Here is a 97,531-nt window from a genome sequence, read left to right as displayed (position 1 = left end):
AGTCTTGCAAAGCATGGGGAAGCAGCATTTGCTGATGCTGATCGTATGGAAGGTAGCTCGTCGTCATTTGACAAGTTTACCTCGTCACCATTCGGATTGCATCAGTTTCTGCCGCGCAGACTCCTAGCGCCGCTTCAGGATCGAGCCCAGCACGCCGCGAATGATTTCGCGCCCGACTTGCGAGCCGATGCTGCGCGCAGCCGACTTCATCATCGCCTCGACCGGCGATTGACGCTTGCCACCACCGCCGAACAAGCCACCGAGCATGCCGCCCAGCGAGGTGTCGGGCGCGCTCTTTGGCACACTGCCGCGCCCGGCGCCGGCCGGCGTCCCGCCGCGCGGTGCCGGCGCGTCCACGGTTTGCGCCGCAGCGGCGCGGGCGGCAATCAGCTCGTGCGCCGATTCGCGGTCGATCGCTTGCTCGTAGACACCGGCGACCACTGACTGCGCCATGGAACGCTGGCGCCCGGCCGCGTCGATTGGACCGATCTGCGACGCCGGCGGCAAGATAAAGGCGCGCTCGACCATGTTGGGCCGTCCTTTCTCGTCGAGGAAGGACACCAGCGCCTCGCCCACCTCCAGCTCGGTGATCACCTGGGCAGTATCGAGCGCCGGATTGGGCCGGAAGGTTTCCGCCGCCGCCTTGACAGCTTTCTGGTCGCGCGGCGTGTATGCGCGCAAGGCGTGCTGGACGCGGTTGCCCAGCTGGCCGAGCACGGTGTCGGGAATGTCGAGCGGGTTCTGGGTGATGAAAAACACGCCCACGCCTTTCGACCTGATCAACCGCACCACCTGCTCGATTTTTTGCAGCAAGGGCTTGGGCGCTTCGCTGAACAGCAAGTGCGCTTCGTCAAAGAAAAACACCAGCTTTGGTTTGTCCAGGTCGCCTACCTCGGGCAGGTTTTCAAACAGTTCCGACAGCAGCCACAAAAGGAAAACCGCGTACAGGCGCGGCGCATTCATCAGCTTGTCGGCGGCCAGGATGTTGACCACGCCCTTGCCCTGCGCATCGGTTTGCAGCAGGTCGTCGATATTGAGCATCGGCTCGCCGAAAAAGCGGTCGCCGCCCTGCTGTTCGACCGCCACCAGTCCGCGCTGGATGGCGCCGATGCTGGCCGCCGAAATATTGCCGTACGTGGTGCGAAAGTCGGCCGCATTGTCGCCGACGTGTTGCAGCATGCTGCGCAAATCCTTGGTATCGAGCAGCAGCAAGCCATTGTCGTCAGCGATCTTGAACACCAGTTGCAGCACGCCTTCCTGGGTATCGTTCAAGTTCAACATGCGCGCCAGCAGCAAGGGCCCCAGGTCGGAGATGGTGGCCCGCACCGGATGGCCGGCTTCCCCGAACACATCCCAGAACGTCACAGGGCAAGCGGCCCAGGCCGGCGCCTCGACGCCCAGCGCGCCCAGGCGCTTGGTCATTTTTTCCGACGCGGCCCCGGCCTTGGCCATGCCCGACAGGTCGCCCTTGACGTCCGCCATGAACACCGGCACCCCGATCCCGGACAGCGCCTCGGCAATCACCTGCAAGGTCACCGTCTTGCCGGTCCCGGTGGCGCCGCTGATGCAGCCGTGGCGGTTGACCAGCCCCGGCAGCAAGTCGAGCACGTGAGGCGGTTGGGATGCATTCTGGCGGGCAATCGGCAGCGGCATGGACATGGCGGCAATCTCCTCGGGGCGATGGGAAATCAATAGTACCGCATGCCATCCGCATTCATTAACAGTAGTTTCACGGCAATGTTCCGAATGTGGTTCAATAGGCATCGCGGTGACTTTCCGCGCGCTATTCTTAACGGAGACCGCCATGCGTTCGACTACTTTTTTCGTTGCCGCATGGCTTTGTGCCAGTAGCGTCCAGGCCGCCAGTAACCTTACTGCAGGCGGCGTGGTTCTGCTTCAACCTGACCAGGTGATCGGGGCGCGCGTGACCGTCGACAAGCTCGCGCCGTATCTCAAGCAGGTCGACAGTGCCGCCACGCGTGCACTCAAGGCGACCAAAGGCGTGCCGGCCTCGGGGGGATTCCTGGTTGTGGCGATGCGCCCGGGAGAGCAATCGAAAATCTGGCTCGATTTCAATCCGCCCTTATCGCAGGCCCTGGCGACGGCACTGGTTGATGGCGCGCGAGCCGTGCCGGTGCCAGCGGTGAAGGGAACCGTCGTGGTCGCGATGAAATACGGTGTCGGCGGCGGGAGTGCGCCATCGCATGCGGTGCCGTCACCGGCGGAGTGGAAAGAAGTCGCCAAGGCGGCCGGAGTGCCCCTGGAAATCGGCGATCTGGTCGAACGCATCTGGAAATAAGCGACCTCCGGACAGCCACGCGTGGCCGGATCTCACGCCCCAAGCCGCGCTAGCGCGGTCAGCAAGCGCCGCTCGCCGGGCGCGCACTAACCACATAACGACGCTGGCCCTCAGTCCTTCCAGGGCCAGCGCCGCCATGCTGCATCGAGGCACAGTAACGCTCGTGACAGCTCAGCTCGTCTTTTCCACGAAGCGCATTCCGAGGAACACCCGTCCCGCGTTGCCGCGCTCGGCCTGGAAATGATGCATGCGGCGCTCGGACTTGTTCTTGCCCTCCTCCGACTTGGCCAGGTCGCCCAATTTGCTGAGCAACAGCTGCGCCGCCAGCCGCTTGTTGGCATGCTGGCTGCGTTCCGTCTGCACCTTCACCGACAAACCGGACGCCACATGCGTCGCCCGGATGGCGCTATCGGTTTTGTTAACGTGCTGCCCGCCCGGACCGGACGCGCGGGTTGCCTCGTAGCGGATTTCGCCGCAGTCGGTCGACACCGCCGGTGGCGCGAACGCGGCTCCGTTGAGAAACCAGTTCTTACGTTTGTGCAGCTTGCGGTAAGGACTTTCGCAGATCCATTGAATGCTGCCACTCCAGCGCCGGGCCAGGGTGTCGACTGCCTCCGCCTCGCCGTCAAGCTCCACCAGCACCGAACGCAAGGTGCCGCCAACCGGGCCGTCGAGTTGTTCCACCACGCTCACCGTCACACCCGCTTTCTGCGCCTCGCGCCCCAGTTGCACCAGCGCTTTTGTGACCGCCAGGCAGCATTCCGCCGGGCCTGTATTGGCTGTAATTTGTAACCAGATCATCAGCAGCACTCCCCACGCGTTTTGTAGGTCAGTACAGGCTTGCTTCTGGATACCACCTTCACCAGTCCCGCGCCCACAAGCGAGCCGAGCACGCTGTCGACATTCTTGTAAGCCTGCGGCGCCTCCTCGTAAATCAATGCGCGGTCATTGCAGATGACGCGCCCGCCCATCGACGTGCGGCTCAATTGCGCCGGCGTCGCCAGTTTGTCGAGGCGGCCCTTGCAATCGGTGCGCTGCCATTTGCGCCCTGCCCCGTGCGCCAGCGAATGCAGGCTCAGTTCACCGGCGGACAGCACCGGCTCGATCAGGTAACTATAGTCGTCGCGCGATCCGGGCAACATGACCAGGCCCTGGTCGCTCGGCGTGGCGCCCTTGCGGTGCAGCCAGCCCGCCTGGCCATCGATTGTGGCAGGCGTCACCGTGTTGTGGTGCACGTCGAGCACGCGCACCGCCTCGCAGCGCAGGCGATGAAAAATCCGCGCCGCGATCAGCGAGCGATTCACTTCCGCGTACTGCAATGCTGCGTCATGCTCGCGCAGATACGCGAGCGCTTCCGGGCTGCCGTCTTGCAGACCGGCGTGACTGTGCGCATCGACATGCGCGCGCAAAATCACCTGCCCAAGACCGCGCGAGCCGCTGTGCACCAGCAACTGCAGGCATTTGCGCGTAAGCGTCGTGCGCCCGATCACCTCTTCATCTTCGACCGCATCGATCACCTGAAGTTCGGCGAAGTGGTTGCCACGGCCGATGGTGCCAAGCGAGCGCAGCGGCGTCAGGTCGAGGCCGGCCGCTGCCAGCGCGGCGGACAGCGCGTCGATGCGCACCGGCCAGGAAGGGTCGAGGCGTTCCAGCGCGGCCCATTCTTCCTCGTCGATTACATCGTCGAGGTTGCCGATCTGCTTGTCGATCTTGTCGAGTTTGGCCTTGCCGGCCAGGATGTCGGTTTGCCACAGCGCCATGCCGCAGCCGATGTCGTTGCCAACCAGCGCCGGATACAGGCGTCCGGTGGAAAAGAACGCCGCCCCGACGGGGTAGCCGCGCCCGGGATGCAGGTCGGGCAAGCCGACCACGCGTTGCATGCCGGCCAGTGCGGCCGTGGTTTTGGTTTGTTGTATTGCAGCGTCTTCGAGCCACAGACGGTCGGACGCGATGATCGAAATACGATCAGAAATATGCTGAACAAAATTGCCCATGTGATGCCAATCCAAAAAGAATACGAATACGGATTGGGCGCTGGCGGAGCGCTGACGATCAACTCGTCAAGAGAGGGCTAAACGGTGCGACAGACGGGCGAATGCCGTCGGTTCAGTGCAGGAGATTAGCCAGCCAGACCCAGAAAAGGAGCGGTAGTGTTCAGTTTTTGCATGATCGATCTCCTTTTCTAAAGTGGTTGGCCTGCTTGGGATTGCGATAGTAGGCGATTTTTTGCGTTGCTGCAAGTGCTAAATTACCAATCTTTAGCGCTGATCCGGACGTTATTGCAAAACCGGCGGCCGGCGAACCGGGGGCTGTCCCTAATGCCGTTAAGTTAAGCGCTTTTGGCCACAAAACTTAGCTCCGTCATTCCCGCGAAGGCGGGAACGCTGTGCGTTCCCCCCATAGCACCTACGATTAGCGAAGGTGCTATGGATTCCCGCCTTCGCGGGAATGACGGAGCCTAAGTTAACGGTATTGGGATCTGCCCCCGGTTTTACAATGATTGGCTTATCTAACGGCGCAGAAGCCGAACGATTGGATCGATTTCGGCTGCACGGTCGCGTTATACGCCTGGCCCGATGCCGTCAAGGTAGCGCCAGTCTGGGTGTAGACCGCGTTCCACAGGTTGTTGATCTTGCCCTGTACCGGCACGTTGATTTTCCACACCACCGGCGTGGTGCCGCTGTTGTTTACGCTTACTTCAGCGCAGTAGCCAGCCGTCCAATCGGAATTGATCTTGACCACTGCCGTCACCGCCGGCGTTGGCGTTGGCGTCGGCGTTGGCGTCGGCGTTGGCGTCGGCGTCGGCGTCGGCGTTGGCGTCGGCGTCGGCGTTGGCGTCGGTGTCGGTGTCGGTGTCGGCGTCGGCGTCGGCGTTGGCGTCGGTGTCGGTGTCGGCGTCGGTGTCGGCGTCGGTGTTGGCGTCGGCGTCGCACCCGCCCACAAATTCTTCAGCAACGCCATCTTGTCCGGCCACACCGTTTTCCAGTCATCCTGCAAAATACCGCCGGTGTCGCCGCTGTTCGGATTGAGCGTCCAGTAGAACGAGCTGATCATGCCGCGTTCTTTCAGGTATTTCACCAGCGCATCCTGCCAGACCTTGTCTTTCGGATTGCCGCCGCCGTGGCCGTACTTGCCGCCCCACTCGCCCAGCACCACCGGATAATCCTTGGCGAACTTGCCCCACTGCTGGTCCCAGATCGCAGGCATGTTGGCCGGGAAGTTGGCAGCCTTGAAGTACTCCATCTCGAACACGTCAGGACCGTACACGTGCGGCGACAGCACCAGCTTGTTGCGCGGGATGTCGAGCGTTTTGCAGTTCAGCGGCTCCAGGTTGCCACCCCAGAAGTGGCCGTACTGACCCTGGCAACCGCCCGAGTTGCTGCCGATGCCTTCGACAAAAATCAGCAGGTTCGGATTGACCGCCAGGATGCGCTTCGACGCGCGCTCGGCCGCCAGGTTCCAGTCGGTGCGCACATTACCCGTGCCCCAGGTCGCCTGGCCGTGCGGCTCGTTCTTGATGTCCAGGCCGATCAGGTTGCGCAGGCCGGAATAATGCTGGGCCAGGTACTCCAGGTCGGTCAGCCACTGTTCTTCGGTGTACTGCGGCGTTGTCCACAGTTCCGAAATCGCCTGGCAATCCGGACGGTGATGGTCCAGCAGGATGTAGATCCCACGGCGGTCGACTTCTTTCAGGAACACGTCGAGCCACTGGCGCGAGTTCAGGCCGACCAGGTCCGGATTGGCCAGCGCGTCGATGTTCGGCTTGACCGACGACTCGCGGAAGGTGGCCGGGCACACCGGAATGCGCAGGGCGTTGAAACCCTCCGCCTGCACTTGGTCGAGCATGCTCTTCCAGTTGCGGGTCCACAGGCCGTGCACCGAGCCGTCGAAGGTTTCGAATCCAAACCAGTTGACGCCCTTGAGCGTGACCGGACGGTTGGCATCGTCCAGGATTTTGTTGCCGGATACGGTAAACGCCTGGCCGGCGCTGGCCGCGAAGGCCAGGGCCAGCGACAGCGCCAGTTTGCTTGCAAATTTCGGGGTAATCATCATGCGTCTCCAATAAGTGAGATGACTTGAAGCAGGGTTTCGCTTACAACCCGGCAGGTAGCGGCCGGTAACCGGTCACCGCTGCGACCGCGGCACCCGGGAAGGTACCGACCAGGGCGTTGTAGCCTTCGGCCGACTTTCCGTAACGGCTGCGGGCATCGGCCAGCGCAAGCTCGTCTTGCGGCAATTTGCCGCGTAGTTCCTTGAGCGAAGACACCGTCTCCAGCTCGGGCGCGCCGCGGGTTCCCGCCAGGCGGTACAGCACGCCGGTCAGCTCACCCTGGTAACGCTTGTAGTTGTCGACCGCTTCCGGGTCGTTCAGCACGCCGCTGTTGGTCGGCAAGGCACTGGCGCGCACCAGGCTGGTACGGGCCTGGTCGACAAACGCCTGGTCGAGTCCGCCTGCACGCGCCGCGCCTTCCAGCGCCGTGCTGGCCAGGCGCGCGCGCGCCGCGTGGATGTGGGTCAGGTCGCGCCAGGCTTCAGCCCCGCCCGCGCGCGCTTCGGTCAGCGCGCTGTAAGTCATGCTGCCGCCGACGGCGGCAGCGCCCAGTACCACCGCGAGCACGGCGATGGCAGCGTGGCTCGAACGAATCGTCATGGTCGTTCTCCTCTGTTTGGAAAGACAAAACACAAATGCAAAAAATCCGCGCGGGCCAACAAGGCCCGCGCGGACGACTTACGATTACTTCACACTGATGGCGCAGCTACGGCCAGCCCAGCTCAGGCCGGTCGGCAGCACTTTGGCGCCGCTGTAGGCCAGTTGCATGCCGATTTCAACGTTGCCGCCAGCGGCGATGGTGGCATTCCAGGCCGCAGGCACGGCGCTGAACGCACGGCCGCTCTGGGTCACGGTGGCGCCCCACGAGTTGGTCAGCGTAACGTCGTTCGACGCGGTCCAGTTCAGTGCCCAGCCGGTAATCGGCGCGGTGCCGGTGTTACGCAGGGTAACCCGTGGAACCTGGCCCGAACCCCAGTCGTTGGCGGTGTCGAAATCGACAGCGCAACCGCCGGTCTGCACGTCTTTGTCCGCTTCGGTGGCGACCGCGTTGACGGTTGGCGCCGTCGGTGCGCTCACGGCGAAGGTGGCGCTGCCGTTGACGGTGTCCGCATCGACTGCGGCGGCAACCGTCACTGCCTGGGTCACGTTCCAGTTCGCTGGCGTGAAGGTCAGGGTCGCGCCACCGGCAACCGACAGGTCGGTGTCGCCGGTCAGGCGGGCTACGCTCACCGTCACGTTGGCTTTAGGAGCGGCGCCCAGGCGGACCTGGAAGGTGCGCGATGCGCCTTCCGGAACCGACAGCGGCGCACCGGTCACGACCAGGCTCACCGGAACCACGACATCGCGGTCAGCCTCGGTTGCCACCGTGGTGGAGCTCAGGTAGCCAGGCGCCGTGAAGGTGAAGTTGGCGCTGCCGTTGATGGCATCGGCGTCCGCCGCGGCGCTGATCGCCACTGCCTGGGCAACGTTGTAGTTGGCCGGCGTGAACAGCAGGCTGGTCGCTGGTGCGGTCAGGTCGACGTCGCCACCGGCTGCCTTGGCAACGGCCACCGAGACGTTGGCGGCAGGCGCTTTCGACAGGGTGATGCCGACGCTGGCGGAACCGCCTTCAGGCACGGTGATGGCGTTGCTGCTGGTGACGATCGACGGCGAATCGGTGCCGCCGATGATGTTGGCGTAGTCAGCCAGCGCATTGGCGATATCGGCCTGGGCCCAGAAGCGGTGGTAGCGCCAGGTTGGTGCCGGGCCGCCGTCCAGGTAGGCTTTCAGCTTGGGCCACTGTGGATCGTCCTTGTATTTCGGACGAATGCTCAGGAACGTCGCGCTCGAATCGATGGTCGCGCCCTGGGCGTTGGTGCCGGTCCAGCCTTGCGGAATGTAGACGCCCGAATCGGTCGCCGGATCGTAAGGCTGGGTGAAGCGCTTGTAGTCGGCGCGCGTTTCGTCGACCACCAGGCCCACCGAATCCTGGTGCTTGGCCCACATGCGGTCCAGCAGCTGCTTGGCCAGCGCTTTGGCAGGCTCGTTGTTGGCTTTGGCGCCGTAGTAAATCAGGGTGCGGGCCAGGGCCGCTGCGATACCGACGTCGTTGGTACTGTCGACGATTTTCACGCGCAGGCCGGCATTCGCGCCAGGGGTTGCCGCGTTCCAGGTGTCGGGCGCGCCGCTCCATGCCAGGGTGTTCGGGATGGTGTAGGTACCGTCCGCTTTCAGGACCGTGTTGGCCGAGGCCCAGGCGACCCATTTGTCCAGCACCGTCTTGGCGCGCGCGTCGCCGCTGGCGTAGTAGTACTCGGCTACGCGCTGCATCGACCAGGCCTGGAAGCCGAACCAGGTGTTCGAGGCCGGATCGTGGTAGACCGGTTTTTCATCGTAGAACATGCCGTGGAAGGTCGGGGTGCCTGCCGGTGGGGTCAGGTAATCGCCGCCCCAGCTGTTGGTCGCGCCGCCGGCGATTGCGCCGTCAGCCGATTGCAGCCAGCGGTAGAATTCCATCTGGCGGGTCAGGCTCTTGCCCCAATCGCCGGCGGCGGTTGGCGACTGCGGCTTGAAGTCGGCCTGGGTCGACAGTGCCCACGCGGCCAGCGGATTCTGGTAGCCGAAGTGGTTGTGGCTCGAACCGATGCGCCATGCCCAGCCGGCGTTGGTGTCGGTGGCGCCGCCCCATGCGTAGTACCAGCTCATCAGGTAATGCTGATTGTCGCGGTTGCCTTGTGCATCCGGCTGGCCGTTGCCGCCCGGGCACGAGTTCGCATTGGTGCAATTGCCGATTTTCTTGAAGTACTTGTCGAACATGGCGTAGCGCAGGAAGTCGCCCATCTTGGCCGCTTTGGTGACCAGGTCGGCCACTTGTGCGCTCTTGCCTTGCTGCTTGGCCCAGACCGAGGCCCAGTACACGGCTTGCACGGCGCGCGCATCGGCGTCGGGTGCATTGGTGTAGCGGAACTGCTTGGCGCGGTTGTTGTCGCCGATGAACAGGCCGAGGAAGCCTTCGCCACCGCCGTTTTTACCCCATTTGAAGGTTTCGCACGATGGATGCGGCACGGTTTCCCAGACCGATTCCTGCGAACCGCGCTGGAAGGTGTTGATGTACGACGGACGCGTGGTGCCGTCGCCGCATTTGCCGTAGCCGTACCAGTTATCCACGTCCAGCAGCCAGTGCATGCCGTAGATATTGCTGGTGCCGTAGGTCGATTTGAGTTCGTTGGCGATCGGATCCTGGCCGACCGGCACGCCGCCGTTCAGTGGCGCCGGGTAGCTCTTCGGCAGGTCGTACTCGGCGGCGTAGGTGGCCGGTTTGCTCGGGTTGTAGAAGCTGTTGGTCGGCTGGTCCGACTGCGATGGAATGATGTACTTTTCCATGTTGGCCCAGGCCGCGTTCAGCGGGCCCCAGTCGCCGGTGGCGCGGCCGTACTGCGCTTCCATCCACAGCCAGTAGCTGTACGCTTCCGAGGTGGTTTCGTGGCCATGGTCCGGGGCTTCGACCATCAGCGTTTCGATCGAGTGGTAGGGCACGCCTTCTTTGCTGAAGTAGCCGTTCGCAGGATCTTTCATCTTCTTGTACTGGGTCAGGAAGCGCTGCGTGTATTCCGCATCGGCGGCGGCGTGCGCCGTTGCCATCATCGGCAGGCTGATCGCGGCGGCGGACGCTGCCGTGATCGACAGGGCCAGCAGGCCGCGCATTGCGCTGCGCGCCAGATTGCGGCCGCTGCCGCTGTTGCGCAGGGCGTCGGTGACGGCGTTCAGTTTAATCTTGGACATCGAATTCATTCAGGAGTCTCCTCGCAATTGTCGTACTTTATGGCGTGCGTGAATCACGTTCGCCGGCATGGTTGTCGCCATCGTTCCGGATGCACCGGTGCGGATGACGCTTGTTTCAGTGTTTCCCGCGTACCGGTCCGTGGCGGGCGGCCACGGCGCGGTTCACGTTGCGCTTGCCGCCGCCCGCCGGAGCAGGAAGCAACTTGCGCCCGAAGACAGGTGGATGCCTTCGTTGTCCGCACGCGCCGCACCTTCCACTGCCCAGAGCAAGGCTGCGACGCCCACAGGGCCTGTTCGGTGAGGCCGGCCATGCCGTCCCCGCGTTACGCAGGCTTGAAAACGTTTTCAACTCTTTTTCAAAAAAAACGATCAAGCGACCGTTTTTTGTCGAATCGCCATGGCGACGGATGTGTCCGGGCCAAGGCCACCATGGGTTGACAAAAACAGCTTGTCGCCTAGGTATTGACGCAATGTATCGCTTGCAAAGGTTAAATGTCAAGAACGCAAAAATGAGGTTTTTTGCATTGCACATAAAGCAATTGCCAGGTGAAAACAGGTGTGTGGATTGTGGAGCGCTTCGGAACCGTTTCCAGCAAAAAGAACAAGTATCGCCCTCAACAGCGGGGCTTTCATGGCTTTCATAGAAAAGCCGGTGCAAAAGCCCACCAAATAATGATGCTTTCTGTTCAAGATCACCTGCGAAAAAGAAATGTTAAATTCCTTGCCGTGCATATGCCTGGCGAGCTGCTAAACAGCCTTTTAACTTGCTAAACACGCGTGGCGAAAAACTGACGCTGAAAAAGTTTCACGCTCTTGAAATCGCTTTCATGCTAAATAACGCTTTACTTACGCGATTTCGGCTTCAGGGCCCTTCTTCACTCACCGTTCAGGCTGGCGCCGGTGCTACCATCTGGCGTCTTTTATCTCCAACCACGCCGGAAAGTGAAACCGCATGCCAGCCTGCCAGCTCGACCACATCACCGTCACCGCCCCCACCCTCGCCCAGGGCGCCGCCTGGATCGAGAACAAGCTCGGCGTTGCCGCCGCGCCAGGCGGCAAGCATCCCGCCATGGGCACCCATAACCTGCTGCTGCGTTTGGGCGAGGCCCTGTTTTTGGAAATCATCGCGATCGACCCCGATGCGCCGCCGCCTGGCCGGGCGCGCTGGTTTGCGCTCGATACGCTTGGCGCGGACGCGCAGCCGGCGCTGTCGGCCTGGGTTGCGCGTACCGGCGACATTGCGCTCGCCGCCGAAGCGGCCGGGCCGCTCGCCGCGCTCGGCGCCATCACGCCCATGGGTCGCGGAGCGCGCAACTGGCTGATCACGATTCCTGGCGATGGCAGCCTGCCGTTGGGCGGGGTCGGCCCGGCGCTGATCGAATGGGAGGCGGGCCCGCACCCGGCGGCGGGCATGGCCGATCTTGGCCTGTCGCTGGCCAGGCTGGAGCTGTTTCATCCGGAACCGCAGCGCGTGGGCGCGCTGCTCGACGCGATCGGCCTGCACGCGCCGGTCACGGTGGTGCAAATCGATGCCGGCGCGCGGCCTTATCTGCGCGCCCATATCGACACCCCAGCCGGCCCACGCATTCTGTGACACGTCAACCAGGAACCTATCCGATGAAATTACTGAACATCGCCGTCGCCATCGGCGCCGCACTGGGCTGCTCGACGGCCTTTGCCGCCAAGGTCACCGAACTCAGACCGACCGAGGTCGACGCCTTCCTGTCGCGGCCCGGCTACGTGGTCGTGCAATTGACCTCGCCCGACCGCGGCTGCAAATACTGCATCGGCGCCGACAAGACCTTCGACCAGGCAGCGGCCGAATCGACCGCCCCCGACACCGTGTTCGTGCGCGTGCAGTGGCCGGTCTGGCACCAGCCGCCCAATCTGGGGACCCGTCTGGACGCCGGCGGCGTACCGCGCCAGGTCGTGTTCAAGGACGGCAAGGAACAGCGCCACGCGGGCGGGCGGCCCGACAGCGCGGGCGCGCTGCTGGCCAATATCGAGAAAATCCGCAATCTGCCGCCCGCGCCGGGCAAGGATGTGACCCAGGATGCCGGCGCGGAGCCGCCGGCGCCGGCGCCGCGGACACCCTTGACGGCCGCCCAGCAGGACGTGCTGCGCCTGTACACGCGCAAGGACTTGCTGAAAGAGCTGGTAGCGGCATGCGGCAAGGTCACGCCCCCGAAAGCGGTCGCCTACCAGGACGCACTGCAAACCTGGACGGTGGCGCATGCAGCCGCGCTCAATGAAGCGGCCATGCTGAAACTGTCGCGCAGCAGCCGCGCGCAGGCGGCCGAAGAAACCGCGCTGACGCAACGCGACATGCGCGATGTCGAAGCATGGATGGCGAAAGACCTGAACATCACCCGGACCAAGGGGCCGGACGCGCACAGCTGCGGTGCGCTGGCAGCCTATCTGGAAGCGGGCAAGCCTTGATCCTGGTGGCCGTGCGCGCGGTGCGTCATCGCGTGCGCCGCCTCGCGCAGCAACTGGGCGGCACGCTGCGCGTCGCGTGGGTAGCCCAGCGCGCCTTCCTGCACATACATGGCCATTTGCTGCAGCGCTTCCGGGTGCTGCAGTTCAGCAGCCGCTTCCAGCCAGCGCCGCGAAGCCGCCAGGTCCGCCGCACAGCCCTCCCCCGCCGCCAGCATGGTCGATGCGGTAAACATGGCCGGCGCATGGCCGCGCAAGGCACTCGATTCGATCAGCGCGAACGCGCGCCGCGGCTCGCGCGCAACGCCAATGCCGTTGCGGACCATGCGGCCCAGGTCATACGCGGCTTGCGGGTCCTGCGCGCCCGCCGGCTGCGCGTGCGCCACGCCGCAGCAAAGCAGCGCCGCCAGCAACACCGAGGTTGAAACCGGCATCATTTCGACAGATCGACCGCGTACAGCGCAAAGCCCTTGCCCAGGCCATCATCGGCGCGCACTTGCGACACGTTGGCAAGGCCGGCCTGCTGCGCCAGCGGCAACAGGCCCGGCGCCGAATGGAACACCACCGGACCGGCGGTGCGCACCCTGGCAAAGCGCCAGCTGCGCTGCTGGCCATGCTGCGCGCGGGTCAGATTCCTGACCTCCTTGATGTACCCGATCAGCACATCGCGGTTGGCGTCCGGCGCCGCCACGGCGGTCTTGCTGCCGTCCAGGCCCGGAAAACCGCCGCCGCCGCTGGCGCGGTAGTTATTCGTCGCCACCAAAAACTCGTTCGAGGCGTTGACCGCCTTGTCGCGGAAACGCAGGTTCTTGATGCGCTGGCCCGGTACCTTGGTCACGTCGATCTCGTAGCTGACGTCCTTCGACGTCATCGCGTCGAAGTTATAGGTCGGAAAAGCCGTGTTGACCAGTTCCTGCGGCGTGGTCAAGTCGGGATCGATGGTATTGAAGCGCCCGGCCGCGTGCTCCAGCCATGCTTTGAGCTCGCCGCCGTTGACCTTGACCGCGTACAGCGAATTCGGATACAGGTACAGGTCGGCCGCATTGTTCAGCGCCAGGCTGCCGGCCTTGACGTCGGTGTAATCGGTCACGCCAGCGGTACCGCCCTTGAACGGCGACGCCATCGACAGCACCGGCAAGGCCGCGTACTGCGGCAGGTTGGCCTTGACGTATCTGGACACATAATCGGTCTGCGCTGCGTTGACCACCGCAATCGCGCTCACGTCACCCACATCGGCAAAATAGCTCGACATGCGAAAGTCGGTCGCGCCCACCGGCGTCTTGACGTAGCGGATGGTCGCCTCGTGCTCGGCCGCGACCAGCGCCGCAATCGCCGGATCGGGCGCGATGAACGATTTGTCGGCCTGCTGCGCGGCGCGCGCTTCCACCGTGGTGCGGCTAGCGTCGACCACCCAGCGCTGGCCGTCGTACGACAGGTGCAGGCCGATCACGCCGAGGTGCTTGCCCCACAGGTTGGCCATCACGGTCGGCACGCCGTTGACCAGGCCCTTGACCTTGTCCACGCCCGGCAGGTTGAATTGCGGGACGGTGCTGGCCGCGTTCGGGAACGGCAGGTGCGAGTGCCCGATCAACATGGCGTCGATGCCCGGCACCTTGGACAGGTGCCAGTTCCCGTTTTCCATCGACGGCTCGTAGGTACTGTCGTCCAAACCGCCGTGCGAAATGGCCACCACCAGGTCGGCGCCCTGCGCGCGCATCTCGGGAATGAATTTCGACGCGGTCTCGCGCAGGCCTTCGGTGTAGACCTTCCCTTCCAGCCACCGCTTGTCCCACGACAGAATGGTCGGCGGCGCAAAGCCGATGATGCCGACCTTGAGCGTCACGCTCACCGGCTTGCCGTCGGCGTCTTGCGCCGTGATCTGCTTGTCGATGATGCGGTACGGTGCAAACAGCGGCTGGCGCGTCTTGAGGCTGTAGACGTTGGCCAGCACCTGCGGGAACGACGGCCCGGCGCAGCGCGCCCTGGAAGCATCGACGCCATCGACCTCGAAGCGGTTGCCGGTCACCTGGCTCAGATACGCGAGGCCGTAATTGAATTCGTGGTTGCCGATCCCGCCCCCGTCGTAAGCGAGCTTGTTCATCACCTTGTAGATGGCCAGCGTCTGCTCGCACTTGAGCGGATTGGCCAGCGCCTGGTAGTCGGCCAGCGCCGTACCCTGGATGGTGTCGCCGTTATCGAACAGCAGATTGTTCGGGAACTGCTGGCGCGCCTGCGCGATCAGCGAGGCGGTGCGGTCCAGGCCCAGCGAAGGCTCGGGCGAGAGCTTGAAGTAATCGTATCCGAGCACGTTCGAATGCAGGTCGGTCGTTTCCATCACGCCGACAACGGCGGTGGCGCCTTTCGGCGGGGTGGCGGCAGCGGCGACGGCGCAGAACACCAGGGGCAAAACGGGAATGCAAATTTGATAACGCATAGGGGCGCTTTCCGGCGAGTGGCGGGGGGAGATTCGCGCCATCATACGCAGCGGCGCGACACCGATCAAGCCGGGTACGCGGCGATGGCCGTGATTGTGGCGCGCTGGGGTATAATCGAAGGTTCGATTTAACCAATTCATAAGACCGGAAACGCCATGGAAGCCGAACGCATTAACGCCCTCTCCGCCCTGCTCAACGACCTGACGGATCGTGAAGCCGAACTTCGGAGGTATCTTTGACTTCGATAAAAAGTCAGAGAAGCTCGAACAAGTCAACGAAGAACTAGAAGATCCGACCGTCTGGAACGATCCGAAACGCGCCCAGGCGCTCGGTAAAGAGAAAAAAGAACTCGAAGGCGTCGTCCATACCCTGATCAAGGCGGACGCCGACCTCAAAGACGCGAACGACCTGTTTGCCATGGCGCGCGAAGAAGGCGACGACGACACGCTCGAAGCGGTCATCGTCGACACCGACGCCATCAAGGCCGTGGTCGAAGCCATGGAGTTCCGCCGCATGTTCGGCAACCCGATGGACGCCAACAACTGCTTCATCGACATCCAGGCCGGCGCCGGCGGCACCGAAGCCCAGGACTGGGCCTCGATGCTGCTGCGCCAGTACCTGCGCTATTGCGAACGCAAAGGCTTCAAGGTCGACATCCTGGAACAGTCCGACGGCGAGGTGGCCGGCATCAAGACCGCCACCCTGAAAGTGGAAGGCGAATACGCCTACGGCCATCTGCGCACCGAAACCGGCGTGCACCGCCTGGTACGCAAGTCGCCGTTCGACTCGGCCAACGGCCGCCACACGTCGTTTACCAGCCTGTTCGTGTACCCGGAAGTCGATGACTCGATCGAGATCGACGTCAACCCGGCCGACATTCGCGTCGATACCTATCGCGCGTCCGGCGCCGGTGGCCAGCACATTAACAAAACCGACTCCGCGGTGCGCATGACGCACGGCCCGACCGGCATCGTCGTCCAGTGCCAGAACGACCGCAGCCAGCACCGCAACCGCGCCGAAGCGATGGAAATGCTCAAGGCGAAGCTGTACGAGCATGAACTGCGCAAGCGCATGAGCGAACAGCAAAAGCTCGAAGATTCGAAGACCGACGTAGGCTGGGGCCATCAGATCCGTTCCTACGTGCTCGATCAGTCGCGCATCAAGGATTTGCGCACCAACTTCGAAACCGGGAATACCAAGGGCGTTCTCGATGGCGACCTGGACGACTTCATTTCGGCCTCACTCAAGCAAGGCGTATAAGCCATGGCAGCGACCCGACGCGCATTCATCTTCGACATGGACGGCACCATCGTCGACAACATGTCCTTTCACACCGAGTCCTGGATCGCGTTTTTCCAGCGGCGCGGCAAGGACATCGACGCCGACGAATTTTTCCGCACCACGGCTGGCCGCCAGGGCAAGGAAATCATCCGTGCCGAGATGGGCGAACACCTCAATGACGACGAGGTGCGGGTCCTGAACGACGAAAAGGAACTGGTCTACCGCGAACTGTACGAACCGCACCGCAAAACGGTGACCGGCTTCGACGAACTGATCGCGCTGGCCAAGGCCCACAACGTGGCGCTGGCCGTGGCCACCGCCGCGCCCAACGCCAACATCACCTTCACGCTCGATGGCCTGGACCTGCGCCGCCACTTCGACACCGTGGTCGGCGCCGCCGATGTTGCACGCGGCAAGCCCAATCCCGACGTGTTCCTGCTGGCGGCCCAGCGCTGCGGCGTCGCCCCCGAGCACTGCATCGTGTTCGAAGACGCGCCACTGGGCGTGGAAGCGGCGCGCCGCGCCGGCATGCGCGCCGTGGTGCTCACCACCACCCTGCCCGCCGACGCCTTTGCCGAATTCGACAACGTCATCCACGTCGCCAGCGATTTTTCGGAACTGACGATCAACGAACTGTTTTCCTCCTGATTTACACCTGCATCAATCACTAATAACGATACCTACCATGACTACGGACACCCAAGACCAGGCACCCGCCCCGGCAGATGAAAACAAACTGATCGCCGAACGCCGCGCCAAGCTGGCCACGCTGCGCGAAGGCGGCATCGCCTTTCCTAACGATTTCCGTCCACAGCACAAGGCGGCGCAACTGGTCGAAGAGTACGCATCGAAGACCCGTGAAGAACTCGAAGCGACCGAGGTGCCCGTGGTCCTGGCCGGGCGCATGATGCTCAAGCGCGAAGCCGGCAAAAAAGCCGTCTTCGCCACCCTGCAGGATTCGTCCGGTCCGCGCGCCGACGGCCGCATCCAGATCTACGTCACGCTCGACAAAACCGGCGAAGCCGCCATGGAAGCGCTGAGCCACTACGACCTGGGCGACATTCTCGGCATCGAAGGCACGCTGTTCAAGACCAAGACCGACGAACTGACGGTCAAGGTCTCAAGCCTGCGCCTGATCACCAAGTCGCTGCGTCCTCTGCCAGACAAATTCCATGGCCTGTCGGACCAGGAAACCAAGTATCGCCAGCGCTACGTGGACCTGATCACCAATGACCAGGCGCGCCGCACCTTCAAGGCCCGCACCGCCGCCATGTCGTCGATCCGCCGCTTCATGGAAAAGAACGACTTCATGGAAGTCGAAACGCCGATGCTGCATGCGATTCCCGGTGGCGCCGCCGCCAAGCCGTTCGTCACCCACCACAATGCGCTCGACATGGAAATGTTCCTGCGCATCGCGCCGGAGCTGTACCTGAAGCGCCTGGTGGTCGGCGGCTTTGATCGCGTGTTCGAAGTGAACCGCAACTTCCGCAACGAAGGCGTCTCGCCGCGTCACAATCCAGAATTCACGATGATGGAATTCTACGCGGCCTACACCGATTACCAGTGGATCATGGACTTCACCGAAGCGGTGATCCGCCAGGCCGCCATTGATGCCCACGGCACCGCCGAACTGACCTACGGCGGCAAGCCGCTCGACCTGTCCAAGCCGTTCCGCCGCATGACCATCGTCGGCGCGATCAACGCCTACGCGCCGCACTACACCGCGGAGCAGCTGCAGGATGCGGAATTCATCAAGGCCGAACTGCTCAAATTCGGCGTCAAGCCGTTTTCGACGGCCGGCCTGGGCGCGCTGCAACTGGCGCTGTTCGAAGAAACCGCCGAAGCGCAGCTGTGGGAGCCGACCTTCATCGTCGACTACCCGGCCGAAGTGTCGCCACTGGCGCGCGCGTCGGACACGGTGGCCGGCATCACCGAGCGCTTCGAGCTGTTCATCGTCGGGCGCGAGCTGGCCAACGGTTTCTCGGAACTGAACGACTCCGAAGACCAGGCCGCGCGCTTCCTGGCGCAGGTCGAAGCGAAGGATGCGGGCGATGACGAGGCCATGTTCTACGACGCCGACTACATCCGCGCGCTCGAATACGGCATGCCGCCGGCCGGCGGCTGCGGCATCGGCATCGATCGCCTGATCATGCTGATCACCGATTCGCCGAACATCCGGGACGTGATCCTCTTCCCGCACTTGCGCCGCGAAGACTAATTAAAAAGGCGGGCGCGATGCCCGCCTTTTTTATTCGGCCCGGGTTGCCATCACAAGGTCCTGGAATACACAAGCGTGCGGGATTCTACATCGTCGAGGGTTGGCTTGGCCGCGTCGAGAGGAATCACCTGCAATGTCGCATGAAGGTAGACATTCACGGTACGATCATTAAACTCGACAATGATAATGGGCTTTCCGACAAACGGTTTCTTGGCGTAGACACGCTCAGGATGGGCATAAGGAATAGTCCGACCAGTAATTTCCTTGTTGAGGTCAATGACGTGGCTCAGTTCGGTGCCGTCGCGTGAGCGCCACTGCATGTCGATCGGCCCTGCGAAGGTGTCATATGTACCGTATAGGGCACCCGGCGTGCGCGTGGCATCCGCAGGTTTCTTTTCAGGTGCGGCAGCGTCTTTATCATCATACAATTTGTGCGGGGCACCGCCGTATGTCAGCCTGACGTTACTGACTCCGCCGAAACAAAGCAGGCCCAGGTCGTGACTTGAGTAGGCCAGCACGTTGTTGTTATTGTTCGTGGCCGCACATCCTTGTAACAGTAAAAATCCGGCAAATAGCGGTACCAGCGTCTTTTTCGCTAACAAAGCGTATATAGTCAATTCATTCTCCTCGTGTTTCGGGCGTATCGCCCCTTTCCGTACATAGATCGCTGAACTGGCCTGATGGGTTCCGGTGAGACCTGCATTGTATTGGTCGACCTTTTACTACAATGATACTCCGAGAGCTTCCGGCCTCGCCTGGCGACTTGCTGCGCCCGCGTTGACGGCCTGCCGTATCCGGTCAATGAACAGTGCGGCTGCGCGCATCGAGATCCGACACGAGCCAGCGGCGATAAACAGCAAAGGCTTCTGCTCACCCAGGAGCATGATGCCGCAGCCGGCACAATTCGTCAGCAAAGACCTGCGATAGGCGCGGATGCCGCCGAGCCGGCCTGCCAGGGCCCCGAATGGCAGCACCAGGATCACGGTGGGGAGGCTGAACAAGGCAGCGAACATGCCGATCTCGAACAAGGAAAAGACTTCATGGACCAGCAGCAACGTCAACACCGGCAGGATCAATCCGAAGCTGCCCCACATCAATGCCTGCTAAAAACGGAAGCGCAGATGAACGGTCATGAACCCGGACCCGCGCCGCTGCCGAAATCAAAGACGATATAGTCGCCATCCTCTCCTACGCCGCGTCCCGTCTCCGCAAAGCCGCAGGCGCGATAGAAAGCAGCCGCGCCATGGTTGCGGCACAGGCATTTGAGCGAATATTTCTGCAGCGGCCATCCGGGAAGCGCAGCCAGCAATGCCCGCCCTACCCCATCCGGTGGCGGCCGCGATCGACATACAGATGGTGGATGAAATGGTCCGCATCCCATATCGACACGAAGCCGGCGATAGCCCCCCGGGCATCCTCTGCCACCAGCATGGTTTCACCCCGGGTCTGCTGTTCCAAGTCTGCCAGGTGGAAAGTATCTCCGGCCATCCAGGTATATGTCTGGCGACGCGATGCCAGGAACAACTCTTGCAACACGGCCAAGTCCGTCGCCGCGGCCACGCGGACACTAATCTGCATACAGAGCCTTCCTACGTAAAATCATATTCGCTTCAGCTTGGCAGTCTTGCCAGCACATCGACGCTAAAGCGCTAGTGTTTCAGCTGCCGTCGACCGGCGCATCCAGCCACAAGTGAGCGCCAACCAAGCCTTCCGGCTGCTTGGTTTGCGGCGTCGAGATGAAATGGATCCAGTCGCGACTGACAATGTGCTGCCCGTTCCAGTTCCCCTGCTGCAGAATCAGCGTTCCGATACGGCTCCAGTCTCTGGCCGACGCCGGCATGAAGCTTCCCCCACCAGGTTGCCGGCGGGCCTGCCCGCGTCAGTCCGCCTGTACCCACCATACCCCACCGTTCGAGCAAACATTCTATCGAACGCCCCACCTTATCGGTACACTCCTTGGTTCCATTGCAATATTACAAACAAGCGAGGAACCCCCATGTCTGCCAGCACCTTCGTCCCTTACAACGACAACCTGGAACAAAAGCAGGAAAACGAGGACGAGATCATCGACAGCGTCGTCGCCTCGATGATGCGCGTCAATACCCGCGTCTTCGACAAACACCGCCACGCCAAGCGCGATGCGCACGCCAAGTGCCACGGCGTGCTGACCGGCCACGTGACCGTCTACGGCAACCTGCCTGCGCACCTGGCCCAGGGCGTGTTTGCCCGCCCCGCCACCTACCCGGTCGTGATCCGCCTGTCCACCGCGCCCGGCGACATCCACAGCGACAAGCTGCCGTCCCCGCGCGGCATGGCGATCAAGATGCTCGGCGTCGACGGCCCGCAGTTCCTGCCCAACCGCCAGGACGCCAAAACCCAGGACCTGCTGCTGGTGAACCACCCGGTGATCGCCTTCGGCCACGCCGCCGCCTACCTCAAGACCCAGAAGCTGCTCGAAAAACACGCGGACGACCCTGACATGGTGCGCCGCATCGTCGCCGCCCTGGCGCGCGGCGGCAGCAAGGCCCTGCACGCACTCGGCATCGACAACCCGGTGGTCGACACGCTCGGCGCGCCGAACAACCATATCCTGGGCGAGACCTTCTTCAGCATGGCCGCCGTGCGCTACGGCGATTACGTGGCCAAGCTGTGCGCCGCGCCCCTGTCCGATAATGTGCGCGCCCTCACCGGCCAGCCGCTTGGCGACGATGCCGACGACTCGGCCCTGCGCAACCTGGTGGTCGACTTCTTCAACGGCCAGGGCGCCGAGTACGAACTGCGCGCGCAGCTCCTGACCGATATCGACAAAATGCCGGTCGAAGACGCCTCCATCGAGTGGCCGCAGGAAGACTCGCCCTACCAGCCGGTCGCCAAGCTCACCATTCCGGCGCAGCAGGCGTTCAGCCCGGCGCGCCGCGTGTTCGCGGACGACGTGTTGTCGTTCAACCCGTGGCACTGCATCGAAGCGCACCGCCCGATGGGCTCCATCATGCGCGCCCGCATCAAGGCCTATGAAGCCTCGTCCAGGTTCCGCCACGAGATGAATGCGCAGCCGCGCATCGAGATCGACGACATCGGCCAGGTACCAGATTAAGCAGTCCCGTAGTCCGTAGTCAGCAATCAGTATCACCATTCTTATCAAGACCCAAGGAGCAATCATGAGCGACACCACCCCACAAAACAAATCCTCTACCGACCTCGCGGACATCAAGCGCAAAGTCCAGGAGGTCCTGGGAGACGCCCCCGACCTGCTCAAACTCGCGCTCGAGAACATGCTGCGCGAGCAGGACCCCAACACCGAAGGCCACGCCGGTTCCGCCGGCCGCATCGGCCGCCAGTCCGGCAAGATCTCCGAACTGACCGCCATGGCCGACCTCAAGCCGGGCGGCGCCGACCGCCTGCGCCGCATCTTCAAACTGGTCAACGGTAACTTCAACGGCGCGCAAAAGGTCTCGACCCTGCACGACATGCGCTTCGTCTTCTTCGAAAACGATACCAAGATCCTGTTCGCCACCACCTACGACGGCGACTGGGACACCTACATCGAAGACTTCGCGACCAAGATCCCCGACCTGATGGACCTGCTGTTTTCGTCGGTCGAAGGCTGGCCCGGCATCACCGATCCGGGTGTCAAGGACTTCATCGCCGGCAAGCAGATCACCGCCGACGGCTGGTACGTCGCCAATCCGAACCTGTCGGTGGTCGAAACGCGCCGCCTGCAAAAACAGAACGACGCGCTCCAGGAATTCCTGGACAAGATTGCTTGAGGTTCCCATGACGATCATCGACACACTCAAGAACCTGGTCCATTCCTCGCCAAAGCTGGAACTGGACGACATCCAGGCCACCATCCTGTTCAAGCGTCCCGACCCGTACTACGGCACCCACGTGCTGCTGAAAATTGACGACGCCGCCGGCGGCCGTGCGCTGCTCGCGCGCCTGGCGCCGCACGTGCGCAGCGCCGCCGATGCGCGCACCAACACGACAGCCTGGATCGCCGTAGCCCTGAGCCACGCCGGCCTGGTGGCGCTGGACATCCCCGAAGACTCGCTGGCCAGTTTTCCGGCCGCCTTCCGCGCCGGCATGGCGGCGCGCGCCGACCGCCTGCAAGACACCGGCGCGAGCGCGCCGGCCAACTGGGAAGCGCCGTACGGCAGCGGCGACGTGCACGTGACGGTGTCGATCTTTGCGCCGGACGAAGCGTCGTGGAAGCACGCGCTCGACACGGCCAAAAAGGAATTCGAGAACGTCCAGGGCGTCACCCTGCTCGGCATGCACGACTTCGGCGCGCAGCCGGACAGCCTCAATCCCTTCGGCTACCGCGACAACATCAGCAACCCGGCCATCGACGGCGGCATCGAAGACCTGCTGCCGGGCCAGGGCGACGCCATCAAGGCGGGCGAACTGATTCTCGGCTATCCGGGCGAGTCGGGCGTGCCGCTGGCGATGCCGCAGCCCGACGCCTTGGGCCGCAACGGCACCTTTGTGGTGATCCGCAAGTACCAGGCCGACGCCGCCGCCTTCAACCGTTTTTTGCGCGACAACGCCGACGACGAAGCCGGCCAGGAACTGCTGGCGGCCAAGCTGGTGGGCCGCTGGCGCAGCGGCGCACCACTCACGCTGGCGCCCGAAAAGGACGATGCGGCGCTCGGCGCGGACCCGAAGCGCAACAACGACTTCACCTACAAGGACGACCAGGCCGGCCTGCAGGCGCCGCACGGTTGCCACATGCGCCGCATGAACCCGCGCGACAGCAAGCTGGCGGTGCTGACCGACGTAAACATCCACCGCATCATCCGCCGCAGCACCACCTTCGGTGCGCCGTGGCGCCCAGATCTGCTGGAAGACGACGGCCAGGAACGCGGCCTGTTCTTCATCGGGATCAGCGCCAAGGCGCCGGAAACGGTGGAGTTCATGCAGGCCGAGTGGGTCGATCACGGTAACTTCATGGACCTGGGCAAGGAGCGCGATCCGATCCTCGGCCAGCAGGACGAGGACAGCACCTTCACCATCCAGAAACGCCCGGTGCGCCAGCGCATCCACGGCATCCAGACCTTCTGCACGGTGCGTGGCGGGGAATACCTGTTCATGCCAAGCCTGACGGCGCTGCGCTGGCTGGCTGGCGAAGGGCGCGATCCGGCCTGATCGCCGCCAGACGCTTTTATCCGGGGCGGCGAGGCCGCTCGCCGCCCCGGCCCGCCGGGCCAGTGCGGCAGTCGGCGCAGGGCGCGCCGCATCCGGGCCGGAAGTCAAATGTCAAAGTGTAACTTATGCTCAATTAGCAACATCCTATCCCGCCTCCTCTGGCCACTGGTATATTGCCTATCTTGATAATTTTGTAATTCAACGAAGGCAAATCCATGAACAAATTCACTACAAGCGTGGTGATGGCCGCCGCGCTGGCGTCGCCGCTATTGGCCCACGCGCAGGTTCGCGCCGAGGGTAGCCTGACCAATTTTTCGTACACCCTGATCGACTTGTTGCCGGACGATGGCATTGCGCCGTCGCTCACCATCGTCCAGCCATCGGGTTATGCCGGGGGCAGCGCGGCCTACGGCAGTGCCAGCCAGAATGCCACCTTCGAGCCATGGTTTATCGACAGCCGTAACCAATCCACGACGCCGTATAACCGCGACCTTGCCGTCAACATCGGCACGCGTGCCGGCACGGCAAGCGGGAGCGTGACAGGCGCCGATTTCCATTCCTTGCAATTTCATACTGCGGCATCGACCACCAGCATCGCCGCGGCAAGCAGGGCGGCGCATGGGAGCGCCGGTTCCACCATCACCGAGTTCGTCCTCTCGCCGGGTACGCAGGTGTCGTTTTTCGCGGATCTGAACGCCAGCACCTCGACCATGCTGCCAGCAGGCAATGTACTTCAGGAATATGTACGAACCTACGCGTCGTTTTCCTTAAACGCCGATGCGAAAGACGGGTGGAATGGATATACATCGAATTTCATCGAGGTCGTCGCAACGAACGGCACATGGCCCAACAGTCCTCCGGCGACGGCATCGACCAGTGAGCGCGTCTCGCTTACGCTCGGCAACAACTCGGTGTTTTCATCCAATCTGAAGCTAAGCATTTCCTTGAACTCGACTGTGAACGTGCATGACGCCAGCCCGGTGCCGCCAAGCCCGGTACCTGAGCCGGCCACCACGGCCATGCTGCTTGCCGGACTGACCCTGGTCGCTGGTGCGGCCCGTCGCCGCCGCAAAGTCCAGGACCAATGAACGATTGCCGGACGGTGCCGCACGTAGCGGGTCGGCCCGATGGATGCGCCTGCGCGGGTATCGCGCAGGCGCGCCGCATCCCGTTTAAAACACGCTCATTTTTCATCCAGGACTGATCATGAAGACAATGTTTACCACGCTGGTAGTGGCCGCCACGCTCGCCGCTCCGCTGTGCGCCAGCGCGCAAGTCAGTGCAAGCGGCACCTTCACCAATTTTTCGTACACGCTGGTCGATTTGCTGCCAAACGACGGCATCGCGCCATCGCTCTCCATTGTCAAGCCGCGCTATCCAAACCCGCTTAGCTCGGTGGCGCGGGCCGACATCAACCAGAGCGGAGCACGCACCACGCGCGACATCAGCGACGACAAAAGCGGCGCGCTGTACAGCCGCCCGCTCGATGCCAGCCTGTCGGTCCGCCAGGGTGCCGTGACCTCGACCATCAGCGGAGGCAATTTCCAGAGCCTGAACTTCGACACCGCCGCGTCAACCACGGGCAGTGCCGGCTACGAGCGCTCGGCGTTCGCGTCGAGCTCCGTGCTGATCGAAGAATTCGTCCTCTCGCCCGGCACGCAGATCAGCTTCTTCGCCGACGCCAGTGGCAGCGTGGCGACCTCGCTGCCACGTACCAATCGCCTCAATGAAGATGCCAGTGTCGGGGCCACCATGAGCTTCGCCGGTTTCCTGCCCGACTGGTATCCCGATGCGAGCGCGACGTTCAACTTGACAGCGCCGAGGTGGAGCAGTGACCCGAACCTGCCGTTCTCGCAGTCGGCAAGCCAGCGCTTGTCGATCATGTTCCAGAACACGGAGTCGAGTGCGGTGAACATGAAGCTGTCGATCAGCATGTTCGCCAAAGCCGCATCGCGCGATACGGCGCCATCGGCCAGTCCGGTGCCGGAGCCATCGACCTATGGGATGCTGATCGGTGGCCTGGCGCTGGTGGCAGGTGCGGCGCGCCGCAAGCGGGCCGCCAACGCTTAGCGGCATGGGGCCCTTGGCGCCGCGCGACGACCGGCGCAAGCACCCTATTCAGGCATCTTTGCAAACCCCACCGCCAGCCGGTTCCACCCGTTGATGGTCGAAATGAGCAAGGTCAAATCGACCATCTCTTCCGCGCTGAACGCCTGCGCCAGTGCCGCGTAACTCTCGTCTGTCTCCGGCTGCTGCGCCAGGCGCGTCATGGTCTCGGTCCAGGCCAGCGCGGCCCGCTCGCGCGCGGTGAAGAACGGCGTCTCGCGCCATACAGACACCGCATGCAGGCGCCGCGCGGTTTCCCCGCCCTTGGCCGCATCGGTCGCGTGCATGTCCACACAAAACGCACAGCCGTTGATCTGCGAACTGCGCAGGCGTACCAGTTCGGCCAGCGGCTTGTCGATGCTCGACGTGGCGATATACTGCTCCAGCGCCGTCCAGGCTTTCACGGCTTTCGGCGAGGCGGTCATAAAATTGATACGTTCCATGTTTTGATTCCTTGATTGTTGAAGTTGATTGCTTGGCCTTACAATCATTAGACGGCCCAGCCGCGCCGTTTGTGACAGCCTTCCGAAAAAAGAATGAACGACACCTTCACCACCCAGTTTCACCAGGTCCGGCCACGCCTGTTCGGCATTGCCTACCGCATGCTCGGCTCGCGCGCCGACGCCGACGACGCCGTGCAGGATGCCTGGCTGCGCTGGAACGCGAACGACACGCGCGACACGCTCGTCAGCAGCGACGCCTGGCTGGTCACCGTCGTCACGCGCCTGTGCATCGACCGCCTGCGCAGCGCGCTGCTTGAGCGCGAAGCCTACCCCGGCCCATGGCTGGCCGAACCGATCGTCACGCGCGCGGCCGACCTGCCCGAGTCGCGCCTCGAACTGGCCGGCGACATCTCGATGGCCTTCATGCTCATGCTCGAGCGCCTCGGCCCCGAAGAACGCGCGGTGTTCCTGCTGCACGAGGTATTCGACTGCGACTACGCCGACATCGCCAGTGCCGTCGGCAAGACCGAAGCGGCCTGCCGCCAGCTGCTGCACCGCGCGCGCGAACGGGTGCGCGCCGACAAGCCGCGCTTTGCGGTCAGCGACGCTACCCACCTGGAGCTGTTGGGACGCTTCGTGACGGCCGCGCACAGCGGCGAGCGCGCGCAGCTGGCGCAGCTCTTCGCGCGGGATGCGACCTTTCGCGCCGACGGCGGCGGCAAGGTCTCGGCCACCATCAACGTGGTGCGCGGAGCCGACAAGATCGCCCGCTTCTTTGAGGGCATGGCGCGCAAGTATGGCGCGGCCACCACCTTCGAACACGCGATCATCAATGGCGAAGCCGGCCTGCTGCGTCTTGTGGAAGGCAGGCTCGATTCGACCATGTCGTTCGATATCGACGGTGGCAGGATCGTCGCAATCTACCTGGTGCGCAATCCCGACAAACTGCTGCGCGCCTCGTGACCAGCGACGCCGCTACGACAAAACCCAGACACTGGCGCCCGGCATCGTGGTCGTTCTCCAGGGCCGCAGCGTGCCGTCCTCGGCGCGGCCACCCTGGTCTACGACGACATGAGCTGCCTCGTGCTCAGCGCCGAAACGCGCTGCGACGGCACCGTGGTCGAGGCTCGTGTGGGTACGGCCGATTCGCGGCCGCAACCACATGCAAAGCGACGCACCCATGACAGGCACCACCTTCATCATCACCTTCACCACCCGGCCCGAAGCGGCATCCGACTTTCGCTCGATGCGCGGCACCGTCAAGCGCGGGCTGCCAGCCGTCGCCGGCTGTCGCGGCGTGAGCGTCTTTTGCGCCAGCGACGATCCGGCCGTGTTTACGCTGGTCGAGCAATGGGACAGCGAGCAGGCGCACCAGGCGCATATCGCCAACCTGACCGCCTCCGGTGGCTGGGACGCGATTGCCGCGTGCCTGCGAGAGCCACCGGCGGGCCGCTACGCCTGCCAGCTCTGAGCATTCTTTAGCAAACTGCCCCCGTTGCCGCGACAGAAACGTTAAAATGCAGGCATGCATTTCAATCAACGCCGCCAAGCGTGTGCCACGCTTTCCATCATCCTGTTCGGGAGCCTGGCGTTGCCGATGACGGTGCGCGCCGGCGACCCGGCCGTGGTGACCGTCAGCGGCAAAAAGGAAGCGGTCGTCAAAAAGCTGGACAAGACCGTGTATGACGTCTCGAACATGGCGCGGGCGGCAAACGGTAGCGCCCAGGACGTTTTGCAGTCGACCCCCGAGGTATCGGTCACGGGCGACGGGCAGATTGCGGTCAAGGGCAATACCCAGGTCACGGTCCTGGTCAATGGCAAGCCGACGGCGATGATGGCGGGCGACGAGCGGGCGGTGGCGCTGCAGACCATGAGCGGCACCGACATCGCCAGCATCGAAGTGATCACCAATCCCTCGGCCGCCTACAACGCCAATGGCGGCGCGATCGTCAACATCGTCTTGAAGCGCAACCGCAAGGCTGGCGCGCATGCGCAGATGCGCGCCAGCGCCGCCGACCACGGCCTGTGGAATGCCGGCGCGTCCGGCGACATCACCCGAAAAGACCTGAGCGTGCATGGCAACCTGGCCTACCGCCGCGACGGCACGCAAAAATTTCGCCAGTCGGCAGTCGAGTGGCATAATCCCCTCGGCGGCGAAACCGGATCGACCCTGCAAACGTCGGAGATATTCGTGCGCCGCAAAGTACAAAGCGCGGGCGTGGAGCTCGATTACGCCCTCGGCGACAGCGACAGCCTCACTCTCTCGGCGAAATACAACGAGCGCGGCTCGCTCCCGCTGCTCGACACGCTCAATGTGACGCGCGACGCTGGCGGCCAGGCGATCTTTCATCGCATCTCCTACGGTCCCAACGAACAGGCCGACAACAGCGCCAGCCTCGCTTACAGCCATCAGGACAGCGGCAACGCGCTCAAGGCCACGCTCGGACGCAGCACGACGACAGGACTGATCGACAAGTCGTACAGCGACGTCTTCGTCGCACCGCTGCGCGCCACCGGCTACAGCCGCGGCGCCACCAGGTCGGCGCGCCACCTCAACCAGGCTACGCTCGACTGGACCCGCGCGTCCGCTGACGGCCAGTGGGGCATGGGCATCGATCTCCAGGACGAGGTTAACCAACTCGATAACTACCAGGCGTTTGTCGATCGTTCCACCGGCCTCGAGACGCCCGATCCCGCCACCACCAACGGCTATGACGTGGCGACGGCGCTGAGCGCCATCTATCTCACCAACCAGATCAACCATGGCCAGTGGGAAGCACTGCTCGGCGGACGGCTTGAACGCATGGCGCTTCGGGTCAGCCCGGCGCAGGGGCGCATGCAACGCAGCCATTGGCAGGCGTTTAATCCCAGTCTTCACCTGAAATATGCCGCCAGCGACAAAACCGATTACACGCTGAGCTATCGGCGCAGCCTGCAGAGACCCGATCCGCGTGATCTCAATCCCTTCATCACCTACGTCGATGCGCAAAACCTCAGTCGCGGCAATCCCGGCCTCAAACCGCAGCGCCTGAATTCATGGGAAATCGGCGCCAACACGGAACGTGCGAAAGTGAGCGCCAGCGCCACCGCTTTTTACCGCACCAGCGGCGACACCGTGGCCGATGCGCGCAGTTTTGCCGACAAGGTGCTGGTGACCTCAAAACAGAATGGCGGACAGGCGCGCTCGCTTGGCGTGACCGCCTCGCTCGACTGGACGCTTGATGCGGCGCTGCGCTTTGGCGTCGACGGCGGTGCGTACCGGGTGGTGCTGTCGACGCCCGATCTGTACGGCCAGGTGCGCCAGGCGGATGTGGCGCTCTACATGAACATGCGGGCGGACTACAGCGCCGCTGCGGACAAGCTCTCGCTCGACGCGCACGTCCAGTCGGGATCCATCACACCGCTCGGGCGCCATGGATCGACCAGCAATGTGAACCTGAGCTGGAAGCGCCAGTTGAGCAAGACGCTCACCTTCACCGTCAACGCCAGCGATATCTTCGACGGCAGCAAGCGCACCTACCGCACCGACGCGAGCACCTTCCGCCAGGCCGGATTCGACCATTTCGTGGCGCGCCGCATCTACGTGGGCTTCGTGAAAAAGCTCGAGTGACGTGGGCGATCCGGAATCGGTGCGCGCCGGGCGGCGCGCACCATGGGGCCTTAGGTAATGACCCGATAGCACGGGGTGTACGCCTTGCCCGGCAACTTCATCCGGCTTTGCGCGACAAAGGACGCCAGCAGCGCATCCATCGGCCCCATGATGGCGGCGTCGCCATGGATTTCGAAGTGGCCGAATTTTTCGATCGCCCGAATGCCCTCGTCCTTGACGTTGCCCGCCACCACACCTGAAAACGCGCGCCGCAGGTTGGCCGCCAGCAGGTGCTTTTCCTGGTTCTTGTGCAGGGTCAGGTTGCGCATGTTCTCGTGGGTCGGCCGGAACGGACGCTGGAATTCCTCGTCGATCTTGAGCAGCCAGTTGAAATAATAGGCATCGCTGCGCGATTTGCGGAATTCGCGTACCTGGCGGATGCCCAGCTGCATCTCCTTGGCCACCATTTCCGGGTCGTCGATGATGATCTTGTAGCGCTTCTGCGCTTCCTCGCCCAGGGTATCGGCGATGAACTGGTTAATCTGGATGAAGTAGTCGCGCGCCGTTTCGGGACCCGTGAAAATGAGCGGATACGGCATGTCGGCGTTATCCGGATGGAGCAGGATGCCGAGGATGTACAGGATCTCTTCGGCGGTACCGGCGCCGCCCGGGAACACAATGATCCCGTGCCCGGTGCGCACGAACGCTTCGAGGCGCTTTTCGATGTCCGGCATGATCACCAGGTCGTTGACGATCGGGTTGGGCGACTCGGCCGCGATAATGCCCGGCTCCGAAATGCCCAAGTAGCGCCCGCCCGCCAGGCGCTGCTTGGCGTGCCCGATGGTGGCACCCTTCATCGGCCCTTTCATCGCGCCCGGGCCGCAGCCGGTGCAGATGTCGAGGTCGCGCAATCCCATCTGGTAGCCGACTTCCTTGGAGTAGTTGTATTCGATCCGGTTGATCGAGTGCCCGCCCCAGCACACCACCAGGTTCGGATTGCGCTGCGGCTGCAGCACATTGGCGTTGCGCAGGATGTGAAACACCGAATCGGTGATGCCTTCCGTGCGCGACATGTCGAACTTGGGATTATCGGTCACTTCACTGCTGATGAAAACGATATCACGCAGCACCGCGAACAGGTGTTCGTGAATCCCCTTGATCATTTTGCCGTCGACGAAAGCGATCGCCGGGGCGCCCTTGATCTCCAGCTTGATGCCGCGCTCGCGCTGTACGATGCTGATTTCAAACGATTTATAGCGTTCCAGTAGTTCTTTTCCATCGTCGATGGTGCTGCCGCAGTTCAGGACTGCGAGCGCGCAGTTGCGGAAGATTTGATACAGGCCACCCTGGCTGGTGTCGAGCAGTTTGACGACTTCGGCTTTCGACAGCACTTCGAGCTGGCCTTCCGGCGAAATCAGGGTATCGACAACGTCATGTTCCATAGTACAAATCCTTTTCGAATCGGTGTAACAAACAAGCCTGCAATGCCAATATACGACAACTCGCCGCTCTTGGGGGACACAACTGCCGTTGGGCTTGCGCGGCCTCCTTTGATGTCGTAATTAGCACATCCGGCAAAAATTCGCTGAGCATAGAAGATTTACATTAAAATGCGACCCTATTGGAAAACCGGGGTCACGAGCCGCGGCTGCCCATATGAATTTATAAACCATAACCATATTCAGGAGAAACCGCATGAGCGGTGCCGCTAACACACCCCACCAGGAAGTCGCTATCCCGGAATTCAAGCAGATCTTGGGTCATCCAAGTCCGCTCTGGATGTTGTTCATGACCGAATTTTGGGAACGATTTGCGTTCTACGGCATTCGCTGGGCACTGGTGCTATATATAGTCACGCAGTTCTACGGCGGCGACGCCAGCGGCCAGCAATCCGCCAACCTGACGTACGGTTCCTACCTCGCGCTGGTGTACGCCGGCGCGGTCTTCGGCGGTTATGTGGCCGATAAAGTCATCGGCTACCAGCGCTCGATCCTGATCGGCGCCGCCTTCATGGCCGCCGGCCTGTTCGCCATTACGGTGCCGAACGAAGATGTGTTCAAGCTCGGTCTTGCCACCATCATCGTCGGTAACGGCCTGTTCAAACCGAACATCTCGACCATGGTCGGCAAGCTCTATAAGCTGAACGACCCGCGCCGCGATTCCGGCTTCACCATTTTCTACATGGGCATCAACGCCGGCGCCTTCCTGGCCCCGATCTTTACCCAGGTCCTGGCCCAGAAAGTGTTCAACACCGGCGACATCCCGGCCTACAAGGTCGTGTTCTTCGCGTCCGGTATCGGCATGATCATCAGCCTGGTATGGTTCTTCTTCGGCCGCGCCACCCTCAAGGGTATCGGCGCGCCACCGGCGGAAGACAACAGCCCGAAACGCATGATCATGGTGGTCGCCGGCGCGTTGCTGGTGATCCCGGTCATGTTCTTCCTGCTCAAGGCCGGCGCCGGCAACCTGCAGATCGTGCTGACCATCCTGTTCCTGATCCTGGCCGGCATGCTGATCGCCGAAGGCGTCCGCGACGGCAAGGTCGCGCGCGACAAGACCTTTGCGATGATGATCATCTTCGCCTTCAACATCCTGTTCTGGATGTTCTTCGAACAGGCCGGCAGCTCGTTCACCTTCCTGGCCGAGAGCATCGTCGACCGCAAGGGCGCCCTGTCCTTCATCACCGCCCCATTCGGCATGAGCGAATTCCCGACCGCCTGGTTCCAGAGCGTGAACTCGGTGGCCATCATCGCCTGCGCTCCGCTGATCGCGTGGGTCTGGGTCGCCATGGGCAAGGCCAATCCATCGATTCCGCGTAAATTCGGCCTGGGTATCATCTTCAACGGCCTCGCCTTCGGCCTGCTGATGTACGCGCTGAAAGAACTGGTCGATCCGACCTACGGCAAGATCCCGTTCTGGACCCTGTTCGCGGTCTACTGGGTGCAGTCGATCGGTGAGCTGTGCCTGTCCCCGATCGGCCTGTCGATGGTCACCAAGCTCGCGCCGGTGCGCCTGGTCGGCCTGGGCATGGGCGGCTGGTTCCTCTCGACCGGTATCGGCAACAACCTGTCGGGCATTTTCGCCAGCCATGTCAGCGGCGAGTCGGGCATGTCGATCGCGTCGGCGCTGTCGGGCTACACCCAGGGCTTCATGTGGCTGATGATCGGCGGCGTGCTGCTGTTCCTGCTCGCACCATTGATCCAGAAGCTGATGCACGGCGTGAAGTAAGCGCAGTAGCACCATGAACAACGGCGGCCCGCGGGCCGCCGTTGTCGTTTACGTGCCAGTGTTTACGTCGTCTGATCCAGCGCGCGCTGCATCTCGTTCATCTCGGCCACCAGCCAGGCACGGAAGCGCTGCACCTTGGGCATGTTCTCCTTGCTGCGGTTGACCATGAAGCGGTAGCCGCTGCCGAACGGCGCACTGCGGCAGTTGATCTGGCGCAGTGCGCCTTTGAGAATATCCTGAAAGGCGATCCCGAACGTCACCAGCGCGATCCCCTGCCCCGCCACCGCCGCCTGCGCCAGCACGCCCCAGTGGCTGTAGCCGCGCGAGAAATCGTATTTACCCTTCAAGGCCTTGTTCTCGTTCAGTAGCTGCAACCACGACTCGGTCGAATTCTCGTACAGCAGCGGAAAATTGGGCAGGTCGGCCAGGGTCAGTTCGGCCTGGCCGGGCGCGAGCAGGTCGGGACTGTAGACCGCGATCAGGCGTTCGCGGAACAGCAGCGCCGGATCGCCGTCGCTCACCGGCCCGTAGCGCACCGCCACATCGCTGCTGTCGTCCTCCAGGTTGACCTGCGCATCGTTCGAGTCGAGCCGGATATCGAGTTCCGGATACAGCTTGGTAAACCGGTGCATGCGCGGCACCAGCCATTTGATGGCGAACGAATGGGTGGTCGAGATGCGCAGCACCGATTCCTCGTCGCCGCCTTGCAGCGCCCCCACCTTGGCGCGCAGTTCGCCCAGCACGCGCGCCACCACCACCGCCAGTTCCTGGCCCTTGGCGGTCAGGGTCACATGGCGCGCATGGCGGATGAACAGGGCAAAGCCCAGGTTCTCTTCGAGCTGCTTGACCTGCTGGCTGATCGCCGCCGGGGTCTTGTGCAGTTCCTGGGCCGCCAGCTTAAAACTGCCCCAGCGCGCCGCGCAGTCGAAGTCGACCAGCCCGGAAAGTGTGCGCAGCGGCCTCATGCATACGCCATGGCTAAGATTTTCTTGCTCATTGGTTCAATTTTTCTCGGTTGTTGAATAGCCATACTAAGCAGAAAATATACTGAGATCAACAAGGGAATGCAATGGGTAAGAATATATTGGTGATAGGCGGCACCCGCTACTTCGGCAAGCTGCTGGTGCAGCGTTTGCTCAACGCGGGTCACCAGGTAACGATCGCCACGCGCGGCCACACCCCGGACCCGTTCGGCGCGCGCATCACCCGCATCAAGGTCGACCGCCGCAACGAGCACGCCATGCGCGCCGCCTTCGCCAATACGGCCGGCTACGACATCGTGTACGACCAGATGTGCTACAGCCCGCTGGACGCGGCGATTGCCGTCAAGGTCTTCGCCGGCAAGGTGAAACGCTACATCGTCGCCTCCACCATCGACGTCTACCGCGAGCTGCTCGGGCAGCAGGATGCGCCGTTTTCCGAGACCGACATCAACATGCTGGCGCAGCCGATCGACACCCGCTATCCGTGGCACGACACGCGCCTGGCCACCGAGAGCTACGTGGCCGGCAAGGTGCAGGCCGAAGCCTATCTGTACCGCGACGGCTCGCTGCCGCTGGTCACGGTGCGCATCGGCCACGTGCTGGCCGGCGCCGAAGACTTTACCGGGCGCCTGGCCCACTACGTCGACCTGGTGCGCCAGCACGCGCCGCTGCGCTACGCCAACGCGGCCGCCGCCAGCTCCTTCATGAGCGCCCAGGGCACCAGCAACTTCCTGCTGTGGGCCGGCGCCCAGGATTTCACCGGCCCGGTCAACGCGGCCTGCGACGGCGGCCTGTCCGCGTTCGACCTGGTCCAGCGCATCGGCATGCTGCTGGAGGTACCGGTGCGCGCGCTGCCGGCCAAGCAACAGGTCGCTGCGGGCATGCTCAGTCCCTTCGACTATCCGGCCCAGTACAGGATGAACACCGCGCGCGCCGCGCAGCTGGGCTACCGCTTCGGCCACAGCGACGACTGGCTCGACCACCTGATCCTGCAGCACGACCTGGCCTTCGTGTGAACGGCGGCGGCCACGCAGTTGCCAACCGGCAGCCTCACCACCTATAATGAGAATAATTCTTATTCTCTTTTAGGTGATGGTCATGTCGGCGGCCGAGTCAATTCCGCAGCAGCACGCTCATGCAGTGTGCATACTGTATAGCGAGCATCACGACTGGCTGTTTGGCTGGTTGCGCAAGAAGCTCGGCTGCGCCCACAACGCGGCCGACGTCGCGCACGACACCTTCATGCGCATCATCGCCTCGCGCGACGCCCTGCTCGGCGTCGAACAGCCACGCGCCTGGCTGGCCACCACCGCCAAACGCCTGATCATCGACCGCGCCCGGCGCGAGGTGCTCGAACATGCCTACCTGGCCGAAATGGCCGTGCTGGCCGACAGCCTGCCGTGCCACCCCGCGCCCGACGAGATCCTGATGGCGCTCGAAGCGCTGGACCAGATCGGCGCCGCCCTGCAAGCCATAAACGCCAGGGCGCGCGAGGCCTTTATGCTGCATTACCTGGACCAGCAAACCCACGCCGCCATCGCCGCCCATCTGGGCGTATCGGTGCGCATGGTGCAGAAATACCTGGTGCAGGCGCTGCTCGCATGCCGCCACCGGTGCGCGGCGCTGGCATGAGAGACGACGCGATCGCCGCGCAGGCCGCCGCCTGGATCGTCCGCCTGAGCGGCGACGACGAGGCCGGGCGCGCCCGTGCCCATGCCGGCTTCAGCGCCTGGAAGCTGGCCGACCCGCGCCACGCGCAAGCGGCCGCCGGGATGGAAGAACTGCTGGCGCAGCTGGGCGAGGTGCGCGGGCAGGCCGGCGGCAGCGCCAGGCCGGCGCGCGCGGCGCTGGGCAGCGTGCTGGCAACAGCGCCGCCGAAGCGCGCGCGCCGCGCCGTCGCCGCCCTCGGGGCCGCGCTGGCGCTGCTGGCCGGACCGGCATGGCTGAGCGCGAACACCTGGCGGCCCGCGTGGCTGCTGGCCGACCTGCGCGCCGGCAGCGGGCAATGGCGCAGCCACACCCTGGACGACGGCAGCCGCATTACCCTCAACGGCGCCAGCGCCGTGAACCTGCGCTTCGATTCCCGGCGCCGCACGGTCGAACTGGTGCAGGGCGAAATACTGGTCGATGTCGCCAGGGATGCGGCGCGCCCCTTCGTGGTCGAGACGCCACAGGGCAGCATGCGCGCGCTCGGCACCCGCTTCACGGTCGCGCGCCAGGGTCCGGCCACGGTCCTGAGCATGCTCGAATCGCGGGTGGCGGTGCGATCTGCCAGCGGCGGCGAAGCATCCGTCGGCGCCGGCCAGCGTGTGACCATCGACGCCGCCGGTGTCGGCGCCCCGACGCCGATCGACCCGGCCAGCATCGACGACGCCTGGCGCCTGCACCAGCTGGTGGTGGCCGACCGTCCGCTGGCCGAGGTGCTGGCCCAGCTGCAGCGGCACCGCAGCGGGCGCATCGAGTTCGACCCGGCCAGGTTAGCGGGCATTCGCGTCTCGGCTGTGCTGCCGCTGGACGACACCGACGGCGCGCTCACACTCTTGCAAGCGAGCTTTCCACAACTGCGGATTCGCACCATCACGCCATGGCTGGTGCTGGTGGAGCCGAAAAAAGAGTAAATAATGTGCGAACAGCGGTTCCGGTTTTGTTTTTTGCTTCGTCATGTCAATGAAACCCATCCACAAGGAAGCATCGACATGTCTACAACCTCCCGCTCGCGCAGCCTGCGCGCCTCCGTCATCGCCATCGAACTCCTGTGCGGCGTCTTGCTCAGTGCCGGACCGGCCCTGCACGCGCAGGCCCAGACCCAGGAACGCCAGTACAGCATCGCCGCCGGCCCGCTGGCCGATGCATTGAACCGCTACGCGCAGCTGGCCGGCGTCGCCATCGCCGTCGATGCCGCCAGGGTGCAAGGCGTGCGCAGCGAGGGCTTGTCGGGCAGCTACGGCGTCGAACAAGGCTTCGCCGTGCTGCTGCGCGGCACCGGCTACGCGCTGGGCAAGTCGGGCGCCGGCTACCTCCTGGTTCCGGCCGCGGCCGCCGTTCCCGCCGCCCCGGCCCCTGCCCCGACTCCCGCGCAAACCATGAGCGAAATCAAGGTCAGCGCGCAAGCGGCGCGCAGCGCCACCACCGAAGGCAGCACCTCCTACGCCAGCAATATGGTCACCCTGGGCAAAGGCGAGCTGGCGCGCAAGGACATTCCGCAATCGGTCAGCGTGCTCACCCGCGAGCAGATGGACGACCAGGGCCTGGCCGACCTGATGGACGCCGCCAACAGTATCACCGGCGTGGTCGGCGTCAAGGGCGTGGGCCAGGGCATGATCATCAATTCACGCGGCTTCCAGATCGATTCGTGGCAGTACGACGGCGTGCCGATCCCGCGCAACACCTATGCGCTGGGCAACTGGGGCACCGAAGGCCTGGTCTACTTCGACCGGGTGGAAGTGCTGCGCGGCGCCGCCGGCCTGTTGCAGGGCACCGGCAGCCCGGGCGGCGCGGTCAACCTGGTACGCAAGCGCGGCCAGGCCGAACGCAGCGTGGCGCTGACCGCCCGCGCCGGTTCCTGGGACCACGCCGGCGTCCAGCTCGACGCCGGCAGTCCGCTCAACGCCGCCGGCACCGTGCGCGCGCGCGTGGTGGCCGATGTCGACAACAGCCACTCCTTCATCGACCAAGTCTGGGAAAAGAACCGCGCACTGTACGCCGCGCTCGACTATGACATCAGCCCCGACACCAGCCTCGGCCTGGCTGTGAGCAATACCGACAACCGCACCCGCCCGATGGTGCGCGGCCTGCCGCGCTATCCGGACGGCGGCGACATCGGCCTGCCGCGTTCGACCTACACCGGCGCCCACTGGAACCGCGCCGAAATCGAACAGACCACCGTCTTTGCCGACCTCAGCCATCGCTTCAACGCCAACTGGACTGTGAAGGCGGCCGCCGTCCACATGGACGAGAACAATTCTTCGGTGCACCAGCGCATGCACGGCAAGGTGGCAGCCGACGGCAGCGGGCTCGACTTTGCCGACTGGTCCACCGATTTCAATTCGACCAAGCTGGGCGCCGACCTGTACCTGAACGGCCGTTTCGACGCATTTGGGCTGCGCCACGACGTCATGCTCGGCGCCAATTACTCGAAATACACCTCGGACGACCGCTACGCGCGCACCTTCAATCCCGGTGGCAACATCTTCAACATCGACCACGCGCGCCCGTGGATGGACTTCGACACCATCCTCGCGCGCGGCGGCCGCGCCACCTACGCCAACTATGATATCCGTCAAAAAGGCCTCTACGGCAGCTGGCGCGCCAGGGTGAGCGAGGCGCTGACCGCGATTGCCGGCGCGCGTGTGAGCTGGTACGACGAACTCTACCGCCAGCCGCGCCTGAACGAGCAGAGCACGGTCACGGCCTCGGGCAAGGTGACGCCGTACGCCGGCCTGGTGTATGCGCTGAACCGGCAATGGTCGGCCTACGGCAGCTACACTAGTGTGTTCGAAACGCAGTCCGGACGCACCGTCGCCGGCCAGGCGCTCGAGCCTGTCATCGGCAGCAATATGGAAGCCGGCCTCAAAGGCGAACTCATGGACGGCAAGGTCAACACCGCGCTGGCCATGTTCCGCTACGACCACAAGAACCGCTCGGTGGCCGATTACGCCGCCGGTTACGCCTGCGATGGCTGGTATTGCAACAAAACCAGCGGCAAGGTGCGCAGCCAGGGCGTGGAAGCCGAGGCCAGCGGCACGGTACTGCCGGGCCTGGAAGTGTCGGCCGGCTACACCTGGAACACCACCAAATTCCTGCAGGATGCCGACAACCAGGGCAAGACCTTCAGCCAGTGGACCCCGAAACACTTGCTGCGCGTGTGGAGCCGCTACCAGTTGCCGGGCGATTGGAACAAGCTGAGCGTCGGCGCCGGATTCAGTGCGCAAAGCAACAGCATCGGCTACGAGCGCACCTTCAAAATACCTGGCTTTAACGTCTGGAATGCGCGCCTGGCCTGGCAGCTCAACCCCGAGGTGGCGCTGGCGCTCAACGTCAACAATCTGTTCGACAAGCGCTACTACATCCCGGCCTTCAACCAGACCGACGGCAACAACGACTACGGCACGCCGCGCAGCGTCATGTTCACGGTCAAATACACGCCGGCGCTGTAAACCATGACGCTCAGCCCACCTTTGCAAGTCTGTTCGCGCCTGCTCGCCGCCGTGGCGGGCGGCTATGCCGTCGCCGCCGCGCTGGCGGTGTTCCTTGGCGCGGTGCTGCCGATGGCGCGCGCCGAAGCGGTCCTGATGGGCACCTACGCCAGCTTCGCGGCGTACACGGCGGCCATCGTCTGGGCCTTCTCGCCGCAGCCGCTCGCGCGTGTCTGGCTGACCCTGGCGCTCGCCGGCGTGGTATTGGGGGGCGCCGGCATGCTGCTGGCACGCGGCGGGAGCGGCGCATGAAGGCCGGCTGGCGCCAGTCCATGGCCTGGCTGCACACCTGGTGCGGCCTGTGGTTTTCGTGGCTGCTGTATGCGATTTTCCTGACCGGCACCCTGGCCGTGTTCGACGAGGCGATCACGCACTGGATGTCGCCCGAGCACGCGCTCGAAGAACACCGTGCCGCGCCGCCGGCGCCGGTGGCGGCGTCCGAACGCCGGCAGCGCCTGGCGCTGGGGGCGGCGTATATGGCCAAGGCCCATGCGCGCGCCGACATGTGGGAAATCTGGCCGATCAACCGCAACGACAACAATGCGCTGTCGGCCTACTGGTTCAACCAGCAAGGCGGCTATGCGGAAGCACGCCTCGACCCGGCCAGCGGCGCACCGCTTTCCGCTGGCGCCGCCGGCAAGCCGGTGCGGCCGACCTACGGCGGGCACCACTTCGTCGACTTCCATTATGAACTCCATGCCGGCAACACCGGCCTGTGGATCACCGCCGTCGCCGCCATGGCGATGCTGGTGGCGCTGGTGTCTGGCATCGTTACGCACAAGCGCATCTTCAAGGACTTCTTCACCTTCCGTCCGGCCAAGGGGCAGCGCAGCTGGCTCGACGCGCACAACGCGGTGGCGGTATTGACCCTGCCGTTCCTGTTCATGATCGCCTATACCGGCATCGCCATCTCCAGCGTCACCCTGATGCCGGCGCCATTGCTGGCCCATTACGGTCCGGGCGCCGACAACATGAAACAGTTCCTCGCCGACCTTGGCGGTCCCGCGCGGGTGGCGCGCAGCGGACATGCGCTGGCGATGCCCGACCTGGAAACCTTCGCCGCCCGCGCCGAAGCGCTGATGGGGCAAGCGGTGCGCTGCGTCGTCATCGACAACCCCGGCGACAGCTCGATGCGCATCGGCGTCTACGGTTGGGATAACGAGGCCGAGGCCATGACGCGCATTACCAACACCAGCGGCATGGTGTCGTTTTCGGCAGCCAGCGGCAAGGTGCTGGCAGTGCGCCAGCCGGGTGAGGTCGACGGCGGCGCCGCCTCGCTGACCCGGCTGGCCATGGGCAGCCTGCACATGGCCAGCTTCGGCGGGCTGGCGACCCGCTGGCTGTATTTTGTATGCGGCCTGGCCGGCACCGCGATGATGGCCACCGGCGCAATCCTGTTCATGGTCAAGCGCCGCAACAGGCATGGCGCCGAATTCGGTGACGCCACCGCCCGTGTGTACCGCCTGATCGAAGGCGTGAACGTGGCCGCGATTGCCGGCCTGGCGATTGCCTGCGCCGCCTATCTGTGGGCCAACCGCCTGCTGCCGACGGACCTGGACCAGCGTGCCGGCTGGGAGCTGCGGGTCTTCTTCGGCGTCTGGCTGGCGGCGCTGGCGCACGGTTTGCTGCGCGCGCCGGCACGCGCCTGGCGCGAACAGCTGTGGGCAGTCGCTGCCCTGTGCGTTCTTCTGGCGCCGCTGAACTGGATCACCACCGGCGACCATCTGCTCGCGCAAATCGGCGGGCGCGCCGACTGGGAAAGCGCCGGCGTGGAGCTGGCCGCGCTGCTGGCCGGCGCTGTGGCGGCATGCGCCGCGCTCAAACAACGCGGGAGCACCGCATGACTCATACCCTCATCGCCAGCGCCGCGGCGCTGGGCCTGGCGTACGCCGGCATGGCGCTCCTGTGCCTGGCGATGGACCGCCATCATCAGCAGGTATGGGGGCGCGAACCGTCGCGCCGGCAGCGCGCGGCCATGCAGGCCGGCGGCGCGCTCCTGCTGGCGCTGGCGCTGCTGCCCTGCGTGGCGGCGTGGAGCGCGACGGTAGGCGTGGTGCTGTGGCTCGGCTTCCTGTCGGCCGGGGTGCTGCCGCTGGTGTTCCTGCTGCCGTACGCGCCGCGCGCCACGGCGTGGTCGGCGCTGCTGGTGGCGCCAGCCGCGCTGGGCGGGTTGATGTGGATTCCATGAAAACGGGGCGATAAAAGCGATCGACTATAATTCGCCGGAACTGGGCCGTCACTCCTGGCACGGCCCGCACTGGCGGACATCGTTTTGACTACAGATACTTTTCTCAAGCGCTGGGTGACGCGCAAATACATCATTCGCGCCCTGCTCCTGTCCATCGCCGCCGGCCTGCTGGCGGTGCTTGGCCTGCTCGGCTACTTCTATGGCGTGATCGTGCCGCGCGTGCCGGCCATCGATGCCGTGGTCGACTACCAGCCCAAGATCCCGCTGCGCATTTACACGGCCGACAATGTGCTGATCGGCGAATTCGGCGAAGAGCACCGCGATTTCCTGGCGATCGAGAAGGTGCCCGCCATGATGAAAAACGCCGTGCTGGCCATCGAAGACACGCGCTTCTACTCGCACGGCGGGGTGGACTGGATCCGCGCCGGCGGCGCCGCGCGCGCCAACCTGCGCGGCGGCTTTCGCGAAGGGGCGTCGACCATCACCATGCAGGTGGCGCGTAACTTCTTCCTCACGCGCGACAAGAAACTGGGACGCAAGGCCGACGAAATCGCCCTCGCCTTCAAGATCGAGGCCGCGCTCAAGAAAGACAAGATCCTCGAACTGTACATGAACCAGATTTTCCTGGGACGGCGCTCGTACGGCTTTTCCAGCGCCGCCCAGGCCTACTTCGGCAAGCGCCTCGACCAGCTCTCGATCGCCGAAATGGCCATGCTGGCCGGCGTGCCGCGCGACCCGGTCAGCAACAACCCGGCGGTCAATCCGCGCAACGCCAAGAAGCGCCAGATGGTCGTCCTGAAGCGCATGCGCGAGCTGGGCTACCTCGACGACACCCAGTATACAAGCGCGAAAGAAGAACCGATCCGCATCGCCGCCAAGCGCCAGGAATTCGACACCCACGCCGAATACGTGGCCGAACTGGCGCGCCAGGCGGTGTTCGAACAATACAAGGACGAGGCCTACACACGCGGCATCAGCGTCTACACCACCATCCTCAAGGCCGAACAGGACGCCGCTTACGATTCGCTGCGGCGCAACGTGCTGGCCTACGACCAGCGGCACGGCTACCGCGGCCCGGAATCCTTCATCGACCTGCCTTCGGACGCGCAGGAGCGCGCCGACGGGATTCGTGAAGAACTGCGCAAGCGCCCCGTCAGCGACGGCCTGGCGGCGACCGTGGTGCTTGAAGCCTCGGGCAAGCTGGTTGCGGTCGAAACCATGGACGGCGAGCGCATCGAAATTAGCGGCGCCGGCCTGCGCTTCGTGGCGCCGGGGCTGGCGCCTGGCGCCAAGGCGGCCATCAAGCTGCGTCCGGGCGCGGTGGTGCGCATCGCCCAGGTCAGGATCAAGGAGAAGGACAAGGACAAGGACGCGAAAACCTGGTCGATCGTCCAGCTGCCGCAGGTGCAGGCCGGTTTCGTGGCCATCGATTCGGCCACCGGCGCCTACCACGCACTGGTCGGCGGCTTCGATTATGGCCTGAACCAGTACAACCACGTGACCCAGGCCTGGCGCCAGCCCGGTTCGGCGATCAAGCCGTTCGTATATTCGGCGGCGCTGGAAAAAGGCTTTTCGCCGGGCACCCGCATCCTCGACGAAGCGCTGTCCATGCCGAGCGGCGCGGGCGGCGCCACCTGGTCCCCGCAGAACGACGACGGCAAGTTCGATGGTGAAGTGAGCATGCGGCGCGCCCTGGTCCATTCCAAGAACGTGCCGACCGTGCGCCTGCTGCGCGCCATCGAGGTCGGCTACGGCCATGAATACCTGGGCAAGTTCGGCTTCGACCTGGCGCGCCACCCCAAGAACCTGACCATGTCGCTCGGTACCGGCGCCGTCACGCCGCTGCAACTGGCGGGCGCGTACGCGGTGTTCGCCAACGGCGGCTTTTCGGTCAAGCCCTACCTGATCGCCAAAATCACGGACGGCAACGGCACGGTCTTGCTCGAAACGCCGGCGCCGGCCGTCGCCGACGAAACGCTGCGCGTGATCGACCAGCGCAACGCCTTCATGGTCGACAGCATGCTGCGCGACGTGACCCGCTCCGGCACCGCCGCCGGCGCCACCCGCGCGCTCGGCCGCAACGACCTGGCCGGCAAGACCGGCACCACCAGCGACGCCTTCGACGGCTGGTTTGCCGGCTACGCGGGCAATGTGGTGGGCGTAGCCTGGATGGGCTACGACGATCCGCGTTCGCTCGGCGGGCGCGAGTTCGGCGCCACCCTGGCCATGCCGATCTGGGTCGACTACATGCGCGCGGCGCTCGACAAGCGCCCCGCCAAGGACCGCCCGGTGCCGGAAGGCGTGCTGCGCGAAGACGACGACTGGATCTATGCCGAATACGCGGGCAGCAGCGAGTTCAAGACGATCGACATGAACGAGCTGCCGGCGCTGCCGGACGATGGCGCGGAGCCGGGCGAACCTGGCGAGCCGGGTGAACCGGGCCAGGCGCCGGCGCCAGCCGCGCCGCAGCATCAGCAGCAGCCACAGTTCAACCACGGCGCCGAGTCGCAGGCGGGGGGTTAAGAGACCGGTTCGCATTTCGCTTCCGCGTTCGCGCTTTGCCAGCTATGATGGGACGCTTTTTTGCACCCTAATACATCAACATCATACTGGAGCACTGGATGGCGATTGTCGCACTGGCCGGACCAAAAGAAATCACGATCCGAGGAGTCCTCCTCGGCATCGTCATCACCCTCGTCTTTACAGCCGCCCAGGTCTACCTGGGCCTGAAAGTCGGACTCACCTTCGCAACCTCGATCCCGGCCGCCGTCATCTCGATGGCGCTGCTGAGCGCCTTCAAGGACGCCACCATCCAGGAAAACAACATCGTCCAGACCATCGCCTCGGCGGCGGGCACGCTGGCGTCGGTGATCTTCGTGCTGCCAGGGCTGATCATGATCGGCTGGTGGGCCAAGGTGCCGTTCTGGCCCGTCTTCGGCGCCTGCGCCATCGGCGGCGTGCTGGGCGTGATGTACACCGTGCCGCTGCGGCGCGCGCTGGTGTCGCAGTCCGACCTGCCCTATCCGGAAGGCGTGGCCGCGGCCGAAGTGCTCAAGGTCGGCACCGCCTCGCGCAACGGCGCGGCCGAGGGCAAGCTCGGTCTGATGGCGGTGGTCTGGGGCGCCCTGACGTCCGCGCTGTTCGCGGCCGCCGCCGGCGCCAAGCTGATGGCCGCCGAAGTAGCCATCTACTTCAAGGCCGGCAGCGGCGCCACCGGCATCGGCGCAGCCAGTTCGCTGGCCCTTTTGGGCGCGGGCCACCTGATGGGCATCACCGTCGGCATGGCCATGCTGGCCGGCCTGGTCATCGCCTGGGCCATCCTGGTGCCGGTACTGACCTCGATGGACCCGCAGCCGGCCCTGTCGGCGGCCGACCAGGCGCTCGGCATGTGGAGTTCCAAAGTGCGCATGATCGGTGCCGGCGCCATTGGCGCTGCCGCCATTGTCACCCTGGCCGGCCTGGGCAAGCCAGTACTGGGCGGCCTGAAGTCGGCCCTGGACGCGGCGCGCAAGGCCAAGTCCGAAGGCGCCTCGATCGAGCGCGCCGAGCAGGATCTGCCGATTTTCATCGTCGGCCTGGTCACCCTGCTGGCCATGGTGCCGGCCGGCTGGCTGCTCGCCAGCTTCCTGCAAGGCGGCGTGCTGGCCAGCCTCTCGCTGCCGCTGGTGGCGGTCGGCGTCGGCTACATCCTGGTCGCCGGGGTGTTCGCCGCCGCCGTGTGCGGCTACATGGCCGGCCTGATCGGCTCGTCCAATTCGCCGGTGTCCGGCATCGCCATCCTGACCATCCTGGGCGCTTCGCTCAGCGTCGGCTTCGTCGGCAAGCACCTCATGGGACCGGAAGTGGCGCACGCGCTGGTGGCCTACGCGCTGTTCGTCACCACCGTGGTGCTGGCCGTGGCCGTGATCGGCAACGACAACCTGCAAGACCTGAAAACCGGCCAGCTGGTCGGCGCCACCCCGTGGAAGCAGCAGGTTGGCCTGTTGATCGGCGTGGCCGCCGGTTCCACCGTGGTCCCGCTGGTGCTGGACCTGCTCAATAAAGCCAAGGGCTTTGCCGGCGCCCCGAACGTGGGCGTGGTCGGCGACGATCCGCTGGCGGCCCCGCAGGCTGCCCTGATTTCGACCTTGGCCAAGGGCGTCATCGGCAATAACCTGGACTGGGGCCTGATCGGCTACGGCGTCCTGCTCGGCCTGATCCTGGTGGTGGCCGACTTCGTCATCCGCAAGGGCAGCCGCGAGCGTTACAGCCTGCCGCCGCTGGGCGTGGGCCTGGCGATCTACCTGCCGGCCGCGGTGACGGCGCCGGTGATCGTCGGCGCCATCGCCGGCTGGATGTTCGAACGGGCCGTCAGCAGCGCCACCTGGGGCGAAACGGCCAAGCGCCTCGGCGTGCTGGTCATGTCCGGCTTCATCGTCGGCGAGAGCCTGTTCAACGTCGGCCTGGCCGGCCTGATCGTGGCCACCAATGTGGCCGAACCGCTGGCCATCCCCAACGCCATGGGCGAAACCGCGCACATGCTGATCGCCCTGGTGCTGGGCGCGGCCATCGTCAGCGGCCTGTATCGCTGGGCTGCGCGCAGCGCCCAAAAAGTCGCCGCCTGACCCCGGCGTGATCGCCCTGCCAGGGCGCCGTCCGGCGTCCTGGCAAACCATGGACCAGCAATGCAATGCTGCACTTGTTGTCCTTCGAATGTCGCTGCATGCCCGCTTCATGGGCCCCTTCCGACGCCATCTCTTCATCGCCGCGCCGATCACTGATCATTTTGCAAAGCAATGTAAACAATATCGCTTTTTTAGTGTATATTAGCTAACATTATTAATTAAAAGAGTTGCGCAGAACGCTATGCTGAGCAAGCTAGGCAATAGAGTTTTAAGAAAGTGCGACGATCAACCGGTCATTTCGACCGGGCCGGAGAGTGCGCTACTGGTGTTCTTCCAGGTTATCAGTAAGGCACACCATTGAAATTTCACACGAATAAGGAAACCGAGAATGCCTTGGGACGCAAAAGCCGCCGTTGATCATCTTAATTCAAATGCAGAAGCTGCCAGCACAAGCAACTGTGCGACATATGTCAGGAAAGCCATTGAAGCTGGAGGTGTCACTCTTTCAAAGACGATGTACGCGAAAAATTACGGCAGCCGGCTTACCAATGCCGGATTTGTTGCAGCAGCAGGCGCGCCACAAGCTGGCGATGTTGTGGTTATTCAACCAACTGAGAATGGGGTTGCAGGCCACATGGCGATGTATAACGGTACGCAGTGGGTATCTGACTATAAACAGCCAGCAGTACATGGATATTATCCTTCCGCCACTTACAGGAAAGAGAAGCCAGCAGTGAAGTTTTATCGGAGGCCGTAGACATGAAAATTAATAATTCAATTATAAATTGATAATAAAATGAAAATCGGAATTTATTCTCTGTTAGTACTTTCGTTTTTTTGCGGAAAATCTTCTTTTGCAAGCGATGCGTTCAGCGCCATTAAATGCGGATCGGAAATTTCAAAGAAACTGATCGGCAGGCAGGTAAAAAATGAAAAAGTCGTGGCGATCGAGGCCAGGCACACGCGCATCGGCCTTAAAAATGTGGGCACGGATGACATCTCTGAAGGCTTGCTCGCAGGATACTGGATGATTTGCGGGAATAAATATATTCTGCTTGAGGATAAAAAGAAGTTACGCATACACGATGTGATACAAGTTCCAGACGATCCGGCACGCTTGGTGGAATTTACCGGACAATGCACCGTCCACGATAAAGAAAAACCAGAATTGATTTTTGCTGTTTTGAATAAAGAAGACGGTGTTGCGACGCTATCAGCGCAGTCTGCGTGGATTGTCGATGAAAAGAAAAAGGCATTCAAGAAAACGTCTACGGAGGGGATGAGATGCGAGAATGTCCCATCCGCCCCGCCGCCATAAATATGCAAGCCTGGCGCAGCGCGGCGGCGCGCCGGGCCATTCCGGCACGCACCCTGAACCGGTTTTTGCCGTATTGACCCGGACAAAGCGCACCCTGCGTGCTAGCATGGCAATCATGCGCGACTGACTTACGCCAGTCCACCCTCAGGAGACGCCTTGTATTTTTGGAAGCAACTTTCACCGTCCACGCCGCACCGCCTCGCCGCCGGTACGGCTTTCGGCATGACCGACACCGGCACCGTCCGCCCCTCGAACGAAGATAATTTCCTGATCGACGCCAGCCTGGGCCTGGTGGCCGTGGCCGACGGCATGGGCGGGCATGACTCGGGCGAAGTCGCCAGCGCCGAAGCACTCACATCGCTGGCCCAGTTCCTGCGCGCCAGCACCGACCCGGACAGCGGCATGGCGGCGCCGAACTTTCGCGCCAGCCCGTTCGACCCCGAATCGGCCGATCCGGACGCCATCTGGAGCGAAGACACCCTGGCCAGCATGGTGACGCTGCACGACGGCGTCGAATTCGTCAACCAGCGCATGTACCAGACCAACCTGGCCAACCGGCGCGGCGACGGCGGCGGCATGGGCACCACCCTCACCGGCGTCTGGCAACCGGCGCCGGGCGCGCCGCTGCTGGTGTTCCACGTCGGCGACAGCCGCCTGTACTGCTACCGTTCCGGCCAGTTGACCCAGCTCACGCGCGACCAGACCATGTACCAGGACGCGGTCGATGCCGGCGCCACCGACAACCTGCCGCCGCGCAACCTGCTGCTGCAAGCGATCGGCCCCTCGGGCGACGTGCACCCGGAACTGCATATCCAGGCCGTCCAGCCCGGCGACCTGTACCTGCTGTGCAGCGACGGCATGTATGGGTCCACGCCGGACGACCGCATCGCCGCCATGCTGGCCGACGCCCGCCCGGGCCAACTGGGCGAGTGCTGCACGGAACTGATCGCCACCGCCCTGCGCGACGGTAGCCGCGACAACGTCACCGTCGTCCTGTTTCATTGCGATTAATCAGCACACATAGTTAAGATTGACGTTCAGAAAACATTCGTGCACAAGACACGACGCCGGGCAGCGCAACCCTGAGTTTCTACTGAGTAATCATGTAAAATCGGGGGGACAGCCTTTGTGCAGGTAAAAGAGAACAAGCAATGAAATGGCTGAAGAATTTGTTGGGCGGCGACAGCGAGGAAAGCAAGCCAGCGCCCGCCCCCGTGGCCGCACCCGCTCCCGCCAGGACGCGGGCGCCCGACCCTGCGCACGCGGGCATGGTCGACGTGCTGTTCTACCGCTGGCTGGCCGGCATCACGCCCAACAGCGGCCCGTCGGGCGACGAAAAAGTCCTGGTGGTCGACCTGGCCTACATGACCCAGCAGCCGCTCGACGAGATCACTCTCGCGCCCAGCCGGCCAGCCGTGTTCACGCCGCTGCTGCGCTCCATGCGCGACAGCAGCGTCTCCGGCGCCGACCTGGCGCGCCAGCTCTCGCAAGACAAGGAGCTGATCACCGAAGTGCTGCGTGAAGCGAACCGCCCCTGCCACCACCCGCACTATCACGCCAACGACCCTGTGACCACGGTCGAACGCGCCACCATGCTGCTGGGGGTGAACGGGCTGCGCATGCTGGTCGGACGCGCCTCGCTGCTGCCCGTGATCATGAGCATGCACCCGGGGCCGTTTTCGCAGCTTTCCACGCCGCTGCTGTGGCGCCAGTGCGAAAAATGCGCGCTGGCCGCCAGCGTGCTGGCGCCCTCGGTGCGCGCCAATCCGGTCGAAGCGTATTTCGCCGGGCTGCTGCACAATATGGGCCTGATCGTCGCCTTCCGCCTGCTCGACCAGGCCAATACCGAAGCGTCGCTGCCGCAGTCCGAAGAATTCGTCTCGGCGCTGCATGCGCACGCGCGCGTGCTGTCGGTGCGGATCGCCGAAGCGTGGGGCTTTCCCGATACAGTCACGAGCGCCATCCGCGAGGCCGGCGACCCTGACGGCGCGCCGCTGTCGCACGTGGTGGCGCTGGCCGACATGCTCAGCCGCCTGCGCATGCTGGTCGACTCGGCCCACTTCGAAGAGGATGACCCGTTCGTTGTCGAAGGGCTCGACGCCGCCGGCCTGGCCTGTTTCGAAGAACTCCGTAACGAAGACGAATAATGAGGACCAGAATAATGAGGACCATCGATGGCCTTTGAGATTGAGCGCAAGCTGGTGATCGGCGTGGCGTCGAGCGCCCTGTTCGACCTGACCGCTTCGCACCAGGTGTACCTGGACAGCGGACCGGATGAATACCGCCGCTACCAGGAACGCAACCTGGACGTCATTCTGGGCAAGGGCGTGGCGTTCCCCTTCATTCGGCGCTTCCTGAACATCAACAAGGTCTTCCCGCGCCATCACCCGGTCGAAGTGGTGCTCCTGTCGCGCAATTCGCCCGAAACCGGGCTGCGCGTGATGCGCTCGATCGCCCACTACGGGCTCGATATCTCGCGCGCCGCCTTCATCACCGGCCAGTCGCCTTACACCTACCTGCCGGCGTTTAACGCGGCGCTGTTCCTGAGCGCGAACGAACAAGACGTCAAGAGCGCGATTGCGGCCAACTATCCGGCCGGGCTGGTGCTGCCGTCGAAAATCGTCGACGACGATGACGATATCGAACTGCGCGTGGCCTTCGACTTCGACGGCGTGATCGCCGACGACGAATCGGAGACCATCTTCAAGCGCAATAACGATCTGAGCGAATTTCACGCGCACGAGACCTTGCACATGGCGGTGCCGCACCAGCCCGGGCCCCTGGCCGAGATGTTCCGCAAGCTCTCGCTGATGCAGAAACTGGAAGAACGCGCGCAGCGGCGCGACCCGGCCTACAAGAAGGTGCTGCGGATTGCCATCATCACCGCGCGCAACGCCCCATCGCACGAGCGCGTGGTGACCACGCTCAAAAGCTGGGGCGTCTCGGCCAGCGAGACCTTCTTCTTGGGCGGCATGAACAAGACGCGCGTGCTGTCGATCTTCAAGCCGCACATCTTTTTCGACGACCAGCTGACGCATTTAACGTCGTCACCCGGTGGCACGATACCGATGGTGCATGTGCCGTTCGGGATTGCCAACCGGCGCCCGCTGGAGTGAACGTGGCCGCCCGTCCGGTTTCGCATCGGCGGGCGCACCCCGATCCGGCTATAATTACCCGTCCCGCACCCAGCCAGCACAGCGCATGCCTTTCGATTTAAAGAAATCACTCCCAAAAACCGGTAACCGCTTCGCGCTCCCGACCCTGTACGGCTCCTCGGACGCGTATGCGCTGGCGGTGGCGGCGCTCGAACTCAAAGCGGCAAAGCAGATGCTGACCGTGATCGTGGCCAACGCCAGCGACGGCCAGCGCCTGCTCGACGAAATCCCCTGGTTCGCCGACGGCAAACTGGCCTGCCACCTGCTGCCGGACTGGGAAACGCTGCCCTACGACGCCTTCTCGCCGCACCAGGACCTGGTCTCCGAGCGCCTGGCCACCCTGCACGAAATCCAGAACGGCCAGTGCGATGTGCTGATCGTGCCGGCCACCACGGCGCTGGTGCGCCTGGCGCCGCCATCGTTTTTGGCGGCCTACACCTTCTTTTTCAAGCAGGGCGAAAAGCTCGACGAAACGCGCCTCAAGGCGCAACTGACGCTGGCCGGCTACACCCACAATTCACAGGTCATGTCGCCCGGCGAATACTCGGTGCGCGGGGGCCTGATCGACCTGTTCCCGATGGGTTCCGCCCTGCCCTACCGGCTTGACCTGTTCGGCGACGAAATCGAAACCATCCGCACCTTCGACGCCGACACCCAGCGTTCGCTCTACCCGGTGCGCGAAGTGCGCCTGCTGCCGGGGCGCGAATTCCCGATGGACGACGCGGCCCGCACCACCTTCCGCAGCCGCTGGCGCGAACGCTTCGAGGGCGATCCATCGCGCTCGGTGGTGTACAAGGATGTCAGCAGCGGCATCGCCTCGGCCGGCATCGAATACTACCTGCCGCTGTTCTTCGAGCAGACCGCGACCCTGTTCGACTACCTGCCCGAAAAGGCCAGCCTGGCCCTGGTGGGCGACATCGACGGCGCCATCAAGCGCTTCTGGCTCGATACCGAATCGCGCTACCGCTTCCTCAAGGCCGACCGCGACCGCCCGATCCTCACGCCCGACGAACTGTTCCTCAGCGACGAGAATTTTTTCACGCTGGCCAAGGCGTACGGCCGCTGGGTCGTGACCAAAGACGCAGACCTGGAGCCGTCCGAGCTGTCGGCGCCGATTCCGAACGTGGCCGTCAACCGCCGCGTCGAGGACCCGCTGATCAACCTGCGCGCCTACCTGCTGCAGAATGACAAACGGGTGATGATCTGCGCCGAATCGAACGGCCGGCGCGAAACGCTGCAGCAGTACTTCAACGAATACAATCTGGCGCTGGTGCCGGTCGAGGGCTTCGCCGGCTTCGTGCAGTCCGACACAAGGCTGGCGCTGGGTGTGGCGCCGCTGCAGGCCGGCTTCGAATTGTCGGAGCTTGGCGCCGGCGACCTGATTTTCATCACCGAGACCGAGCTGTATGCGGGTTCGGGGCGGCGCGCCGGCAAGAAGAAGCAGGAAGGCGTCACGCAAGTCGAGTCGATGGTGCGCGACCTGTCGGAGCTGAAAATCGGCGACCCGGTGGTTCACATCAATCACGGCATCGGGCGCTACATGGGCCTGACCAGCATGGACCTGGGCGAAGGCGAGACCGAATTCCTGCATCTCGATTACGCCAAGGACTCCAAGCTGTACGTGCCGGTCTCGCAGCTGCACGTGATCTCGCGCTACTCGGGCGCCTCGCCCGAAGACGCGCCGCTGCACGCGCTCGGCTCGGGCGCCTGGGACAAAGCCAAGCGCAAGGCGGCCGAACAGGTGCGCGATACCGCGGCCGAACTGCTTAACCTGTACGCCCGGCGCGCGCTGCGCAAGGGCCACTCCTTCGAATACTCGGCGCACGACTACCAGAACTTCGCCGACAGCTTCGGCTTTGAAGAAACGCCCGACCAGGCCGAGGCGATCAACAACGTCATCAAGGACATGACCGCCGGCAAACCGATGGACCGGCTGGTGTGCGGCGACGTCGGCTTCGGCAAGACCGAAGTGGCGCTGCGCGCGGCCTTCATCGCGGTCATGGGCGGCAAGCAGGTTGCCATCCTGGCGCCGACCACCCTGCTGGCCGAGCAGCACGCGCAGACCTTCGCCGACCGCTTTGCCGACTGGCCGGTGCGCATCGCCGAGCTGTCGCGCTTCCGCACCGGCAAAGAGATCAACAACGCCATCAAGGGCATGGCCGACGGCACGCTCGACATCGTGATCGGCACCCACAAGCTGCTCTCGCCGGACGTGCAGTTCACCCGCCTTGGCCTGGTCATCATCGACGAAGAACACCGCTTCGGCGTGCGCCAGAAAGAAGCGCTCAAAGCCCTGCGCGCCGAAGTCGACGTGCTCACGCTCACCGCCACCCCGATCCCGCGCACGCTCGGCATGGCGCTGGAAGGCTTGCGCGACTTTTCGATCATCGCCACCGCCCCGCAAAAGCGGCTGGCGATCAAGACCTTCGTGCGCAGCGAAGACGGCTCGGTGATCCGCGAAGCGTGTCTGCGCGAACTCAAACGCGGCGGCCAGATTTACTTCTTGCACAACGAAGTCGAGACCATCCAGAACCGCATGGCCATGCTCAGCGAGCTGCTGCCGGAAGCGCGCATCGGCGTGGCGCACGGCCAGATGCACGAGCGCGACCTGGAAAAAGTCATGCGCGACTTCGTGGCGCAGCGCTATAACATCCTGCTGTGCACGACCATCATCGAAACCGGCATCGACGTGCCGACCGCGAACACCATCATCATGCACCGCGCCGACAAGTTCGGCCTGGCGCAGCTGCACCAGCTGCGCGGGCGCGTGGGCCGTTCGCACCACCAGGCGTACGCCTATCTGCTGGTGACCGACGTGAGCACCCTGACCAAACAGGCGCAACGCCGCCTGGACGCGATCCAGCAGATGGAAGAACTGGGCAGCGGCTTCTTTTTGGCGATGCACGACCTGGAAATTCGCGGCGCCGGCGAAGTGCTGGGTGAGAACCAGTCGGGCGAGATGCTCGAAATCGGCTTCCAGCTGTATTCGGACATGCTCAACGAAGCGGTACGCTCGCTCAAGGCCGGCAAGGAACCCGACCTGGCCGCGCCGCTGGCCACCACCACCGAAATCAACCTGCACGTGCCGGCGCTGCTGCCGGCCGACTTCTGCGGCGATGTGCACGAACGCCTGTCGATCTACAAGCGGCTGGCCAACTGCGGCGCGCAAGAGAAAATCGACGACATGCAGGAAGAGCTGATCGACCGCTTCGGCAAGCTGCCCGACCCGGTCAAGGCGCTGATCGAAACGCACCGCCTGCGCATCGCCGCCAAGACGGTCGGCATCATCAAGATCGACGCGCACGGCGAAGCGGCCAGCCTGCAGTTCATGGTCAACCCGCCGATCGACTCGATGCGCATCATCACCCTGATCCAGAAAAACCGGCACATCAAGCTGGCCGGCCAGGACAAGCTGAAGATCACCGCCAGCATGCCGGACCTGGCGGCGCGGGTCACGCAGGTCAAGCAAACGATTAAACAACTGTTAGCGTAAAACGAACATGACGACGATGAACCTGGTGCTGCAAGGCCTTGACACCACCCTCGACACCTTGCGCCGCATCGCCGCGCTGGCCAACCCGGCGCGCGTGACGGAACTGGGCGAGTGCGCCATTCGCTGCGAAGCCATCGATTTTTCCGAGGCCCTCAAGCAGACTATCGAGGTGGCCGCCGGCGCGGCGCGCATCGACGCCACCTTCATCGCACCGGGGCGCGCCCTGGCCGACTTCAAGCTGGTGGCGATGGACATGGATTCGACCCTGATCACCATCGAGTGCATCGACGAAATCGCCGACATGCAGGGCCTCAAACCCCAGGTGGCGGCGATTACCGAAGCGGCCATGCGCGGGGAGCTGGATTTTGCCGACAGCCTGACGCGGCGCGTGGCGCTGCTGGCCGGGCTGGACGCGGCGGCGCTGGAACGCGTGTACGACGAGCGGCTGGCCATGTCGATGGGCGGCGAAGCGATGCTGGCGGCTGTGCGCGCGGCCGGCCTGCGCACCTTGCTGGTGTCGGGCGGGTTCACCTTCTTTACCGACCGCCTCAAGGCACGCCTGGGGCTCGATTTCGCGCACGCGAACGTGCTGGAGATCGTGGACGGCAAACTGACCGGCCGCGTGCTGGGAGGGATTGTGGACGCCGAAGAAAAGAAGCGCACCGTGGAGCGCGTGTGCCTTGACCTCGGCATTGACACGGCGCAGGCGATCGTCATGGGCGACGGCGCCAACGACCTGGCCATGATGAGCATCGCCGGCCTGTCGGTGGCGTTCCGCGCCAAGCCGGTGGTGCGCGCCCAGGCCGACGTGGCCCTGACGTACACTGGGCTGGACGGGCTGCTGAACATTCTTGCGTAATCGCGCGACGGCAGCCGAGCGTCAAGTCAGCCATGTCTATCGATGAAGTTGCGAACTTTTATAGCGCGCAGCGATAAGATAACAGCAAGAGGTGCTTGTCATCGTCTATTTGGCGGCATTTTTACGTAAGGTCGTGGTACTGAGCCTGCGCCCTTCCTCGTCGTAGTAAGAAATCCGGACGAGTACAGCATCCTGCCTGGCGACCAGGTCTCCCTTGGCGTTCAACGGAACAAATTCCACTGTCGCGACTGGCACCATTACCGTCTTCTTTACGCCATCACACTCAATAATTTTCGGTTGAAACTGCAAGCTTGTTGGCAGACTGGAAAAAGGCTTTTCTGTTTTCAAATTTGTAAACATGTCGACGGTAACGACTTGATGCACCGGGACAGGTTGAGTTTCACAATATATATCCATGAGATTCCTTATGCTTGCCTGAAACAGCAGTCTCTGATCCTGCTTATCAAATTGTCGAAAGCCGGCAAGGTCGCTCAAGCTGAACTGCGATGACACGATCCTGTTTGTTTTTCCTGGCCGAGAAGATACGACCCAGTTCCTTATAGCGCTCGGGATACAATCGCCGCGTAGTCGCTTCGCGCTTTCCGCCTTTACTGTGCCCGTACATGACCACGGATTCCGCAAAGTCCTCCCCCACGCTCGCTTTAGCATATTTTAACGCGTGTGCCTTGAGATCGGCATCGACACGGCGCAGGCGATTGTCATGGGCGACGGCGCCAATGACCTGGCCATGATGAGCGTCGCCGTCCGGTCGGTGGCGTTTCACGCCAAGCCGGTGGTGCGCGCCCAGGCCGACGCGGCGCTCACTTACACGGGCCTGGATCGTTTACTCAACATCCTGGCCTAAGGGCCGCTGCGCTCATCACACCATGCGGGCGCGCGCCCGCATGCAACAAACACTCAGGCAGGCCGCTTGCGGCGCGCCACACCCGCCACCAGCGCCAGGCCTGCAAGGAGCATGCCGTACGTCGCCGGCTCCGGCACCGGACTGGCCACCGGCGAGGTATCGAGCGAGTTCGCTTCCGACCACAAGGTGAGCTCCACCTTCAGCTTCCACGACGTTTTCGCCGTGTTCTGGAACATGATCGACAAGCGCTCGCTGGCCGACTCCGAGTACGGCGCGTTCGGATCGGCGCTCCAGGACGGCGCTCGCATGCTGAACTCCGAAACGAAATCCGGGTAGCCGTTGGCGCTGAATTCAGGGAAGCTCATCGAGGCCGAGAGTTCCGAACTCTCTTTCAGGGTATTGGTGCTTGGCAGTGCTTTCGCCACGCTGCCACGCACGTCGGCAAAGAACCTGACCTCAGTACCGGGCGAAAGGACGAATTCTTCGATCATCACGTAATTCGACGCGACCACCCTGCGCTCGTAGCCGGCGCCGTTTTTGGTCGACGCGGCCGTACTCAAGGCCAGGGTCTGGAAATTGGTGCCGCTGACGGTCGACACCGCGGTGCCCTGCGCGAGGGATATGCCTGCGTCGAGATCGCGGCTGTACAGCAAGCGCGAATTGTCTTCGCTGCTCTCGCGGTTCTGGCGCAAGCCGGTTTCGCTGATATCGCCGATGGCGCGGATGCCCAGCTGCGCGGGATACAGCGGCTTGACGATCGACAGCGATGGCGCGATGCCGTCGTTCGGCAGCAAGTCCACCAGCGAGTAAGAAAAATTGGTCAAGGTGCCTTGCGCGCTCACTTGCGCGCTGGCCGACAGCGGCACGGCGAGCGTTGCGCCCAGTACCAGCGTGGTAACGATTGTCTTCATAAAAATCCTGAGTTGAATAATGAGTTAGTTACCCTGGACCTTGCGGCGGCGGCGCGCTGCGCCCGCGACCAGGCCCAGTCCGGCAAGCAGCATGGCCGTGGTGGCCGGCTCGGGTACCGGCAGTGGCAGCATGCTGTAGTACTGACTGTCCGCGGACGAGGTCAAGGAAAACTTCAAGTTCAGATTCGATGACAACGCCGAGTTGTTATCGAACGTCAGCGAAAAACGCTCACTGCTCGACGCAATGGGAGGAGGACTTGCGTCGTAATAACCGTTCGCCGCTTTCACCCTGATCGTTTTCGAGTCCCCGCCGATCACCTGGTCCTGCACATAGCCGACTAAAGAAAAAGAACCATCGATTTGCGCATCTTCCCGAAACAGACTGCTTGCCGGCTTCGCCGCGGACGCGCTGCCGTTGAAGTCGGCGAAGAACGAGACCTGGGTGCCCGGCGAGAGCACGAACTCGACAATGTTGGCACTGGCGGACGCATACGTCTGCCGGGTTCCGGCAACGGAGCTGGTGGTCGAGACCGTGGTGCGAAATTGCAGTGAAGCGAAATCAGTACCGGTCACGCTGGCGCCTGACTTGCCGGCAGCCGTGTCGAGACGCGCATTGATGTCGCGGTTATAGCGGGTGGTATATTGGGTACGTTTGTCGTCCAGCGATGGGACCGTGTCGCCATACTGCCTGAGGTAGGCAGAAATCTGGGAGGCGCCGGCATAATCTGCGGGCACGACGATGGTGAGCGAGGGCACGATGCCATCGTCGGGCAACAAATCAACCAGGGTGTACGAGAAATTGCTCAGGCTGGCGTCAGCGCGCACCTGTGCCTGGGCCAGCAGCGGTGACGCCAGCGTGGCCGCGATCACCACGCCTACGGCGAATTTGTTCATGGAATGCCTTAATTTAATAACAAAATTATCGAGAATGACAATATAGCAGCGCCCGCTGCACACGCGATGATTTGTTGTTCAATTTATACAAATTTCACGCTGCCAAGTGGATTCCGAAGGCGTTCGGGCGTGTCAGCAGCCAGGCTGGAGTGCCAGGCTGCGTCGCATGCGGGTCAGCCTGACCACCACGCCATCGGCCAGCGCCAGCGCGATCGGTTCGATCGCCACGAAACCGTGCGCCAGGTACAAGGGCTCGCCCGGCATGGTCGAGACCAGTTCCAGCGAACCAAAGCCGGCCTGTGCGGCAGCATCGATGCAGTGCCGCAGCAGCATGCTGCCCAGCCCGCGCCGCGCCATCGCCGGGTCGACGAAAAAGGCACGGATGCGGGCCGGCTCGGTGGCCGGATCGAGCAGGCGGTCGTTGCCATGCTTGGCGCCATCGCCGCCAAAGTCGGTGGCGCGCCGGCTCCAGCCGCCGCAGGCCACCACCCTGCCCTCGTCCTCGATGGCGAAATAGGTGCCGTCTTCGACCAGGGCGCTGTCCACCCCGAACACCTCGCGCGTGATGGCGGCGGCTTGCGGCGGCGTGTAAAAGCCGTCGGCCAGGCCGATCCCCGAGCGCGCAATCAGCTCTTCCAGCAGCGGTTTTTCGGACATGCGTGCGAGGCGAATGGTGAACATGCTTGCTCCCGTCGGGGTGAAAACCCGATTATAGGCGGCACGGCACGGCGAAAAAAAACGCGCACCTTGGTGCGCGTTAAAAGAAGACGACATCAGTGGCGGCGGGCGTGGTGGAACGCCATCCGCCTATCGTCTGGCGGTATCCCTCGTTCGATCGAGGTTATAAGGTACCGGGGCCGGCTGCGCTGGCGCGGGCCCGGTTGTCAGGGCGGTTGTGGGCTGCTTGCCGGACATGGCGGCGCGCTCGGGCAGGTCGGCCGCCAGCGCCAGCACGGCCATCAGCACCAGGATCCAGTCACGCAGCTTCAAGCAAGACTCCATAGGCGGTAATGCCACTCGGCGGGGCCGATTTTTGTACTTTGCGGGCGGCGAACCAGCCGGTCAGGCGGCCGTCCTGGCTGCTGATGATCGGGCATGAGGCGCTCAGCATGGAATTGCGCCCGCTCTCCCCGACCAAGGCGCCGCCGCCGGCCACCACGGCATTGCCGTGAGGGACGGCCACCAGCGCGCTCGGGTAGCCGGTCAGCAGGCTGGTGTTCGAGACAATGCGCGCTGCGAGCGCCACGTCGGGTCCGGTACGGATGCCGATCACAAAGGCGGTCACGCGGGCCTGGTCGACGGCGTCGTGCTCGCGTCCGGAGGCGCTCCAGCCGCAGATATTGCCGTCGGCGCCGATCAGCGGGTAGCTGGCGGTGAGCATGTTGCCGTTGACGGGCGTGGCGTAGTTATCCTGGGCGCCGCCGCCGGTGCCGATCCAGCCGGCGCCGAGCTTGACGCTCACGCCCGGGTCCGAGACCAGCGCGCTGGTGGCCGAAAACACTTGCTGCTCGACCGTGACCGGCTCGCCGTCGCGGGTGATGCGGATGCCGACCGCGTACACGGCCAGCGGCACCGGATCGGCCAGGCCGAAGTCGCGCCCGGCCGCCGCCCAGCCGGTGTAGACGCCGGCCTGGTTGCGGGTCGGGTAGCAGGCGGTCAGCGTGTTCGAGGTGCCGCGGCCCATGTCGTAGGCGCCGCCGCCGGTGAGCGTGAAGCCCGGCGGCAGCCAAACCTGCGCCGTCGGCCCGGTTGCCCGGGTTGCCACGCCAACGAATGCATAACTTTCGATCACGATACCCATGTTTCCCAACTCTCTATCAAGCATTAGCTACTTGCGGCCCGAACAGGCCGCGATAGATACTTAGCAACTAGCGTGCCAGCTTGATAAGCGTGAAAATCAGCGGCAAATGCGTCTTGTTTTTAGGTAAATGATGTAAACGAGCATGTAAATGCAGCGTCATTTACATGTCGGGCGGAAAGCTGACATGCCAGCACCCGAAGCGGAATTGACACGCGACGTGTAAAACACGTGTAAGCGGACCCCTCTTTACATGTCAACAATTGTCGTACTTGCCTTATAATTGGCAAACTATTAAACGCTGTGCCACGGAGACCCCGGTGAATGATGTTGATAACACGCTGACGACCCAGCTATTCTCGCAAAAGAATGGCATCACAAGTGCCTTGCTGGGCCTGACCATTCTGTGGCACCCGGAAACGGAGCGCATCGGCGAGCAGTTCATCGGCCCGGCCGAGGAAGGCGAGATCGAGGTGTGCCGCTACACGCCGCTGTTCTTCCGCCCCGGCCAGGATGGCATCGCGCTCGGCCACCGGGCGATCGCGCGCGCGCCGCTGATGGTGCGCCGGCTGGGCGACGATAGCGTCGAACTGGCCGCGCCCGACAGCCGCATGGCGCTCGAGGTCAACGGCGCGGTGCTGAGCGGCACGCGCCGCTTTACACGTGAAGAGATCGGAGGCGGCGTGGTGCTGGGCCTGGGCGGCCATGTACTGCTGTGCCTGCACTGGATGACCAGCTTCCCGCGCCCCAACCTGTTCCCGGGCCTGCTGGGCGTGAGCAGCGGCGCCATCGCCACGCGCGAGCTGATCCGCCAGGTGGCGGGGACCGACCTGGCCGTGCTGCTGCTGGGCGAGACCGGCACCGGCAAGGATGTGGCGGCGCGCGCCATCCACCAGGCCAGCAAGCGCAGCGCCCATCCGCTGGTCGCGGTGAACATGGCGACCCTGAGCGAGTCGCTGGCCGCGGCCGACCTGTTCGGCGCGGTCAAGGGTGCTTACACGGGCGCGCAGGCGCCGCGCCAGGGTTTGTTTGCCGAGGCCGATGGCGGCACCTTGTTTCTCGATGAATTGGGCGACACCCCGGCTTCGGTGCAGCCGATGCTGCTGCGGGTGCTGGAAACGGGCTGCTACCGCCCGCTCGGCGCCAGCGCCGATGCGCGCACCACGGCGCGTCTGATCGCCGCCACCGACCAGGACCTGGACGCGCGCGGCTTCAACCAGCCGCTGCTGCGTCGCATGGAAGCGTTCGTGATCCGGGTGCCGACCCTGCGCGAGCGGCGCGAGGATATCGGCGTACTGCTGCTGCACATGCTCAAAGGTTGCGAGTTGAACAGTGCCGAGCTGGCGGCGTTTCCGCCGGCGCTGGTCAGTGAAATGTGCAATTACGATTGGCCGGGCAATATCCGCCAGTTGGCGAATGTGGCGCGCCGGATGGTGATGGCCTTGCAGGCGGGCGAACGGCCGGTGTTGTCGCAATACGTGCACGCGCCGGCCACAGCGCGCCCGGCCAGCGCCATGTTCGCCATGTCGGCCGAACAGCCGCGCAGCGCCAGCCAGAAAGCGCCGCTGGATGGCGCGCCGCGCCGCAAACTGGCCGAGGTCAGCAACGACGACCTGCTCGGCGCGCTGGAAGAACACGGCTGGCAGATCAGCGGCGCGGCCCAGCAGCTGGGCTTGTCACGGCCCTCGCTGTACAAGCTGATCGAGGCGCATCCGGCGATCCGCCCGGCGGCCCTGATTCCGCGCGAGGAACTCGACGCGGCCTTGAGCGCGCATGGCCGCGACCTGGCGCGCTGCGCGTCGCGCCTGAAAACCCCGAGCGAAGCGCTGCGCCGCCATTTGCGGGTGCTGGGGCTGGACGCCGCCTAGGAAACTCAGGTCGGCAAGCCGACGCCGACCTCGCCTTCGGGCATATTTTGGCAAGCGACGCCGTCGTCCTGATCGCAAAAGATCGGTGGATTGATGCCTGCGCCAACCTCGCCTTCGGGGTCGAACACGAACACGCGCTGTTGCTGCTCGCCGGACTGGCGCGTGATCTCGACGGTGAGAACGAAGGCGATTTCCCAGCGACCAGTGGTCTCGGCGACAGTCAGGTGGTTTTTCCACTTCCGCGCGATCGTATGGTACTTGCGTCCATCCTGTTCGCTCTCGGCACCATGGGCAGAACCGAACTGCGCAGGATCAACCTCGACGCATGCGCCTACCGTGCCGTCGAAGGGCGACGGTTTTGCATACGTCGCCAGCGAGCCCGGCACGATGGAAACGATCTGCGGCCGGGTAATCAGGGTGCAGTCGAGCACCTTGAATGATTCGAACTTCTCATAACCTCCCGCACGCACCCGGATGTGCACTTCTTCGCCGACGGTGAAATAGATGGAACCGGCGTAGCGGCCCTTGAGCGGATTGCCTGCGCCGTCTTTGCGGCTGAAGGACCATTCCAGCGTTTCGCCAATCTGGTTGATGTCGAAATTTGCTTCCAGGAGCATCGAGGTCGGCTTCATCATTTATCGCTTTCTGTTGTGGAATAAAAATACCGTGAATCGCGCCGCAGCGCGATCAGGTCCGGTTCTGCATTGATCAGATGTGCCGGATAACCCTTGTCGCGCGCCAGTGTCAGTTCTGCAAGTGCGCGGTCCCGTTCGCCAAGCAATTCGTATGCCATGGCTGCGCGAAAACGGAGATTCGGGTCGGTCGGCAGCAGCTTGATGGCGCGCTGCGTATACTCGACAGCCTCGGCACGCTGACCCAGGCGCGCCGCATAGAGCCCCCGGCGCGACTGCAAGGTAGCGTCGCCCGGGACCTGTTCGATCAGGGACTCAAGCACGCCCAGCGCGCGACGATAGGCTTTGCGCGAGTCCTCCTGGCGCCCCGGGATCCAGCGCAGGGTATCGGCCAGGTTTGCCCAGCGAAGGTAGTCGTAGTTAGTGCCGAGAGGCGGTGCGACGGCGCGCTCGAATGCCTCGGCCGCGGCAACATAATCGCCACGATTGAACAAGGCGTTGCCAAGATTAGTGTACAACTGCCCCGTCGGGCGTACTTGTAGACCTTGCTGCAACACTTGCAAACTCTCGTCGATGCGATTCTGGCGTTGCAGCACGAAGCTCAGATTGGCATAGGATTTCACCGTGTCCGGCTGCAATGCGATGCTGCGCCGGAAGGCCCGCTCGGCTGGTTCGAGTTGCCCCTGCTCGAAGTAGAGTGTACCCAGCAAGTCTTGCAACACATGATCATCTGGATAAATCTTGATGGCATGCAGCACGGTGCGCTCAGCCTCGGAAAATCGCCGCGAACGGGTCAGTGCGTTAGTTTTAGCAATCAGCGCAAACCAGTTAAGCGGGTCGAGCCGCAGTGCCTGCTCGGCAAGCAGTAGCGCTTCGGGAAGCTTGCGCTGGCCGGTACGTACAGCCGCATGCGCAGCGTAGCCCAGCGCCAGTTGAGCGTTGAGCTTAAGGGCCAACTGGGCACTGGCATCGGCACGGCTCAGCCATGTGCTATCGCGGCTTTCAGAGTTTTGCTTGAAGCAATAGGCGAACGACAAGCCCGCCGCAGCGGCGGCGTGCTTGGGGTCATGCTCAAGAATGGCATTGAAGTTGCGGATCGCCAGATCGAGGCTTTCTGGCCGCTCGAAGGTCTTGAGCGCCGTCAGGCCAGCCTGCATCGCCTTCGCTTCGGAAAAGAACGGATCGTTATGCTGGTACCAGTCGCCCACCCGTCCGGTCGCCACCGCCCCGCCCAGCGCGAGCACCAGCGCGCCGATGCCGATGGCGAGCGCCGCCTTCTTCTTGTCGAACGGCGCGCGCGCAGTAGCTGGCGTGAGCGCTGGCGGCGTGGGCGGCACGCCCGGGCCCTCGCGCACGCCGCGCACGGCTTCGCGCACCGCCTGCATCGAGGCGAGCCGCTCCTCGGGCTGGCGCGACGTCATGGCGCGCACCAGCGCGGTCACGGCCGGGCTGGTGTCCGGCGCGAACGGCCACAGCTTCGAGGATGACTGGATATGGGCGGCGGCCAGCGCCAGCCCGCTCAAGTGCGAAAACGGTCGGGTGCCCGTGAGCAGCTCGTACATCACCACGCCGAGCGCGTACACATCGCTTTGCGGGCTCAGGGTCGAGCCCATCATCAGTTCCGGCGCCAGGTAGGCGATGGTGCCTTCGGTCTGGTCGAACACCACCGATTCGGTGGCCTGCGGGTCGATCTTGCGCGCCAGGCCAAAATCCATGATGCGCACCTGACCGCCCGGTTCGAGCATCAGGTTGGCCGGCTTGATGTCGCCGTGGATGAGTTTGGCGTCGTGGGCTTCGCACATAGCGTCCGCCACCTGGTCGACGATGCCCAGCACCTGCGCTTCGGGCATGGGACCTTGCTTGCCGGCTTCGCGCAGGGTGCAGCCGTCGACGAACTCCATGACGATCGATTGCTCGGCGGCGTCGCCCTCGATCGAGAAGATGCGCACGAAGCCGGGATGGCGCAGGGACGCGGCCAGACGCGCCTCGTCGAGCAGGTTGTCTGGTCGCGAGGAAAGCAGTTGCGGCTTGAGCCGCTTGATGGCGATAATACGCTGGAGTTTGGAGTCCCAGGCTTCGTAGACTTGCCCGAATCCGCCCTCTCCCAACAGTCGCTTCAGCTGATAATGGCCCGGCCCCTGCTCGTCATCCTGCAAATTGCGCTCCACGTTATATTAGTTGCAAAAACATTTCCGTAGTGTACATGTTCGGCACTGTCAATGACAAAAAAGTTTCGTGTCGTATCATGAGTGTAACAACGTGTAAGTAGCAGCGCCGGCGCATGCCGTTTGCCTATAGTGATAGCAACAGAATAAGGAATTCCTTGCCATGAAAAACCTCTTAATTATCGGAACGTTAGTTGCCCTGGGCGGTTGCGCCACCTATCCATCCGAACCCCGCTATGCGCAGCCGTCCGATCCGTCGCAGTGGCGCGTGGTGTCGGTCACCCCGGTCGCGCCGGGCACCGGCGACAAGGTGGCGGCGGCCTCGCCCAACGGCGCGCGCGTCGAATATTCCTCGCGTCCGGTCAGCGTGAGCGCGCCGCCGGTCTGGGTGCAGGCGCCGGTCTACGTGCAGCAGCCGGTGTATGTACCGGCCCCGGTGTATATCGAGGAACCGCTGTGGTATCCGCCGATTTCGCTGAGCCTGGGCTTCGGCTTCGGCCGCTCATGGGGCCATCACGGCTATGGGCGTGCCCATGTGGGGAGCGGCTGGGGCTACGGCGGCCACGGACGCGGCCATGGACGCGGGTTTCGCCACCGCTGACCGCTACAGGTAGCCCGTCTCGGCGGGCGGCTTGTCCCACTCGTCGTGGCGCCCGTCCACGTAGCGCACCGGCACCCACGACAGTTCTTCATCCGACACGCCGTCCAGGCAGGCCACGCTCACGCCGTAGAACTTGCCGAGCCGCGGCGACTGGCCGATGCTGAACGGGCGCACTCCGCAATGGCGGCAAAACAGGTGGCGCTCCACGCGCCGGTGAAACTGGTAGTCGCCCAGCTCGGACGCCCCGCACAGCAGGCGGAACGATTCGGGTTTGACGATCGCGGCCCACCAGCGGTTCTTCCTGCATAGCGAACAGTTGCAGCGCAAGGTTTCCAGGCTCAGGTCAATATCGGCCTCGAAGCGCACCGCGCCGCAATGGCAACTTCCAAGATACGTTTTCATCGTGAGTTGAGTTTCTGTTAAGCATACACTCCGAGTGTACCAGCAAGGAATGCAGCAGCGCTACCCGCCTGCGCGCGGCACTTGCCGATGGACAATCCCCATCCCAGCTTGTATGCTTGCCTGCATGAATATCACCCAACAGATCGCCCTGACCCTGAGCACCGCCACCCAAGCCCACGCCGCCAACTGGCGTGCCTGGGCGGCGCTGTCCGGCATGCTGATGATGATTGGCGGCATGGTGGCGATGATGTGGTTCCTGTCGCAGCCAAGCGTCGACCTGCGCGGCTGGCTGTGCGGCGGCGCCAGCCTGGCCGGGCTGGCCGTGTGGCGCGCCACCCTGCCGCTGGCGGTGCATGAGGTCGAGCAGCGCAGGCTGCGCGACGGCGGCCGCTGACGCGAGTTTCGCAAGTGCGCTGGCCTGCTGTAAAATTGCGCACCGTTCCCGTCACCCAGCTCCGTCGATCCATGCCAGCCAACTCCCACCACTTCCGCGGCGCCGCCCACTGATGCGCCTGCGTTCCCTCTATTTTTCCCTGGCTCTCTCGATCGTCATTCCGGTCGCCGTCTTCGGCGCCATTGCGCTGCACATCCTGCAGGACACCCAGCGCAGTTTCGCCGTCGGGCGCATCGAGCAAAGCGCCACCCTGACCGCGCGCGCCATCGACGCCGATATCTACCGCGCCCAGTCGGTGCTCAAGGTGCTGGGCCACTCGCAGGCGCTGGCGCAGGGCGACCTGGCGCGCTTCTACGACGAGGCGCGCCAGGCCAGCGCCGCGCCGGGCGGCTGGATCATCCTGTACGACAGCGGCGGCCAGCAGGTGATCAACACGCGCCGCCAGTACGGCGTCAACCTGCCCAAGCGCCCCGATCCGGAACAGGTCAGCGCCATGCTGGCCTCGAACCAGGGCCAGGTGACCGGCATCAAATGGGGCGAGGTGCTGAAGAACCATTTCGTCATGGTGGAGGAACCGATCCGCACCGCGTCCGGCAAGCAGTACGTCATCGGGCAAGCCTTTTCGCCGGCCTTTTTTGCGCGTTCGTTCACCGGCCCCGCCCTGCCGCAGGGCTGGCGCGTATCGATCCTCGACCGCGCCGGCATCATCATCGCGCGCAGCGAGAACGCCGAGAAATTCGTCGGCGTCACGGTGCGCCCGGACACGCTGGCCATGATCAACAAGACGCGCAGCGGCGTGTTCACCCATCTGGCGGTGGACAACAAAGAAGTCGTGGACGCCTTCACCCGCTCCGAACGTTCGGGCTGGTCGATCATCATTGGCGCGCCGGTCGAGGCAATCGAGGCGGCGGTCTGGCGCGGGGTGCCGGTGATGGCGGCCGGGCTGGTGATCGCCCTGGTGGCGGCGCTGGCGCTGGCCATGCTGGCCGGACGCCACCTGGTGCGCTTCGTGGCGCGCGCCTCGCAGGCCGCCGCACTGCTCGGCCAGGGCGGCCAAGTGCGCGCGCTGGCGCGCTCCGGCATCCATGAACTGGAAAGCCTGAACGAAGCGATCCGCGAAGCGAGCGACCGCCTGCAGGCCGAAATGCGCTCGCGCAGCGACGCCGAGAACGAACGCAATGCCCTGCTGGTGTCCGAAAAGACCGCGCGCGCCCGCGCCGAAGAACAGAACGCCGCCAAGGATGAATTCCTGGCGATGCTCGGCCACGAGCTGCGCAACCCGCTCAGCGCGGTGGCCAGCGCCGTCTCGATCCTCGACAACGCGCGCCAGGTGGACGACGCCATGGCCCAGCGCGCGCGCGACGTGCTGCGGCGCCAGACCGACCATCTGCGCAAACTGGTCGACGACCTGCTCGAAATAAACCGCGCCCTGATGGGCAAGCTGGAACTGCAAAAGGCGCCGGTCGACCTGGCCGAAGTGGTGCAGCGCTGCGTCGACACGCTCAAGGCCAGCGGGCGCACGGCCGCCTTTACGGTGCGCGTCGACAGCGTGGCGGCCACCGTCAACGCCGATCCTACCCGCCTGCTGCAGGTGATCGACAACCTGTTAGATAACGCCATCAAGTACAGTCCCGGCGGCGGCGAGATCGCGATCAGCGTGCGCCAGGTGGGCGACGCGGTGGAACTGTCCGTGCGCGACTCGGGCCTGGGCATCGCGCCCGAGCTGCTGCCGCACGTGTTCGATATTTTCGTGCAGGGCAAGCAAAGCCTGCAACGCGCGCATGGCGGGCTGGGAATCGGCCTGTCGCTGGTGCGCCGCCTGGTCGAGCTGCACGGCGGCTTTGTGCGCATCGACAGCGACGGCAGCGGCAAGGGCAGCACCGCCACCGTGACCCTGCCGCGCCTGGCCGGGCACACGCCGGCGCTGGCGGCGGCATCAAGCGCGCCGGCGCAGCGCCTGCGCCGCGTAATGCTGGTCGAAGACAATGCCGATGCGCGCGAGATGATGTCGATGCTGCTGCAACTGCGTTCCTGCGACGTGGTCAGCGCCGCCAGCGGGCCGGAGGCGATTGCCACCGCGCTGGCCGCGCAGCCGGAGCTGGCCTTCATCGACATCGGCCTGCCCGGCATGGATGGCTATGCGCTGGCGCGCGCGCTGAAAAGCGACGAGCGCACGGCCGGCATCGAACTCATCGCGCTGACCGGCTACGGCAGCGAAAAGGACCGCACCCACGCCATTGACGCCGGCTTCGCACGCCACTTCACCAAGCCGATCAGGCTGGAAGACCTGGACCTGGCGCTGGCGTAAGTCCCAGGTCAAGCCCGAGCGCGGCGCGCAGCGCCAAGGCGTTCGGCAGCGCCGCGCCGGACGCCGTGTTGTCGAAGATGACCCAGACCTCGCGCCCCTGCTGCGCGTGGGTGTCCAGGTCGCGCGCCAGCTGGGCAATGTAGGCCGGCGAATACGTCGAATAATAGATGCGCGGCGAGCCATGCAGGCGCACATACATGGCCTGGGTGGTCGGCACGTGCGGCCCTTCCTGGCCCTTGGCCGGATCGGCGATCACGCGCGTGACGCCCTCGCGTTCGAGCAGCGCAGTCGCATCCTCGCCGAACCAGCTGGGATGGCGCGCTTCGCAGGCGAGCATGCAGCCGAAGTTCTCTTTTACCCGCGCGAAGAACGCGCCGGCGACAGTGGCGTCGAACGCGGACTTGGGCGGCAGCTGCACCAGCAGGCAGCCAAGTTTGTCGCCCAGCGCCCCGGCCTCGCCGGCAAACTGGCGCAGCGGCGCCTCGATGCCGACCAGGCCCGCATCGTGCGTGATCGCGCGCGGCATCTTGACCGCGAAACGAAACTCGGGCGGCACGCTCGCGGCCCAGCGCGCATAGGTCTTGCTCTGGTGCGGCCGGTAAAAGGACGAGTTGATTTCGACCGTGCCGAGCACCCGGGCGTAGCGCTCCAGGTGGCTGCCTTCGGTTTCGAAAGACGCCGCCGCCTCGCGCGCAATGGTCCAGCCGGCACAGCCGATGCGCAGCACGCCGCGCGATTGAAGTTGTTGAGATGTCATGGTGCGAAAGTGTAGCAGCACTCGCGCGGCAGGCCGAACACGCTTGGGCGGCGCCCGGTCTACAATGGTGTTTTACCAATCTGTACGCAGGAGGATTTCATGACCGACCCCGTCCACATCGTTTGCCCGCATTGCGAAGCGGTCAACCGGCTCGCCCAGGAGCGCCTGAAAGACACGCCGGTGTGCGGCAAATGCGCCAAGGAGCTGTTTGCCGGCGCGCCGCTCGACGTCAACACGGCGCGCTTCAACAAGCACATCGAGCGCAACGATATTCCGGTGCTGGTCGACTTCTGGGCCGAATGGTGCGGGCCGTGCAAGCAGATGGCGCCGGCCTATCTGCAGGCGGCCAGGCGGCTGGAGCCACGCGTGCGCCTGCTCAAGGTCGATACCGAGCATCTGCAGGACCTGGCGGCGCGCTACAACATCCGCAGCATTCCCACGCTGGCGCTGTTTCGCAACGGGCGCGAGGTGGCGCGCCAGCCGGGCGCGATGGATGTCAACGGCATCGTTTCCTGGGTGGACGCTCTGATGCGGCACGCATGATATGCATGCGAAAGTTGCAGGCGGCGCGCAGCGGGACTGCTACAATCGAAGCATATTGTTAAAGGAGCATCACCTATGAACCAAGACGTAACGATTACTTCCGACCTGGAAGAACACAAGAACATGGTGCGCATCCTGTACATCGTACATGCGCTGGCGCTGGTTTTCTCACTGGGCTTGCTGGCTATACTGCCCGTGATCGTGAACTACATCAAGCGTCCCGAGACCCAGGGAACCTTCCTCTACAGCCATCATAGCTGGATGATCCGTTCGTTCTGGTGGTTCGCCTTGTGGATGGCGATCGCCTTCTTCTTCATCTTTACCTTGTGGTGGCTGTTAGGTCTTGGCCTCGTCATCGGCTATATCGTCGGTGGACTGGCATGGATCTGGAAGGCGTACCGCCTGCTGAAAGGCTTTTTCGACCTGGAGAAGAACCTGGCGATGCCGGCCTGACGCCGGCGCGGGACTGGCGCCCTACAGGCGCGCCAGTCCCTGTTCCAGGTCTGCGATCAGGTCATCGGCCTCTTCCAGCCCGATATTGAAGCGCACCAGCACCCCCGCATCGGTCCACCCCTTGCGCATCGTCCGCATCCGGTACGGCATGACCAGGCTGTTCGCCCCGCCCCAGCTGTAGCCGATGCCGAACAAGGCCAGGCTGTCGACGAAACGGTCGGTCTGCGCCTCGCTGTAGCCCGCATCGAACACCACCGAAAACAAACCGCCCGCCCCTGTAAAATCGCGCTTCCAGTGTTCGTGGCCCGGGCAATCGGCAAACGCCGGATGCAGCACCCGCGCGATTTCCGGGCGCCCCTTGAGCCATGCCGCCACTTTGCGCGCCGCCGCGTCGTGCGCGTCGAAGCGCAACCGCATGGTCGGCAGTGAGCGCAGCACCAGATAGGCGTCGTCCGCGCTCACGCCCATGCCGAGCCGCATATGCGCCATGGCCAGCCGGTCGTTCAGCGCCCGCTCGCGCGTGATCACGGCCCCCATCAGCACATCCGAGCCGCCCGACTGGTACTTGGTCAGCGCCTGCATGATGATGTCCACGCCCAGCTCAAAGCCGCGCAGCGCCAGCCCGGCCGACCAGGTGTTATCGAGCGCCACCAGCGCGCCGGCGGCATGCGCCGCCTTGCAGATGCTTGGTAAATCCGGCACTTCCATCGACACCGACCCCGGCGCCTCGGTCCAGACCAGCTTTGTATTGGGCTGCATCAGTTGCGCGATGCCGGCCCCGATCATCGGGTCATAGTAGCGCGCGGTGACGCCGAAGTCCTCGCTCAGCCAGCGCCCCAGTTCGCGGTTCGGGTTGTACACATTATCGGGCAGCAGCACGTCGTCGCCGCTCTTGAGCAGCGCAAAATCGACCATGGCGATCGCCGCCAGCCCGCTCGGCGCCAGCAGGCAGAATTGGCCGTCTTCGATGGCGGCCAGGCGCGCTTCCAGGGTGAAGGTGGTGGGCGTGCCGTGCAGGCCGTAGGTATAGGCGCTCTTGTCTTTCCAGTCGCCCGAGCGCATGGCCGCGACATCCTTGAACAGGACGGTCGAAGCGTGATGGATTGGGGTGGGAAACGCCGCGAAGCCGGCGGGGGGCTCGTAGGCGTCGTGAATGAGGCGGGTCTGCGGGGAAGTTGTCATCGGCTGGCGGCCTGGCGGTGGCGGCGCGGCCACTTACTGCGGCCGTGCCAGCCGTGGTGGACTAGACGACCGAAGCCCAGAGATCGTGGGCGTCGGCGGCGGTGATGGTGACCTCGGCAAATTCGCCGACGGTGAGCTTCTTGCCCGGCACCAGCGAACGCTTGATGTGGACCACGCCGTCGATTTCGGGGGCGTCGGCCCACGAGCGGCCGATGGCCTCCTTGCCGCCGACTTCATCGACCAGCACGCGCATGGTTTTTCCGACCTTGGCTTGCAGGCGCTTGGCCGAGATTTCTTCTTGCAGCAGCATGACGCGGCCACGGCGTTCTTCGCGCACTTCTTCCGGCACGGGATTATCGAGCAGGTTGGCGGTCGCGCCTTCCACCGGCGAATACGCAAAGCAGCCGAGGCGGTCGATCTGGGCTTCCTTGAGGAAGTCCAGCAGGTATTCGAATTCGGCTTCGGTCTCGCCCGGGAAGCCGGCGATGAAAGTCGAACGGATGGTCAGGTCCGGGTTCATGGCGCGCCAGGCCTGGATGCGGTCGAGGTTCTTTTCGCCGCTGGCCGGGCGCTTCATGCGCTTGAGCACGTCGGGATGGGCGTGCTGCATCGGAATGTCGAGGTAAGGCAGGACATTGCCGCCGCTCATCATCGGGATGATCTGGTCGACGTGCGGGTACGGGTACACATAGTGCAGGCGCACCCAGGCGCCGAACTGCGCGGCCAGTTGGCCGAGCGCTTCGACCAGTTGCGTCATGTGGGTCTTGACCGGGCGGCCGTTCCAGAAACCGGAGCGGAACTTGACATCGACGCCGTAGGCGCTGGTGTCTTGCGAGATGACCAGCAATTCCTTGACGCCGGCCTTGAACAGGTTTTCGGCTTCCATCATCAGGTCGGCGATCGGGCGCGACACGAGGTCGCCGCGCATCGACGGGATGATGCAGAAGCTGCAACGGTGGTTGCAGCCTTCGGAAATCTTGAGGTAAGCGTAATGTTTCGGGGTCAGCTTGATGCCTTGCGACGGCACCAGGTCGAAAAACGGCTCGTGCGGCTTGGGCAGGTGCAGGTGGACCGAGTCCATGACTTCGCCGAGGGCGTGGGGACCGGTCACGGCCAGCACTTTCGGGTGCACCTTCATGATGATGTCGTCGCCGGCAGCATCTTTTTTGGCGCCGAGGCAGCCGGTGACGATGACGCGGCCGTTTTCGGCCAGCGCTTCGCCGATGGCGTCGAGCGATTCCTGCACGGCGGCGTCGATGAAGCCGCATGTGTTGACGATGACCAGATCGGCGCCTTCGTACGACTTGGCGGTCTCGTAGCCTTCGGCGCGCAGCTGGGTCAGGATCTGTTCGGAATCGACCAGCGCCTTGGGGCAACCGAGCGAGACAAAGCCGACTTTAGGAGCGGCACCAGGAAGGGGAATACGACGAAGTTCGGACATGTTGGAGGCACAAAAAGGCAGGGTAATCTGCGATTATACCTGTTTGGGAGGGGGAGTTGGTGGTTTAGGGCAGCCCGGCGTTTCCCTGCCGCTACGTTTCGATCAGCCCACGCAGTCATTCCCACCGCTTGCTTCGTCGTCCCCGCGAAGGCGGGGATCCATAGCACCGTTGAGCAAAGGTGCTATGGATCCCCGCCGAGGGCCGCCTTCGCGGGGACGACGGAGGTCTTCTTACTTCTTCTCCACCGGCGGAAACGGAAACGCCGCGCCAAAAATGCTCTTGCTCTGGTTCTGCATCTGTTCCTGCATTTGCACGAACAGGTTTTTGCTCTGGTCGATGTAGTTGTTCATCATCCCCTGCATCATCGGCCCCTGCACATTCATGAACTGGGTCCACATTTCAGGGCTGAACGGCTTGCCTTCAAACGTCCCGGTCTGGCCGGTGGTGAACTTGTTCTGGATATCCGTGAAGGCCTGGACATTTTTCTCTAGGTAGGAGCCCATCATCCCCTGCATGGCATGGCCGTAATAGCGAATGATCTGCGACAACACACCGCTCGAAAACATCGGCGCGCCGTTGGCTTCTTCTTCCAGGATGATTTGCAGCAAGATGCTGCGGGTCAGGTCTTCGCTGCTCTTGGCATCGATAACCGTGAACTCGTCGGCGTCGAGCACGAGCTGCTTGACGTCGGTCAGGGTGATATACGAACTGGTCTGGGTATCGTACAGACGACGATTCGGGTACTTCTTGATCAGGCGTTCCGTACTCTTTTTTGCACTACTCATCTCAAGGTTCCACTTATTGCGCCGCAGCGCATGTTGACTGATCACGAAAAAAAAGCGGACTGAGGTCCGCTCCTGACACGCCTACTTTTTGCATTATAGAGTGGATATTCGCAAAAATACCACTTTACGCGGCAGCGTGCAGCAAATAGTGCGCCGCACCCAAACTGTAAGTACCGGGCAACGCCCGTTGCCCGGTACTATTGTTCGGCTCAGTCCGCGCGCACCTTCACGTAACGCCCCGGCGCTGGCTCGATCGGCTGGAAATCGGCATTCCCGAGTTGCTGAGGAGCACTAACATCCTTGCCACCGTTAGCGGCCAGAAACTTGGCCCATTCCGGCCACCAGCTGCCGACGTGCTCGGTGGCGCCGTCGAACCATTGCTCGGCTGGAGGAATCGCGACACTCGACTCAGGCTCCACCTCGACTTTGGCCTTGGCTTTGCCCTTGCCCTTGACCGGGGCGGCAGCCGGTGCCGGCGCAGGATCGTTGGTCCAATAGCTGCGCTTGTTCTTCGAGGCCGGATTGATCACCCCGGCAATGTGCCCGGACGCCCCCAGCACGAAGCGGTTGGCGCCTGCCTTGCCCGGATTGAGCAGATGCATCGACGCATAGCTGGCCTTCCACGGCACGATGTGGTCTTCGCGCGAGCCGTACACGAACACCGGCGCATCGATCGCGCCCAGGTTCACGGGCGAACCGGCCACGGTCAGCTTGCCCGGCTCCTTGAGGCTGTTTTCCAGGTAGGTATTGCGCAGATACCAGCAAAACATCGGACCCGGCAGGTTGGTGCTGTCCGAGTTCCAATACAGCAAGTCGAACGGCGGCGGTTCCTTGCCCTTCAGATAGTTCGACTGCACATAGTTCCACACCAGGTCGTTCGGACGCAGGGACGAAAACGTGGTCGCCAGGTCGCGCCCCGGCATCAGTCCGCCCTTGGCCAGGGCTTTTTCGCGCATCTTGACCTGGGTTTCGTCGATGAACACTTCCAGCACGCCGGTGTCGTTGAAATCGAGCAAGGTGGTGAGCAAGGTCAGGCTGGCGGCCGGCTGCTCGCCGCGCGCCGCCAATACCGCCAGCGCCGTGCTCATGATGGTGCCGCCGACGCAAAAGCCAAAGGCGTTCACTTTGTCGGACCCGGAAATGGCGCGCGTGACCGCGATCGCCTTGATCGCACCGGTCTCGACGTAGTCATCCCAGGTGGTGCCGCTCAGCGAGGCATCCGGATTGCGCCACGACACCAGGAACACGGTATTGCCCTGCTCTACCGCGTAGCGCACGACGGAGTTTTCGGGCTGCAAGTCGAGGATGTAGAACTTGTTGATGCAAGGCGGCATCATCAGCAGCGGCACCTGGCGCACGGTCGGCGTCGCCGGGCTGTACTGGATCAGCTGGAACAGATGGTTTTCGAACACCACCTGGCCGGGCGTGGTGGCGACATTGCGGCCGACTTCAAAGGCCGACTCGTCCGACAGCGAAATGCGCCCTTTCTGCATGTCGCTCAGCATGTTGGACATGCCGCGGGTTAAGCTCTCGCCCTTGGTTTCGATGAGTTTTTGCTGCGCTTCCGGATTGGTCGCCAAAAAGTTGGCCGGCGACATGGCGTCGACCATCTGCTGCACGGCGAAGCGGATCTTCTGGCGCTCGCGCGGGCCGGCCTCGACGGCGTTGGCCATGGCGGTCAGAAATTCCGCGTTTAACAGGTATGATGCGGCACTGAAGGCCGACATCGGGTTGGACAGCCATTCCGGCGCGGCAAAGCGGCGATCGGCCAAGGCCGGGGTTTTACCGGACAGGAATTCCTGCCACAATCCCGCTGCTTTTTGCAGATAGTCGTGGCGCAGCGTGTCGAGCGCCTGCTGCGGGATGGTGGCGCCGGCGTCCTTGAGCAGGCTGGCGACCGGGCTGGTGTCCAGCGGCGCCGGACGGAACAGGGCCTGCCATGCGGATGGATCGGTCATTTGCGCCATCCATGCGGAGGCCATCGCTTGCGGGTCGGGCATATTCATGTTTGCGTTCATTGTTTCAATCTTTTCCAAGGAAAGTTGTATGTGGCTTGTCGCTATTGCATGGATCTATGTGGTCGGACTGATGGCTGCTACGGAGATAATCGAGCACAGTATTGTCGCAGGCATTATGACCTTTTTGGGCTATTGTGTGTTTCCTTTGTCAATAGTCTGGTACATCGCCGGGTCCAAGATGCGGCGCATGAAGATCGCACAGAAAGAAGAAATGGCGCGCCGCCTACGCGCCGGGCAGCAGCCGCAGGGGCCGGCCGGCAGCGGCGAACGCGAACGTCATCGCTCGTCACGCGACAATGGCGGCAGCGATGACGATGGCGGCTACGACAGTAGCGACAGTGGCGACAGCGGCGGCGGAGACGGCGGCGGCTCCGGCGGCGACTGACGCCGCGCGGCTTATTTAATCCAGATCAGGCTGGCCTGGCGGCCGGTGACCTGGTCGCGGCGGTAGGAATAGAAGCGGCCGCGCTCGCTCGCAGTGCAATACGACCCGCCGGAAACACGGTGTACGCCATCGCGCGCCAGCACGATGCGCGCCAGCATATAAATATCAGCCAGAAACTTGCCCGGTCGCCCGGGAAACGCGGCAAACGCTTGCGCCATCGATGCCGCCTCTTCTTCTCCACGCGCCTGGGCGGCAAAGCTGTCGACCACATCGCTGCCGACTTCGAACTGGCTCGGCCCGATGGCCGGCCCCAGCCAGGCGCTGATCTCGCCGGCGCCAGCGGCGCGCATGGCCGCCACGGTCTCGCCCAGCACCCCGGCGGCCAGCCCGCGCCAGCCGGCATGCGCCGCGCCCACCACCTTGCCGTCGACTGAAGCGAACAGCACCGGCAGGCAATCGGCGGTCATGACCGCGCACACCACGCCGGGCGCGTGCGCGATGCTGGCGTCGCCCACCTGCACCGGCTGACCCGGCTGCACGCTGGCGGCGTCGACCACGGCAATGCCATGCACCTGCGAAATCCAGGCCGGCTCGCCCGGCAGCGAGCGGCGCAGGCGTTCACGGTTCAGGCCAACCAGCACCGGATCGTCGCCGACATGGTGGCCCAGGTTCAGCCCACCGCCGCCGGCGCCATCGTCATATTGGGCCGGACTGACGCCGCCGGCGCGGGTGGTAGCAAGCGCGCCCACGCCGGCCGGCATGTCCGGCCAGTCGGGTACGATGAAATGCACGCCGTGCATCAGACCTGCTCGGGCTCGGGAATGCCGGCGCGTTCGATCAGCTCGGCAAAATCGTCGGCCAGCGGCACGATCCATTCCATGTCCTCGCCCGTGGCCGGATGCACCAGCCCCAGGCGGCGCGCCTGCAGCGCCTGGCGCGGGAAGACCGGCGTCAGATGCTGCTTGCCGTACACGGCGTCGCCCACCAGCGCGAAGCCGATCGAGAGCATGTGCACGCGGATCTGGTGGGTACGGCCGGTCTCGAGCTGGCATTGAACCAGACTGACCGGACGACGGTCCAACATGCCGGTGGCGATGCGCTGGTAATGGGTAATTGCCGGCTTGGCCGAAAAATTGGTCGACACCGCCATCTTGACCCGGTCTTTCGGGTGGCGGCCCATTGACGCGTCGATGGTGCTGCTCAGTTGCGGCGTGCCCCAGACCAGCGCGAAGTACTCGCGCTTGACCGTGCGTGCCTGCAATTGGCGCACCAGGTCGGTTTGCGCCGCCAGGGTTTTGCCGATCACCATCAGGCCGCTGGTATCCTTGTCGAGCCGGTGCACGATGCCCGCGCGCGGCACGCCGGCCAGCTGCGGGCAATGGTGCAGCAGGCCGTTGAGCAAGGTGCCGGCCCAGTTGCCGGCGCCCGGATGCACGACCAGTCCGGCCGGTTTATTGATGACGATGATATGCTCATCCTCGAAAACGATGTTCAGTTCCATCGCTTCCGGCGTGTAGGCCTCGTCTTCCGGCGCGCTTTGTGGCAGGATGACGACCGCTTCGTCGCCATAGGCCGTATCTTTGCCGCGTGCGGGCTTGCCGTCGACCAGCACGTGGCCGGCTTCGAACCACAGTTGCAGGCGGCTGCGCGAAAATTGCGGAACCAGGCCGGCAATGACCTTGTCCAGACGGTGGCCGCAAGCGTCCGGCGTCAGTTCGAGGTGGATCGGAGAGAGGTCGATGCCGGGGGCGGCAGGAACGTATTCGTCGCCCGCCTCGTCGTCGAGGTCGATCTCCAGATCGGGGTCTAAGGGCAAATCCGCCGAATTCGGCGTTGGAGTTAATATCACAGCAGTCCCATCGGCTATAATCAGCCTTTCGTTGAATCTCAGTTAATACTCTCTTGCAAAAAGTTATGCAAAAAAAATTATCGCGTGTTGTTGCCAATACTGTTGCTACTACTCTTCTGCTCGGTTTGTCCGCATGCAGCTTGTTGCCGGAAAAAACCGACGAGACCAAAAACTGGCCGGTGACGAAATTATACGCTGAGGCACGCGAAGAAATGGCGGGTGGTCACTACGAGGCGGCAATCAAGCTGTTCGAGCGCCTCGAAACCAACTATCCGTTCGGCAATTATGCAGCGCAGGCGCAGATGGAAATTGCCTACGCCTACTACAAGAGCCAGGACCAGGCCCAGGCGCTGGCGGCGGTGGAGCGCTTCATCAAGCTGCACCCGAACCATCCCAACGTCGACTACATGTACTATCTGCGCGGGCTGATCAACTTCAACGACCAGATCGGCTTCCTCAGCTTCGTGTACGAGCAGGACCCGACCGAGCGCGACCCGAAAGCGACGCGCGAAGCGTTCGCCGCCTTCAAGGCCCTGGTCGACAAGTTCCCCGACAGCATTTATGCAGCCGATTCGATCGCCCGCATGAAATACCTGATCAACGCCATGGCGCAGTACGAAGTGCACGTTGCCAACTACTACCACGACCGTGGCGCCTACCTGGCGTCGCTGAACCGTGCGATGGCGGCGGTGGCCGACTACCAGGATGCGCCGGCACGGGAAGAAGCGCTGTTCCTGATGATGCGCAACTACGAAAAACTGGGCATGCCGCAGCTGCGCGACGACACCAAGCGCATTTTCGAGCGCAACTACCCGAACAGCAAGTATCTCGATCCGAACTCGGGCGAGGCGGCATGGTGGAAGTTCTGGGCCAAATCGAAGAGCCGGGCAAAATAAATCGCGCCATGGCAAACACATCAAAGACCGGGGAAACCCGGTTTTTTGTTGGCGCCGCGAGGTTTGGGCGTTGCCCACTATGCTTGGATCCGTCTCCCCCGCGCCGGCGGGGGAGACGGATCCAAGCATAGTGGGCACTATATAGGGCAATCAATCGCAGAATCAGGACGACACTACTCCTCAACCTTGCGCCGGAAAACCCAGGTGCGCTCGTCCGAATCCTTTTTGTCGAAAGCGTAGCCGTCCACCTTGAAGCTTTTTAACTTCTCGGCGTCCACAATGCCCTTGATCGCCGCATATCGGGCCATCAAGCCGCGCGCCCGTTTGGCGTAGAACGAAATGATCTTGTACTTGCCACCCTTCCAGTCCTCGAACACGGGCGTGATCACCGGCACGCTCAGGAGCTTGGGCTTGACCGACTTGAAGTATTCTTCCGACGCCAGGTTGACCAGCGCTTTCGCGCCATTGTCGGCAATCGCCGCGTTCAGCGCGCCGGTTACCGTCTCGCCCCAGAAGGCGTACAGGTCCTTGCCCGCGCCAGTGGCCAGCTTGGTGCCCATCTCAAGCCGGTGCGGGTGGATCAGGTCGAACGGACGCAGCACGCCGTACAGGCCGGATAAAATACGCACGCTGCGCTGCGCATGGTCGAGCTGGCCCGGTTTGAGCGAGCGGGCGTCGAAACCGGCGTAGACGTCGCCGTTGAAGGCCATGATGGCCTGGCGCGCATCCCTGGTGTCCGCGCTCCAGCTCGCATAGCGGCCGACGTTGAGCACGGCCAGCGCGTCGGAGATGTGCATCAGGCTGCCCAACTCGGCCGGCGAATAGTGGCGCAGTACGTCGATCAGCGCGCTGGACCGGTCGAGAAAATCGGGCGTGGTGTGAAGTGTGGTGGTCGGGGGGGTGTCCAGGTCCAGCGATTTGGCGGGCGACAAAACAATCAGCATAAGATTCAATCAACTTACTACGAATAAACAGACCAATATGATACCCGCTCCAGCCAAACGCATCGTGCTCGACACCAATGTCTGCCTCGACCTGTTCGTCTTCCACGATCCCCGCTGGGCCAGCCTGCTGGCCGCGATCGACAGCGGCGCGGTCGAGGTCGTCACGCGCGCGGATTGTCGCGAGGAATACCTGGTCGTGCTGCACTACAAGCACCTGCCGCTCGACGAGGCCAGCCGCCCGCTAGCAGCCGCCCGCTTCGACGCCCTCATCACCGTGCTCGCGCCCGACGCCAGGCCGGTGCGCCTGCCGGTGTGCACCGACCGCGACGACCAGAAATTCCTCGAACTGGCGCGCGACGCCGGCGCCGACATCCTCATCACCAAGGACAAGGCCCTGCTGAAACTCGCGCGCAAGACTGCGCAGGCCGGGATGTTCCGCATCATGCTGCCGGAAGCCTGGGTCAAGCTGACCGCTGCCGAAGCCGTCTGAACGGTGTGCCGATGCGCCCGTTTTGTACTGCGCACGATGCCAAAAAAATGATGCTTTTTGATAAGTTCATTGTATTGGCATAGCGCCGTTTCGCCAGCGGATTGGATTGACAACGCCGCTGGATCACACGCCCGCCGACGGGTTGTCGACAGTGTCATCGAGGAAATCCTCGGCCGCGAACAAGGTCCCATCCGCGCCTTGCCGCACCTCCATTGCAGGGCTGGAAATAATGGTGCGAACAAGACCGGGCGGGGATGTGTAGCGCATGAAGACCGCCGGGGAAGATGCGATTGGAAGCGAGACATGCAATTTGTCGGTCAGTCGTCCGATGCCGGTGCCGGCTGCCAGCACCACCGTGTCGGCGTCGATCGTGCCGCTGCCCGTCTCGATCCCCGTCACCCGCGCGCCCTCGACTGCAAGGCCGAGAACCGGCGTCTGCGTGAGTATCGTCGCCCCATGCTCCCTGGCGCCTGCGATCAATGCCTGCGTCGCCGCCACCGCATCGAGCGCGCCCTGCTCCGGCGCGTAGGCGGCCTGGCTGGGCGGGTTCCTGAGACACGGTTCCAGCCGGGTGATCCGGGACCGGTCCACCAGTACCGTGCCAGGCGGCATGGCTTCCCCTGCGTCGAGGCCATACGACAGGGCGCCCGTCCATTCTATCTTCAGTCCAGGCAGCTGCGTTTCCAGGCGGCGATACGCATGGATGGCGGCACCGCGCAATTGCGCAATGGGATCGGGACGCATGGCGGACGTATTCATCCATGCGAATGATCGCCCGGTCACGCCGGAGGCGATGGCGCCGGCCTCGACGACCGTGACTTGCGCGCCTTTGCGCGCCAGATGGTAGGCGAGCGATGCCCCGACGATGCCCGCGCCGACGATAACGATACGTTTCTGTTCATGGTGATTCATATAGCGGCCTCGATCCTCCTGTCAGTGTTCAATTCAGCGCGCCTGGCGCAGCGGAGGATTATCCGGAAACGCCACACGCGTCCACGTCGTTCCATCGAACCACGCCAGGTCCTTGAATCAGAACGACCACAGCACGCCATCATGCACGTCCAGCACGTTGGCATCGGCAATTTCCGGAACCAGGCCGGTGCGCAAGCGCTCGATGTGATCGCCGTTGACGGTGAACAGGCCGCTTTCCGAAGCGAGATGGACGGTATCGCCAAATACGGCGACGCTGGAAAAGATCTCGTCGACATCGCCAGCACCGACTGCGGCGAAGCCCTCTTTCCAATTGCCGTGCAGCAGGGTGCCGTGATAGCCGCATACCCACACCGCGTCCGCGCTGGCGCAGCAGATGGCGAGCAGTATGGCATCCGTATCGCACCGGACCGGACTCCAGAGCGTTCCGTCATGGTGAAAAATCCTGCCTGCATCGCCAACCGTGTAGATATCCGTCTCACTGATACCGTTGATATCGCTGAGCATCAGGGTGTCCGCGAACAAGTTGTCGATGTCGCTGAGATCGCCCGCGTGCAGCCGGGCCACCAAGGCATCGACGCTGCTGGACGACTGCAGCAAGCCCAGGTCGGCATGCACCCAGGTGTCATGCTCGCGGCGATACACCTGCCCCATGCCGCCGCACACGTACAGCTGCTGGCCGATTTCACGAATGGCGCTCACATAGCCGTACTTGTCCGCCTCGGGCGTGCTCAAGCCGGCGTCGGCAATCTGCTCGATGATCTCGCCGCCCATGTATTCAAGCCGGACCTGCCCTTCGCTGGACAGGGTGCAATACAGACGCCGCGGGCCGGTCCTGGCAACGCACACCGACACACCTTTCCAACCGGGCAAGTCGTGGTGAACCCATTGGTCCTGCGCTTGTCGATTGTCGAAGAACAGGACGCGGGAATACCGGTCTTCGGGGTCGAGACTGTCGAGCTCTGCGCACAGAAAAATATAGTCCTTCTCGATCACGCATCCGGTCATGAACGTGAGCGCTGCCTCGTATTTCTGCTTTTTCGCCATCCGTTTTCCTGTTTTTCTTTGCTAACCACCGGAATGAACCTTCCGCTCCGCCACCATACCAGCCCTCCGCTGGTTCCCCATCCGGCCGGCGGTGGGCAACGCGTGCCTGCGCTAGAATAGCTGTCCGCTTAACTTTCTGATCGCCCATGTCCACTCCCGTCCTGCACAGCCGCCTGCCCGCCGTCGGCACCACCGTTTTTTCGCTGATGTCGGCGCTGGCCAGCGAACATGGCGCGGTCAACCTGGGCCAGGGCTTTCCCGATTTTCCCTGCGAGCCGGCCCTGCTCGACCACGTGGACGCCGCCATGCGCGCCGGCCACAACCAGTATCCCATGATGACCGGCGTGCCCGCCCTGCGCGGCGCCATCGCGGCCAAGATCGCGGCCGTGTACGGCGCCCGGTACGACGCCGCCAGCGAGATCACCGTCACCGCCGGCGCCACCCAGGCCCTGACCACGGCCATCCTGTGCTGCGTGCATCCGGGCGATGAAGTGATCGTGATCGAACCGGCCTACGACAGCTATCTGCCGGCCATTACCCTGGCCGGCGGCGTGCCGGTGCTGGTGTCGATGCAGCTCGGCGAACAAGGCTACACCGTGCCGTGGGACCGGCTGGCCGCCGCCGTCACGCCGCGCACGCGCCTGATCGTCATCAACACCCCGCACAACCCCACCGGTTCGGTGCTGCGCGCGGCCGACATGCAGACGCTGGCCGACATCGTGCGCGGCAGCGACATGTTGATCCTGTCGGACGAGGTGTACGAGCACATGGTCTACGACGGCGCGCGCCACGAATCGGTGAGCCGCTATCCGGAGCTGGCCGAACGCAGCTTTGTCGTATCGAGCTTCGGCAAGACGTATCACGTCACCGGCTGGAAAATCGGCTACGTCGCCGCCCCTGCCAGCCTGATGGCGGAGTTCCGCAAGGTACACCAATATAATGTTTTCAGCGTGAACACGCCGATGCAGCATGGCCTGGCGGGCTACATGGCCGATCCGGCGCCCTACCTGGATTTGCCAGCGTTTTACCAGCGCAAGCGCGACCTGTTCCGCGATGGTTTGACAGGCTCGCGCTTTACCTTGCTGCCGGCCGATGGCACCTATTTCCAGTGCGTGCGCTACGACGCGATCTCGGCGCTGCCCGAGTCGGAATTCGCCCAGTGGCTGACCAAAGAGATCAAGGTCGCCGCCATTCCCGTGTCCGCGTTTTATAGCCAGGGCCAGGAGTCGGGCATTGTGCGCTTCTGCTTCGCCAAGACCGATGACACTTTGCGCCTGGCGCTGGAGCGCTTGAGCAAGTTGTGATTGAGCGGCGTTTCGAAATCACAGCCCAATTCGGGCGCCTCGAATTTCCGGGTCATCGCCGGTCGCTTGGCTGGCCGGTGTGATCTCGGGCCACTGGCGTGATGTGCCAACCGCACAAAGAAAGTTTTGCATTTGTGACTATTTGATAGAAACACAACGTTTTCAAAAAGTAAAATAAGGCTCGACTATTGTTCATCAATCAGAAAGAGCCTATGAAACACGCCTTCAGCGCAATCGCACTTTCCCTCGCCACGCTCACCTCTGGCGCGGCACACGCCGGCGAATATATTGGCAGCGTGGCCACCAACGGCTGGCCTGACTTCCGCCTCAATCCTGGCGACAGGATTTTCTCGCCAAACTTACGCTACATGACCTTGATGCAGCAAAACGGCAACCTTGTGACCTACCGTCTTAGCGACTTCCAGATGATTTTCAATTCCGGTCCGCAAAGCAATGGCGGCACCTACGGCCAGTTGACCGAGAACCACGGTCTTGCCATTCGTAACAACTATCAGCAACTGTGGAGTACCGGCACCGCGCAGGCGGGCGTCGCAGATCCGGCCACCGCCCTGCGCCTGCACGATGACGGCAAGCTTGAAGTGAGCGGTTCCCCGCATCCAGGCAGTTCTTATCCCACCTCCATCTGGTGGCGCTCGGCGGGCGACCTTTACGTGCCTACCTGCCGGAACAACGAACCGGTCGCCTACCCGGTCTGCATTTATGGCGGCAACATGACCGTAAAGATGTGCACGCCAGAGGCGGCCAATACCTTTGTCATCAACAACGGCGGCCGCTACGGCAACTGCTAACGGCACCGTAACGCTGGCGGCTGCCTGACCTACTGATCCGTGGCGCTCGGGCGGTCGATGTCGAAACGACAGCTCTCCAACAGGCGATTGCCGCCAGAGCGGAACAACATTGCACAAAAATACATTCGGCGCTAATATTTACCGAGCATGCCGATCGTGCAGGAGGCCGTCAGGTACGCGTCTTCTCCAGCCTTAACACGATTCGCGCCCTCCGCAGGAAGGACCACCTAGTCAACTAACGGGAGATATAACGTGGCATTTCACAGTACGCGATTTTTCATAAAGGAAGTCCATAACGGACGCAATGTCTGGAGTGCCAACCATCGGACGGTGAGCGCTGACGACGTCACCGAGGTGTTGGAACAATACCGCCGCCATGGCGGCTCCTTGACGATCTACAGCGGCACCCATGGCGACCCGCAGGGCAACTTCAGCGGCGTCGACTACGCCGACCGTTCATTTGCCTATGAAGACAGGCAAAATCGCCTTCCGGGTGTTCGTGTCATCAATGTCAGCAGAGTCAGCATCAACATCGCCGACACGATTGCCAATGCCACTACCGATGTGATGTTCGCGTGGTGCTTCAGCCACGCCTCCATTACCGGCAAATCCGCTTACGCCTGAACCTGCCCGCTCCGGCCATCACCCTGGTCGGCGGCGGTTTGCCGGCGCAGGCGCAACCGCTTCCGCGATGGGTTGAGGGTTTCCCCCTTCACGTTGTCGCAAGCCGACGGAAGCTGTTTTCAATACTTGAGTGAAGGCGGCGCGTCAATGCGGCGCCTCTGCGACGACATGTTGCACGATCGCAGGAAGCGCTTCCATAACATGCACAAAGCATAATTTTTCTTGTTGATATCCAAGGCTTTTCGCCTTATACTCCGGGAAAGATTGCATGAAATTAACGCTCCCTCCAGGTAGGCCATCGCACAGCTGTGGAGTTGCGCACGGTGCAGTCAAGCGCGGCGTTTCGGACCGCGCTTTGCGGGCGGCATGGCTTCGCTGATGCGTGGTTCGCGCCATTCGCGCGGGCGGTGACATGTGTATGCGCGTTCGCGGGCGGCTGGTCAAGCACGTCGGTTCGGTCACGCCGTTCGTTTCAAGCATACGCGCATCGGACCCCTGACACTCAAGTGGAATCGCCGGTGCGGGGGGCAATTCGTCATGTAATCCGATGCGGGCATCCGCTTGGCTCTCCGTTAGATCGCTTTCACAAGTAGTTCAATTCAAGGCATTGGAGATATAGATATGGCAACATCCGGACAACAAACAAGGGGAATAACCAATCTTCAGCGCATGGTTGGAAAGGTCCGCGACGTCCATCGGGGTGGCTTCCCGGGCAGTCTGGCATTAAATCCCACCTACTGGAAGGAAAGGTTGGACCCTCTGCACCGCCCCACCACGCAACTCAATCCGCTGTGGTATGTATTCTTGAGGGATCCAAACCGCGGCCCGGATTTTTTTGCGTGGTTAGCAAGGCGCGAGGCGGGTGAAGTACGCGGAGTACGCTATCTTGAGCTGGAGGATCGGGCTACCTACAGAATCACTTTTTCCAACGCAGATGGCGGTGTTCGTGTCAATTTCCACCCCTCGCTACTTGGACTGAGCCAGGACGAGAAGGAGGTCATTTTTGTACTCGACCGTGCCGGCAATTTTTACGTTGGTTAGAAGGAGGTTGGGCGCTTTCATCACTCAAGCTTTTTAGCGGGCGCACCGGTTCTCGCAGCAGGATCGATGAGGCTAACAAACGGAAGGATTGGGGAGGTGAACAACCATAGCGGTCACTACCACCCAGGAATTTCCCACTTGACGCATGTGGCAAGGGCGATGCAGACGCAAGGAGTGAACGTTCATAATGTCAACATCGTGATGTACGGCACTGGAAACCGTGAACTAAGCAGGAACACCGCAGCGCAATTGCTTGGCATCGCTGCCCCCGCCTGACATCCATTTCGCGACGGCGTGAAGGGCTCCCGCTTCACGTTGTTGCCAGCCGACGGAAGCTGTTTTCAATGTGTCGGGGACGACGCGATATCGCCTATACTGGAGTCGGAATTCGCACAATGGCTGACGACAGGATCAAGCTCGCCGCCATTCCCGACTCCGCGTTTGGCAGCGAGGGCCGGGAACGGGGACAGTGCGTTTTTGCGTCTCCACGAAAGACGACACCCGGCGCCCAAACGCCTGGCCAGACCGTGATCTACCCGAGCTGGATATTCAAACATGGCAATCAGGCGCATCACCGTGGCAGACCTGGCGTTCGGCGAACCGCTGCGCTGGGATATTTTCAGCACGCCTTCGGCCGCCCGTCCGCTGCTGAAAAAGGGCCAGGTGCTCGCGCCCGGCGAGCTTGACGACTGGCTTGTCGCCGGCGTGTACGCCGATGCGTCGGCGCCGGTGTCGGTGCTGCAATCGCTCAACCAGATCAACCGCCGCCTCGAACGCACCTTGATGGACCTGCGTGACCAGGGCAGCGCCGACCGCGAACTGCGCACCATCGCCGACGACCTGATCGCCACCGTCGAACGCGGCGGCGACGTGGCGCTGGCCGCCATTTTCCTCAACCAGATCGCCGGCGCATATGCGGTGCGGCATTGCACCGAGGCGGCCGTGATCGCCTGCCTGATCGCGCGCGCCATGGGCAAGTCGGCGGCCGAGATGCTGGTGGTCACGGCGGCGGCCTTGAGCATGAACGTGGGCATGGTGCGCCAGGCGGAACTGTTCCAGAACAAGGATGGCGCACTCTCGCACGAAGAGCGGGCGCTGGTGCGGCGCCATCCGTCGGCCAGCGTCGAGATGCTGCGCTGGGCCGGCGTGCACGACGAGGACTGGCTCGACCTGGTGCTGCTGCATCACGAAAACGATGACGGCAGCGGCTATCCGGCCGGCAAGCTGGGCGACGAGATTTCGCAGAATGCCAAGCTGATCGGGCTGGCCGATCGCTACTGCGCATTCGTGTCGGCGCGCAATTACCGGCGTTCCTTGCTGCCGCCGGTGGCGCTGGAGCGTTTGGGGGCTGGCAACGAGATGCCGTACGATCAGATCGTGCTGGGTCACTTCGCCACCCAGATCGGCGCCTATCCGCCGGGCACTTTGGTCAGGCTGGAGAACGACGAACTGGGCGTGGTGTCGCGGCGCGGGCAGGACGGCGCGGGGATGGGCGTGCATGTGCTGCGCGCGGCCGATGGCAAGAGTTTGGGCGAGGCGCAGGAGCGCCTCACCAGCGAACCGGGCTGCGCAATTGCCGAAGCCTTGCATGAGGATCATGCGAAGCTACGTTTTCCGATGAAGCAGGTCTGGGGCGAGCTGGCGAGCTTGTAAGACAGGTACAGCATGAATGATATTGACGACATTGAGCTGCACGACGCGCTGTTAAAAACAATGGAAACGGACGATCGGACGGTTGCATCGCCATCACCGCCGAAAAAATCAGCCTGCAGGTCGATCCCATTGTCGGCGCGCGATAACGCGCTCTCTTGATCGAGCTGACACCATCATCGCCAAACAATGCGTTAAGATGCCGGGCAAATAATTGCTGAGGAACTGGACATCCATGCGACATCTGAGCGAGCTGTTGGACACTGCCGATCCGGCATTCCCCCTGATCCGGCAATGGGCCAGCGCGGCCGACCTGCCGGTCGAACTGCTGCCGCCCTCGGCCGACCGGGCCGCTGTGCTGCTGGCACTTCAGGTAACCACGCGCTCCGCCATGGGCGCGCTTGCCTACGAAAGCGGGGGCATCCTGGTCGATGGCGGCTGGCTGCGGATACTGGGTTCCGGCCATCCCCGATTGGAGCGCAACATCACCGCCTGGAACGCAGGAAAATCGGACGGTTTCCTGCTGGTCGCCGATGACGTGCTTGGCGGTTTTTTCGCGCTCAACGGCGGTGGACTCGGGCATGACCAGGGCATGGTGTATTACCTCGCCCCCGACACGCTCGTATGGGAATCGCTGGAAGTGGGCTTCACGGACTTTGTCGAATGGGCTTTGACTTCACGGATACGTGAATTCTACGGCCGGGAAATCATGGAGAAATACGCGCCTGAAGTCAACGCCATGTCCGGCGAGCAGTGCTTCGGCTTTTTCCCGTTTTTGTGGACCAAGGAAGGGTCGCACGAGAGCAGCGCGCGGCGCGCCGTTCCGGTCGAGGAACAGTGGAAACTGAACCAGGATCTCCTGGCCCAGGCGTGAACGCCGGCGCAGGGTAAGCTCAGGCCGACAGCTCAGTGGCCCAGCGCCCCCACCTTGCGCTCGACAAACCCTTGCAGCTCCGCCGACAGATTGCCCGCCGTCCGGGCGCGCTGGAAAGCCGCCAGCGCTTCCGGCAAGCGCTTCTCGGCTTCCAGCGACATGCCCAGGCCCATCCACCACACGCCGTTGTCCGGCGCGCTGCGCAGCGCCGCCTGGTACTGTTCCACCGCCTCCTGGTGACGCCGCTCGCGCTGCAAGGCCCCCGCCAGGAAGGCGCGATATTCGCCGTTGCCGCCGGCCGCCGGCAAGCTTGCCATCAAGGTCTCGACGCCGGACCCGCCGGCATCAATCTGCATGCGCGCCAGCAGCATGGCCATGGCCGGCTGCCTTGTGTCGAGCGCCAGGCCCGCTTGCAGCAGACGCATGGCCTCGGGCGTGCGCCCCTGTTCGATATGAATCCCGACCAGGGTCTGGCGCGCCGCCTCATGGCGCGGCTCAAGCGCCAGCGCCTGCTCCAGTTGCGCCACCGCGTCGCTTACCCGGCCGTCCTGCAGGCTGGCCAGGCTGCGCCGGTAGACGCTCTCGGCGCCCTGCCCGCCCGCCGCCTGGCGCCCGGCGAGCGGCGCCATGGCGTCAATGCCCGCAACCGTCCTGCTGCGCTGCGCCGGCAACACCGGCTTGTCCGCCCGCATTGGTGCGCTGCGCTCGCGTTGCGGCGCGGCTGGCCTTGGCTCCGCCTCCAGCGCCGGCTTGACCGCCGCGACCGGCTCCGTGGCCACGGGCGCCAGCTGCGGGACCGCTGGCGGCGCCACCGGCAACGTTTGCGGCGGCGCAATCACAGCTTGCTGGATCGGCGTGGCTGGCGCCACCGCCGGCAGCGGCTCGGCCAGCGTTCCAATCGGCTGGTGCAGCACACGCCAGCCATACACCCCGCCCACGGCGAGAATGAGCACCCCGGCCAGCGCGCCCATCACCACCGGCAGCGGCACGGCGCGCTCGCCGCGTCCGACCGGGCGGATGTCGGACTGGGCCGCGTCGGCGCCCTGCGTGCCGCGCGCGTCGAGGTCTTGCAGCATCTTGTTGATCAGACTCATGTGTTCAAGGCCCAGGTAAGTCCGCCGCCCGCCACCATCGTCAGCGCCAGCGCGGCAAGCCAGGGCCATCGGGGGCGCCTGGCGGAAAGGGTATCGCGCACCGCGTCGCGCACGTGGCGCCGGCTCACTTGCTGCCGGCCTTGCCCGTAGCACAGCATCAGCGCCTTGTGCGCGAGAATGTTGACCAGGCGCGGAATGCCGCCGCTGGCCGAATACAAGGCGCCCACCGCACCCCGGCTGAACAGCCGCGCCCCGCTGAAACCGGCCACGCGCAGCCGGTGCGCCAGGTAAAACTCGAGGTCGTCGCGCGTCAACGGCCCCAGATGGTAGTGAAAGGTGATGCGCTGGGCCAGCTGGCGGATCGATTGCAGCGCCAGGTTGCGGTTGAGCTCGGGCTGGCCGAACAGGACGATCTGCAGCAGCTTGCGCTTTTCGGTTTCCAGATTGGTCAGCAGGCGCAGCGCTTCCAGGCTCTCGATCGGGATCGCCTGCGCTTCGTCCAGACACAGCAGCACGCGCTTGCCGTCGTTGGCCAGCGCCATGAGCTGGTGGGTGATCGCCTTGAGCAACTGGTGCTGGTCGACGTCCTTGTCGAGCACCAGCGCCAGTTCGTCGGCCAGGGCCAGCATCAGCGTCCGCGGTTCCAGGTAGGGATTGGGAATGTAGGCGGTGACGAAGTCGTCGCCCAGGGTCGCCATGAACTTGCGGCACAACAAGGTCTTGCCGGTGCCGACTTCGCCCGTGATCTTGATGAAACCTTCGCCATTCCTGGCGGCCACCAGCAGGGTGTTAAGCGCTTCCTGCGAATCCGGGCTGGTGAAAAAGAAACTCGTGTCCGGCGTGATGCCGAACGGGACTTCGCGCAGGCCGAAGTGCGAGGTGTACATGTTAGCGCTGTCCCGCCGCGCGCGGATCGAGGTCGTCGAAGCGGCGGCTGGTGTCGATCAGGTCCTGGTTCCAGCTGTTGGCGCCGTCGACGATGGTCGGCTTGATCAGCACCACCAGTTCGCGCTTCTGGTTGACATTGCTCTTGTTGCGGAACAGGTTGCCGAGCACCGGAATATTGCCCGCGCCCGGAATCTGGTTGCCGTCGGCGGTCGAGGACTGGCGCATCAGGCCGCCAATGGCGACCACCCGCCCGTCTTGCCCGCGCACCATGCTGTCGATTTCCGAGGTGGACGAGGCCGCCAGCGGCAGGCTCAGGTTGCCGGCGCTGCCGAGGTTGACCGATTTGCTGACCGTGGTGACCTGGCTGACCGAGGGGTGTACGTGCAGCAGGATATTGCCCTTTTCATCGATCTGCGGGGTCACGTCGAGCACTACGCCGGAAAAGAACGGTTGCAGGGTCACGCTCGGGCTGACGGTATTGTTGTTGTCGCCGGTGCTGGTGGTGGTCGACACGCCGGTCACGTAAAACTCGTCGGTGCCGATCTTGAGCACGGCTTTCTGGTTGTTGATCGTGGCAATGCGCGGGCTCGACAGCACGTGCACGGTGCCCTGCGATTCCAGGAAGGAAATCAGCGCGGCGAAATTGCTGGTCTGGAAAGCCAGGCCGAACATCGACCCGGCCGCGGCTGCCGCATTCGAGAGCAGGAAGCCGGTGCTGGCGGTCAAGGATTTGGGGTCGCCGATCACGGCCGGCTGGCCGCCGGTATACGGCAGTGGCGCCAGCGAGGTGCCCGGCTGCACGAAGCCGGTCGAGACGCGGTTGCCATGCGAACCACGGAAGGAAGCGAACGAGGCCCAGTTGATGCCGCTCTGGAAGCTGTCGTTCAGTTCCACCTCGAGAATCTTGGCTTCCAAAATCACCTGGCGCCCGACCGAGAGCTGGGTCGCTTTCAGGAACAGGTCGACATTGCGCAGTTCGTCCGGCATGGCGCGGATCACCACCACGCCCGACTGCGGATTGACCACCACGCTGCGCCCCAGCTCCCTGGAGCCGACGATCGCCGCGAGCGAGGTCTTCAGTTCGAGCCAGAAGTCGCTGTCCGAGGTGGTGCTGACATTGGTGCTGTCGGTCGGCCCGTTGCTGTTGCCATTGTTGTTGCCGCCATCCTGGCCGTTGTTGTTACCGCTGTTGTTGCCGCTGTTGTTGCTGCTGTTATTGCCGCCGCTGTTGTTGCCGCCGTTGCTGTTGCCGCCGCCGTTGTTCTGGTTGTTGGTACCGTTGGTGACAGAGGTCGAGGTCACGCGCAGGTTCGACTTGCCCTTGCGGTTGCCGACCAGGTAGTTCACCTGGAAGATGCGGGTCTGCATGGTGAGCGGTTTGACCGAGACCCGGTTGCCTTCGATGCGGTAATCGTAGCCGTACATTTCGCGCACGGCGTCGAGCGCTTCGGCCAGGGTCACGTCTTTCAGGTTGGCGGTGATGTTGCCGCTGACCTCGGGATGGACCAGCATGTTGTAGCGCGTGCCGGTGGCGATCGAATTGAAGAACTGCTGCGCCGGCACATTGTTGAAGCTGACATTGAAGCGTTCTTCGAGCGCCTGGCGCGACTTGGGCAGTTGCCCGGCCAGCGCCGCGACCGGCGGCAGCAGGGCCGCACTGACGGCATCGTCGAGCGGCGGCGGCGTGCGTTTGGCGGCCAGCGCCATCTCGGCGGTGATGTTCTCGTAGGTGTCGCGCTTGGGCGTGCTGTTGCACCCGGCCAGGGCCAGGGCGCTTGCGATCATCGATGCCATCACGAGGTGGTCCACACGGTGTTTTTGCATGCTCTTTGTCAGTCTCTCTCGTTAAGCCGCTGCGGGGCTGGCGTGCGCGGGAACAGGCGCAACACGCGGCGTTCCTTGCCTTTCACCAGTACAACTTCATTCTGCGTCATCTGCGCCACGCGCGCGCCCCGGAACTGTTCGCCCAGGCGCACCGTCTGGCCGTCGATCACGGCCACGTGGCGCCCGCCCGCATGGCGCGCGATCAGCACCGACTGCAACTGCGGCTCGATGCTGTGCGGCGCCGCCGCATCCCCGGCCGGGGTGGTCAGGCTTGCCGGCGGACGGGTCGGATCGGGCAGCGGCTGGGCGCTGGCGGCCTGCGCCGCCAGCGCCAACGCGCACAGCAGCAGGCGCGCGCTCATAAGGTCATCCATTTCTTGTCCAGGCTCAAGGTGTACAGGGTCAAGGTCAGGCGCGCGTCGGGATAAGCCTCGACCTCGAGCTGGGCCTTGCCCCAGAACAGCTGGACCGGCATGGCTTCGAGCGCGTCCATGTAGTTGAGCATATCCAGGTAATTGCCGCGCACCGTCACGTCGAATCCGTGCGCGTAGATGGCGCGTCCGGCGCCGGGCGCCGGTGCGGAGGGTTCGGCATCGCCCGCAGCGCCGGCGAACGAGCCCTCGAACGGAATCACCGGCAAGCTTTTCACGGCCACCAGGCGCAGCCGGCCGTTGGCCTTGAGAATGCGTTCGAGCAGCGGCGCGATGCTTTCCGGCCTGACCAGGCTGTTGTGCGCGGTGCGCAGGCTGTCCGTCAGCCTGGCGCTGGCGCCCTGGATCACCGCCAGGCGCGCGCGGTTGTCGCGGTCGGGGTCGACCGCGTTCGCTTGCGCCATGGCCGTGATCTCGGCGTCGATGCCAAGCATATTGTCTTGCTGCTGGCTGATCTGGCTGCGCAGCATCTTCTGGCGCGCGAACAGGGGGTCGAACAGCAGGGCGAACAGCACGAACACGACCACGCCGACGGTGGCGCCGAACACCATGGCGCGCTCGCGCACGGTCATGGCGTCGATTTTCAGTCTCAGCTGGAGCAGGCGCGCTTTCATTTGGCAGCCTCCGCCTTGATGCTGCCGGCCACCTGCTTCATGTCGGCAGGCGCAGCGGCGGCAGGCGCGGCGGCCACCCGTTCAGGCGCCACGTCCTGCAGCGTGAAATCGATATAGGGTGCCAGCTGGCCCGGGTCGTCGCCATCCTTGCCTTCCACTTTCAGGCGCGCCCGGCTCATCTGCAGACTGGAGAAATTCTTTCCCTGCATGGCCGGCTCGCGCGTGAGGCGGGTGACGTAGGCCGGCACCAGGCTGGCGTCGAGCGCCCTGCCCTGCAAGCCGATATGGTGGCCGTCGCCGCCGATGCGTACGCCGGTCAGCCACAGGTCGGTCGTGCCCTGGCGCGCCAGCGCCTTGAAGTAGCGCGCATAGCCCTTGCGCGCTTCGGCCAGGGTCGGCCCGCCCAGCACTTTGGAGACGTCGTGCAGCGAAGCCAGGTCGGCTTCGGCGCTGGCAATGCGCAATTCGAGCTCGCGGCTTTTCTGGCGCGGAGCGAATTCGGCGATCACCCGCGCCTGGCGTTCCTTCTTCCTGGCCAGCTGGTCGGCGCCGGCGGCCGCTTCCGCTTCCAGCCGGCTCACGCTGTGGCGGCCCACCATCACCAGCGCCAGCGCGCCGGCCACCAGCACGCCGAGCGCGAGCAGCATGGTGCCGGACGTGAAGATCTTCTTCTGCTTGAGAAACTCGGGGTTGAACAGATTGATTTGCTGGCTCAAGAGGCAACCTCCTCTTGCCGCAGCGCCGCGCCCAGGGTCAGGAAAAAGCGCTGCTGCTGCGCGGCGGCGGCCAGTTCCGGCACCGCGCCCAGGTCGAGCACGCTGGCCAGGTCGAGCGACTCGACCTTGGTGTACAGGTTGCTCGACAGGTATTCGTCGAGCCCGCTGGCGCCGGTCGGCGCCAGCACCAGTTTCGAGACGTTGATGAAGTTGTACTGGCGGTCGAAATGGTCTAGCGAGCGCTGCAATTCGAGGGTGATCTTGTCGTAGCACACGTGTTTGCGATCGTGATCGGTATCGAGCAATTGGTCGAGCGTCACGTCGATCCGGCGCGCCAGGTACAGCTCGGCATTATAGGTGACGGTCAGCAAGCCGCCTTCGCTGCCGAACGAGAGCACGGCCACGCCGCGCCCTTCCGGTTCCAGCAGGGCCGAGATATTCCGTTGCGCCATTTCAGGAATGTCGATCACGGCCAGCGGCACGCCGGCATCGACAAAGCGGTTCTGGCGGCTTTCGATCAGGCTGTTGCGCGCGGCCACCGCGAATAGCGACTGGCTGCGGCCCTGGGCCTTGTCGGTGGGGATGTCGAACACGTCGATGCCGGCCTGGTCGGCGGGAAAGTCGAGCATGTCCTTCAGGCGCCAGCGCACGGCGGTGCGCAGCTCGTCGGCCGGCACGTTGGGCGCTTCGACCGAAAGCAGCTGGTACTCGCCGGCCGCCAGCACGGTCGCGCAGCGAAAACTGTTGGCGTGCAACTCCTTGCCGGTCTTTTCCAACAGGTCGGGTCCGCCGCTTTTATCGGCCGCGTAAAACGCCGCCAGGGTCACCCGCGGCTTGCCCTCGGGCTGGCGCTTGACGCGCGCCGCGAACACGCCTTCGCCATGCAAGGCGATTGCCAGCAAGCCATCCTTCTTCTTTGATTTCGAGAAAAATCCCATGCCCGCAATCTATATCAATACCGCGCGCGAAGTTCGTGCGGTAGCTTCTTGATTATATTCAAGTTTCATCGGGATTTAACACCTAATTTGCGTTCGGCAACTGAAAGCGTCTGATTTCCACCGCATAGTAATAGCACTATGGAATGTTCTTTACACCCACCCATCAGAAAATCTCGCGGATGTAGATCAGCGGCGTGGTCTTGTACACGCCGAAGGTCAGCCTGCCGGGCGTGGACGGCAGCCACACCGGCAGGTTCAGGCTGGCGTCGACGCTGCCGGTGCGGCCGGTCGGCGCCAGCTTGAACTTGAGCACACCGTCTTTCGGCAGGGTCGTGGCCAAGGTGGCCTTGGGGTCGGGAAATGGGGTCAGCGAATTGCAGGTCGTCATGTTTCCCTTGCACTGGGCATAACTGAGCCGCAGCTGGCTTGTGGTGACGCTGTGCGGCAAGGTGACCGTGCCCGAATCGGGTTCCGGCGGCGGCAGGATACTGATCTGGTCGGTCGCGCTGGTGACCCAGCGCCCGTTGGTGGCGGTGGTGCCGGTCCAGTATTGGGCGCGCGCGGTGACCGGCAGCGGCAGCAGTTCGGAACCGAAGGCGTTTTCGACCAGCATGCGCCCGCGCACGAGCTTGGTGCCGCCTTCAACCGATATCAGGGAGCGGCCTGAGGTGACCAGGTCGGCGTCGCTGGCGCGCAGGTAGATCTCCATCGGCTCATACGTCGTGGCGGCGTAGTCGTAGCTCGGCCAGGTGGTGGCCACGCCCTCGATGAACACGGTCGGCGCATCGGTGATCGGGCTCGGCGTGAGCGTGCCCCGGGTGGCCTGGCTACCGCCGCCCATGGTGGTGAAAGGCAGCAGCCTGGGCGACTTGACGAACTTGCCCTGGTAAAACCTGGTGACCTCGTCGGCCGCATTGAAAGCCTTGACGATGGTCTGGATCGGCTGCTTCGAATAATGCAGGCCGAGCTTCTTGCAGTCGAGGGAATCGGGCGTGGGGCATAGCATGACGACCGGCACCTCGGTCGTGAAGTAACTCGGATAAAAGCGGCCCAGGGCGATCCCGTTGCTGGTCACGTCGGCCGTATCGAGATAGGTCGACAGGTACATGTGGGCGCGCACATTGATGATGCCAACCTCGGCAAAGGTAAAGTTGCTGCCGCTGGCCGCCCCGCCGCTGAACGGCGCAAAGTCGCCTTCCACCTTGGGAAACTTCTCGCCGTCGACCGCCATGTCGGCGAACGGCAGCGTCTCCGAACCCGGATCGCCGGGAATGGCGAAGTTGAGCGAATCGATGGCGACCGTGGTGACCAATTCTACCTTCTGCGGCAAGTTTTCCCTGCCAAAATTGGGCGTCGGAAAACCGTCGAAGTTTTGCGAGATCACATCGAGCGTAAACCCCGCGCCGGCCTTCCAGAAGCGGCCGATGTCGGCCGTCATCTTGCCCGATTCGACCAGCCCGGCCGGATTGGCCAGCGGCGTGCTCAGGGCGAATTTGTAGGGCCGCACCACGAACTGCCCGCTGGTGCTGACCTGGGCCAGCGCCGAGGCGGTCTCGGCCAGCAGCAGTTCGACCTGGCCCACATCCGAGTACACGAAGGACACCGGCACCGAGGTGGCCGAATTCGCATCGAAGCTGATCTGGATGCCCTGCCACTGGGCCGCGCTCTGGACCGCCGTATTGGCGATGCAGGATTTCAGGGCCACGTTCCGGAGCTTGGCGACGCCGCCGGCGCCGGTGGTCGGATTGACGCACTTCATCGAAAACTGCAGGGTCGGCGTGGTGCTGGGCGGCACGATCGTCTTGAAATTGAGGTCGAGCGCGGTGTTGTCGATGGCCGTGATGTAGACCGTGCCATTCACCGCCGCCTGCTGGGTCGGCATGCTCAGGTAATTGCACTGGCCGATGCTGCCGGGCGTGATGCCGGTGCGGCAGGGTCCGTCGGTAAACACATACCGGGCGCTGGAAAAGCTGATGGTCTTGCTGGCGCTGTTGTTGGCCAGGTCGTTATCGAACTGCAAGCCGCCGACGCTGGCGTTGGCGGTCATGCTGCCCGGCGCGGTCAGGGCGATGCGGGTGCTGATGGTCAGCGCCGGCGCCGCCTCGCCCACCGCCAGCTGTTCGGGCGAGACGCAGGTGAGCACCTGTCCCGAGCGCGAGCAGGTCCAGCCGGTGCCGGTCGCCGAGATGAAGTCGAGCCCGGTCGGCAGGGTGTGCTTGACGGTAATCGGGCCGGCGTCCGGCAAGGGGCCGTTGTTGGTCACCGTGTGAATCAGGTTCATCACGCTGCCGCGCGCCGGCGTGCCGCTGCTGGTGATCGCCAGCGACAGGTCGGCCACGTCCACGTTCGGCACCGAGACGATTTCGGCGTTGAGCAAGACCATGTCCTGGCCCGACTCGTACAGCATAGTGGCGGTGGTCTGGCCGGCGAACAGCTTGGGGCTGGCCAGCACGTAGGAATCGAAGTCGATGCCGTAGGAAGCGTTGTCGACCGTGCCGCCGATATTGCTGGTCGAATTGAACTGGTTGCCGGACGGATTGGCCGTATCGACCATCTCGGCGCCGTTGAACTTGAGGTTTTCGCCACCGCCCGAGAGCGTGGTGTCGCCCTCCCAGGTCACGTGGGCGATGCGCCCGGTGGCGGTGCCGAGCGGCGATGGCGTCTTGAAGTTGCTCAGGTTCAGGTTGACCTTGATATTGTCGGCGCCATAGGTGCGGATGTACTGGAAACCCTCGTACAGATTGAGCACGCGGAAGGTTTCGCCCGGTGCCGGCACGGAATAGATGGCCAGCAGCGAAAACCCGCCCAGCACCCCTTCCACCCCGCAAAAGGTGCTGGTGTTATCGATCGACAGGCCGCTGAAGGTATACGTGGCGTTGCGCTTGGCCGTCACTTGCGCGGTGACATCGGCCGCGCCCGAAAAATAGTTGTAGCCGATGGTGGCGGTGGTAAAGCGCCGGTTGGCCGGGGCGCTCACCGAGGCGCCGTCCATCAGCACCGTGTAGTCGGGCGAGGAACCCGATCCAGCCCAGTACAGCTGGGCGCTGACGATCTTGGCGGTCGAGGGAATCCCGGCCAGGGTGGCGCTCAGGGTGCCGGTATTGATGGCGCACGGGTTGTTGCCGTTCGAGCCGGTGCGCATGGTCTTTTGCACGCCGGTAAAGTTGAGCCGGCCGGCGTAACTCTTGAACAGCGCAATCGGCGTATCGGCGCGCGCCGGCAGGCTGGCCAGCAGCAGGCCGGCCGCGCACGCGGCGGCCAGCGCGGCGGTCCAGGGGGATGCAAGGCGCGCCGTCATGGTTCCTCCGATGACGCGCTGAATTCGACGTGCACCACGCGCTGCACGTAATCGGTGCTGTTCGATGGATTCGGGCAGC

The 97,531-nt window shown here is 63.7% G+C and carries 90 protein-coding genes and 3 pseudogenes (1 of these 93 cut by a window edge); 50 read left to right on the top strand and 43 right to left on the bottom strand.

Going from position 1 to position 97,531, the window contains the following annotated elements; genetic code table 11:
• Positions 1 to 123 precede the first annotated feature (123 nt).
• Positions 124 to 1,659, bottom strand: a complete 1,536-nt coding sequence (locus F1609_RS06010) for a helicase HerA-like C-terminal domain-containing protein (RefSeq protein WP_167075561.1) — start codon at positions 1,657 to 1,659, stop codon at positions 124 to 126.
• A 145-nt stretch (positions 1,660 to 1,804) separates the two neighbouring features.
• Between F1609_RS06010 and F1609_RS06005 the strand changes: the two genes are divergently transcribed.
• Positions 1,805 to 2,299 carry a hypothetical protein gene (locus tag F1609_RS06005; RefSeq protein ID WP_167075560.1) on the top strand — a complete coding sequence of 165 codons (495 nt, stop codon included), beginning with the start codon at positions 1,805 to 1,807 and terminating at the stop codon, positions 2,297 to 2,299.
• Positions 2,300 to 2,470: 171 nt separating this feature from the next.
• On the opposite strand, the gene prfH is transcribed toward F1609_RS06005, so the two are convergent.
• The 5 genes from prfH to F1609_RS05980 all read right to left on the bottom strand — a co-directional run bounded on the left by prfH (position 2,471) and on the right by F1609_RS05980 (position 10,112).
• Positions 2,471 to 3,100, bottom strand: a complete 630-nt coding sequence (gene prfH / locus F1609_RS06000) for a peptide chain release factor H (RefSeq protein WP_167075599.1) — start codon at positions 3,098 to 3,100, stop codon at positions 2,471 to 2,473.
• On the bottom strand, positions 3,100 to 4,293 hold the full coding sequence (locus F1609_RS05995) for an RNA ligase RtcB family protein (RefSeq protein ID WP_167075559.1): 1,194 nt from the start codon (positions 4,291 to 4,293) through the stop codon (positions 3,100 to 3,102). The genes prfH and F1609_RS05995 overlap by 1 nt, the downstream gene beginning before the upstream one ends.
• A gap of 511 nt (positions 4,294 to 4,804) precedes the next feature.
• Positions 4,805 to 6,352 (bottom strand): glycoside hydrolase family 5 protein, encoded by a 1,548-nt coding sequence (locus F1609_RS05990; protein WP_229421665.1) that lies wholly within the window; start codon positions 6,350 to 6,352, stop codon positions 4,805 to 4,807.
• Between the two features lie 40 nt (positions 6,353 to 6,392).
• Positions 6,393 to 6,950: a LemA family protein gene (locus F1609_RS05985; RefSeq protein ID WP_167075558.1), complete on the bottom strand. Its 558-nt coding sequence runs from the start codon at positions 6,948 to 6,950 to the stop codon at positions 6,393 to 6,395.
• 84 nt (positions 6,951 to 7,034) lie between these two features.
• Positions 7,035 to 10,112 carry a glycoside hydrolase family 48 protein gene (locus F1609_RS05980; RefSeq protein ID WP_211200314.1) on the bottom strand — a complete coding sequence of 1,026 codons (3,078 nt, stop codon included), beginning with the start codon at positions 10,110 to 10,112 and terminating at the stop codon, positions 7,035 to 7,037.
• 546 nt (positions 10,113 to 10,658) lie between these two features.
• On the opposite strand from F1609_RS05980, the gene F1609_RS05975 reads away from it, so the two are divergent.
• The 3 genes from F1609_RS05975 to F1609_RS05965 all read left to right on the top strand — a co-directional run bounded on the left by F1609_RS05975 (position 10,659) and on the right by F1609_RS05965 (position 12,551).
• On the top strand, positions 10,659 to 10,883 hold the full coding sequence (locus tag F1609_RS05975) for a hypothetical protein (protein WP_167075556.1): 225 nt from the start codon (positions 10,659 to 10,661) through the stop codon (positions 10,881 to 10,883).
• 181 nt (positions 10,884 to 11,064) lie between these two features.
• Positions 11,065 to 11,706: a VOC family protein gene (locus F1609_RS05970; RefSeq protein ID WP_167075555.1), complete on the top strand. Its 642-nt coding sequence runs from the start codon at positions 11,065 to 11,067 to the stop codon at positions 11,704 to 11,706.
• Positions 11,707 to 11,729: 23 nt separating this feature from the next.
• Positions 11,730 to 12,551, top strand: coding sequence for a thioredoxin family protein (locus F1609_RS05965; protein ID WP_167075554.1), 822 nt, complete (start codon positions 11,730 to 11,732; stop codon positions 12,549 to 12,551).
• Here F1609_RS05965 and F1609_RS05960 read toward each other — a convergent pair.
• Together F1609_RS05960 and F1609_RS05955 are read right to left on the bottom strand one after the other, a co-directional pair.
• On the bottom strand, positions 12,527 to 12,985 hold the full coding sequence (locus F1609_RS05960) for a tetratricopeptide repeat protein (RefSeq protein ID WP_167075553.1): 459 nt from the start codon (positions 12,983 to 12,985) through the stop codon (positions 12,527 to 12,529). The genes F1609_RS05965 and F1609_RS05960 overlap by 25 nt on opposite strands.
• Positions 12,982 to 14,982: a bifunctional 2',3'-cyclic-nucleotide 2'-phosphodiesterase/3'-nucleotidase gene (locus tag F1609_RS05955; protein ID WP_167075552.1), complete on the bottom strand. Its 2,001-nt coding sequence runs from the start codon at positions 14,980 to 14,982 to the stop codon at positions 12,982 to 12,984. Before F1609_RS05955 ends, F1609_RS05960 begins: the two co-directional genes overlap by 4 nt.
• A gap of 156 nt (positions 14,983 to 15,138) precedes the next feature.
• Here F1609_RS05955 and prfB point away from each other — a divergent pair.
• The 3 genes from prfB to lysS all read left to right on the top strand — a co-directional run bounded on the left by prfB (position 15,139) and on the right by lysS (position 18,482).
• Positions 15,139 to 16,243, top strand: a protein-coding gene (gene prfB / locus F1609_RS05950; protein WP_166882357.1) for a peptide chain release factor 2 whose coding sequence is annotated in 2 segments (ribosomal slippage) — positions 15,139 to 15,219 and positions 15,221 to 16,243 — 1,104 coding nt in all. Because the reading frame shifts where the segments join, the coding sequence is not laid out codon by codon here.
• A 3-nt stretch (positions 16,244 to 16,246) separates the two neighbouring features.
• A complete protein-coding gene (locus F1609_RS05945) occupies positions 16,247 to 16,912 on the top strand; it encodes an HAD family hydrolase (protein ID WP_167075551.1) in 666 nt (221 codons plus the stop codon).
• 37 nt (positions 16,913 to 16,949) lie between these two features.
• Entirely contained in the window at positions 16,950 to 18,482 is a 1,533-nt protein-coding gene (gene lysS, locus F1609_RS05940; RefSeq protein ID WP_167075550.1) for a lysine--tRNA ligase, read from the top strand.
• A 50-nt stretch (positions 18,483 to 18,532) separates the two neighbouring features.
• On the opposite strand, the gene F1609_RS05935 is transcribed toward lysS, so the two are convergent.
• The 4 genes and pseudogenes from F1609_RS05935 to F1609_RS05920 form a co-directional block, all read right to left on the bottom strand.
• The gene (locus tag F1609_RS05935; RefSeq protein WP_167075549.1) at positions 18,533 to 19,099 is read right to left on the bottom strand and encodes a hypothetical protein; all 567 of its coding nucleotides are present in this window, start codon (positions 19,097 to 19,099) and stop codon (positions 18,533 to 18,535) included.
• 105 nt (positions 19,100 to 19,204) lie between these two features.
• Positions 19,205 to 19,576 carry a hypothetical protein gene (locus tag F1609_RS05930; RefSeq protein ID WP_167075548.1) on the bottom strand — a complete coding sequence of 124 codons (372 nt, stop codon included), beginning with the start codon at positions 19,574 to 19,576 and terminating at the stop codon, positions 19,205 to 19,207.
• 35 nt (positions 19,577 to 19,611) lie between these two features.
• Positions 19,612 to 20,060 (bottom strand): annotated as a pseudogene (locus tag F1609_RS05925) (GNAT family N-acetyltransferase).
• Positions 20,061 to 20,139: 79 nt separating this feature from the next.
• On the bottom strand, positions 20,140 to 20,322 hold the full coding sequence (locus F1609_RS05920; RefSeq protein ID WP_167075547.1) for a hypothetical protein: 183 nt from the start codon (positions 20,320 to 20,322) through the stop codon (positions 20,140 to 20,142).
• A 156-nt stretch (positions 20,323 to 20,478) separates the two neighbouring features.
• On the opposite strand from F1609_RS05920, the gene F1609_RS05915 reads away from it, so the two are divergent.
• From F1609_RS05915 to F1609_RS34460, 5 genes are all read left to right on the top strand, one after another.
• Positions 20,479 to 21,576 carry a catalase family protein gene (locus tag F1609_RS05915; RefSeq protein WP_167075546.1) on the top strand — a complete coding sequence of 366 codons (1,098 nt, stop codon included), beginning with the start codon at positions 20,479 to 20,481 and terminating at the stop codon, positions 21,574 to 21,576.
• Between the two features lie 64 nt (positions 21,577 to 21,640).
• The gene (locus F1609_RS05910) at positions 21,641 to 22,249 is read left to right on the top strand and encodes a hypothetical protein (RefSeq protein WP_167075545.1); all 609 of its coding nucleotides are present in this window, start codon (positions 21,641 to 21,643) and stop codon (positions 22,247 to 22,249) included.
• 7 nt (positions 22,250 to 22,256) lie between these two features.
• Positions 22,257 to 23,627 (top strand): Dyp-type peroxidase, encoded by a 1,371-nt coding sequence (locus tag F1609_RS05905; protein ID WP_167075544.1) that lies wholly within the window; start codon positions 22,257 to 22,259, stop codon positions 23,625 to 23,627.
• A 215-nt stretch (positions 23,628 to 23,842) separates the two neighbouring features.
• Entirely contained in the window at positions 23,843 to 24,715 is an 873-nt protein-coding gene (locus F1609_RS34465) for a PEP-CTERM sorting domain-containing protein (RefSeq protein ID WP_229421663.1), read from the top strand.
• A gap of 118 nt (positions 24,716 to 24,833) precedes the next feature.
• Positions 24,834 to 25,697, top strand: a complete 864-nt coding sequence (locus F1609_RS34460) for a PEP-CTERM sorting domain-containing protein (protein WP_229421662.1) — start codon at positions 24,834 to 24,836, stop codon at positions 25,695 to 25,697.
• A 44-nt stretch (positions 25,698 to 25,741) separates the two neighbouring features.
• Here F1609_RS34460 and F1609_RS05890 read toward each other — a convergent pair whose 3' ends face one another.
• Positions 25,742 to 26,176 (bottom strand): carboxymuconolactone decarboxylase family protein, encoded by a 435-nt coding sequence (locus F1609_RS05890; protein ID WP_167075543.1) that lies wholly within the window; start codon positions 26,174 to 26,176, stop codon positions 25,742 to 25,744.
• A 93-nt stretch (positions 26,177 to 26,269) separates the two neighbouring features.
• On the opposite strand from F1609_RS05890, the gene sigJ reads away from it, so the two are divergent.
• The 3 genes from sigJ (at position 26,270) to F1609_RS05875 (ending at position 29,786) form a co-directional block, all read left to right on the top strand.
• Positions 26,270 to 27,139 (top strand): RNA polymerase sigma factor SigJ, encoded by an 870-nt coding sequence (sigJ, locus tag F1609_RS05885; protein ID WP_167075542.1) that lies wholly within the window; start codon positions 26,270 to 26,272, stop codon positions 27,137 to 27,139.
• Positions 27,140 to 27,356: 217 nt separating this feature from the next.
• Positions 27,357 to 27,647 carry a putative quinol monooxygenase gene (locus F1609_RS05880; protein WP_167075541.1) on the top strand — a complete coding sequence of 97 codons (291 nt, stop codon included), beginning with the start codon at positions 27,357 to 27,359 and terminating at the stop codon, positions 27,645 to 27,647.
• 54 nt (positions 27,648 to 27,701) lie between these two features.
• A complete protein-coding gene (locus F1609_RS05875) occupies positions 27,702 to 29,786 on the top strand; it encodes a TonB-dependent receptor (protein WP_167075540.1) in 2,085 nt (694 codons plus the stop codon).
• Between the two features lie 50 nt (positions 29,787 to 29,836).
• Here the strand turns inward: F1609_RS05875 and ppnN are convergent, their stop codons facing one another.
• Positions 29,837 to 31,207 (bottom strand): nucleotide 5'-monophosphate nucleosidase PpnN, encoded by a 1,371-nt coding sequence (gene ppnN / locus F1609_RS05870; protein ID WP_167075539.1) that lies wholly within the window; start codon positions 31,205 to 31,207, stop codon positions 29,837 to 29,839.
• 253 nt (positions 31,208 to 31,460) lie between these two features.
• Here ppnN and F1609_RS05865 point away from each other — a divergent pair, with 253 nt between their 5' ends.
• Positions 31,461 to 32,993: a peptide MFS transporter gene (locus F1609_RS05865; protein WP_167075538.1), complete on the top strand. Its 1,533-nt coding sequence runs from the start codon at positions 31,461 to 31,463 to the stop codon at positions 32,991 to 32,993.
• A 62-nt stretch (positions 32,994 to 33,055) separates the two neighbouring features.
• Here the strand turns inward: F1609_RS05865 and F1609_RS05860 are convergent, their stop codons facing one another.
• Entirely contained in the window at positions 33,056 to 33,958 is a 903-nt protein-coding gene (locus F1609_RS05860; RefSeq protein ID WP_167075537.1) for a LysR substrate-binding domain-containing protein, read from the bottom strand.
• 104 nt (positions 33,959 to 34,062) lie between these two features.
• Between F1609_RS05860 and F1609_RS05855 the strand changes: the two genes are divergently transcribed.
• The 16 genes from F1609_RS05855 to serB all read left to right on the top strand — a co-directional run bounded on the left by F1609_RS05855 (position 34,063) and on the right by serB (position 54,788).
• Positions 34,063 to 34,992 carry an NAD-dependent epimerase/dehydratase family protein gene (locus tag F1609_RS05855; protein WP_167075536.1) on the top strand — a complete coding sequence of 310 codons (930 nt, stop codon included), beginning with the start codon at positions 34,063 to 34,065 and terminating at the stop codon, positions 34,990 to 34,992.
• A 124-nt stretch (positions 34,993 to 35,116) separates the two neighbouring features.
• The gene (locus F1609_RS05850; RefSeq protein ID WP_370661597.1) at positions 35,117 to 35,608 is read left to right on the top strand and encodes a sigma-70 family RNA polymerase sigma factor; all 492 of its coding nucleotides are present in this window, start codon (positions 35,117 to 35,119) and stop codon (positions 35,606 to 35,608) included.
• Complete coding sequence (locus tag F1609_RS05845; RefSeq protein ID WP_229421660.1) at positions 35,605 to 36,594, top strand: FecR family protein; 990 nt, start codon at positions 35,605 to 35,607, stop codon at positions 36,592 to 36,594. Before F1609_RS05850 ends, F1609_RS05845 begins: the two co-directional genes overlap by 4 nt.
• Before the next feature lie 78 nt (positions 36,595 to 36,672).
• Positions 36,673 to 39,132 (top strand): TonB-dependent siderophore receptor, encoded by a 2,460-nt coding sequence (locus tag F1609_RS05840; protein ID WP_167075533.1) that lies wholly within the window; start codon positions 36,673 to 36,675, stop codon positions 39,130 to 39,132.
• A gap of 3 nt (positions 39,133 to 39,135) precedes the next feature.
• Complete coding sequence (locus tag F1609_RS05835; RefSeq protein WP_167075532.1) at positions 39,136 to 39,423, top strand: hypothetical protein; 288 nt, start codon at positions 39,136 to 39,138, stop codon at positions 39,421 to 39,423.
• Complete coding sequence (locus F1609_RS05830; RefSeq protein WP_229421658.1) at positions 39,420 to 41,015, top strand: PepSY-associated TM helix domain-containing protein; 1,596 nt, start codon at positions 39,420 to 39,422, stop codon at positions 41,013 to 41,015. Before F1609_RS05835 ends, F1609_RS05830 begins: the two co-directional genes overlap by 4 nt.
• Positions 41,012 to 41,359: a DUF3325 domain-containing protein gene (locus tag F1609_RS05825; protein ID WP_167075531.1), complete on the top strand. Its 348-nt coding sequence runs from the start codon at positions 41,012 to 41,014 to the stop codon at positions 41,357 to 41,359. Before F1609_RS05830 ends, F1609_RS05825 begins: the two co-directional genes overlap by 4 nt.
• Before the next feature lie 84 nt (positions 41,360 to 41,443).
• Positions 41,444 to 43,882, top strand: a complete 2,439-nt coding sequence (locus F1609_RS05820; RefSeq protein WP_187362925.1) for a penicillin-binding protein 1A — start codon at positions 41,444 to 41,446, stop codon at positions 43,880 to 43,882.
• A gap of 98 nt (positions 43,883 to 43,980) precedes the next feature.
• On the top strand, positions 43,981 to 45,963 hold the full coding sequence (locus F1609_RS05815) for an OPT family oligopeptide transporter (RefSeq protein WP_167075530.1): 1,983 nt from the start codon (positions 43,981 to 43,983) through the stop codon (positions 45,961 to 45,963).
• 388 nt (positions 45,964 to 46,351) lie between these two features.
• Positions 46,352 to 46,720 (top strand): NlpC/P60 family protein, encoded by a 369-nt coding sequence (locus F1609_RS05810; RefSeq protein WP_167075529.1) that lies wholly within the window; start codon positions 46,352 to 46,354, stop codon positions 46,718 to 46,720.
• 39 nt (positions 46,721 to 46,759) lie between these two features.
• Entirely contained in the window at positions 46,760 to 47,281 is a 522-nt protein-coding gene (locus F1609_RS05805; RefSeq protein WP_167075528.1) for a hypothetical protein, read from the top strand.
• A 156-nt stretch (positions 47,282 to 47,437) separates the two neighbouring features.
• Positions 47,438 to 48,292 (top strand): PP2C family protein-serine/threonine phosphatase, encoded by an 855-nt coding sequence (locus F1609_RS05800; protein ID WP_167075527.1) that lies wholly within the window; start codon positions 47,438 to 47,440, stop codon positions 48,290 to 48,292.
• 140 nt (positions 48,293 to 48,432) lie between these two features.
• The gene (locus tag F1609_RS05795) at positions 48,433 to 49,428 is read left to right on the top strand and encodes an HDOD domain-containing protein (protein ID WP_167075526.1); all 996 of its coding nucleotides are present in this window, start codon (positions 48,433 to 48,435) and stop codon (positions 49,426 to 49,428) included.
• 27 nt (positions 49,429 to 49,455) lie between these two features.
• Positions 49,456 to 50,397, top strand: coding sequence for a 5'-nucleotidase (locus tag F1609_RS05790; protein ID WP_167075525.1), 942 nt, complete (start codon positions 49,456 to 49,458; stop codon positions 50,395 to 50,397).
• An 85-nt stretch (positions 50,398 to 50,482) separates the two neighbouring features.
• The gene (gene mfd / locus F1609_RS05785) at positions 50,483 to 53,929 is read left to right on the top strand and encodes a transcription-repair coupling factor (RefSeq protein ID WP_167075524.1); all 3,447 of its coding nucleotides are present in this window, start codon (positions 50,483 to 50,485) and stop codon (positions 53,927 to 53,929) included.
• A 16-nt stretch (positions 53,930 to 53,945) separates the two neighbouring features.
• Complete coding sequence (gene serB, locus F1609_RS05780) at positions 53,946 to 54,788, top strand: phosphoserine phosphatase SerB (protein WP_167075593.1); 843 nt, start codon at positions 53,946 to 53,948, stop codon at positions 54,786 to 54,788.
• 105 nt (positions 54,789 to 54,893) lie between these two features.
• Here serB and F1609_RS05775 read toward each other — a convergent pair whose 3' ends face one another.
• Positions 54,894 to 55,283: a hypothetical protein gene (locus tag F1609_RS05775; RefSeq protein WP_167075523.1), complete on the bottom strand. Its 390-nt coding sequence runs from the start codon at positions 55,281 to 55,283 to the stop codon at positions 54,894 to 54,896.
• 181 nt (positions 55,284 to 55,464) lie between these two features.
• On the opposite strand from F1609_RS05775, the pseudogene F1609_RS05770 reads away from it, so the two are divergent.
• Positions 55,465 to 55,653: pseudogene (locus tag F1609_RS05770) on the top strand (HAD hydrolase family protein); the annotation flags it as partial.
• 53 nt (positions 55,654 to 55,706) lie between these two features.
• Here the strand turns inward: F1609_RS05770 and F1609_RS34455 are convergent.
• The 5 genes from F1609_RS34455 to F1609_RS05745 form a co-directional block, all read right to left on the bottom strand.
• The gene (locus F1609_RS34455) at positions 55,707 to 56,564 is read right to left on the bottom strand and encodes a PEP-CTERM sorting domain-containing protein (protein ID WP_167075522.1); all 858 of its coding nucleotides are present in this window, start codon (positions 56,562 to 56,564) and stop codon (positions 55,707 to 55,709) included.
• Between the two features lie 24 nt (positions 56,565 to 56,588).
• A complete protein-coding gene (locus tag F1609_RS05760; RefSeq protein WP_167075521.1) occupies positions 56,589 to 57,458 on the bottom strand; it encodes a PEP-CTERM sorting domain-containing protein in 870 nt (289 codons plus the stop codon).
• A 132-nt stretch (positions 57,459 to 57,590) separates the two neighbouring features.
• Positions 57,591 to 58,139 carry a GNAT family N-acetyltransferase gene (locus F1609_RS05755; RefSeq protein WP_167075520.1) on the bottom strand — a complete coding sequence of 183 codons (549 nt, stop codon included), beginning with the start codon at positions 58,137 to 58,139 and terminating at the stop codon, positions 57,591 to 57,593.
• A gap of 126 nt (positions 58,140 to 58,265) precedes the next feature.
• Positions 58,266 to 58,448 (bottom strand): hypothetical protein, encoded by a 183-nt coding sequence (locus F1609_RS05750; protein ID WP_167075519.1) that lies wholly within the window; start codon positions 58,446 to 58,448, stop codon positions 58,266 to 58,268.
• Positions 58,435 to 59,259: a hypothetical protein gene (locus F1609_RS05745; protein ID WP_167075518.1), complete on the bottom strand. Its 825-nt coding sequence runs from the start codon at positions 59,257 to 59,259 to the stop codon at positions 58,435 to 58,437. Before F1609_RS05745 ends, F1609_RS05750 begins: the two co-directional genes overlap by 14 nt.
• Positions 59,260 to 59,576: 317 nt before the next feature.
• Between F1609_RS05745 and F1609_RS05740 the strand changes: the two genes are divergently transcribed.
• Positions 59,577 to 61,124 carry a sigma 54-interacting transcriptional regulator gene (locus F1609_RS05740; RefSeq protein WP_167075517.1) on the top strand — a complete coding sequence of 516 codons (1,548 nt, stop codon included), beginning with the start codon at positions 59,577 to 59,579 and terminating at the stop codon, positions 61,122 to 61,124.
• A 5-nt stretch (positions 61,125 to 61,129) separates the two neighbouring features.
• Here F1609_RS05740 and F1609_RS05735 read toward each other — a convergent pair whose 3' ends face one another.
• Both F1609_RS05735 and F1609_RS05730 read right to left on the bottom strand, forming a co-directional pair.
• On the bottom strand, positions 61,130 to 61,759 hold the full coding sequence (locus F1609_RS05735) for a hypothetical protein (protein WP_167075516.1): 630 nt from the start codon (positions 61,757 to 61,759) through the stop codon (positions 61,130 to 61,132).
• The gene (locus F1609_RS05730; RefSeq protein ID WP_167075515.1) at positions 61,756 to 63,912 is read right to left on the bottom strand and encodes a serine/threonine-protein kinase; all 2,157 of its coding nucleotides are present in this window, start codon (positions 63,910 to 63,912) and stop codon (positions 61,756 to 61,758) included. Before F1609_RS05730 ends, F1609_RS05735 begins: the two co-directional genes overlap by 4 nt.
• A gap of 172 nt (positions 63,913 to 64,084) precedes the next feature.
• Between F1609_RS05730 and F1609_RS05725 the strand changes: the two genes are divergently transcribed.
• Entirely contained in the window at positions 64,085 to 64,522 is a 438-nt protein-coding gene (locus tag F1609_RS05725) for a hypothetical protein (protein ID WP_167075514.1), read from the top strand.
• A 3-nt stretch (positions 64,523 to 64,525) separates the two neighbouring features.
• Here F1609_RS05725 and F1609_RS05720 read toward each other — a convergent pair whose 3' ends face one another.
• Positions 64,526 to 64,924 carry a GFA family protein gene (locus F1609_RS05720; RefSeq protein WP_167075513.1) on the bottom strand — a complete coding sequence of 133 codons (399 nt, stop codon included), beginning with the start codon at positions 64,922 to 64,924 and terminating at the stop codon, positions 64,526 to 64,528.
• Positions 64,925 to 65,048: 124 nt separating this feature from the next.
• On the opposite strand from F1609_RS05720, the gene F1609_RS05715 reads away from it, so the two are divergent.
• Together F1609_RS05715 and F1609_RS05710 are read left to right on the top strand one after the other, a co-directional pair.
• The gene (locus tag F1609_RS05715; protein ID WP_167075512.1) at positions 65,049 to 65,318 is read left to right on the top strand and encodes a hypothetical protein; all 270 of its coding nucleotides are present in this window, start codon (positions 65,049 to 65,051) and stop codon (positions 65,316 to 65,318) included.
• Positions 65,319 to 65,430: 112 nt separating this feature from the next.
• Positions 65,431 to 67,626 (top strand): ATP-binding response regulator, encoded by a 2,196-nt coding sequence (locus F1609_RS05710; RefSeq protein WP_167075511.1) that lies wholly within the window; start codon positions 65,431 to 65,433, stop codon positions 67,624 to 67,626.
• On the opposite strand, the gene F1609_RS05705 is transcribed toward F1609_RS05710, so the two are convergent.
• The gene (locus tag F1609_RS05705; RefSeq protein WP_167075510.1) at positions 67,592 to 68,383 is read right to left on the bottom strand and encodes a DUF72 domain-containing protein; all 792 of its coding nucleotides are present in this window, start codon (positions 68,381 to 68,383) and stop codon (positions 67,592 to 67,594) included. The two genes, F1609_RS05710 and F1609_RS05705, sit on opposite strands and share 35 nt — an antisense overlap.
• A gap of 99 nt (positions 68,384 to 68,482) precedes the next feature.
• Here F1609_RS05705 and trxC point away from each other — a divergent pair, with 99 nt between their 5' ends.
• Both trxC and F1609_RS05695 read left to right on the top strand, forming a co-directional pair.
• Positions 68,483 to 68,926, top strand: a complete 444-nt coding sequence (trxC, locus tag F1609_RS05700; RefSeq protein ID WP_167075509.1) for a thioredoxin TrxC — start codon at positions 68,483 to 68,485, stop codon at positions 68,924 to 68,926.
• Positions 68,927 to 69,001: 75 nt separating this feature from the next.
• On the top strand, positions 69,002 to 69,379 hold the full coding sequence (locus F1609_RS05695; protein WP_167075508.1) for a DUF4870 family protein: 378 nt from the start codon (positions 69,002 to 69,004) through the stop codon (positions 69,377 to 69,379).
• A 21-nt stretch (positions 69,380 to 69,400) separates the two neighbouring features.
• Here F1609_RS05695 and F1609_RS05690 read toward each other — a convergent pair whose 3' ends face one another.
• The 4 genes from F1609_RS05690 to phaC form a co-directional block, all read right to left on the bottom strand.
• Positions 69,401 to 70,561 carry a cystathionine beta-lyase gene (locus F1609_RS05690; RefSeq protein WP_167075507.1) on the bottom strand — a complete coding sequence of 387 codons (1,161 nt, stop codon included), beginning with the start codon at positions 70,559 to 70,561 and terminating at the stop codon, positions 69,401 to 69,403.
• Positions 70,562 to 70,622: 61 nt separating this feature from the next.
• Positions 70,623 to 72,002 (bottom strand): 30S ribosomal protein S12 methylthiotransferase RimO, encoded by a 1,380-nt coding sequence (rimO, locus tag F1609_RS05685; protein ID WP_167075506.1) that lies wholly within the window; start codon positions 72,000 to 72,002, stop codon positions 70,623 to 70,625.
• Between the two features lie 231 nt (positions 72,003 to 72,233).
• Positions 72,234 to 72,788, bottom strand: a complete 555-nt coding sequence (gene phaR, locus F1609_RS05680) for a polyhydroxyalkanoate synthesis repressor PhaR (protein ID WP_167075505.1) — start codon at positions 72,786 to 72,788, stop codon at positions 72,234 to 72,236.
• Positions 72,789 to 72,997: 209 nt separating this feature from the next.
• Entirely contained in the window at positions 72,998 to 74,794 is a 1,797-nt protein-coding gene (gene phaC / locus F1609_RS05675; RefSeq protein WP_229421656.1) for a class I poly(R)-hydroxyalkanoic acid synthase, read from the bottom strand.
• Here phaC and F1609_RS05670 point away from each other — a divergent pair.
• Positions 74,793 to 75,191: a hypothetical protein gene (locus tag F1609_RS05670; protein WP_167074589.1), complete on the top strand. Its 399-nt coding sequence runs from the start codon at positions 74,793 to 74,795 to the stop codon at positions 75,189 to 75,191. The genes phaC and F1609_RS05670 overlap by 2 nt on opposite strands.
• An 11-nt stretch (positions 75,192 to 75,202) precedes the next feature.
• Here F1609_RS05670 and pgeF read toward each other — a convergent pair whose 3' ends face one another.
• Together pgeF and F1609_RS05660 are read right to left on the bottom strand one after the other, a co-directional pair.
• Entirely contained in the window at positions 75,203 to 75,991 is a 789-nt protein-coding gene (gene pgeF, locus F1609_RS05665; protein WP_187362924.1) for a peptidoglycan editing factor PgeF, read from the bottom strand.
• Positions 75,991 to 77,040, bottom strand: a complete 1,050-nt coding sequence (locus F1609_RS05660) for an RluA family pseudouridine synthase (protein WP_167075504.1) — start codon at positions 77,038 to 77,040, stop codon at positions 75,991 to 75,993. The genes pgeF and F1609_RS05660 overlap by 1 nt, the downstream gene beginning before the upstream one ends.
• A 65-nt stretch (positions 77,041 to 77,105) precedes the next feature.
• Here F1609_RS05660 and F1609_RS05655 point away from each other — a divergent pair, with 65 nt between their 5' ends.
• The gene (locus F1609_RS05655) at positions 77,106 to 77,936 is read left to right on the top strand and encodes an outer membrane protein assembly factor BamD (RefSeq protein ID WP_167075503.1); all 831 of its coding nucleotides are present in this window, start codon (positions 77,106 to 77,108) and stop codon (positions 77,934 to 77,936) included.
• 173 nt (positions 77,937 to 78,109) lie between these two features.
• Here F1609_RS05655 and yaaA read toward each other — a convergent pair whose 3' ends face one another.
• Positions 78,110 to 78,880, bottom strand: a complete 771-nt coding sequence (gene yaaA / locus F1609_RS05650; RefSeq protein ID WP_167075502.1) for a peroxide stress protein YaaA — start codon at positions 78,878 to 78,880, stop codon at positions 78,110 to 78,112.
• Between the two features lie 37 nt (positions 78,881 to 78,917).
• On the opposite strand from yaaA, the gene F1609_RS05645 reads away from it, so the two are divergent.
• Positions 78,918 to 79,370 carry a putative toxin-antitoxin system toxin component, PIN family gene (locus tag F1609_RS05645; RefSeq protein ID WP_167075501.1) on the top strand — a complete coding sequence of 151 codons (453 nt, stop codon included), beginning with the start codon at positions 78,918 to 78,920 and terminating at the stop codon, positions 79,368 to 79,370.
• A 123-nt stretch (positions 79,371 to 79,493) separates the two neighbouring features.
• On the opposite strand, the gene F1609_RS05640 is transcribed toward F1609_RS05645, so the two are convergent.
• Together F1609_RS05640 and F1609_RS05635 are read right to left on the bottom strand one after the other, a co-directional pair.
• Complete coding sequence (locus tag F1609_RS05640; protein WP_167075500.1) at positions 79,494 to 80,282, bottom strand: NAD(P)/FAD-dependent oxidoreductase; 789 nt, start codon at positions 80,280 to 80,282, stop codon at positions 79,494 to 79,496.
• A gap of 117 nt (positions 80,283 to 80,399) precedes the next feature.
• The gene (locus F1609_RS05635; RefSeq protein WP_167075499.1) at positions 80,400 to 81,347 is read right to left on the bottom strand and encodes a WD40/YVTN/BNR-like repeat-containing protein; all 948 of its coding nucleotides are present in this window, start codon (positions 81,345 to 81,347) and stop codon (positions 80,400 to 80,402) included.
• A gap of 146 nt (positions 81,348 to 81,493) precedes the next feature.
• Here F1609_RS05635 and F1609_RS05630 point away from each other — a divergent pair, with 146 nt between their 5' ends.
• The 8 genes and pseudogenes from F1609_RS05630 to F1609_RS05600 all read left to right on the top strand — a co-directional run bounded on the left by F1609_RS05630 (position 81,494) and on the right by F1609_RS05600 (position 87,649).
• Positions 81,494 to 82,651 (top strand): pyridoxal phosphate-dependent aminotransferase, encoded by a 1,158-nt coding sequence (locus F1609_RS05630; protein ID WP_167075498.1) that lies wholly within the window; start codon positions 81,494 to 81,496, stop codon positions 82,649 to 82,651.
• Positions 82,652 to 82,863: 212 nt separating this feature from the next.
• Positions 82,864 to 83,460 (top strand): hypothetical protein, encoded by a 597-nt coding sequence (locus F1609_RS05625; RefSeq protein WP_167075497.1) that lies wholly within the window; start codon positions 82,864 to 82,866, stop codon positions 83,458 to 83,460.
• 252 nt (positions 83,461 to 83,712) lie between these two features.
• Complete coding sequence (locus tag F1609_RS05620; RefSeq protein ID WP_167075496.1) at positions 83,713 to 84,084, top strand: hypothetical protein; 372 nt, start codon at positions 83,713 to 83,715, stop codon at positions 84,082 to 84,084.
• Between the two features lie 621 nt (positions 84,085 to 84,705).
• Positions 84,706 to 85,125, top strand: a complete 420-nt coding sequence (locus F1609_RS05615) for a hypothetical protein (protein WP_167075495.1) — start codon at positions 84,706 to 84,708, stop codon at positions 85,123 to 85,125.
• A 12-nt stretch (positions 85,126 to 85,137) separates the two neighbouring features.
• Positions 85,138 to 85,401 (top strand): annotated as a pseudogene (locus F1609_RS35545) (IQM protein middle domain-containing protein); the annotation flags it as partial.
• Positions 85,402 to 85,680: 279 nt separating this feature from the next.
• Positions 85,681 to 86,778 (top strand): HD-GYP domain-containing protein, encoded by a 1,098-nt coding sequence (locus F1609_RS05610; protein WP_167075494.1) that lies wholly within the window; start codon positions 85,681 to 85,683, stop codon positions 86,776 to 86,778.
• 12 nt (positions 86,779 to 86,790) lie between these two features.
• Positions 86,791 to 86,937: a hypothetical protein gene (locus F1609_RS05605; RefSeq protein WP_167075492.1), complete on the top strand. Its 147-nt coding sequence runs from the start codon at positions 86,791 to 86,793 to the stop codon at positions 86,935 to 86,937.
• A 73-nt stretch (positions 86,938 to 87,010) separates the two neighbouring features.
• On the top strand, positions 87,011 to 87,649 hold the full coding sequence (locus tag F1609_RS05600; RefSeq protein ID WP_167075490.1) for a DUF2625 family protein: 639 nt from the start codon (positions 87,011 to 87,013) through the stop codon (positions 87,647 to 87,649).
• Positions 87,650 to 87,681: 32 nt separating this feature from the next.
• Here the strand turns inward: F1609_RS05600 and F1609_RS05595 are convergent, their stop codons facing one another.
• The 9 genes from F1609_RS05595 to F1609_RS05555 all read right to left on the bottom strand — a co-directional run.
• Complete coding sequence (locus tag F1609_RS05595) at positions 87,682 to 88,743, bottom strand: tetratricopeptide repeat protein (RefSeq protein WP_167075488.1); 1,062 nt, start codon at positions 88,741 to 88,743, stop codon at positions 87,682 to 87,684.
• On the bottom strand, positions 88,740 to 89,630 hold the full coding sequence (locus F1609_RS05590; protein ID WP_167075486.1) for an ExeA family protein: 891 nt from the start codon (positions 89,628 to 89,630) through the stop codon (positions 88,740 to 88,742). Before F1609_RS05590 ends, F1609_RS05595 begins: the two co-directional genes overlap by 4 nt.
• A 1-nt stretch (position 89,631) precedes the next feature.
• Complete coding sequence (gene mshL, locus F1609_RS05585; RefSeq protein ID WP_167075484.1) at positions 89,632 to 91,455, bottom strand: pilus (MSHA type) biogenesis protein MshL; 1,824 nt, start codon at positions 91,453 to 91,455, stop codon at positions 89,632 to 89,634.
• A gap of 8 nt (positions 91,456 to 91,463) precedes the next feature.
• The gene (locus F1609_RS05580) at positions 91,464 to 91,829 is read right to left on the bottom strand and encodes a hypothetical protein (protein WP_229421654.1); all 366 of its coding nucleotides are present in this window, start codon (positions 91,827 to 91,829) and stop codon (positions 91,464 to 91,466) included.
• Positions 91,814 to 92,500 carry a type II secretion system protein M gene (locus F1609_RS05575; protein WP_167075482.1) on the bottom strand — a complete coding sequence of 229 codons (687 nt, stop codon included), beginning with the start codon at positions 92,498 to 92,500 and terminating at the stop codon, positions 91,814 to 91,816. The genes F1609_RS05580 and F1609_RS05575 overlap by 16 nt, the downstream gene beginning before the upstream one ends.
• Positions 92,497 to 93,216, bottom strand: a complete 720-nt coding sequence (locus F1609_RS05570; RefSeq protein WP_187362922.1) for a PilN domain-containing protein — start codon at positions 93,214 to 93,216, stop codon at positions 92,497 to 92,499. Before F1609_RS05570 ends, F1609_RS05575 begins: the two co-directional genes overlap by 4 nt.
• Positions 93,213 to 94,154 carry a type IV pilus biogenesis protein PilM gene (locus tag F1609_RS05565; RefSeq protein ID WP_167075481.1) on the bottom strand — a complete coding sequence of 314 codons (942 nt, stop codon included), beginning with the start codon at positions 94,152 to 94,154 and terminating at the stop codon, positions 93,213 to 93,215. Before F1609_RS05565 ends, F1609_RS05570 begins: the two co-directional genes overlap by 4 nt.
• 163 nt (positions 94,155 to 94,317) lie before the next feature.
• On the bottom strand, positions 94,318 to 97,452 hold the full coding sequence (locus F1609_RS05560; protein ID WP_167075479.1) for a DUF11 domain-containing protein: 3,135 nt from the start codon (positions 97,450 to 97,452) through the stop codon (positions 94,318 to 94,320).
• On the bottom strand, positions 97,449 to 97,531 hold the final stretch of the coding sequence (locus F1609_RS05555) for an agglutinin biogenesis protein MshP (protein WP_167075477.1). 391 nt of this gene lie beyond the right edge of the window; the window shows 83 of its 474 coding nt (coding positions 392-474); the start codon falls outside the window, past its right edge; it ends in the stop codon at positions 97,449 to 97,451. Before F1609_RS05555 ends, F1609_RS05560 begins: the two co-directional genes overlap by 4 nt.

This window comes from Massilia aquatica (assembly GCF_011682045.1).
Lineage (GTDB): Bacteria > Pseudomonadota > Gammaproteobacteria > Burkholderiales > Burkholderiaceae_D > Telluria_A > Telluria_A aquatica.
Note: the sequence above shows the minus strand (reverse complement) of the source record. Positions and strands in the feature narration are given on the sequence as shown.

Bases quoted from the DNA above. Each gene is read 5' to 3' on its own strand.
- F1609_RS06010 (WP_167075561.1), bottom strand. From the start codon at position 1,659: ATGTCCATGCCGCTGCCGATTGCCCGCCAGAATGCATCCCAACCGCCT.
- F1609_RS06005 (WP_167075560.1), top strand. From the start codon at position 1,805: ATGCGTTCGACTACTTTTTTCGTTGCCGCATGGCTTTGTGCCAGTAGC.
- prfH (WP_167075599.1), bottom strand. From the start codon at position 3,100: ATGATCTGGTTACAAATTACAGCCAATACAGGCCCGGCGGAATGCTGC.
- F1609_RS05995 (WP_167075559.1), bottom strand. From the start codon at position 4,293: ATGGGCAATTTTGTTCAGCATATTTCTGATCGTATTTCGATCATCGCG.
- F1609_RS05990 (WP_229421665.1), bottom strand. From the start codon at position 6,352: ATGATGATTACCCCGAAATTTGCAAGCAAACTGGCGCTGTCGCTGGCC.
- F1609_RS05985 (WP_167075558.1), bottom strand. From the start codon at position 6,950: ATGACGATTCGTTCGAGCCACGCTGCCATCGCCGTGCTCGCGGTGGTA.
- F1609_RS05980 (WP_211200314.1), bottom strand. From the start codon at position 10,112: ATGTCCAAGATTAAACTGAACGCCGTCACCGACGCCCTGCGCAACAGC.
- F1609_RS05970 (WP_167075555.1), top strand. From the start codon at position 11,065: ATGCCAGCCTGCCAGCTCGACCACATCACCGTCACCGCCCCCACCCTC.
- F1609_RS05965 (WP_167075554.1), top strand. From the start codon at position 11,730: ATGAAATTACTGAACATCGCCGTCGCCATCGGCGCCGCACTGGGCTGC.
- F1609_RS05960 (WP_167075553.1), bottom strand. From the start codon at position 12,985: ATGATGCCGGTTTCAACCTCGGTGTTGCTGGCGGCGCTGCTTTGCTGC.
- F1609_RS05955 (WP_167075552.1), bottom strand. From the start codon at position 14,982: ATGCGTTATCAAATTTGCATTCCCGTTTTGCCCCTGGTGTTCTGCGCC.
- F1609_RS05945 (WP_167075551.1), top strand. From the start codon at position 16,247: ATGGCAGCGACCCGACGCGCATTCATCTTCGACATGGACGGCACCATC.
- lysS (WP_167075550.1), top strand. From the start codon at position 16,950: ATGACTACGGACACCCAAGACCAGGCACCCGCCCCGGCAGATGAAAAC.
- F1609_RS05930 (WP_167075548.1), bottom strand. From the start codon at position 19,576: ATGTGGGGCAGCTTCGGATTGATCCTGCCGGTGTTGACGTTGCTGCTG.
- F1609_RS05920 (WP_167075547.1), bottom strand. From the start codon at position 20,322: ATGCCGGCGTCGGCCAGAGACTGGAGCCGTATCGGAACGCTGATTCTG.
- F1609_RS05915 (WP_167075546.1), top strand. From the start codon at position 20,479: ATGTCTGCCAGCACCTTCGTCCCTTACAACGACAACCTGGAACAAAAG.
- F1609_RS05910 (WP_167075545.1), top strand. From the start codon at position 21,641: ATGAGCGACACCACCCCACAAAACAAATCCTCTACCGACCTCGCGGAC.
- F1609_RS05905 (WP_167075544.1), top strand. From the start codon at position 22,257: ATGACGATCATCGACACACTCAAGAACCTGGTCCATTCCTCGCCAAAG.
- F1609_RS34465 (WP_229421663.1), top strand. From the start codon at position 23,843: ATGAACAAATTCACTACAAGCGTGGTGATGGCCGCCGCGCTGGCGTCG.
- F1609_RS34460 (WP_229421662.1), top strand. From the start codon at position 24,834: ATGAAGACAATGTTTACCACGCTGGTAGTGGCCGCCACGCTCGCCGCT.
- F1609_RS05890 (WP_167075543.1), bottom strand. From the start codon at position 26,176: ATGGAACGTATCAATTTTATGACCGCCTCGCCGAAAGCCGTGAAAGCC.
- sigJ (WP_167075542.1), top strand. From the start codon at position 26,270: ATGAACGACACCTTCACCACCCAGTTTCACCAGGTCCGGCCACGCCTG.
- F1609_RS05880 (WP_167075541.1), top strand. From the start codon at position 27,357: ATGACAGGCACCACCTTCATCATCACCTTCACCACCCGGCCCGAAGCG.
- F1609_RS05875 (WP_167075540.1), top strand. From the start codon at position 27,702: ATGCATTTCAATCAACGCCGCCAAGCGTGTGCCACGCTTTCCATCATC.
- ppnN (WP_167075539.1), bottom strand. From the start codon at position 31,207: ATGGAACATGACGTTGTCGATACCCTGATTTCGCCGGAAGGCCAGCTC.
- F1609_RS05865 (WP_167075538.1), top strand. From the start codon at position 31,461: ATGAGCGGTGCCGCTAACACACCCCACCAGGAAGTCGCTATCCCGGAA.
- F1609_RS05860 (WP_167075537.1), bottom strand. From the start codon at position 33,958: ATGAGGCCGCTGCGCACACTTTCCGGGCTGGTCGACTTCGACTGCGCG.
- F1609_RS05855 (WP_167075536.1), top strand. From the start codon at position 34,063: ATGGGTAAGAATATATTGGTGATAGGCGGCACCCGCTACTTCGGCAAG.
- F1609_RS05845 (WP_229421660.1), top strand. From the start codon at position 35,605: ATGAGAGACGACGCGATCGCCGCGCAGGCCGCCGCCTGGATCGTCCGC.
- F1609_RS05840 (WP_167075533.1), top strand. From the start codon at position 36,673: ATGTCTACAACCTCCCGCTCGCGCAGCCTGCGCGCCTCCGTCATCGCC.
- F1609_RS05835 (WP_167075532.1), top strand. From the start codon at position 39,136: ATGACGCTCAGCCCACCTTTGCAAGTCTGTTCGCGCCTGCTCGCCGCC.
- F1609_RS05830 (WP_229421658.1), top strand. From the start codon at position 39,420: ATGAAGGCCGGCTGGCGCCAGTCCATGGCCTGGCTGCACACCTGGTGC.
- F1609_RS05825 (WP_167075531.1), top strand. From the start codon at position 41,012: ATGACTCATACCCTCATCGCCAGCGCCGCGGCGCTGGGCCTGGCGTAC.
- F1609_RS05815 (WP_167075530.1), top strand. From the start codon at position 43,981: ATGGCGATTGTCGCACTGGCCGGACCAAAAGAAATCACGATCCGAGGA.
- F1609_RS05810 (WP_167075529.1), top strand. From the start codon at position 46,352: ATGCCTTGGGACGCAAAAGCCGCCGTTGATCATCTTAATTCAAATGCA.
- F1609_RS05805 (WP_167075528.1), top strand. From the start codon at position 46,760: ATGAAAATCGGAATTTATTCTCTGTTAGTACTTTCGTTTTTTTGCGGA.
- F1609_RS05795 (WP_167075526.1), top strand. From the start codon at position 48,433: ATGAAATGGCTGAAGAATTTGTTGGGCGGCGACAGCGAGGAAAGCAAG.
- F1609_RS05790 (WP_167075525.1), top strand. From the start codon at position 49,456: ATGGCCTTTGAGATTGAGCGCAAGCTGGTGATCGGCGTGGCGTCGAGC.
- mfd (WP_167075524.1), top strand. From the start codon at position 50,483: ATGCCTTTCGATTTAAAGAAATCACTCCCAAAAACCGGTAACCGCTTC.
- serB (WP_167075593.1), top strand. From the start codon at position 53,946: ATGAACCTGGTGCTGCAAGGCCTTGACACCACCCTCGACACCTTGCGC.
- F1609_RS34455 (WP_167075522.1), bottom strand. From the start codon at position 56,564: ATGAAGACAATCGTTACCACGCTGGTACTGGGCGCAACGCTCGCCGTG.
- F1609_RS05760 (WP_167075521.1), bottom strand. From the start codon at position 57,458: ATGAACAAATTCGCCGTAGGCGTGGTGATCGCGGCCACGCTGGCGTCA.
- F1609_RS05755 (WP_167075520.1), bottom strand. From the start codon at position 58,139: ATGTTCACCATTCGCCTCGCACGCATGTCCGAAAAACCGCTGCTGGAA.
- F1609_RS05745 (WP_167075518.1), bottom strand. From the start codon at position 59,259: ATGGGTATCGTGATCGAAAGTTATGCATTCGTTGGCGTGGCAACCCGG.
- F1609_RS05735 (WP_167075516.1), bottom strand. From the start codon at position 61,759: ATGATGAAGCCGACCTCGATGCTCCTGGAAGCAAATTTCGACATCAAC.
- F1609_RS05725 (WP_167075514.1), top strand. From the start codon at position 64,085: ATGAAAAACCTCTTAATTATCGGAACGTTAGTTGCCCTGGGCGGTTGC.
- F1609_RS05720 (WP_167075513.1), bottom strand. From the start codon at position 64,924: ATGAAAACGTATCTTGGAAGTTGCCATTGCGGCGCGGTGCGCTTCGAG.
- F1609_RS05715 (WP_167075512.1), top strand. From the start codon at position 65,049: ATGAATATCACCCAACAGATCGCCCTGACCCTGAGCACCGCCACCCAA.
- F1609_RS05710 (WP_167075511.1), top strand. From the start codon at position 65,431: ATGCGCCTGCGTTCCCTCTATTTTTCCCTGGCTCTCTCGATCGTCATT.
- F1609_RS05705 (WP_167075510.1), bottom strand. From the start codon at position 68,383: ATGACATCTCAACAACTTCAATCGCGCGGCGTGCTGCGCATCGGCTGT.
- trxC (WP_167075509.1), top strand. From the start codon at position 68,483: ATGACCGACCCCGTCCACATCGTTTGCCCGCATTGCGAAGCGGTCAAC.
- F1609_RS05695 (WP_167075508.1), top strand. From the start codon at position 69,002: ATGAACCAAGACGTAACGATTACTTCCGACCTGGAAGAACACAAGAAC.
- F1609_RS05690 (WP_167075507.1), bottom strand. From the start codon at position 70,561: ATGACAACTTCCCCGCAGACCCGCCTCATTCACGACGCCTACGAGCCC.
- rimO (WP_167075506.1), bottom strand. From the start codon at position 72,002: ATGTCCGAACTTCGTCGTATTCCCCTTCCTGGTGCCGCTCCTAAAGTC.
- phaR (WP_167075505.1), bottom strand. From the start codon at position 72,788: ATGAGTAGTGCAAAAAAGAGTACGGAACGCCTGATCAAGAAGTACCCG.
- F1609_RS05670 (WP_167074589.1), top strand. From the start codon at position 74,793: ATGTTTGCGTTCATTGTTTCAATCTTTTCCAAGGAAAGTTGTATGTGG.
- phaC (WP_229421656.1), bottom strand. From the start codon at position 74,794: ATGAATATGCCCGACCCGCAAGCGATGGCCTCCGCATGGATGGCGCAA.
- pgeF (WP_187362924.1), bottom strand. From the start codon at position 75,991: ATGCACGGCGTGCATTTCATCGTACCCGACTGGCCGGACATGCCGGCC.
- F1609_RS05655 (WP_167075503.1), top strand. From the start codon at position 77,106: ATGCAAAAAAAATTATCGCGTGTTGTTGCCAATACTGTTGCTACTACT.
- yaaA (WP_167075502.1), bottom strand. From the start codon at position 78,880: ATGCTGATTGTTTTGTCGCCCGCCAAATCGCTGGACCTGGACACCCCC.
- F1609_RS05645 (WP_167075501.1), top strand. From the start codon at position 78,918: ATGATACCCGCTCCAGCCAAACGCATCGTGCTCGACACCAATGTCTGC.
- F1609_RS05640 (WP_167075500.1), bottom strand. From the start codon at position 80,282: ATGAATCACCATGAACAGAAACGTATCGTTATCGTCGGCGCGGGCATC.
- F1609_RS05635 (WP_167075499.1), bottom strand. From the start codon at position 81,347: ATGGCGAAAAAGCAGAAATACGAGGCAGCGCTCACGTTCATGACCGGA.
- F1609_RS05630 (WP_167075498.1), top strand. From the start codon at position 81,494: ATGTCCACTCCCGTCCTGCACAGCCGCCTGCCCGCCGTCGGCACCACC.
- F1609_RS05625 (WP_167075497.1), top strand. From the start codon at position 82,864: ATGAAACACGCCTTCAGCGCAATCGCACTTTCCCTCGCCACGCTCACC.
- F1609_RS05615 (WP_167075495.1), top strand. From the start codon at position 84,706: ATGGCAACATCCGGACAACAAACAAGGGGAATAACCAATCTTCAGCGC.
- F1609_RS05610 (WP_167075494.1), top strand. From the start codon at position 85,681: ATGGCAATCAGGCGCATCACCGTGGCAGACCTGGCGTTCGGCGAACCG.
- F1609_RS05605 (WP_167075492.1), top strand. From the start codon at position 86,791: ATGAATGATATTGACGACATTGAGCTGCACGACGCGCTGTTAAAAACA.
- F1609_RS05600 (WP_167075490.1), top strand. From the start codon at position 87,011: ATGCGACATCTGAGCGAGCTGTTGGACACTGCCGATCCGGCATTCCCC.
- F1609_RS05595 (WP_167075488.1), bottom strand. From the start codon at position 88,743: ATGAGTCTGATCAACAAGATGCTGCAAGACCTCGACGCGCGCGGCACG.
- F1609_RS05590 (WP_167075486.1), bottom strand. From the start codon at position 89,630: ATGTACACCTCGCACTTCGGCCTGCGCGAAGTCCCGTTCGGCATCACG.
- mshL (WP_167075484.1), bottom strand. From the start codon at position 91,455: ATGCAAAAACACCGTGTGGACCACCTCGTGATGGCATCGATGATCGCA.
- F1609_RS05580 (WP_229421654.1), bottom strand. From the start codon at position 91,829: ATGGATGACCTTATGAGCGCGCGCCTGCTGCTGTGCGCGTTGGCGCTG.
- F1609_RS05575 (WP_167075482.1), bottom strand. From the start codon at position 92,500: ATGAAAGCGCGCCTGCTCCAGCTGAGACTGAAAATCGACGCCATGACC.
- F1609_RS05565 (WP_167075481.1), bottom strand. From the start codon at position 94,154: ATGGGATTTTTCTCGAAATCAAAGAAGAAGGATGGCTTGCTGGCAATC.
- F1609_RS05560 (WP_167075479.1), bottom strand. From the start codon at position 97,452: ATGACGGCGCGCCTTGCATCCCCCTGGACCGCCGCGCTGGCCGCCGCG.